Raw genomic sequence first — 115343 nt, forward strand, 5'->3', positions numbered from 1 at the left:
GGAATCGTTTCAACAAACCGACAATTAAGCCGCTCCCCCACACCACAATGGGAATGCTGATGGCTATTCCGATGACGATTAGTGCCAAGTCTCCATCTGCTAATGCCGCTATGGCAAGCACATTGTCCAGACTCATTACAAAATCGGCAATCAAAATGGTCTGAATCGCTTTCCAGGTCGTAGAAGCTTCCCGAATATGTACTTCGTCTTCGTTTTGAAGCAGGAGCTTCACGGCAATCCAGAACAGTAATATCCCGCCTGCTGCCTGTATAAAGGGAATCCCGAGCATTAACACCGCAGCAAAAGTTAACACACACCTTAGTACAACTGCACCAAAAGCCCCCCACCAGACCGCTTGCTTACGCTGCTTCTCCGGCAAATCCTTACTCGCAAGCGCGATGACTACCGCATTATCTCCACTCAAAACCAGATTGATCATTAGAATTTCAGTCAACAGCCACAATGTATCCATGCTTCTCCTCCCCCCACTCTTACTTGTATGTCAAAGTTGTCCATGCTATTCTTAACGATTGAACAAGCTTTTCTAGGTTCGGACATATAGAGGGAGTGACAGCATATGGAGCTTTTTAGCGCTGTTTTTTGGCTTGCTTTGGTGAAAATTGTATTTATTGATCTCATGCTGGCTGGCGATAACGCAATCGTTATCGGCCTTGCTGCACGTAATTTGCACCCTTCTGTGCAGAAAAAGGCAATTCTCTACGGGACAGCGGGTGCCCTAGTGATTCGGATTGTAGCCACAGTGGTTGTACTCTGGTTGCTTAAGGTGCCTTGGTTGCTGCTTGTAGGTGGCGTTTTGCTGATCTGGATTGCTTATAAACTATTGGCTGACCAAGGTGAAGAACATAGTGATGTTAAGGCAGGCAGCTCCCTATGGGTTGCCGTTCGCACCATCGTCATTGCAGATGCCGCCATGGGACTGGACAATGTCATTGCAGTGGCTGGCGCGGCTGAACAGCATCTGGTACTGGTTATCATCGGATTGTTGATCAGTGTACCAATTATCGTATGGGGAAGCACCCTGTTCATCAAGTTAATCAATCACTTCCCATGGATCATATATCTGGGGGCCATAGTACTCGGTTATACCGCATCCCACATGATTACAGAGGAACGCCGGCTTGTGCCGTTTTTCACCGAGCATCCTGCCCTTCGCATTCTGTTTATCGTTCTGGTCGTTGCAGGTGTGGTATTCGCAGGATACCGCAAACGCTCCAGCAGTAGACAAGGTGGAGAGCACCAGCGATCCTATTCGTAAAAAAATGATACACAAAAAAAGGACAAGCCGATTTCCCATCGGCAGGTCCTTTTTTTCCATCACAGGTAACATAGTCCTTATTATGTCATTCTACCAGTTCAAGGAAATAGAATCAGAACCAGTCTTCCTTGATTTCATTCCCCGTGTTTTCAATGGTTGCAGGAGCTGCTTCCCCTGCGTACAGAACGATGGTTTCCGTTTGAGCGACAGCTTCATCAACCCATTCAGGCAAATGGCTCATCGTTGCTTCAATTTTGTCCACAATTCGAAGATTCGGATTCGTTGTAGGTGATTTGGGTACAAACAGGGTGCAGCAATCCTCGTAAGGCAGAATCGATATATCATATGTTCCAATCTGTTTGGACAATGTAATAATTTCCTGCTTGTCCATCATGACGAGGGGACGCAAAAGCGGAAGTTCTGTTGCACGTCCGATAACATTCATACTCGGCAGCGTCTGGCTTGCAACTTGACCAAGGCTATCCCCGGTAATTAATGCCAGCGCCCGCTCACGTTCTGCCAGCTTGGTCGCAATTCGCAGCATGGAACGGCGCATCAGGGTGATGATCAGATTATCCTGACCCAGCTGGGTGAATGCCGTTTGGATCTCCGTAAAAGGAACCAGGTGCAGTTTGATGGTACCGGCATGATCAGCTAAGGCACGAGCCAGATCGATCACCTTTTCCTTGGCACGCTGGCTGGTGAACGGATAACTGTAAAAGTGTACACATTCCACTTCCAGTCCGCGCCGCATGGAAGACCACGCCGCAACAGGACTATCAATTCCACCCGACAGCAGCACCATCGCTTTGCCGTTGGTACCGAGAGGGAACCCGCCGACAGCCGGAATCACTTCATTGAAGATATAGGTCCCCTGATCTCGAATCTCCACTCGCAGTTCAATGTCCGGATTACGTACATCCACACGAAGCTGTTGAAACTTTCTTAATATCGGGGAACCCACCATGTGGTTCATTTCGTGTGAAGAATGAGGATACTCTTTCCACACCCGGCGGGTATTCACTTTGAACGTCGTACCTTCCTTGAACTCGTTTTCTCTCTCATCCATGAAAGCTACAGCCGTTTCCACGATATCCTCAAGCACAGAAGGAGTTACTTTAACCGGACTGATGGACATTACCCCAAAAACCCGTTTCAGGACTGCAATCAGCTCTGTATGGGAGTGCCCTCCCAGATCCACGTATAACCGCCCAAATTCCTTGCGCAAGCTTGCGCCTGGATATGGCTTGAGAAGGGCCCTCACTTGAGTAATAATGGTTTTTTCGAATCGTGCACGATTTTTGCCTTTTAACATAAACTCTCCAAAACGAAGAAGCAGCATATCATATTTCATTTGACTTTACATCCGCCTTTCCAACGGGCGCAGCTGCGCCACCATCTGATGCAGCGCTTGTTCCAGCAAGGCCACATCTTCTTCTGTATGTTCGTTACCTAGACTAATCCTCAATCCTCCTGATGCGTTCGCCGCATCTCTTCCCATCGCAAGAAGAACTCTGCTAGGCTCCGCAGAGCGGGAGGAGCAGGCTGATTGTGTAGAAACGATGATCCCAAGCTGCTCCAGTGTGTGGAGCGCCACTTCAGCCTTCATCCCCGGATAAGAAAAGTGAATAATGTGGGGAGCCCCATCCTTCCGGCTGTTCATTTTAAGTCCAGGAATGGTTTCAATGGTTTGCATAATCCGATCTCTCAGCACTGTGGCACGTTCAGCAAACGCGAGCTGCCGTTCTGCCGCAAGACGCATCGCTTTTGCCATACCTACAAGCAAGGGAACATTCTCTGTTCCTGCTCTCATGCCCTGCTCCTGCGAACCCCCAGACAGCAGTGGGGTAAGTTCCACTCCACTTCGTACATAGAGGAGTCCCGCTCCTTTTGGACCACGGATTTTGTGAGCAGATAAACTGTACAGATCAGCTCCCCACGAAGCAGGCTTTGCTTCCAGTTTGCCAAACCCCTGTACCCCATCCACGTGAAAAAGCACACGCGGTGCGGCACTTTTCAAACGGTTCCCTATCTCTGCAACGGGATGGATGATCCCTGTTTCATTGTTTACATGCATCAGGCTGACAAGAACCGTGTCCGGTCTTAATGCATCCATCACCTGCTGAGTGCTAACACGGCCGTCCGAATCCACGGGCAGCCAGGTTACTTCCCAGCCCCACTGCTGCAGCTGAAAAAAACTCTCATATACCGAAGCATGTTCGGTAGCCGTCGTAATGAGATGTTTTCCCCGTGTCTGATACCTAAGTGCCGCTCCTTTTATGGCGAGGTTGTTGCTCTCCGTTGCCCCGGAAGTAAACACGATCTCTTCAGGCTTAACACCAAGTGCTGCTGCGCAGCCGGAGCGCGCACGCCTCAGCAGTTGATCCGCTCGTTCTCCGTACCCATGAATGGATGACGGATTTCCATAATGCGTCTCCATAATTTCGGCCATCGTTCGAACTACGTCTGAATCAGGAGGAGTTGTTGCTGCATAATCAAAATATTTCAAATGAGGTCAGACCTCCTTCAGATGTTCTCTAAACCTACAGTGAGCATTGTAACACGATCCCGCCCCAACACAAAAAGACCAATCAGGAACAGGCTGGCTTCCCAGTATGCTCCCGAATTGATCTCCTCCTGAACTCGCAGTATACAATGATCTTGACTTTATACCGAATATTTTGACTGGGCTTTTTCCACTTTGGATATATACGCCTGTGTCTCCGCAGGCAAAAGGTTAAGAACACTCATCAGTTCACTGTCGTTTGACACGCCCAAACGAGAAACGCGCCCTGGTCCAGCATTATAAGCGGCGAGCGCCATCTTCACCTCGCCACCAAAACGCTGGAGCTGTAGGGAGAGATATTTGGTTCCGGCATCAATGCTCTGAGCAGGATCAAAGGCATTTGTTACACCGAGACCAGCTGCAGTCCCATCCATTAATTGCATTAATCCTTTGGCACCTGCGGATGATACCACGTTCGGATTGAATCCGGATTCCGTGTCAATGACAGCCTTGATCAGAGATTCAGGTACACCGTACTTGGCACTTGCCGCTGCAATCAATGATTCAAAGTCGGTTGGCACAGATCCCTTGGTATCCGCTTTTACAGTATTGGTATGCATCGACAAAGATACATTCTCACTGCTGGTGGAAGAACTCGTACTTGAATCCGTATTATACAAACTGCCCAGTTGTAACCACAACAAGCCGTCACTAGATCTTTTGGAGATGCCAATTGACGTTGAAGAAGATGTATCGCTGCTGTTCGAAGCGTTTGTACTTGCACTCAACAGCCCGTCCATCATATCGGCGAAGTCTGACGATGAACCGGCAGCTTCACCTGACACATTCGTTTGATTGGCAGCATTGGACAATTGAAGTTCCAGTAACTGCCGTGACCCGTTTGGATCAATCTGCATCTGTTTTCCCACTCCCGTATAAATAAACGTATATTATGCCTATATTCTACATCGTTTTACAAAAATCTGCCATGGTTTTCAGAAAAATAAACCCATTTATTCTTTCGTTTGCGCAAATACGAAAAAAACCTTCACCCAACCCGGATTTACGGGAAGGGAGAAGGTTCAGGTATGCCCTATTCAGTTCAAAATTGCTGGCTAAATCACGTATTTTTATCAACAAGAATTTAACGGGCAAATGGAATCATGAAGAAATAACTGATTGTAGCGAGCGCTCCGAGTCCAATGGACCAAGCTCCGGCCGTTTTACGCCCGTTTACATAAGCGTAATAGCCAAGCACGGCTGCAGCCGGACCAAGTACAATAGACCACATAAATAAGGACGCAATCCCGCAAGCTAACCCAATATAACCGGAGACTTTACCGGTTGACTCCATAACGCGATCAGCTTCATGCTTTTCCGGGACTGCTGCGGCCGGTTCAGCGCGTTCTGTACGTACAGAAGCCGGGGGAGCCACCTCTGCACCATATTCCTCACGATGTTCACGTCGTGGGTAATCCACACGTTCACGCTTTTTCACATTGGCAGGGGTGGCAGTTTTGGAACGATGAAATGGATAATCCTCTTTATTATCATTCTTCACTTCAAAGCACCTCCATAATAATTAGGGATGACTGCTCATTTGGGTTTGAATGTGTGACAGCATGTTGCCGAAGAAGTACGCGCATGATCCTGATGATCCGAATCAAACGTTTCTCCAGCAAATTCTTCATGCAAGCGACGAGTAGCATGTTGGTCAATGTCAATCATGATGGCATCGGCGTGGCAGAAATTGTTTTCTCCCCAGAAATGACAGTTGGACACACTGCATTTGACAATTGGCTTGTCTTGGCTCATTTATTTATCACCTCGACATCTATTGTCTCCCCAGTGTAAAACGGCTATTCTCTGCCGAGATGTCAGATGATGACATGAATTCAGCCACTCTTTTCTTGTCCGAAAACGCCAAAAAAACCGCCATTGCTGGCGGTTTCATTCATTTTATATCGTCGGCAAACGCTGAACTATGCGTGATTGCGTTGATTCTGCATCCGGCGCTGGGTCAAATAGTCACTTTCATAAAAGGCCAGATCATCGCGCAGTTCTTCATACGTTTTGGAAACTTCAAGAATAACATCGCGTACTGCACGAACTGGCTTGTCACGGAAGCGAATGGCATCCTGACCTGTGTACGCATATCTTCCATCTTCGGAATAGCATTCATTTTTGGGATAGAAAAAGCTGTTTACGCATTGATGATACGTATTATAGAGAGCCTTTTCGGCAAAATCGACATCAAAATTGGCACGACGCAGCACAACGCCAAGTTTTTCGTAAGAAACTTCAGAAAAAACAAGCAAATGACGGAGATCCGAAAGAAATCCTTTGTAGAAGGTTGTCGATTCCTCAGTCTGGTTCTGGTCCAGTTCAGGCAAGGCATTTTCATTCAAAAATTGTTCGATCCGATCGATAGCAGGTTTTAACTTTTCCCTAGTTGACTCACAAGTTTTCTGTACATTGGCTGCTGACATAAAGGTAGCTCCCCCTTAAATAAGTCCTTACATATAGGTCGGCCACGGTGGTTGTCCCCCTGACCTTGGATTCTCAGCTACTATCCTACCATAAAAAGATGACGAGCGGTATCCCTTAATCAACCTTTACATAACCGCCACGATCCTTACCCATTAAGCGAAGTCTGCTCCGTTTTCACCTGCATAAAAATAACCGCTTTTCCTAACGATAGAACTATGCCAAGGACAACGATGAATACAGGAAACTCATGACTGCTGTCCAAAATACAAGAGGAGGTTATATTCCCCATGTCCAGACCTAAATGGATAAACTGGGCCATCGCCGCCGGTGCAGGAGCGCTTGCACTGACCCTGCTGCTTCCGACATCCAACCGTCCTGCACCTGAGCCGAGTGCCATGCCCGATGCTCCTCATGAGGAACATGCAAACAAACAGCGTTTAAAAGTCCAGGATGTGAAAGCAACAGATTTGTTGACACGTATGGATGCCAAGCAGCATCTCAGCTTAATGCTTGAAAAGAGCGCCAGTATGAATGAAGCCGAGTTCGGTCGATACGTTCAGGATTTACAGCGTACACACGATCATATTCGTTCCATTGATGTGCTGGATAGCAAAGGCACCGTCAATAAACATTTTGCCAAAGAATCGGGTAAAGGAAGCAAAGTGGAGCAGCAAAAACTGGACCACTCCCTTAACCTTGCGAAAAAAGCGGTAATGAAACGCCAAAGCTTCGAATCTTCCTCATTTCCTCTAGGCAAAGAAAAATATTTCGTCATGGGCCTGCCCTCCAAGGATGGGAACAAAGCGGTTGTTGCACTCTTTAGCCAAAGTGTCTTGAATGCGGTGGAACAACATCAGCGCAAAAATCTGCGCATGATTCCTTACCCGCGTGAAGGCAAATTCAAAATCGAATCCGTACACCCAGATACCCTTAACGAAGTCACGGTAAAAACAGGTCATGATAATGCCAATGCCAGCCATTTTTATGAAAATGAAATCGTTATTCGTTTCCGACAGGAGCCGGGTGAACGGGATATGCGGATCATCAAATCCGATTTGCGCACCCAATCTGCGCGTAAGCTGGGATACACTTATGTTTTTCGTTCAGAACACATGAACTACGAGCAGCTGCATTCCTACTTTGAACGCAAATGGAATCCGCTGTATATGGAACCCCACTACATGTATTTAACCAATGGAGCGGCACCTGAACAAACCGATACGGACGTAACGATTCCCAACGATATTTTGTTCACGGATTATCAGTGGAATCTCCCCGCCATTGAAACCAACAGGGGCTGGAATATTACAAAAGGGAAAGAAGACGTTATTGTTGCCGTAGTGGATACCGGAGTGGACCTGAATCATCCGGACCTGAAGGGCAAGCTGCTGGAGGGTTATAACGTCGTTGATCCGAAGAGCAAGCCGCTTGACGATGTGGGCCATGGTACACATGTAGCCGGAATCATTGGCGCTATTGTCAATAACAGCGAAGGCGTGGCCGGAATGAGTTGGTATAACAAGGTTCTTCCCGTGAAGGTACTGGACAATTCGGGTTCAGGAACCACGTATGCCGTGGCTGAAGGCATTATTTGGGCTGCGGACCACGGTGCCAAGGTTATCAACATGAGTCTGGGCAATTATGCAGATGCCCAATTTCTCCATGATGCCATCAAGTATGCCTTCGATCGCGATATTGTTCTGATTGCTGCAACCGGGAATGATAACACTGAACGGCCTGGATATCCTGCCGCTTATCCCGAGGTATTCGCAGTGTCGGCTACCGACCCGGATATGAATAAGGCTTCGTATTCCAACTACGGCGATTATGTGGATGTAATGGCGCCTGGCACCAGCATCGCTAGCACCTATCCCAATAATCAATATGCCGCCCTATCCGGAACGTCAATGGCCAGCCCCCATGTCGCTGCACTTGCTGGGTTAATTCGTTCGTTGAATCCGGATCTAACCAATACGGAAGTCATGGACCTGATGCGTCAGAGTGTCATCGACCTTGGTGACCCCGGTCACGACAAGTATTATGGTTATGGTCAGGTCGATGTCTACAAGGCCCTTCAGTCCGCTTCAAGCAACAGTGCACCCTTACAGTTCTGGCCTCAGCATGTAAGGCAGCAGATGGATAACACGATGAAAAAATATACGAAGTAGCCTTTTGTGGCGTGATACCCCAATTGCTTCGTGTACAAAAATAAAAGCAGCTGCGCCCCGGGGCGTATGCTGCTTTTTGAGCTGTTCTCTATTTCCCCGGGGCACCCGCTGCGACTAGCGTTTGCGGGACGATGTGCGGGCTTTGCCGGATTTTTTCACGGATTTTTTCTTGCTGTTATGGCTGGATACATAGCAAGGATCTTCTTCTTTGACAACGACAGGGTACAAATGGTGATGAACTGGCACACAGTGCGTTTTTTTGATGACTTCAATCGGGTGGATGACAGGTACGATCTGCGGAACGTAGTAATCCTCAACAACCTGGATCGGGTCACATACAATCGGGCAAAGCGGTGGACAGTAATGGTTCATTTAAAACCAACTCCCTTTCAAGTGATACTATAACGTATTGCACCAGGACGAAAGTGGATTGGATGTATGTCCTTGTTCCAAAAAATTAAATGAGCGGGAGCCTGTCCGCTGCTGTTCCCCCCTGCCTAGGCATCACCCTCTGAATAACACCGCACAACACGCGAAGCCCTTCACACAACCCCTTCAGATCCGTTACCGTATAGCAGATTCGCAGACTCGCCGTATCCGTCTCACCTACATAACAAGCAGATCCCGGCAAAAAAGAAACGCCTGCAGCCAGAGACTGACGGTGCAGCTCCCGCATATCCAGACCATCTGGCAGCTGAAGCCACAGGTTTAACCCACCTTCAGGCAAGACCCAATACATACCAGGTACACGGTATTCCTCCAGAACATCGGATGCTGCCTGTAGTCTGGCGTACAGCTCTTCGCGTAGTCCAACGATATAGGAGCTATACTGATGCTGAATGAAGGATTGAAGAGCCTTTTGTGTAAGCAAAGGACTGCCCAGATCTGCCGTGGATTTGGCTGCGACCAAACGGGTCAGCACACTCCCTTCAGCGATGGCACAGGCTACGCGGCAACCTGGAGACAGCACCTTGCTGAAGCTTTTGATGTAAACGACATGGCCTGTAGTATCCATCGATTTAATGGACGCAGGAGGTGAGTCGCGGAAATACAGATCGGCGAATGGATCATCCTCCAAAATGAGACAGTGATAACTCTGGGCCAGATTCAGTAGTTGTGCTCGTCTTCTGGCACTCATCGTTACACCTGTCGGATTGTGGTATGTAGGTATGGTATAAATCAACTTTGGCGGGTACGTGTCGCAGAGGCGTGTCAACAGATCTATACGCATGCCTTCATCATCCATTGGCACGGTAATGATTTTGGCTCCCCTGCTCGTAAATACATCAATTGCGCCCGTGTATGTAGGAGCTTCCATGTAGACTACATCTCCAGGCCCAACGAAGGTGCGGGCAACTAAGTCGATTCCCTGCTGTGTCCCACTTGTAATTAGCATTCGCTCTGGGGAGACTTGCAGACCCCTTTCGGCAAAATGGCCTGCAAAGGTCTGGCGAAGTTCCCGATCCCCCTGAAAAGAGCCATACGCGGCCATGCGTTCAGGGTGGTCGGAGGACAGCAGATAGGCACTATTAATAATTTCAGTCGTTGGCAGCAGCTCAGGCTGGATGGCTGACATATGCAGTTCATATTGAACCTGAGGAGAAGCATCAAAATGCCGCCAAAGCTGCGCACGCGGCAAATAATCCACAAGTGCCATCTGCCAGTTCCACGGGGTATTATTTTCGTGATTTCGCTCGGTTTGCTGTTTTTTATCTATATCCCCCGTTTGATCCATCTCTTGTGCCCCGCGTACATAGCATCCTTTTCCCTGTGAACAGGTTATCAGCTGAATGGCTTCCAGTTCAGCATACGCCTTTGACACGGTAACGAGACTTACTCCCAGGTCCGCGGTCATTTTACGTACAGACGGCAGACGTGTTCCAGGCTCAATCAAACCTGAACGGATCCGATCTGCGAGTGTAAGCGCGATCTGAATATACAACTTGGTACTGCTTCCCCGTTTCAATTCAATGTGCATCTGCCCGCTCCCCCAACTGTTATCATCCACATTTTACTGTTATATCGCATTCCGGCTATTATAGTTTATAATATCAGTATAACAGTGAATAACAGGAGATGAGAACACGATGAGTATCCCTTGGTCCAAAATGGCTTTAAACACCCCGTCCTCTGTCGTTCGCGACATGCTTCAGGCTGCACAGGCGCCTGGAATGATATCCCTTGCCGGAGGTTTACCAGCACAGTCATCATTCCCGGTTGAAGCTATACGTGACGCGTATCAACAGGTGTTTATGAGCGGTGCAGCTGCCCTTCAATACGCAGAAACGGAAGGCTACAGACCGCTGCGCGCCAAAATTGCCGAGCGTCTGGAATCCAAGGGCATTCCCGCTTCCCCCGATCATATGCTCCTGACTACAGGATCACAGCAATCCATAGATCTGGTCTGCCGTATTCTGCTTGATCCAGGTGACAGCGTACTGGTTGAATCACCGACCTACCTGGCTGCTCTTCAAGTTATCCATTCCTATCAGGCCGAATCCCATGGGGTAGCCTGCGATGAAGAAGGCATGCTCCCTGAATCCCTTGAAGAACAGTTAAAACAGCATCAGCCGAAACTGGTGTACATTAATCCAACGTTCTCCAATCCTTCAGGCAAAGTATGGAGCCGCACCAGAAGACAGCAGGCCGTTGACCTATGTCGCAAATACGGAGTACTCATTCTGGAAGACGATCCATATGGCGAAATCCGTTTCAATCCGGAACAACTGGATGCACCTTCGCTTGTCGAACTGGATGCAGCGTCTTACGATGGACCATCCAACGTCATCTATACGAGCACATTCTCCAAAACCGTAGCTCCAGGACTTCGTACGGGTTGGATCCTTGCTTCTGCAGATATTGTTAAGATTGCTGCTCGAGCGAAACAGGGAGCCGATCTGCATTCCAGCAGCATCGACCAGAGAGCTCTTCATGCCTTGCTCGAAACGTTTGATCTTGATGGGCATATACGCAGCATTTCCAAAGACTACGCCAAACGGATGAATACCATGACTTCACTTATGGCAGAGAAAGCTTGGGAAGGAATCACATGGAACTCTCCGCAAGGCGGCATGTTCCTGTGGCTCGAACTTCCTGAAGCGATGGCAGCCAGTAATTTGTTTACTTACGGTATTCAGGAAAAAGTGTGCATTGTACCTGGTGATTCCTTCTACGCCGGAACTCCTGAACTGAACCGGATGCGTATCAACTTCACACATACAGACCCTGAGCTGCTTCCTGAAGCCGTTGAACGTATGGACCGAGCTATTCAGCGCTGGCATGCTGCTGCACAATCCGATACGGCGGTTACACTGTAATAAACTGTCATTAACTGTATTATAACTAGTATCCAGTCAGAACTTAATGCGTAAAAAAATAAGGCGGCAGATCCGAGAAAATCGGGTTCTGTCGCCTTATTGATGTTTGTTTGAATTTTTTAGAAGAGAAGTACAATTAAATGTGAGTACATCGATCAATACATGTTGTTGCAGTTTGGAAAGCTTACCGTAAGCCGGGTTCTGTGCTCTTCGTGGTTCAAACGGGAACTACCCTCCCACCACAAGCGACAATCATCTATCTAGGCCATACATTGCTGCACAGCTCAAGCGACCAACCTAGACACACCTCGGGCTAAGGCTGCCTCCTCCGAAGAGTCGGCTGTGTCCCATTAGGTCTTGCTCCAGATGGGGTTTACCAGGAACGAAGTCACCAGCGTTCCTCGGGGTCTCTTACACCTCGGTTCCATCCTTGCCTGTACCGGAAAATCCGGCCATCGGCGGTCCATTTCTGTGGCACTATCCTTCAACTCGCGCTGACTGGACGTTATCCAGCATCCTGCCCTGTGGAGCCCGGACTTTCCTCTCGTGGCAACAAGGCCACCAGCGATTGTCTGTCAAGCTTTCCGAACAACATTACATAGTATACAGGCATTTGAGTTTACAAACAAGCTTAATATTACTGGAAACAAGCGTTCCCGATTTAACTACATAAATTGGAATACTTCCGTATTGACCTCCGAAGCCGTCACTTGGGTCTTATAACGCTTGTCTGTCAATTGCGTACGCAGCCAGTCTGCTGTTTTGGACTTCATGATCTTCTCGGCATTATGCCCAGCATCTATGATGCACATGCCAGCCATCAGCGCATCATGAGCAGTGTGATAATCAATATCTCCCGTTACGATGACATCGGCCCCTTTGAAACGGGCGGTCAGGGTATAGCGGCTTCCCGAACCGCCAAGGACCGCTGCTTTTTTGATCGGCCGATTCAGATCCCCTACTACTCGAACGTATGGCACGTTTAATTGGGCCTTCACGACCTCTACCAGCTCACTCAGTGTCTTTGGTTCCTTGAGGGGTCCCAGACGCCCCAGACCGAGTGTACGGCCTTTTAAATCCATTGCATACAGGTCATAGGCCACTTCTTCATAGGGATGAGCCTTCAGCATGGCCTGTACAACTTTACTCCGTAGGCTCTGCGGTACAATGGTCTCAATACGCATCTCTTCCACTCGCTCCAGCTGGCCCTGTTCACCGATAAAAGGCTGTGTTCCCTCTCCTGGTACAAAGGTTCCTGTTCCTTCGGTATTGAAGCTGCATTTGCTGTAATGGCCGATACTTCCAGCTCCAGCCTCCAGAATGGCGTGAAGCACCTGTTCATGATGCGTGCGCGGAACAAATACAGCCAGCTTGTACAGATGGTCTGTATGTACATCTTCCAGTGACTCTTTGCTCTCAATGCCAATCGCTTCAGCCATCCAATCATTCATGCCGCCTTCGGCCACGTCCAAATTCGTGTGACTGATATATACGGCAATATCATGCTTGATCAGCTTCTCATACAATTTGCCCATCGGTGTATCCGTATTGAATGATTTTACCGGCCGGAAAATAATCGCATGGTGTGCAATAATGAGATTGGCCCCGATTCGAATAGCTTCCTCTACAACTTCATCAGTCACATCAAGAGCAATAAGAATGTGGTTTATTTCTTTTTGCAGACTGCCCAGCTGCAGTCCTATCCGGTCATCGGGTACAGCCAGATGTTTGGGAGCCAGCTGCTCCATCAATTGAATTACAGTTTGACCTTTGGCAAACATTCGAGTACCTCCTTCAGGTTTGCAATCAGACGATCCACCTCGGCAGCCTTTTCACGGGAGGAGTCCTGGTCCGATTTTGAGATGGACTGCACAACACTCTTCAGCTTAACGATCTCACTTTCCCATTTTGCAAAGAATACGTCTGTGGGTCTGTCCACCAGATATGGACCCATACGCAGCAATAGATCTTGCGTCAGAACCACTCCACCTTCAAGCGGACGGGCGAGGTACACTTCCTCATTCGCAATTGGACTGGATGCCTGGGGCATGGCTGTAATAATCTCATAGATCTTACCATCTTCCTCAAGCAATCGTTCTGCCACAACCACCCACTGATGATCCAGCAGCCAGCGTCTGAGGATATCCTCACCCACATTAGGTTGAAGGATAAGCATCTTCACTTCTTCCAGTTTGGAAAGGCCGCGGTCCAGTATGGAAGCAATTAATGCTCCACCCATTCCCGCAATCGTAATGACATCTACCTCGCCTGCAGAGACAACTTCAAGCCCGTCTCCACGTCGAACGGTAATTTGCTCCTGCAGCCCTGCATCACTTACCTGTTTGCGCGCAGCCTCGTAGGGTCCCGGGTTAACTTCTCCGGCCACAGCACTTGCAGCCTTCCCACTGCGAACGGCAGCTACCGGCAGTAATGCATGATCTGAGCCTATATCGGCTAGACGGCTGCCCTCGGGAATTTGATCATGTATTTGTTGTAATCGATTCGAAAGTTTCATGAAGCACCTGCACATTCATTTAATTTATTGATTTGCATTGGACAACGAAAAGCGATAAAATGAAATCCAATCAAACATTTCAAGGATTAATTACCAAAACCAAGCAATTAAGACATTCGATTTAAAAATAAAGGAGACCTCGCCGCCGCCTAAGCGGCTTGCGAAAAGTCTCCCGTAGTTCTGTTATTCGAGGAAATCCTTAAGCCGTTTGCTGCGGCTTGGGTGGCGCAGTTTACGAAGAGCCTTAGCTTCGATCTGACGAATACGCTCACGCGTAACTCCAAATACCTTGCCCACTTCTTCCAGCGTTCTCGTCCGTCCATCGTCCAGACCAAAACGAAGGCGAAGCACATTCTCTTCACGCTCTGTCAACGTATCCAGTACGTCTTCAAGCTGTTCTTTCAGCAATTCATAGGCAGCAGCATCTGCTGGAGCCAAAGCTTCCTGATCCTCGATAAAATCGCCCAGATGGGAATCATCCTCTTCACCAATCGGTGTTTCGAGGGAAACCGGTTCCTGTGCAATCTTCGTGATCTCACGCACTTTCTCCACACTCAGATCCATTTCAGCTGCAATTTCTTCTGGCGTTGGTTCGCGTCCAAGTTCTTGCAACAACTGACGGGATACCCGGATCAGTTTATTTATGGTTTCGACCATGTGCACCGGAATACGAATGGTACGCGCCTGATCGGCTATCGCACGTGTGATCGCTTGACGGATCCACCAAGTCGCATACGTACTGAACTTATACCCTTTTTTGTGGTCAAACTTCTCAACTGCCTTGATCAGACCCATGTTTCCTTCCTGAATCAGGTCAAGGAACAGCATACCGCGTCCCACATATCGCTTGGCGATACTGACAACGAGTCTAAGGTTGGCTTCAGCCAGTCGGCGTTTCGCTTCTTCATCCCCGTTTTCAATCCGTTTGGCAAGCTCCACTTCATCATCTGCAGACAACAAAGGTACGCGACCAATCTCCTTCAGATACATCCGGACAGGGTCATTGATTTTGATACCTGGAGGCAAGCTCAGATCATCATCAAAGTGGAACTCATCGTCTCCCTCTCTGCTGTTGTTTTCTGAGTCATCATTAGGGCGAAGCGTAACCTCTTCATCATTCTCGTTTACCACGTCGATACCCAGGTCACTTAATTGTTCGTAGAACTCATCCATTTGCTCAGCATCCTGCTCAAACGGGGAGAGTTTCTCAATAATTTCCTTGTAGTTCAATGAAGCTCTTTTTTTGCCTGATTCAATCAGTTGATCCTTAACCTGATCCAGCGTTAATTCTGTTTCTAGTTCAGTATGCTGATCATTCGCCATAACTCGACTCCCTCCTCCCTAGAAACATCCAACACACGGACATTTACTGTCTCTCTAGGGCAATCATTTCAATTGCGATTTGTGCCGCGCGTACAAAATCACCTGCACGCTCTGCAGCAATCATTTCTTCTTTTTTCAGATCGTACTCTTTTTTGCGCGGATATTTCAGCACTTCCCTGATACAATCATCGAGTATCTGAACGTTCCATTCACCCGGGCCATCCATCATTGAGATCGAGCTGACGGTTTTCTCCAATCGATCATCATGCAATGAGGACATAAAACGGCTTGTATCCGGCGATTTGCCTTGCGCATAATAGGCATATAGATAAGCAGCAATAGCTGCATGATCATCCAAGTTAAAAGCTTCACCAAGATGCTCATTCACATACTGGGCAGCCTCGTCATCCTGAAGCATCCAGGCAAGCAATTTGCGCTCAGCAGCATGGTAAGCCGGCAACAGATTGGGTGTAGGCACCTGCCTATTTTGTTGCCTACCATTATTCCACCTTTTCGGGTTATTATCCCCATACTGCTCGTTATTTTTCATGGACTGGCGCTCTTCATTACACTCCTGCTTCAGTGTCTCAAATGACACATCCACTTCGGCAGCCAGTTCACGCAAATACACTTCGCGTTCTGTAGGGGAAGATAATGGCGCGATTAGCTTTACCGCTTCCTTGGAATAGGCGATCAGACCGCCGCCTTCTAGCAGTATATGGTTTTTTTTAAGGTTTATAAGCTTAAATTTTGTTGTGGTCACAGCACCGTCTACAATCTGGTTGCGAAACCGTTCACCACCGTACTTCCGAATAAAATCATCCGGATCAAGCCCTTCGGGTATAAGAGCCACCTTAACCTGCAGCCCGGCTTCTTCCAGAATGGGGAAGTTCTTCAGTGCAGCGGCCTGCCCTGCTCGGTCACCGTCATAACAGATAATGACTTCGTCGCACATGCCCTTGAGCATAAGCGCCTGATTCTCGGTTAGCGCTGTACCCATGGCTGCTACTCCGTTCTGGATCTCTTGATCCCAGGCGGAGATCACGTCGCCGTAACCTTCGAACAATATAGCTTGTCTTTGTTTGCGAATTGCATTTTTGGCCTGATGCAGATTGTAGAGAACTCGGCTTTTGTTGAATAACCGGGTTTCCGGTGAATTTAGGTACTTCGGCTGCCCGTCTCCCAAAATGCGGCCTGCAAATGCAATCGGTTTGCCGCTTCTGCCATTAATCGGGAACATAACCCTGTCTCGGAAGCGGTCCACATAGCCCTGACCTTCACTCCGCTGCGACAGAAGACCGCCCTTTTCCATCTCTTCAAGAGGAAAGTTGCGCTTCTCCAGAAATTGCACCAACGTGTCCCAACGGTTCGGCGCATAACCAATCTGGAACTGGTCAATCAGCTTGTCGCTAAAGCCCCGCGAGCGTAAATACTCCATGGCTGCTTTTCCATGCTCTGTATTTTTCAATAAGAAATGATACAGCTTTGCAGTTAGCTCATACGCCTCCAGCAGACGTTCTGTCTCCGGATTTACATGAGCGGATTCACGCCCTTGCCAGTCTCCCATCGAGATGTGACTTTCTTCCGCCATCGTCTTGACAGCCTCGGGAAAGGATAACCCTTCGATTTCCATCCTGAATTTGATGGCATTTCCACCCGTGCCGCAACCGTAGCAGTAGAAAATTTGTTTCTCTGGTGTAACTGTAAACGAAGGCGTCTTCTCGGAATGAAAAGGGCAGAGGCCTTTCATGTACTTCCCCTGCTTGGTCAGATGCACAAATCGGCTCACCGTATCGACAATATCATGCTGCTGTAACACCGATTCAATAATGCTTTCGGGTATACCGCCTTGTCCGGTACTCATCTCTGGCCACCTTCATCTCTTTCAGCACGTAAATATAATTCGCTAAACTTACACATTCTCCTGCAAATCTTTCAAAAGTTTTGTCAGTTTATGTTGAAAAATTTCCCGATCCTGCTCTGTGAAAGGCTTTGGACCCTTCCCATAATGCCCTCTTTTCCGTGCTTTGGCAGCAGTATGCCGGGAATCGAGCATAAAATCAATGTCACGATCATTAAATTCGCGACCACGAAATGATAAAACATAACAACGTTTGCCAAGCGCGAGTGCAGCCAGTCCATAATCCTGTGTAATGACAACATCACAGGGCTTGATATGATTGGCGATGTACAGATCCGCGCTCTGATCACTGCGGTCGACCTGCACGGTACGCACCCCTTCTCCTCCCTGAAGCAAATGATCAAAGGAAGATACTAACAATACGGGGATATCAAAACGACGGGCCGTTTCTGCAATCTCGGCTTTCACCGGACAAGCATCTCCGTCCACAACAATCTGGCGTACATTCAACTCACTCAACCTCAGGATCACCCGGCTTCATAAAATAGCTGCATATTGTTATATACGACTTCCGCCAGCGAAATTCCTTCTGACCAGTCAAGGTAAATCAAAGGCTAAAATACGGAACGGCTGTTAAAAATAAAATTTCACAACCCGTTCCGTATATTTATACCCTCATATATCTTTCTTTAATACTGAATTTGAAGCGTATGCTCTAACCCGTCAGTGCCGGGATATTATACTAACACCAATTTGGAGAAATCGGCAAATCCTTTCAAGTCACGATCGATAGCTGCGAGCAGAGCCAAGCGATTAGCACGGACTGCTTCATTTTCTGCCATAACCATTACGGAATCGAAGAATGCTGTTATGGCTTCCTTCCAAGCGGATGCAATCGCGAGCGCTTCCGCTGCATCGTGCTGCGACAAGGCTTTGCGATATTCCTCATTGGTTCTGTTCCAAGCTTCATGCAGCTGCTTCTCTCCCTCTTCGGTAAACAGTTCAGGATGAACAGAAGCATTCGACGCTTTGGCAGCCAGGTTACCTACCCGGTTGAAAGATTCCACTGTTGTTTTGAACGCATCACCGGTTTGAACAGCGGCCATCAAAGCCTCACCTTTTGGAACAACAGCACTAATATCATCGAATCCGGCAGAGATCACGGCATCAACTACATCATAACGAACAGTCTCGGACAACAGTTTTTTCACACGAAGACCGAAGAAGTCCTGCAAATCTTTACGAACCTCTTCATCTGCACGTTTCAAAAGGTTCATCTGAGCATGTACCTGAAGCGCAACCCCGAACACATCGGAGAGCGTCAGTGGAAGCTGATGATCCAGCAAGATTTGTACAATACCCGCAGCCTGACGACGAAGTGCATATGGATCCTGGGATCCAGTCGGGATGATATTGATGGAGAAACAGCCCACGATGGTATCCATTTTATCTGCAGCACTTACGATCGCACCTACAAGTGAAGCAGGAGATTGGTCTCCGGCAAAGCGCGGCTGATAGTGTTCAAATACCGCTTTGGCCACTTCTTCCTTCTCACCTGCCTTGCGAGCGTAATCCTCACCCATGACACCTTGCAATTCAGGGAACTCACCAACCATCAGCGTAACCAGGTCAAACTTGCAGATATCTGCAGAGCGGCTCACCGACTCCGCAACATCAGCTGAAACCTGCAGCTTGGATGCCAGACCGTCCGCAATTTTGCGAATACGACGCACCTTGTCACCAACGGTACCCAGCTCCTCCTGAAAGACAATGCTCTCCAGTTTGGACAATGCGTCCTTGATCTCGAGCTTCTGGTCTTCTTCGTAGAAGAACTTGGCGTCAGACAGACGGGCACGCAGTACTTTTTCGTTACCTTTGGCGATGACATCAAGTGAATCACTGCCTCCGTTACGAACGGTTACAAAGAAAGGCAGCAATTGTCCCGCACTATCCAGTACAGGGAAATAACGCTGATGCTCACGCATCGAAGTTATCAATACTTCCTGAGGGATATTGAGGAATGAAGGATCGAACGTTCCGAACAATACAGTTGGCGTTTCCACCAGAAACAGTACTTCCTCCAGCAAATCTTCCTTGATAGCGATATCCCAGTTCTTCTCGGCAGCCAGTGCCTGAATCTGGGAAACGATCATTTGCTCCCGTTCCTTGATATCTGCAATAACATGTTCGGAACGCAGCAATTCGACATATGAAGCAGGATTAGTAATCACGGCCTCCTTACCAAGGAAACGATGTCCCCTGGTTACATTCCCGGATTTCACACCTGCAACTTCAATATCAATAACCTCACTACCAAGCAGAGCGACAATCCAGCGAATCGGGCGGACAAATTTGAAATCATATGAAGCCCAGCGCATGAATTTAGGGAATGTCATGGCGTGCAGAATCGACAGCAATCCTTCACCGATTACCGATGAAGTCTCTACACCTTTGCTGCTCTTGGTTGCATAGATATACTCGACTCCGCCGAGTTCCTTAAACGTAAACTGATCCGGATCAACACCTTGACTGCGTGCAAATCCGAGTGCTGCTTTGCTCCAGTTGCCGCTCTCGTCAAGTGCAATTTTACGGGAAGGACCTTTTACTTCTTCTTCCACGTCCTCTTGCTTCTCGGCAACATCCTGAATCATGACAGCCAAACGACGTGGTGTAGCATAAGCGTTTACCTCACCATGTGTTATGCGGGATGCATCCAGCCATTTCACGATACGATCCTGCAGCTGTTCAATCGCCGCGCGCATAAAGCGTGCAGGTACTTCCTCCAGACCAATTTCAAACAACAGATCCTTAGACATGCTCCGCTCCCCCTTTCTTGATCAGCGGGAAGCCAAGCTTCTCGCGTTCTTCCACATATGTTGCAGCCACTTGGCGTGCCAGATTACGAACACGTGTAATGTAACCGGTACGTTCAGTAACACTGATTGCTCCACGAGCATCAAGCAGGTTAAACGTATGGGAACATTTCAGCACATAGTCATATGCCGGAAATACCAGATGCTGTGCCATAGCCTTATTGGCTTCTTCTTCATGCATGTTGAAGAGGGTAAATAGCATCTTTACATCAGATACATCAAACGTATATTTGGAGTGTTCAAACTCAGGCTGCAGGAATACATCACCATAGGTGATTCCCTCTACCCATTCCAGATCAAACACATTTTCTTTCTCCTGAATATAAGAAGCAAGGCGCTCCATACCATACGTAATTTCGACAGCCACCGGGTTCGTCTCAATTCCGCCGACTTGCTGGAAGTATGTAAACTGTGTAATTTCCATACCATCGAGCCATACTTCCCATCCCAGGCCTGCGCAACCCAGAGAAGGATTTTCCCAGTTGTCTTCAACAAAACGGATATCATGTTTAAGCGGGTCAATCCCCAAACGTTTGAGACTTTCCAGGTAAATTTCCTGAATGTTGTCTGGTGAAGGCTTAATAATGACTTGAAATTGATGGTGCTGATACAGACGGTTCGGGTTTTCTCCGTAACGTCCGTCGGAAGGACGACGGGAAGGCTCTACATAAGCTACTTTCCAAGGCTCTGGTCCAAGTGAACGCAAAAAGGTCATCGGGTTCATGGTACCTGCTCCTTTTTCTGTATCATATGGCTGGACAATAATACAGTTGTGCTCGGCCCAGAATTGTTGCAGCGTGAGAATCATCTGCTGAAAATTCATAATCATGCTCCTTTTCAATGAGTTTATTGACAAGCTGAGAAAACTTCCGATTTGCACAAACGTCAATCGAAGCCCGACGTAGAACGGACAAAACGCGTTTTGCGAGAGATTCCCGGGATATATCCACCAGCTTTACGGAAAATATTTCCACAATCAAAAAAAGCCCTCGCCCTACGCCTGTTGTCCAGACGTAGGGACGAGAGCTACTCCCGCGGTTCCACCCTACTTGGCTTGTGTATAAAACAGGATAACCTGTTCACGCAAGCCCACTTTTCCGTGTCCATTCATGCTCCCGAGTGCCATTTCACAGACCGATTCATCCCGGCTTGCACCATCCCAGGCTCGCTCAATTATCGTAGTCAGGACCGTCTGGCCAATCTACGAGAATAATAAATCAGGTCTCCTACTCTCTCGTTCAATGCATGTCTCCAAAAAGAGAAATTATAGTCCATATTAAATAAAAAAGAGTGCAAAGTCAAGTGAATCTTGTCATCCCCAGAAAACACACCTTAAATCCCGTATTTCTCCATCTGATCGAGAAAAGAACGGGATTTCAAATTGAGACCCAACTGGTGATCCATGAAGGCTCTCATGATCTTCTTCATTTCATCTCTAGTGGCCTCACTGACGGATATGTTGCCCAATCGCTGCAAATCCAGCTGTGCAAATAACCGCAGTAACCTCAGAGCTTTAGGACTTACGGACAACGCAGGTGGATCAAAGTGTTTACAGGCTCTGCACAGCACACCACCGAGCCTTGGACTTACAAACAACTGTTCATCCGGCCGTTCCTGGCCGCATGAAATGCATTCATCAAGCGACGGGCCGTAGCCCGCCGATTGTAATATTTTCATCTCATAGAGACTGGTAATGACGCTTGGGTCCTTCTCTTCCTTTAAAGCCTGAAGACAAGCCTTAAGCTGCTTGAACCAGAAAGCACCTGTTTCCTCATCCTGCAGGACCCTATCCAGCAGTTCACATGCATAGGATGCATAAGCTGCTTTAACTAAATCTTCCCGAAGCTCATGATATGACTCCATGATTTCGCCCGCATTTAGTGTCCCCAGGCCCGTATTACGGAAATATACGTATTGACCGTACGTAAACGGCTGCACCAGCGCAGCATGTCGGCTTTTGGGCTTTTTGGCACCACGGACGAGTACTCCTACTTTTCCACCACTTTCGGTGCAAAGCGTAATAATTTTGTTTCCCTCGCCGTAGTCCATGCTGCGGATGACAATCCCTTCCACCCTGTATAGCATGCCTCGTCACCTAACCATTCCCGAATCAGCCAATTAACCTTCGGCTTCTTCATCTTCTATCACTTCCCCTGCAGTATCAGACTCCTGTCCTGTTGGCGCACATGCCTCGGTATACAACAAATAGGACTCCACATCCCCCGTCATTGCAAAAACCTTCCACGAAAAATCTCGCATCAGAATTTCATCCTCTCTTCGGAAATGACGTCTGCATCTACCAGTTAGGATGGAGTCTTGCAAGGTAAACTATGTGTTGCAATTAATGGATACTTGCTCGATTAAACGTCACGGTGGAAGCCGAGATCACGCAGAACGCGATCCTGATTTCTCCAATCCTTTTTCACCTTAACCCACAGATCCATAAAGATTTTCGAACCCAAAAGGTTTTGAATATCCGTACGCGCACGTTTGCCGACCTCTTTTAACAGGGCTCCCTGTTTACCGATAATAATCCCTTTTTGAGAGTCACGCTCTACAAAAATAACGGCTGAAATGTATACTACCCCGTTGTCCTGAACCTTCATATCCTCAATGGTTACAGCAATGGAGTGGGGAACCTCTTCCCGGGTCATTTGCAGAATTTTCTCCCGAATCAGCTCCGCACAAACGAACTGTTCCGGGTGGTCTGTAACCTGATCTTCCGGGTAGTATTGCGGTCCTTCCGGCAAATACTTGCCGATCTGATCAAGCAGTGTACTTACATTGCTGCCGAGTTTGGCAGAGACCGGTACAATTTCTGCGAAATCATGCAGCTTGCGATACTCCTCAATAAGCGGCAGCAGCGCTTCCGGTTCGATTTTATCAATTTTGTTCATCACCAAAATGACCGGAGTCCGAACATTTTTCAGTTGTTCTGCAATGTAACGGTCACCACCGCCCATTCCCTCGGAAGCGTCAATCAGGAACAGAGCTGCTTCCACTTCCCCGAGTGTATTCAGGGCAGTCTGGTTCATATAGTCACCCAGCTTGGATTGCCGTTTGTGGATACCTGGTGTGTCCAAAAAGACAACTTGCTTGTCATCGGATGTGTAAACGCCATGTATTTTATTACGAGTGGTTTGCGGCTTGTCCGACATAATGGCTATTTTTTGACCAATAACCTGGTTCATCAAAGTCGATTTACCAACGTTAGGACGCCCAACAATAGCTACAAAACCCGATTTAAATGCTTTCTTCTTCATATGGTCCTCCTCAGGCGCCTAGGCCTGGAATAGTTTATTTTTTGGCAAAATCCAAATCAGACGGACCAAAAGCCCAAGGCAGCAGCTCGGCAACCGTCGTTTCCTGCAGGTCACCATTCAAGTTGCCCATGATGACTTTCATATCCGGCTCACACAGCTCAACCATAACCTGGCGACACACGCCACATGGCGCGATTGGACCTTCCGTATCTCCTACAACGGCAATGGCCTTGAAACTACGAGGCTGCTGCCCCCCTGCGATCGCACTGAAGAGTGCTGTTCGCTCCGCGCAGTTGCTTGGTGTATAGGCAGCATTCTCAATATTGCACCCATGATGCACATTGCCTTCGCTATCCAGCAGAGCTGCTCCTACGCCAAAATGGGAATAAGGTGTGTACGCTTTGGCACGTGCCTTAATGGCTTCTTGCATGAGCTGTTGATTATCCATAATCCAAATCTCTCCCTCAGGTTATCACTAAAATAAACTTCTTGTTATAGCAGGCTTATCAGAAACCAAGCCAATGTAAAACCGGTTTGAAGAACACCATACATCCGATGACTACGGCGAACACCGCAGCCAGCAAAACTGCGCCAGCCGCGGTGTCTTTCGCCGCTTTTGCAAGCGGATGAATATGCGGATGTGCCAGATCTACCGCTGCCTCTACGGCCGTGTTCATTAATTCGGTTACCAGCACCAGAAAGATGGCTGTTAGCACAAACATCCAGTCTGTCCTAGAAATCCCGAAGATAAATCCTGCCGAACACATGATGACGGCTACTCCCGAATGAACCCTTACATTTCGCTGTGTCCGAAAACCGTATACGATTCCTTCTGCCGCATTGCGGAACACCAGACTCCAGGAGCGCCTTTTCATTATCGTGTCAACCCGGCCTGGGCGAGTACAGCTTCCTGTTTGCCCATCATTTCGGCTTCGCTTGCTTCGTCCTGATGATCATATCCGAGCAGGTGCAAGAATCCGTGCACAAACAGAAAACCAAGCTCACGTTCAAATGAATGCCCATATTCTTCACTTTGCAGGATTGTACGAGGAACGGAGATAATGATGTCACCGAGAACATCTGGCATTTCTTCCATCTCTTCATCCTCATCCAGTTCGTAGATGATGTCCAGTTCCTCATCCATGGTTTCATTCATGGCAAATGACAGCACATCTGTCGGACGATCGATTCCGCGGTAATCCCGGTTCAGCTCATGAATCTGGGCATCATCCACAAATGTGAGAGCAACTTCTCCATCAGCCACGCCTTCAGCTTCTCCTGCCAGGTTCAGCAATTGCTCCAGCATTGTAATCATCTGTTCTGTAATTTCTTTATCCTGTTGATCATTATTCCATGCCAGGTTAAGACTCATTCTTTCATAACTCCTGTCTGCTCATATTCGTAAGTCAACCTGCTTCAGGTGAGGTTGGCTTCGGTTTTTTGATCTCTTCCGGGTATTCAATCCGGGAGTGGAAGATTCCCATTACCGTCTCTTTCAAGGTCTTTGCTACGATATCCAATTCACGCATGGTGAGATCACAATCGTTAAACTGATGATCATCGAGACGCCCCTTGATAATCTTCTCAATCATGGATTCCACTTGTTCCACTGTCGGTTTGCGCAAGGAACGAACTGCTGCTTCAACACTGTCCGCTATCCCCACGATAGCCGATTCCTTGGACTGGGCTTTTGGACCTGGATAACGGAAATCTTCTTCTGTAAAGTCAGGCTCCACTCCCGCTTCCTCGGCTTGACGCAGCGCTTTGTGATAGAAGTAATGGAGGAAGGTTGTCCCGTGATGCTGCTCCGCGATATCCCGAATCGGTTTCGGGAGCTTATAATCCTTCTGCATTTCCACACCATCCCGTGCGTGCGCAACGATAATTGATTTACTCAATTTGGGATCAATGGAATCATGCGGGTTCTCCATATTGTTCTGATTTTCAATGAAATATATCGGTCTCTTGGTCTTGCCGATATCATGGTAATACGAACCTACTCGGCAGAGCAGACCATTCGCTCCTATAGCCTCGGCCGCGGCCTCCGACAGGTTTCCTACCATGACACTGTGATGATATGTGCCCGGTGTTTCCGTCAGCAGTTTACGCAATAACGGGTGGTTCGGGTTGGACAGCTCCACCAGCTTCAGTGCTGATAGTATACCAAACGATGTTTCGAAAAACGGCATAAGCCCAATGACGAGAATCGCTGTTAGTACACCACCCGCAAAAGCAAATCCAACGCCGTAAAGCGTTGTTGTACGGTTCCAATCCCCTGTATCAATCAACGACAGTGTAAAGACGGCAATTGAACCAAACAGGCAGACCATGATGGCCCCCTTTAAGATGGTGGATCGCTGGCTTGCCCGGTATGTCGCGAAGATCGCAACAAAAGACACCAGCACCGCAAAGAAGCCAAGCTCAAAATCAAAAATCTGACCTTGATGCGTATTCAGGATGATGCTTGACAACATGCCAATGATGATCGAGCAAACGAAAGCAAGCGATGTATCCAGCAATAAGGCAATCAACATCGCCCCCACTGCAACTGGTGCAAGGAAGCCGACATATGACCTATCTGCTGTCTGAATGAATGCCGTTACATGCATAAGCACAATCGTAATAATGAAAATGAGTACAAGCATCAGCAGCTGTGCATTATTATATTTGAAATGCGTTCCGCTGAATTGCTGAATATACATCAGAATTGCTGCCGACAGCAGACAAGACAGCATGAGAAGACCCAGCTGCGGCCAGTAATTTACTTCGTTTTTCAACAAATCATTTTCATCAAGAAGCGCGTACATTTCGGGGGTTATCATTTCGCCCTTGGCAACCAGTGTATCACCTTGTTTGATATAGACTGTCTGTGTATTTTCACGAGCCTGTACCTTGGCTTCCTTTGTCCCCTCTTCATCGTAGAAACGGTTGGACGTTACTACAAGGCGGGCGAGCTCCTGAACAACCTCACGCTGCGTACGCTTGCTAAGGGAACTTACACTTACCATTTCGGCAACTTTTGCCCTTGCTGTCGTAGCATCACTGATCTGATCAGTCATCAATCTGGACACAATATCCCGACCAACGGACTTCATCTCCTGGATATCATCCGAGGTCAAGCGGGATATCTTGATATAGGTTTCTTCCGGAATTCGGTAGCTTTGCTCCTGAACTACGTTTCTGATCTCTTCCAAAAGAGTTTCGGAATATGTACCCGCTTTCCGATTGTTATTGATAAAGTTGGACACAAAATCCTTCTGCCTCTGCGGAATCTCATCACGATAAATATCAATCTTGTCCTGACTGGAAATCTGGTCATCCTGATTCAGACGGTCAATACGATCCAGCAGGGTGGTCATCAAATTTTCGTTTCGCAGCTGCACAATTTGATAGATCGGCTGTACACGCTCAGCAGCTTCTTCCTGAGCTTTCAGCGTTGCCTTTGTGTTTGGAATCTGCATGGGCGCAGCAATATCCACTTCGCTTCGTGTGCCTTCCTGAATGTCATACCGCTCGGGAAGCAGCTTGGAGGCCAGACTGAAGTAGAAGAGAATCACCAGAAACAAAAACAGAAGATAGCGTGCCCACACGCTATACTTCCATCCTGTGGTTCTATTCTGAAAAGATTTGCCTTTTGACAGTTCCTTCGAGGTCACTTTAGACAATCCCTTCTATTCTTGATTTTCTGCGGCGTGGTTGTATGCAACGATAATTTTTTGGACGAGGGAATGCCGTACAACATCTTGCTCGGCAAAATAGACAAATCCAATTTCTTCAACTTCACTGAGTATCGTTTTTGCTTCCACCAGTCCAGACTTTTTGCCGCGAGGTAAATCAATTTGCGTTACGTCTCCGGTAATGACCATTTTGGAGCCAAAACCAAGACGGGTCAAAAACATCTTCATCTGTTCCGGCGTCGTATTCTGAGCTTCGTCCAAAATGATGAACGAGTCATCGAGTGTACGCCCCCTCATATATGCCAGTGGTGCAATTTCGATCAAACCGCGCTCCAGTGCCTTGGCCGTTTGCTCTTGACCCATTACGTCATACAAGGCGTCATACAAAGGCCGCAGATAAGGGTCAACCTTTTCCTGCAGGTCTCCAGGCAGGAAGCCCAGGCTCTCGCCCGCTTCAACAGCAGGCCGTGTAAGCACGATGCGCTTGACGCTGCCTTCCTTGAGAGCTGCAACAGCCAGTACAACGGCCAGATAGGTTTTACCCGTACCGGCTGGACCGATGCCGAATACAACATCACGTTTCTTAATTGTCGTTACATAGTGCTTCTGTCCAATGGTTTTAACACGAATCGGTTTACCCCGGTAGGTGGTCGTAATCTCACCCTTAAAGAGATCAAGCAGCTGGTCTGCACGCAGATCCTTGGCCAGTTCAATGGCATAGCTGACGTCTCGTTCGGTTAGCACATACCCGTTACGCACCAATTGCAGTAACACATCGAATAATTGTTCAAGCGACTCCACATTCTTTGTATTGCCGTGAATCACAATTTCCGCTTCGCGTGAAGCGATCTGGGCGGGAATCTCGGATTCAATCAGTTTCAGAAAAATATCTTGGGGTCCAAAAAGAGATTGACCCTCTCCCGCACTCTGGAGGGAGATTCGTATGCTGCGTGTTTGTTCTGACAAATAGCCTCATTCTCCTTGACTATGGACTAACGGAAGTTCTTCCGCAATGCTTTCTTCCACTTCAAATAATACTTTCATATAAACTTTACCATTCTCTTTCTTCTCATGCAAAATTTTTTCACTTAAAATTTTTGTTCCTTTGCCGTTTTTGGCGATAATATCGTTTCTGGCTCCCTCCAGCCCTTTCGTTCTGGCCCACTCCACCGTCTTTTGTTCCTCTTGCTGCGTGGTCTCCATATCGGTCTCCGTCAACCATCCCATCGGAAGCGTGAAGGATCGCCATGTCAGCGGCTTATGATCACTCGCCGTATTGAAGGAACTGAAAGGCGTCTTCCCATATCCCCAGAGCTGAACAGCCCAATCCCCAAGCACAACATAAAAACGTTCCTTACTCTCTCCTGTCATGGTGTTATGCTTCTGCACGAGAGGCACTTCCACCTCATATTCACGCCATACAAGTCCACGAACCTCGCCTTTGGCCACAACATTCTCTGTATTCTCTTCATCGCCCAAAATACCCGATATTAATACCTGACCTTTCTTAACACGTGTATCCTTCTGTACAACAGGACGTCCCTGTTCTGCGTATATCTGAGTAACGACTGCATCCGATTTGCTCACCAAGTGCCTTGGATTCAGCAGCGGTTCACGCTGAGGCTGTGCAGACTCTACAACCTGAATGGTAATGGTTGTCCCCTCTTTGCTCACACCAATCCAGGTTACGTCGGGAAGTGCCAAAGCCAGCTGTCTGGAAAGCTTGTCCTGACTCTGGAGTCTGAACCCCCACTGGAAAGGATATATCCCTTCTTTTTTGGCTGCAGCAAGTACCACATCAGTGGGGATTTTTACATTCCCCTTCACCTCAACATTCCAGACCATCGATGATAATGCAAACATGGCAATCACGAAAAGCACCATGCCTCCAAGGAAGAACTTTCTTTTCATTAATCTGGCCATAAAAAAAGGAATCCCGCTGCGGTGCGTCACCTTCACCCTGCAGCCTGTCCGCTTCAACAAAGGACGCAGCCTAAAAAAATGCGGCAGCAGAATATTCATCTCTGCCTTGCGTCCATCATGGGCACGCAGGTTCCACACTTCCAGTCCCTGCTCTGCCACCATGTTGATCAGCGCTTCGATGTCTCCCCCAGTGACCGTTATTCGGACTGCACCTCGCAGTTTGTACAGACTGGGCTGTTTCATCCGTTTCCCTCCGCTCCATTCATATGTATATCCAGAATTGTCCCTTCCACCGCCACTTCATCCGGCAAAATATTACGAATCACCAGATCAACACCTTTAATCTCGAGCTGACCCTGGGTCAAAGCCAGAACAATGCGATTCGGCGTAAAATGGATCACACCGCGATGATTTTCGATATACAATTGCTTGCTGCCGATCAGGGTTAACCGTGGCATATCATAAAGCACGTCCTGCGGCAAATCCAGCACCTCACTGGTCCATCTGCGCAGCTTGCGGCTGATCCGGGTCATACGAAGGTCTTCCCCCTTCCTCTACAGTTCAACTTATGCGGAGAAACATGATTTTATGAAAACTACAGCTTCTGTTAGATCATTAATTCTTTAAAAAGGAGCACAACAAAAAGAGCCCCCTCTGGCATATTGCTCACCTGAGACGGCTCTTTGCTGTTTTATGATTGATATTACATTTTACAACTTACCTCTTGTTCCAAAAGGCTGTTTGGACCGTGGCGCCCCCAACACTTCTGCCCATAAAACACCGGTACGGATGTCTTCCGGACGAAGCCGGGACGATCTAGTTCCACCCGATGTACCCTCATCCCAACTGGAGTCAGATACAGTCGGTGTATCCGCAGAAGAGATACGATTCAAGCGCTCTTCAATCAGGCGTTGCTGTTGCTCCATCACTTTCATCTGTTGTTCAAGCGAATTTTCCATAGCGCTCATAGAGCCCTCACTTCTGTAGTCACTTGCGGGTCGAGAAGATGCAGCAGGCTCCGAATAAGGCTGATCATAACGATCATCATATTGCTCGTCGTCATACCGATCGTCATACTGTTCATCATAACGGGGATCTGCCGGTCCGGAAGATTGCTGCGGAGATGAATTGTCTCTCGAGCGATCATCCCGTTCTGAATTACCGCTGCCTCCGAATGTAGGCATCCCGTTGCCAGGACGCTTTTTGTTCGGATCAGCCGATTTGGCGGCTTTTCCCAAGAAAGAGAAGAGCGCAAAACCGATGACGGCCACTATATACAGATTATCAAAAATCCATTCAAATAGGCCCATACGCATTCACCGCCTATCTTCCGTTTTTGGAATCACCCTGATCGTTGGAATTCGAACCTTCACCAGGTTTTCCCAAAGTATTGCGCATTTGAGTATCCGCTTCAATATTTTTAAGGTTCATGTAGTCCATGACACCGATCTTGCCACTGCGAAGTGCTTCAGACATTGCCAAAGGTACTTGGGATTCGGATTCAACCACACGCGCTCTCATTTCCACTACACGTGCCTTCATCTCTTGCTCTTGGGCTACGGCCATAGCGCGACGTTCTTCCGCTTTCGCCTGAGCGATGCGTTTGTCAGCCTCAGCCTGCTCGGTTTGCAGGAACGCACCAATGTTCTTACCTACATCCACGTCCGCAATATCAATGGACAGGATTTCAAAAGCCGTACCTGCATCCAGACCTTTGGACAATACCGTACGGGAGATCAGATCCGGATTTTCCAGAACGTCTTTGTGGGAATTCGAGGAACCGTTTGTACTTACGATACCTTCACCGACACGGGCAATGATCGTCTCTTCACCGGCACCACCGACGAGACGGTCAATATTGGCCCGAACCGTAACCCGTGCTCTAACTTTAACTTCAATACCATCTTTGGCTACCGCAGATACAATTGGTGTCTCGATGACACGCGGGTTAACACTCATTTGTACAGCCTGCAATACATCACGACCAGCGAGGTCAATCGCAGCAGCACGTTCGAATTCCAGCGGAATGTTTGCACGCTGAGCAGCAATCAGAGCATTTACTACACGGTCAACATTACCACCCGCCAGGAAGTGGCTCTCCAGTTGGTTCATTGACAGTTGAAGACCTGCTTTGGTTGCTTTAATCATTGGATTTACGATTCGGCTAGGTGTTACACGTCTCAATCGCATCGCTACCAGTGTAATAATTCCGACACGTACACCGGATGCAATGGCCGAGATCCAGAGCATTACTGGGAAAAAGCTGAAGAATACGCTCAATACGATAATGGCAACTACCGCAACGAGCAAAACCGTAATCAACGTTGGTTCCATAGTCAAAATTCCTCCATTTGCACTTTAATTTTGTAAAAATTCATCATAACAGATCTCAACTATAATGCTGCTAATTTTAGAAAAACACCATTCGGCAAGCAGCACGGCCATATGGTTATGTACACTGCCGAAGCCCACCAGAACTCCGGCATGACAAGCGTTTTACACCGGCAAAGCTTGCTGGACCACAATCCTAGTGCCTTCGGCTTTAACCACAATAATCGGTGTATCAACTGGGATAAAGTCTCCGTCCGAAACCACATCGACCCGTTCCCCATTAAACATTGCTGTTCCAGATGGACGAAGCGGAGTCAGGCTAATCCCTTGGAGACCAATCAGTTCTTTACGTTCTGTCGCAGATGAATAACCTCGATCGGCAGACAATTTGTCACTCAGTATAAATCGATTCCATATGCCTCTGTCCTTAAAGAGAATCACCACGATAGCTATGACTACCAGCGCTGCCCCGAAGGCAATTCCCAACGAAACAAATGCATCACTTGTATCGTAAGCTGCACGCACAACGCCGGCAACAAGTGCAATGGATCCCAATATGCCCAGGATACCAAAGCTTGGAATAAACATCTCCAGAATCATCATGATGAGTCCAACCGTAAACAGCACCCATGTCTCTGCTCCTGCAAATCCAGCAATGTAGTTCCCTGAGAAATAGAGGACAAAACAAACAATCCCCACAATACCAGGCACTCCGAATCCAGGCACAATCAGTTCAATGATTACACCTGCAATTCCCAGGAACAAAAGTATAGTCATCACCACAGGATTCGTCAGAAAAGAAGATATATTCTCTGCTGCAGTTCTCTCCACAGTAAATACATCGTCCTGACCATAACCCAGCCATGCTGCTGCCTCTTCCGGAGTTGAGCTGATGTGGTCCGCATATCCCACTTTCAGCGCCTCCTCGGCTGATAAGGCAATAATTTCACCCTTTTGTTTCGTTTTGTTGATCTCCGGCATCTCTACAACCATGTTGACATCTGTCATTCCGGCAGCAATACTGCCATCACGGCCGCCTTGTTCCGCCGCTCCCTGCATTTTGCTCTTCCAGAATGCAACCAGCTTCGGATCATCGACATGCTTTCCCGTGCTGTCCACCATCGCTGCGGCACCAATCATGCTTCCTGGCGACATTACGATCTTATCTGCATTCAAGGCCAGAAAACTTCCAGCCGAAGCAGCATCTCCGCGGACAAAAGCAACGGTCTGAACAGGGCTTTCCTTAATCAGGGTACCCAGCTCTTCCGCCGTATCCACCCGTCCTCCCGGTGTATTAATATCGAGAACAATCAGGCCAGCATTCATTGATTCAGCTTCCTTGAAGCCACGCTCCATAAACTTGCCTAACCCCTGCTCGATTGGTTTATCAACCGGAATAATATATACGGCGCCGCTCTTTTCAGCTGCTTGTGCAGACGGCGATCCAACCCAGACAGGAAGCAGCAACGTCAGCAGCATCATGAGCAACAATGGCCCCGCAAGCCTCTTCCGGCGCTTTCCCTTCACAATAATCCCCCCTTTTCCATTATTGTTATACTGTCCAGCTTATGGTATTTATTACGTACAATGCAACATTTCGTTTCAAAATCTTAAAATTATATTTGAAAGCCGGAGCAATTGCAAGATTTTAAATCTAATTTTATGAAAAATAACCATTTTAAAGTAAAATTCTTGTCTGTTTTGAAAATTGTACGGTTTGATTCTACCTTTACGTCGAATTCTCCCATGCTAAATCCAATGAAGTCTGAAGTGTAAATTCAGTAACATGCAAACAGGAAAAAACACCCCCTGACAAGTCAGGAGGTGTTCATTGATTGCTTTATTGCAGAAATTGTTGAACTGCTTGATTAACCAGTTTGCCGTCCGCTTTGCCTTTAACTTTCGGCATAAGGGCCGCCATGACTTTCCCCATCTCGGCTTTCGAAGAAGCACCGGTTTCCTGGATGGTCTGCTGTACAATAACTTTAATTTCTTCTTCGGTAAGCTGTGCGGGAAGGTACTGACCAATTATATCAATTTCCGCTTTTGCATTTGCCGCGAGTTCTTCACGGCCCGCTTTGTCAAATTCTTGGAGGGCATCTTTGCGCTGTTTGATTTCACGACTCAGGATATCAAGCACTTCGTTGTCATCCAAAGTTCTTTTCAAATCTATTTCAAGATTCTTGATCGTCGAACGAATCAACCGAATGGTGGAGAGCTTGAACTTGTCCTTGCTCTTCATCGCTTGCTTCATATCTTCGTTCAATCGTTCGCTAAGATTCATGTTGTTCAAATCCTCCTAAAACTTTCTCTTACGAGCAGCCTCGGACTTTTTCTTGCGCTTTACGCTTGGCTTCTCATAATGCTTACGTTTCTTCACCTCAGCCAAGACGCCATCTTTAGCGATGGAACGTTTAAAGCGACGAAGTGCAGCATCAATAGTCTCGTTTTTGCGAACTTTAGTTTCAGACACCAGTTTTCCCTCCCTCCGACCAGACCGTCCAAGAGCAATAACACGGTTCATCACCTTTCATTATAGGCGAAAGGTAATAAAGGTGTCAACCTTAACGTAATGATCACTTTATTTATGCGAACCACAGTGCGTCTTTTTTCTCCATCAAACAGGAGATGTAGAGCACAGGATCCATTATGATTTGTGCGAATCCGATAGGCTTGTCAGCGCACCGAGTCTGGTACCTCCAAGCAGATGATAGTGCAGGTGATGGACAGTTTGTTCCCCATCTGCACCGCAGTTATTAATTAAACGATAACCGGACTCATCAACCCCAAGGCGTTTCGCTGCTTCCTGTGCTGCCAGATGAACCTCACCAATCAGTGCTATATCATCTGCCTTCACATCATTCATGGAAGCAATATGTTTTTTCGGAATAACGAGGACATGTGTCGGTGCAGCTGGCTGGATGTCGTGAAAGACAACCACATGTTCATTCTCCAAAACTTTATTGGAGGGAATGCTGCCCTCTACAATTTTGCAAAACAAGCAATCCATTGTTCATACCCTCCTTTGATTTGAAGATTTATGTATGCCTCTCTATCATACCGTAAGTGAAAAGTGACGTCCAATCTCACATGAAAAATATTTAAACTCAATAAGCTAGCCCTACGCTAGCATGCCATTAAGCATCACGTACAATTCTCATTCTCTATTCGTTGATGAATATCACAAAAAAAGACCTTTCTACATCCAGGTAGGCAGCAGCATGTTGCCAGGATGAGAATGGTCCTTATGATTGGTTTAAAATCCTAATCCGACATTCAGTCCTTCATTAATAGTATGGCAGCAGTGTTAATGCAGTCAGCCCGATCAAGGGAAGCACCAGTCTGTTAAAACGTCTGCGACCGTAACCGTAGTATGGATAGGGATATGGATACGGGTAACCGTATCCCGGATAAAACCCACGAGCATGAGATACAGGATAACCTGCTCCCGGCATCGCGTTTGGTCCCCAATTTGCATGTTGCGCGGCTTCTGGGCCGACTGGCACTGCCAAATAAATCATGTCGTCATCCACATTTTCCATAATACCGTCATAATGACTTCCATCCTTCATCTGTACACATACATAACGATGAATGTGTTCCTTACAGATCTTCTTCGCTTCCATCTTCTCCACTTCAGTGCGCCTCCCTTATCGTGCTTCATCACCCTTTCATGGTATTCAGATCTGGGCGAATTGACACTAAAGAAACAGGGCGAAAAAAGAAGCACCCCATGAGCGGATTTCGAATGAAATCAGCTGCCGCGGACGTCTGAGCGGGAAGCTTCCTGATCAAACGTCCGCCGGGGTACTTTACATAAGGTATGTCGGCTTGACTGTAGTATAACAGCTGGTTGAACCTGTATCTGTGAGGTAACTCACTCCAGTTCACAAGATTCCGCTTAAATATCCTCTTGTTTTCAGTGAAGCAAGTCAATATTGATTCTCCTGCTGTTAAAGTCAGATAGCTCTATTATCTTTCAGAACAGGCTAAGAAAATCTGTATATCAGAGACTCTCCAATACTACCCGTGAACCGCCTCCTGCTTCGCTCGCAGGAATAACAACCAGCTTGCGCGGCAGACGGGCCCGCAGTTCCGGTACGTGGCTGATGACCCCGACGGCCAAACGATCATCATGCAATTTCTCAAGCGATGTAATGACAGTATCCAGCAGGTCCGGGTCCAATGTTCCAAATCCTTCATCCAGGAAGAAGAATTGGAGCGGGTACTGGCCGCGCAGCTGAATCTGTGCGGACAAGGCGAGTGCCAGGGACAACGAGGTCAAGAAAGTTTCTCCACCAGATAAAGTGGATACTGGGCGCTTAACTCCGCCGTTGGCATCATCGCATATGACAAATCCACCGCCCGAATCCACCTCGAGTGAATAGCGCTGCTTCGTAAGAAAACGCAAACGCTGTGACGCAGCTTGGCTAACCTGCATGAGCTGCTCCTCTGCAATATACTCTACAAATGCATTGCCTCTGAAGGCTGCCTGCAGTTTGCTGAGCTGCTCCCCGTGATGACTCACTTCTACCCGCTTGTTCTCCAATTCGGTCCAGCGAACGTGACGCTGCTGAACATCTTCCAGATCCCGTTCTGCACGAGCCTTCGCACTTAGCGCAGCTTCATCCTCGGCACGTCGTAACTTCAGATGTTCTGTGCAGGCTAACCACTGCTCTTCGGACACTTCTGCACCACCCAGCTTTTGCTCCAGTTCACGCAGCTGGGAAACCAGCTCACGTTCCCTTTCACGATGATGCTGAATCTCTGCTGTCAGTCGCTCAGCCTCGTCTGCAGGAATCGCTGCCTCCAGAACGGCTTGTTCAGAGTCAAATGGAGATTGATCAAGCAATTGCTGCCAGCGTGCCTGCGCCTGCTCCAAATGCTCCGATGCTGAAGTCAGGGCCTGTCTGGCCATGACGTCTTTCTTGGCAGACTCCTGTTTCAGGTTGTCCGCTTCCTTAAAGCGCCGGGCCGAGTCGGCTGCTGCTTTTCGCAGCCCATCCAGCTGTGACTGCGTGACAGCGATGAGCTCTTCTACACGTTGTTCGCCCACCCACTGGCGCAGTCGTTCTTCCTTCTCAGCCAGCTGTTTACGGTTTCCCTGCCACTCGGTTTGCCACTGGATCAGCTGTTTGTCCAGTTCAACCAGCTTTTGTTGGAGGGACTGTACGGACTGTTCCTTTTCTTCCAAAAACGTGACACTCTTGTTCAGCCGATCCTTGATGTCTTCGGCACGTGCATCGCGTTCCTGCATCGCCTGATGAAGGGCGACAGCCTCCTCTGGGACAATGCCGGGCAGTTCTGCGGCCCAGCGGCCTTGCAATGCAGCTGCCGCTGCCTCGCTCTCGGCCAGCTTGCGCTCCGCCTGGACGAGAGCGGCACGGCCGGCCTCCTGCGCGGCTGCCGCCTCCATGCGGCGCTGCTGCGCACCCACAGCCGCCTGCTGCAACGCGGCGGCTTGCGCCTGCACTTGCGTCGCGGCGTCAGCCAGCGAACGCGCGGTCTCGCGCAGCGCAGCGGCACGCGCCGCCCAGTCCGCAGGTGAGTGCCCGTGTGCGGGCGAACCTGCGGACTCTTGCTCCGCAGCCGCAGGCGCGGCCTCGGCTGCGGCCGGTGCTTCGCCGGCCGCAGCGCCAAGCTGCGTCAGCAGGCTGCGACGTTCGTGCAGCTGCTGGCGCAGCCCGAAGCGCAGCTCCTGCAGCTCTGCCTGCAGGCTGCGCAGCAGTTCCAGGTCCGCATCGCCTGCGTGCGGACCTTCCCCCGGCGGCGCAGCCGGGAGCGGGTGGTGTGCGGAGCCGCACACCGGGCACGGCTCGCCATCGCGCAGCTCGGCGCGCAAGGCGGAGGAGAGCCGGTGCAGCTCCTGCTCGCGCATCGAGCCGCGCAGCTGCTCCTCCGCCCCGGCCAGCAGGCTTAGTTCACGGCCGATGTCATGCTCACAGGCAAGCAAGGCCTCCAAACCCGCCGACGCCTGTTCAATCAACAGCTTCCGCTGTTCTTCTAGGCGTTCCTCTTCGCCTATTGCCGCCTGAAGTTTGCTTTCTGCCAGACTCGCAGACTGCTTGTACGTCTCCATCTCGGCCTGATTCTGACGCAGCTGCTCTGCTGCCATATCCAGCCGATGCCGAAGCTCCAGCGCAGCTTGCAGTTGTCTTCGCTCCTCTGACTTGACTTCATTTGGCTTCAGACTTTCCTGCAATTCTTCCCGCCGTTTTCGTCCGCGTTGCTGTAGTTCTTTTTCCTTCTCCAGCTGCTGGCCATGAACTTCCTGCTCAGCCTGTCCTTTCTCCAGAAGCAGCTTCAAACGTGCGCTGTCCTCCTGAAGACTGTCTCGTTCCCGCTGCAGCTCTTTGGCCTGTTCCAACTGCTCCAGCCGAAGCAGCAGCTTGGGTTCGCCCTCAGCCAGCTGTACACGTGCCGTTTCGGCTTTTTCTGCTTCAAGCACAGATAATCGTTCGTGTTCCACGGCTTGTTCATGTGCAGCAGAAGCTGCAGTTTGTCGCAGCATCTGCTGGGAAACTGCATCCCGCATCGTCTGAAGCGCGGGTAATATGGCATCTGCCGAGCTCGACTGTTTCAAGCGCTGCTCCCCGGTTTCGATTTGCGGTTCGAGAGCTTTGAGCTTATGTTGTTCATCCAGACGCTTCTGGCGTTCATGACTTAATTCACGTATCTTACCCAGCTGTTCCGCTTCCTTCGCAGCTTCATCCAGTGTCTGACGAGAGATCTCCGCATGCTTCACGGCCTCCTGCAGAAGGCGTTTGGTTTCTTCCAGCGTTTCTTGGCTTGCATTACCAAGACCCTGCTGCTCTGCCAAGAGCGCTTGATGAACCATATCGTTATCTTTCACGCGCCGACTGAGCTTAATGGCAAGCTGATCCCCGTACTTTTCCAAATGAAACAGCCGCTGCAGCATCTGACGTCGTTCACTGCCTTTCAGCGATAGAAACTCAGCGAATTTCCCTTGAGGAAGCACTACGGCTCGCGTAAAATCATCCATTTTGAGCCCGATCACTTCTTCCACGCAGCGGTTCACATCGGCTAGCTTGTCAGCAAGCACCTGTTCCTCCCCGTTTACGGTCTCAATAAATTTGCTGATCGTATTGCTTACTGATATTTCGTTATTCCGCTTAAAACGCCGTTCTACCCGAAATCTTCGCGCTCCTTCAGCTGAAGACAGTTCGAAGGTAAAAGCGACTGAGAGGGCATCCTCAGCATGATTCATAATCCCCTGAGTTCCGTTAACCGCCCGCTCCACCTTTCCGTACATGGCAAGGGTAATGGCATCCAGCAGGGAAGACTTTCCGCTGCCCGTTGGGCCGAAAATTCCGAATAATCCGGTTTCGGTCAGTACCGTAAAATCAATCTCCTGAGCTTCACGATAACTTTGCAACCCGGCCACTTTTAATAAAATCGGCTTCATCTTCCTTCGACCTCCTCACGCACGCCTGGCTCGTCCTCGTCCACCAATTCAAGGAACAACTGTACCAGACTGTCCTCAGGCTGTGCCCCGCCCGTCTGACGCTGATAGAACTTGCGGAACAATTCATGCACAGGCAGCTCGGAACGCTGCTCCAGCAATCCGGCAGCGGCCATCTCCGGATACACCGGACGGATATGAATAATGCCATCATGTGACTTGCGCAGCTGCTGGATCTCTTTGAGTGACATGGCATCGTCCAGCCACACTTCCATATCAATGAATGCTTGGGCGTCTCTTCCCTCTTCCAACCAGCGATACACCTCGGCCAGACCTCCGCGTGCCTTCCAGCGCACGAGTGGGCGTCCACAGGATAACAGCACTTCTTCTACCTTCGGAGTTCCGCCTGGCGCCAAATCGACCATCGTTACGGATTTGCTCTGTCCTGCCTCTGAGAAGCTGTAGGCCAGCGGCGATCCGCTATACCGGATCACGCCGTCACCCTTCACAGCCTGAGCGCGATGAAGGTGTCCGAGTGCTGTATATTGGGCACCGATCGATAGTGAAGATGGATCTACGGTATAAGCCCCGCCCACCTGAATTGGGCGCTCCGAATCGCTTTCAACCCCGCCCAGCACATAAATGTGACTCATCGCCAAATTCACCGTATCCGGACCAAATGAGCTAGCCAAACGCTGCATGAGCATGCCCACCCGGCGGCTATAAGCTTGACGAAGCACGTTTTCATCACCATCCGTGGCGAGAACTTCATTAAGCCTTGCCTCAGAAGGATAGGGCAGAGCTGCAATTTTGGCAGTCTCGCCTGTTCTAGTCGCATGAATGGTCACCGCTTCCGCCGTCGGCATACCTACAAGTGTAATCCCCTGTCTGTTAACAAGTGGTGTCACAGAGGCTACCCGTTCCGGCTGATCGTGATTGCCTGCAATGACCACCAGTGGTCTTCCCCGCTCGGTAAGCCTGGCTGCTGCCTCGTAAAACAGCTGCTCTGCCGAAGCAGGCGGATTGACCGAATCATACACGTCACCAGCCATCAACACTGCATCAGCCTGCTGCTCATCTGCCAGTCTAACAAGTTCATCGACGAAATCTTCCTGCTCACGCAGCCTGCTTCTTCCTTCCAATGTTTTTCCCAAATGCCAGTCCCCGGTATGCAAAATACGCATATTCCGTTCATCCCCTCTCCCTACAAAAACGTAATCATAAGAGTGCCCTGTGCCCAATCTTGGCAGCTCATATCCTGATGGCACTAGCCAATGCGGAAACAAAGGGGACACCATCGTTTCTAAGAAACCGATTCGTCCCCTTCGTGACTTTCATTGTTCATTGCAAGCACATATAACGAATATATCTTCCGTTTCCAAGCTGCTCCATTAAAGTTTTACAGCATGTCCACCATCAAAGAAGTACAGCCACTTCCGATCTACCTTGCGCCCCAAAATATCTTCAATCGCCCGGCCATACAGCTCCAGCTGAAAACGATAGTTTCTGGTCAGTTCGTTTAATCCTCCGCGATGTTCCAGTACCCGATCCGTTTTGTAATCCAGCAAAGTAAGCTCACCGTCCACCTCGTAGAGGCAATCAATGATCCCTTGTACAAGTACGGTTTCATTATCCAAAGAGGCCTGTAGTCCGCTGTCTTCATCCAGGGATTGCATTCCCGCATTTGATGACAGATGCTGCACCCATTCGGCGGGAGAATGCTCTGCTGGAAGTCCATAGATAAAAGGAATCTCCCGTTTTACCCAGTCAGCACGCAGCAGCTCCGTGCCTGGTTCCGTCTGAAAGAATTGAGCCAAATGTTCAGGTTCAATCACTTCTGCCTGATGAGGCAGCAAAATCTGAAGTGTGGTCAGTCTTGCAAGTGTCTGTTCCACAATCGCGGCATCCACATTCGTTCCATCCAATGGTAAATGCTGCATTAACGTGTGATACACAGTCCCGCGCTCAGCCCCCGTCAACTGTTTCTCTTCCATAAACTTCGGGCGACGCAAATGCAATTTGAAGGAATCCTCATTCGTGACATCTGTCCGATCAAGACGTGCTTCACTGACCTTATGTTCGGAATGCGGGTTTTCGAGAACCTCCGCATCATCCATTTGTCTTTCCAGCTCTTCCATCACATGGAGAGGCTGATGGTCCTGTATCGCAAGCATTGTCTTTAATTCTGAGACTGACGTGCTCGCTGCTACCCGGGTTGCCGCCTCATATGGGTATGTCCATGATAGGCGACGCTCTACGTTTTGCATCCATTCGGTTTCCATTCCGACCCCATCAACCTTCACATCATCCCGTGATGGCTCATCTGGCAAATCTCTATCCATCTCGCTATTGATTTTGGAGGGGTGTAAAATCACCGGTTTCACAGCCTGTAAAGCTTTCATTCGTTCCTGGCGAGCTTCTGCCAATTCGTCTTCCTCACCATGTTTTGAATCCACAAAGGTCTCCCTGGATACCCACTCGGCAGACACGACGGAAATGCTCCAGCGTGATTCATCATTCATCAGACAAGCAGCATAGGAGTCTTGTACACCAGCCAGCTCGCGTAATGAAGCCGCCGACGGATGGCGAATTAGAGACGGTCCGATCCAATCCAGATAACTTCGTCCTGCCGCGAGTAGGTAATCCGGCAGAATCAGTTCCGAACTGTCTTTGATCTGTGACCAGGCGGCTGCCTTTTTGGCTGCATCCTTAACCGTCCCAACCAGAATCATTTTCTCCTTGGGACGAGTCAGTGCAACATACAGTACCCGCATCTCCTCAGCCAGCAGCTCAAACTGCGCTCTGCGTCGAATGGCGAGATTGGCCAGTGTGGGATAAGCCACCCTATTTTCCCGATCCACAAATCTCGGACCGAATCCAAGCTCCTTGTGCATCAAGAACGGTGCATTCAGATCCTGCTGGTTGAACATTTTGGAGATGCCAGCCACAAACACAACCGGAAACTCCAACCCTTTACTCCGGTGAATGGTCATGATTCGGACCGCATTGTCCTGTTCGCCCGATCCCGCCACTGTTCCCAGATCCCCACCATTCTCACGAAGTCTGGAGACGTAGGTCAAAAAGCGGAACAATCCCCGATTCGACGTCGATTCTTCATATTGACGTGCACGGTCATACAGGGCTTTCAGGTTGCTTTGACGCTGAATACCTCCCGGAAGACCACCTACCCAGTCCAAATAGCCAGTCTCCCTGTATATACGCCAAATGAGTTCACTTAGACTGCCTTGACGTGCCTCAAGCCTCCATTGCTGCAGCTGGCCCATAAAATGAATTAATTTCTGCTTTAATTCCGATCCTGCGTTGGCTGCTGGGTGCTCCTCTGGATCATGATAACCTTCCTTTTCGCTATCCTCATTCAGAGATTGCTGCTCAAGTACCCCAGACTCTGCTGTAACAGCAGCCTCTTGCTTCGCCTGTTCCAATTCTGACCAGATTTCCGGCCATTGCATCTGTACTGCAGACGAATCATCATTGGAAACTGTTCCAATCTGAGTAGCAGATACAACTGCATCATAGAAAGACTGCCTTTTATCCCCCAGACGGATTTGTGCCAAATCCTCTTCATTTAAGCCCACAATCGGTGAACGGAGGACTGAAGCGAGCGGAATATCCTGTCGTGGGTTGTCCACGATCTGAAGCAGGGATAACATGATCTCCACTTCTGTTGCCTGAAAATATCCCTTGCTCTGCTCCCCTCCGGCCGGAATTCCCTGCTGCCTGAATTCTTCGATCATTAACGGAGCCCACATCAAGGCAGAGCGCAGCAGGATGACAATGTCGCCGTAACGGGCAGGACGCATTGTTTTTAACGCCTTATCATACACATTCAGCGCAGGCTGATCGGTATCGCCGACGATCTCCCGAATGCGCCGAGCCATAGCCCGTGCTTCAAGTTGGGCCGTTTCCAGTTCGGCACTTTCCAGTTCAGCCGACGCCAGGTGATCTCCATTTTCATCTACACTCTCACCCAGATCCGGTCCTCCCCCTTGTCGGTCAATCAGAAGCAGTTCCGGTGTATAAGCCTCATCTCCCTCGGTTTCTGGTGGAAACGAAGCTCCGTAAGCAAGCTGGGCCCGTTCGTCATAAGCGATCTCAGCTACGCCCTCATTCATGAGCTGCCGGAACAGCATATTTACCGAATGAACAACCTCAGCACGACTGCGGAAGTTACGTGCCAGGTCAATGCGTCTGCCTGCACGCCGCGTGCTTCCTTCTCCTTCATTGCTTTGGGTGCCAGAGTTGTATTGACGGTATTTATTCAGAAATAGTCCCGGTTCAGCCAAGCGGAAACGATAAATACTCTGTTTCACATCCCCTACCATAAAGCGATTACCCGGATTCTCCCTGGAAATTAGCTTTACGATATCTTCCTGAACGGTATTAGTATCCTGATATTCATCCAGCAGCACTTCATCGAAACGAGCCCTGTATTCCATTGCTGCATCTGAAGGCATGGAGAGCTTTGGCGTGGAATCCTCATGACGCAAAATGTGAAGACAATAATGTTCCAGATCGCTAAAATCAACCTGTCCACGTTCTTGTTTGGCCAGCTTGTAACGTTCGCCGAACTCACTTACAAGTTTGGACAGTTCCTGCATGAGCGGAGCCGCCTGCTCCAGCTCCTGCCAGAAGGAAAATGCACTCCGGCCAAAGAGCGAGCCTCTCAGATCGGTGATTGCCTTTTTTGCAGCCTCCCGAAGTTCCTTCACTTGTTCCTGAAGCGCCGGATCGGTTTGATCCTTTTTGCAGGGTTTCAGCTTGCCAAAAGCTGCGGGCTGAAATACTTCAGGCAGTCTCTCCCATGGCATAACCTCCACGGCAGACTGGAGCTCCTCCACCATGGCCAGATCTTCCTTTAAGGTATCCGCATATGGTTTAGGCCCTTCCGGCTGCAACGCAATGCCAATACCTTGACGCAAGAGCCCCGCTGCACCGCTCAGGGTAAGTGCGGCATCACGTAGAATGCTCTGTACCCATGCTGAATGACCAAGGGCCTCTACGTTTTCAACTTGAAATGCAGACGCCATTTCCGCGAGCCAGTGATCCGGCCAGGAGTGACTGCGCGAGAAATCATACAAGCGCTGCACTAGCCGGTGCATGGCATCATCGTTCCGTTCACCGCTGAACCAGTCCACAAGCTCACGGAATGTGCTGCCTTCGACTTCTTCCCCGTATTTATCTTCAAACAGCTCTTCCAGGAGCTCCTGACGCAGCATTTCGGCTTCATTCTCGTTCAATATCCGAAAAGCAGGATTAAGCGGTATTTGCTGATAGTAACGGCGGATGACTTCCATACAAAATGAATGCAGCGTTGTAATTGAAGCTCGCCCAAGCAGCGATAACTGTTTGCGCAAATGCTCCTCCTCAGGCTCTTCCTCGAGTGCACGTTCAAGTGCTTCCCGAATACGCTGCTTCATCTCAGCAGCAGCCGCCTTCGTAAAGGTAGCCACCAACAATCGATCCACACTGAAGCCACGAGAAGGATCGGCTATTTTACGAATAATCCGTTCGACCAACACAGCGGTTTTACCCGACCCCGCAGCTGCAGCAACGAGAATGTCTTCACCACTCTGGGAAATTGCACTCCACTGGTCATCGCTCCAGAAGCTGCCTTCCGGTTTTGGCATATTCGTCATGAGGTCTCCCCTCCCTTGTTGTGTGACAGCATGTCCCAGATTTGCTGTTTGCCCGGTTTGGACAACAGATTATATTCATTGCCTTCAATATTCTCATCAAATTGACAGACAGGTTTAAACGGACAGAATGTGCATGCAACCTCCTGCTGAATGCGGTAAGGCTCTATCGCCACATCCCCATCCGTAATGCGGGTCCCGATCTCCCGGATATTGCCTCGAACAGATGCGAGCAGCGTGTCCCACTGGTCTGGCGTAGCTACCGCTGCGCTGCTGTAGAAGCTGCCGTCCGCCTTGAGTGCAACAGGAATGATGGCCGAGTAGCCTTTATCCAGTGTGTTATCCATCTGTGCGATGGCATCACGATCTGCCAAAAGCAATCCCTTCATTTTGAAGCGTTTCAGCAATTCCTGTCCCGCCTGTTCTGAGGTCATGCCGTTCGCAGATTGCAGCAATGGGTTATGCACGTGGAAATACAGTGTTCCTCCAGGCATAGCCGATTCTCCCAGCCACTCTTCGGCAGCACTAAGCAGCACTTCCAGATACGTAAGCATCTGCAGGGACAGTCCGTAGTACACTTCATGCAATTTGAGATCCGTCTGGCTTGATTTATAGTCAATAACCCGAAGCAAAAGTCCATTTTCTCCCTCGGCCACATCAACCCGGTCAATCCGGCCCACAATCTCCATCACACACCCGTTCTCCAGTTCGAAACGAAGAGGTGGCAAGGGTTTGCCTGGCCCAAAGTCCAGCTCAAGACCAATAGGTTCAAAACTTCCCCGTCTGGATTGCTCACCCAAAATGACCGAAGCGCGGCTTACAATATCCTTCAGTTTGCGGAAAATGTAGCCATAACGCTTCGTGCTCAGCAGAATCTCGCCCTGAAGCTGCGGGGCAATCTGATCCACTGTTTGCTCCGCTTCCTTGCGGCATTGTTCTGGAGAGAGGCTGCCCCAGCTGCGGTTCTCTTCACGCAGTCGGATCGCCAGCTGACTCAGCGCAGCATGGAACAGCTGCCCGATGTCCGGAGCTTGAAGACGATATAGCTGACGCTCTTTCAATCGCAACCCGTGCGAGGCAAAATGGGAGAATGGACATGCCACGAATCGTTCCATTCGCGAAACACTTGTCCGCACCTCCGTGCCATACAATCGGCGGCTTGTCGAAGTACGAAGAGGCAATGCACGATTGCGATAAAAAATGGAGCCCAGCAATCGTTCCAACTGAGGTCTGAGGCTCTCATTGGAGCAGTGCCAGTTGTAGACCGACCACCAGAGTTCAGGAATCTCTTCACCCCTGCGCCATCTGCGCAGCTGCCCAATCAAAACCGACATACTCTGCTCTGGATGAATAACATAAGGCCAGTGAGCTTCTTCCAAACCTGTTACTGGCGGCTGTGCAAGAAGTGGCACTTCATTCAGTCCGAACATCTTTCGTACATGTCTCACAATTTCCGAAGGCAAAAGCGTTTTACCCTCATCATCAGCCACAGGGTAACTCAACCATAATTGCTTACTTGCAGCAGTCAAGGCGGTATAGATCAGGAAACGCTCGTCCAGCATTCGTCTTGTTGTTCCAGGTCCAAGACCGAGACCTCTCTCGGTCAGCAGCTCCCGCTCCTGCTCCGTTAACACGCCATCTTCCTGCGGTACAGCTGGCAGTTCACCGTCAACGGCTCCCAGGATGAATACATACTGGATATCCTGCAGCCGAGTCCGGTCCATGGAACCGACCAGCACCTGATCCAGCGCTGGAGGAACAAGTCCTAGTTTCAGCTCAGTCAACCCCGTCTCCATCAAGCCTGCAAACAGATCGATGTCCAGTCGTTCGGTTCCCATCATATCCACCATCTGGTCCAGCAGATCCAGGACTGCTCCCCACATCTGACGATGTTCCCGCGAACGCTCCGGGTCGCCCTGAGCTGTTGCTTCAGCAGACATCATTTCGAGTTTCCAGGGAATTTCTGCGTCTTCGAGCAGTCCATATAGTGCAGCACACTGTTCTCTTGCCGTCTTGGCCTTGATCATGCGTTTCTCAAACGCAGCCATCGGATTCGTAATGACCGTTCGGCATTTTTCCATGAGCGACAGCATTTGTTCACGCCCTCGGCTTCTGCCTTCCTGTCCATTGTCTTCCAGAGACAGACTCGGGACATATTTCCAAGGCTTGCCGTCGGTCCAGCGGTATCCGTGAATTCCACACGCGAGTATATAATTTTCGAGCTGGTCCATATCTTCACGAGTGATGGAACCATCACGAGGAAGCAGCAGATCCGTTTTGACACAGCGAAATACATCTTCGTAACGCCAGCGACGACGAACGACATCAATTGCAGAACGAATGAATTCGGAGAGCGGATGATGAAGCTCGCTTCTTCTGCGATCCAGGAAAACGGGCACGTCATAGTCCCTGAATAGTGGCTCGGCAATATCGGCATAGGCATCCAGTTGACGAACGAGTACGGCCATATCCCGATAACGCACGCCTTCCTCCTGAGCCAATCTTCGCATTTCCCGCAGTGCACCTTCCATCTCAGCCCTGCGATTTTCGGCTGCGTATAACTTCACGCCCGCATCGCGGCCATCACTTCTCCAACGAATGCGTCGGTCGAACCCAGACTCCAGATGGGCCAGACCAGGGCTGTGCTCATATCTTGGCAAAACATCCGGCTGCAGCACCATCGTTTCGCTCATGACTCCCAGATCCTCAACCATACCCTTGAGCCGCGCATATGCGCTCGCTGTTGGATGGAACAGGTCCAATTCGCTGGGCAGTGCCCCATGATCATATGGCCGATCCAAGGTCAACGTAATGGTTACTGAAGAGGACTGAAGCATCAGTCTTCCAATTACGCTCATTTCCTGTGGTGTAAAGCCCTGAAAACCATCAATCCAGATTTGTGCATCCTGAAGAAGCTCACTCTCTGCCAAACGTTCGTTCAGTTCTGTCAGCGTGTCTTCATCATCGATGTAGAGTTCCGTTAGTTCCTGTTCATAATCTCGATATATAAGAAGCAAATCATGTAACTTATCACCCAGGATCGGTGCTGAAGAAGACGTATTCCAACTAGAAAGGCCTTCTTCCAACAAGCTGGGATCTAGTTCATAACGCTTAAACTCACTGTACAAATCATTTAAATGCCCTATAAAGCCCAATTGATTGCCCGAAGCGCCAAAAAGCTTCAACTCTTCCTTGCGCCGCTGAAGTACTTTATAAAGCAGCATCTTTTTCCCCTCGGCTCCGATTGGAATCCGCGCAGACCCACCCGCTTCCTGCATGATACGATAGGCTAATCGGCGAAAACCCAATACTTCTGCACGCATAGTGCCTTTGATCGCGCCAGAAGAAACCAAAGCCTGCTCGGTACGAAACGAGCTTTGTTCCGGAACCAACCATATGAGCGGTTTGCCTTGAGGTTCCTTTTGAAGCAAAGACGTAATTTCCCGGGTAATCAGCGTCGTCTTGCCGCTGCCTGCCCGACCAATAATAAAGCGTACAGACATGTCTAATCCTCCAAACCATCACGATCAAGATTTTAATTCCCAGTATAACATATCTGACCTGGTTCGGAACATACGTTTGCCACAATCCGGTAAAGGCAAATGATTTCCTGTAACACAAAACAAGCCCACAGCTTATTACACCGTGGACTTGTTTCTTATCATCACTTTTAACAAAATGACAGATCAGTTTGTTTTGCTGCGCACTTCAAAAATGGCAAATTTCAAGTAATGCCCTTCATCTACACCCAAAATTTGCGGGTGATCCTTGCCGGCAGCTTTCCATTCAACCAGGCGCAGTACCTTGCCTGCATCTTCAGCAGCATCCGCAATCGTTTCCAGGAAGAGATCAGGACGCATATGATACGAACAGCTCGCTGTGACCAGATACCCACCTTCATTCACAAGCTTCATGCCATGCAGGTTAATATCCTTGTATCCACGGCACGCGCCTTTGACTGCTGATTTGGTTTTGGCAAAGGCAGGTGGGTCAAGAATGACCACATCAAATGTTTTCCCGCCGCCAGCTGCAAGCGCTTTGGAGGTATCCACTTTCTGTTCGGCTGCCCGTGCACGTACGGATCGCTCTTCTACTCCCTTGACCTGTTCACGTAAATACTGGAAGGCATCAGCGACAACAAATTCTACCCGATCCGTAAAACCATTTAATTCTACATTGGTGCGGGCACTTTCAATAGCATGCTCTGAAATATCGAGGCATGTGACTTTTTTGGCTCCATATTTGCAAGCGTTCAACGTGAAGCTGCCCGTGTGTGAGAAGCACTCCAAAACTGTAGCCCCATCCCAATAGGGGAAGGTCACTACTTTACCGCTTTTATTAACAGGCAGCAGCTGATGGCCTCCCTCTTGTTCCACTTCCTGCAACATAATTCCGCTTTTATAGCCCCAGCCCTTCATAAGCGGTTCAATTGCCGCACGATTCTCACGCTGGTCGAAGAAATAGCCTGTTTTCTGGCCTTCCACGATATCCACTTTAATAAGCAAGCCATTCTCGGTTACCGTAACATGACGTGGGCACTCCCCGTACAGCGGTCCTTTGGTCTGCTCCAGTCCTTCCAGCTCACGAATCGGCACATCACTGCGCTCATAAATTCCTTCCGGCTGCATCACTTTAATCAGAGCCTGTACGATGGCTTCACGGCAGCGATCCATTCCCAAGGTAAGCAACTGCACAACAAGAACACTGCCAAAACGGTCCACGATCAGGCCAGGCAGAAAATCAGCTTCTCCATAAACGAGACGATACGCCTCTCCATCCTGGATAAAACGTTCCCGATGACGCAGGCAGTCGCTGAAGCGAGCAGCAAAAAAGGCGGTGTCCATCTGCTCAAACTCCAGCGGTTGATATGAAACGACTCTTACTGTAATCTGTGAAGCAGGGTTATAGTATCCTGTCGCCAGATAACGACCTTGATGATTCAATACGTTGACTAGATCTCCCGGTTCGGGGTTACCGTCAACCGAGGCAATTTCGTTGTTATATATCCATGGATGTGCATGTTCAAGCCGCTTTTTGCGACTGCGTTCCAGTGTAACCGATGGCAAGGTAAATCCACTTCCTTTTGTAGTTAGTTTAAATTAGTTGGAAAAGATAGGTTTAGTGCAAAGGGAGACCGCTGCGGGGACGGATTGGTCTTCCGATCGCTGTTATCCCTGGATTTTTTTAATTCCCTTTTTACAAAGAGAAAATCCAGGGATAAACGCGAACGCTTCGCTTCTTCTGATCCAATTCCGTCCCCTCCGCTCCGTTTACACGAATCACCGTATCTTTTGAATGGTGAGGTGAGTAGGTTAAGAAAATCCTAAATTACGGAATTGCAAATTATATGTTGCCGCTACGTGGACAGATTGGTCTTCTGATCGCTGTTATCTCCGGATTTTTCTGATTCCCTTTCACTAAGAGAAAATCCAGAGATAAACGCGAACACTTCGCTTCTTCTGATCCAATTCCGTTCGCACCAATTGTCTCCGGCTGTCATGGTTGTCCTCTCTTATTCATAAGATGAGATAACGACTAGGCACGGAAGGAATGATGGAACGAGATGTTCAGAGATATTGTGCTGCCGCTCATATATGGTCTAATTATCTTTTTCGGTGGAATGAAACTGATGGAAACAGCCTTGCAGCGAATGGCTGGGCCAATGCTGGCCGGGTGGCTTAACCGAGCTACTTCGGCTCCATGGAAAGGCATGGCTTTCAGTGCAGGAGCCACGGCAATACTACAGAGCAGCACCGCCGTTACAGTACTCACCATTGGTCTCGCGAATGCAAGATTAATTACCTACGGTCGCACACTAGGCATTATTCTGGGCACGAACATCGGTACATGCCTGACAACCGAGCTGATTGGGTTACAGATTGGACGTGCTGCCCTGCCCTTGCTAGTCATTTCCCTTACAGGTTGGGCTGTCTTTGTTGTTCTTAGTGAACGCAATCAAGCAGCCCCCGAACATACCCGAAGATTCCTACTTAACTCACAGTACAGCTTTCTTGCAGCTGCCGGTTTTGCTCTGGTGATGACCGGCATTCAAGTCATGCAATCCATCGCTGTCCCCCTGCGCAGCATGGGCGTATTTCAGTGGTTTTTGGATCGCTCGGCTGACAGCCTGTGGTGGGGATTTCTGGCTGGTGCCTGCCTTACGGCTCTCATTCATAGCAGTGCAGCTGTCATCAGCATGGCGATTACGCTGGCAGCTACAGGAGTACTGCCTGTGGAGATCGGTATTGCCATCGTGATCGGGTCCAATGTCGGGACTTGTGTCACGGCTGTCATTGCAGCCGCCGGCGGAGCTTCCGCAGGCAAATTCGTTGCAGCCTCCCATGTTGTATTGAATATTGCGGGAGCATTGCTTTTTATGCCGCTGATCGGGTTGCTGCATGCAGCTTCAGCCTGGCTGTCAGCGGACTACGGGGCACAGATTGCGCATGCCCAGACCCTTTTTAACATCATCAGCTCACTGCTTGCATTACCCCTGTGCTATCTGCCCATCTGGCACAAAAAACCACCGGCTCACGCCCCATCAGCGAAGTCGCCCGCGGCTTGATGCTTGGCTCCTCTATTTGATAATGAACCAAGCATCGCTGTATTTGGCAAGTATTATACGTTAATGCCCAGCTTGTTCAGTGCCACGCGCAAAATGTTATCATTGTTGTCGTAACCGTTCTGCTGCTGTCTTGTCCAGGCTTCTTCAGGCGCGTACCAATCGACTCCCTTGATCTCTTCGATCTGCGGCTGCAGGTCTCCGCTCTCTGCTTCAACCAGATAATAGTGAACTTCCTTGTCTACCGGACCAAACTCAGCATGCTGATATGTGTAGGCAATGATATCAACAGGCTCCACAATTCGGCCGACCATGCCTGTCTCTTCCAAAATCTCGCGCAAAGCGGTTTCCTCTACCGTTTCTCCTGCTTCCATCTTGCCTTTGGCGAGTGTTGTTTTGCCATAACGATCAACAATAAGCTGAATCTGAAGACTGCCGTCTTCCCCTTTACGATAGACTACACCGCCTGCGGATATTTCCTTTTTGTTCATTCTGATTTCCCCCGTTCACAGATATGTCATGCCTTTAGTTGAAAAACAAGGACCTCATCTCCCCGGGTACGCTCCCCAAGGGAATGAAATCCTTGTTTTACTGACGCCTCGATTACATCGCTGCGGACTTCAGATGATCTTCCAGTACACGAACCAGCGTAGCCTGGCTTTCGTTTACACCCGCTTCGGTCACTTTGACGCGGCACACTTTACCAATCATGTCCGTAGAGCCATCGAATACGAGCTGAATGTAGTTATCGCTATAACCATGCAATTTTCCGCTGCCTTCACGGCCTTTTGCTTCACCTTCCGGAATGACATCCAGAACCTCACCTACAAATTTCTGTGCATAAGCCAGCTGCATTTGTTCAGACAGGTCGATCAGTTCATGCACACGGGCATTTTTGACTTCTTCATCCACCTGATCTTCCATCCGGGCTGCCGGTGTTCCTGTACGTTTGGAGTATGGGAATACGTGCATCTCCGAGAAACCGATTTTTTTCATCAATTCATAGCCGTTACGGAACATTTCGTCTGTCTCACCAGGGAAACCTACGATAACGTCCGTTGTAATAGCCACATCCGGCATTGCTTCGCGGATGCGAATCATTTTGTTATAAAATTCTTCGGTTGTGTACTTGCGGCGCATGCGTTTCAATACCGTGTCATCACCTGCTTGCAGCGGGATATGGAAGTGGCGTACAAGCTTGTCCGAACGCTTAATGACATCCAGCATCCGATCATCGATCTGGCTCGCTTCAATGGAACTAATACGAATCCGCTCCAGCCCTTCCACTTTATCCAGATCCCACAGCAGGTCGGTCAGATCGTAGTTCTCCATATCGTCACCATATCCGCCTGTGTGAATGCCTGTCAGGACAATTTCCTTATAACCGGCATGTACAAGCTGGTGAGCTTGCTGAACTATGCTGTTTGCTTCCCGGCTGCGGGAGAGCCCGCGTGACCAGGGAATGATGCAGAACGTGCAGAAGTTGTTGCAACCATCCTGAATTTTCAGGAATGCACGCGTACGATCCGCGAAGTCCGGCACGTCCATTTCCTCAAACACACGAGTTTTCATAATGTTCCGCACGGCATTCACCGGCTGACGGGACTCCTGAATTTCGCGAACATAAGGTAAAATCTTATCCCGGTCCTGCGTTCCGATGACGAGATCCACTCCAGGAATGTCGAGAATCTCTGCTGGCGAAGTTTGAGCGTAACAGCCCGTAACTGCTACAATCGCATCCGGGTTGCGACGAATGGCACGACGGATGATTTGACGGCTCTTTTTGTCCCCGGTATTTGTTACCGTACATGTATTAATCAGATATACATCTGCTGTCTGTTCATCGAAGTCCACTTGATCGTATCCTTCATTTTTGAACAATTGCCAGATCGCCTCTGTATCATAAAAGTTAACTTTGCAGCCCAAGGTGTAAAACGCCACGGATGGCATAATTACATTCCCCCCATTTCTCCGGATTCATATAAAACACAAGTCAGCGCTGCCATCCCTGCGGTCTCGGCACGCAAAATTCGCTTGCCCAGCCCAACGGATACCGCGCCTGCCTGATCGGCTTCCAGCGTTTCTCTCTCGGAGAACCCGCCTTCAGGTCCAACCACAATCAACACGTCTGCAGCCGCATCAGGTGCGAGCTGTTCAATAAACGGCTTCAGCGCATCGCGCAGCTGCTTGCCGTTCTCCTTTTCATAACAATAACATACTAAACTGTAGCCCTCAAAAGAAGACAGCAGCCCTTTCCAGGAAAGTGGCTGCTCGACGGATGGAATGCGATTCCGATGACTTTGTTCAGCGGCTTCCTTGGCAATTTTGCGCCACCGCTCCAACCGTTTGCCTTCTTTCTTGGCATCATATTGGACAATCGTCCGTTCCGAAAGGAAAGGTACAAAGGCTACCGCTCCGATTTCGGTACATCTCTGAATAACCGTCTCCATCTTGTCACCCTTCGGCAAGCTCTGGGCCACCGTTACGCGAATACGGGCTTCATGGTCCATTTTCAGAGATTCCACGATATTTGCCGTTACCTGACCAGCTTCGATACTCTCAATCTCCACCAAAGCCTCACGACTCTGTCCATCACTGACAATCAGTTTATCTCCAGGCTTGCCACGCATCACTTTACCAATATGGCGCGCATCATCTCCCAGAATGACAACAGAATGCTCTGTAAGCTGTTCTGCAGATACAAAATAACGCTGCATGGGTTTATCCACCTATTCTTTCCTGTTATGACTGGCATTCACCCTGCCGGGCGGCAGGCGTGAATCCAATCGCCACAGATGATCATACAACTTTTATGTCCTTCTGACCAGCATTTCAGTCCAAAAAGACTAGTGATATTATCGATAGAATCCAATGATTCCTTTTGCCAAATTAACATACATATTCTGCGCTAATTCATATAATGGCTGAATTGTAGCGTTCTGCAGCGGAGGAATAATCAGAATTAAGAGAAAAATAAAGATGGACCATTGTTCAACCCCTTGCAGTTTGCGACTAATCGAAGGTGGCAATACATCTTCAAGAATTCGGTAACCATCCAGTGGTGGCAATGGGATCAGGTTAAAGAGGAACAGGAAAAAGTTCGTCAGATTGAAAATGGAGAAGAACATGGAGATCGCCGTGAACAATCGTTCATTCTCAATCCCACCTAACGCTCCCGAACCTACAAGAGAAGCATAGATGATGGTTCCCACAATAGCCAAAAGCAAATTGCTAAGCGGTCCAGCAAACGACACAATAACTCCCATTAATCTAGGCTTATCAAAATTCGCACGGTTGACCGGAACAGGACGCGCCCAACCGAACCCGGCAATGACAAGCAGCAGTACACCAAACAAATCAAAGTGAACTGCAGGATTGAGAGTGACCCGACCCAGCAGCTTGGCGGTCGGATCTCCAAATTTATTGGCAAAGTACGCATGTGCAAACTCATGGACAGTGAAAGCAATCAGAATCGTCAGCAGGAAAAACGGGAGCTGATCAATGGGATAACGAAAGAGCGAATTCAGAAAGTCCATTCGTTACCTCTTTCTGGCAACATAAGCCAGCCAGTCCTCATCACGGTGGACCGCACTAATTTCAAAACCGGAAGCAACGAGTGCATCATGCACAACCTGCTCTTTGTTTTTCCAGATCCCTGAGGCAATATAGACACCGCCTGGTTCCAGTGCATTGTATACATCATCAATAAACAGCATAATAATCTCGGCCAAAATATTGGCTACGATCACTTTCACAGGCAGCTGAACACCCAGTGCAGGATCCTGGCTTCCAAGAACAGATAGGAGATCACTCTCTTTAACCGTAACTTGCTGCTCCAGGCCGTTCAGATGCACGTTCTCTTTCGCACTCGAAACTGCAACCGGATCAAGATCCAGTGCAAGAACATGCTTTGCACCCAGCTGAATGGCACCGATCGCCAAAATACCCGAGCCTGTACCCACATCAATGACTTCCTCGCCGCCCTGGATTACTGATTCCAGCGTCCGCAAGCATAAGGAGGTAGTCGGATGTGTACCTGTACCAAAAGCCATACCTGGATCCAGCTCGATGATCTTCTCTTCCGGACTTTCTGGTGTGTAGTCTTCCCATGTCGGTTTGATCGTCAAACGATCGGATACGCGGACCGGCTTGAAGTACTGTTTCCATGCATTAGCCCAGTCATCTTCATCCACCGTACGAACCTCATACCGGATCTCACCCGCATCAATATCAAATTCGGAGAGCTGCTCAATTCTCGGGTTAACTTCTGCTTTAAGGGCTTCCATGTCCGTACCTTCCGAGAAATACCCTTTAATCACAGCCAAACCTTCCGGAATATCATTCAAAGGCAGCTCATACCATTGGCCATAAGACGTATCACGTTCTTTATTTAATGTGCCAGATTCTTCGATTGAGACCCCTCCAGCACCTGCTTCATGCAAAAAATTCGAGATCATTTCCACAGCTTCTTCTGTGGTATGTATTGTTAGTTCATGCCATAACATACTTGATTTTTCCTCCTCATTTTTCAAACATCCCAATCATTGTACTACACAAGGGAGCAGGAGCACAAAACCGTTCCTGAGATTTAAAGCAAAAAAACAGGACACCCGCAGCTAACTGCTCGGATATCCTGTTTCAAATTGTGCGAAGAAAAGGGAGAACCCTCAGCAAAAACGCCCACCATTCTGGGTAATCATCTCTGCCGCCTGAGGGAGATAGTCGCTTGGTATTGAAACGGTCAGTAAGATTTCTTGCCCCGAAGGAGCGGATGCACGTTGTTCTGTCATATCCGTGACCTCGCCATTGGACAACATCTCAGGTTCATCACTGATGAGTGCAAGCACATTCAGTTCGCCACTGAATCCACCTGTTATAGCTGTAGGTGCTTCATCCGTACGTTCCTGCGGTTCTGTGTTTCTTGCAAGCGACTCGCTCGCAAGGCTCTCGATGCTTAACTGATTCGGATGCAGCAACGCCAGAGCCCTTCGTGCAGATTCGGCTTCAGACCAGCTGGTGAATACCGCCTCGATGGTTACAGCCGTGCGTTCTTCATTCATGAAGCTCCCGTCCCTGACGACGATCAGCCGCTTCACTGCGCCGGATAGCCTCTACGTCATCATGGTCCGCAACCTCAGCACTGAATTCCACATCTTCGTTTTTAGCGGATTGCATCCGTTTCATCTTTTCCGTTTTGGTTAAAATCTTGCCTGGGCGTTCGTGTTCAACCATCGTTATAATCCTCCCTCAAAATAAGTAAGTTAGTCCGCTTATTTCTAGATCATTCCACCAGCTTGTTCAATAATGGATAACGCTCGGTGATGAACGGCTTCGTCTACCACAACGGTTAACAATACATCTCTGCCGGTAGGACCTTCTTGTCCACCATCACTCATGCCACTTGCAGAGGGATCTGCTGCGGCCATGATTCCCGCTGTTGCATTCGTACCAAGCGCGCCAGGTACCCATGATGAGAAGCTGCCGGAAACGCCTGGAGTATAGGAAGCGCCACTGGGTCCAATACCTGCGTAACGACTAAAACGATTAATGGACAGGTCTTCCACACGCAAGGCTTCCAACTTTTTGGCTGCCCCCTCGGCTTGCTCCGGACTATGAAAATAGGCCAAAATGTTTTTTTCGGTCATTCGGTTCACCTACTTTCCAAGATTGCGCATACAGTTATGCATGATCGTTCTCGCCTTGCTATCTTTCCGCAGTATTGATCATATTATGCAGAAATATCCCATGTGGGGCACCTATATGAGTAGCTACTGTCATGTAACGAAGGAGCAACACTCAAGCTTGAATCTTATGTATATGAAAAAAAGGACACCACGGCATAAATCGCTGTAGTGTCCTTAGATAAGTTATATGTTGATGCTCAGTCTCCGCGGAAAGCCCGTTTCACCCGGTCAAAGAAGGATTGTTCATGTTCATGGGTTTGCTCTCCATCCAGTGCAGCGATTTGACGAAGCAGATCTTTCTGCTCATCATTCAGCTTGCTTGGTGTAACAACAACCACTTTTACATGTTGATCCCCTTGGCCCATGCCGCGCAGGCGTGGAACCCCTTTGCCTTTAAGACGGAAATACGTTCCGGTTTGTGTACCCGCTGGAATTTTCAACTTCACTTTTTCAGTCAACGTTGGAATCTCAATCTCGTCACCCAATGCTGCCTGAGCAAATGTAAGCGGAATTTCACAGTAGATATCATCGCCTTCACGCTCAAAGAAATCATGTGATTTCACACGAATGACGATATACAGGTCTCCTGCTGGTCCACCTCGCAGACCACCTTCACCTTCACCAGTCATACGCAGTTGAGCACCGTCATCCACACCCGCTGGGATGCGAACGTGAATTTTGCGCTGCTTGCGGACTTTACCACTGCCGCTGCATGTTGTACATTTTTCTTCAATGATTTGACCAGAACCATTACAGTTCGAACAAGCACGACGATTGACCATGCGGCCAAATGGTGTATTTTGCACGACTTCCTGTTGACCGCTACCTTGGCAGACCGAACAAGTCTTCGGCTTCGTACCCGGTTTGGCACCTGAACCATGACATGTATCACAGCTTTCGGTACGCGGAATGGTAATGTCGGTTTCCTTGCCGAACACCGCTTCCTTGAATTCGATGGTCATGGTGTACTGCAGATCATTTCCCCGCTGCGGAGCATTCGGATCACGTCGTCCGCCGCCACCGCCAAAGAACATATCGAAGATGTCGCCAAATCCGCCGCCGCCGAAATCACCGCCACCGCCGAATCCACCCTGATTCGGATCGATATGACCATACTGATCATACTGAGCCCGCTTCTGGCTGTCGCTGACTACATCATAAGCTTCTTTTACTTCCTTAAACTTGGCTTCCGCATCTGCTGCCTTGTTTACGTCAGGGTGATACTGACGGGCAAGCTTACGGTAGGCCTTTTTGATTTCCTCGTCGCTCGCATTTTTGCCAACGCCGAGTACCTCATAATAATCTCGTTTTTCAGCCACTCTTCCACCCCCATAACATTCACCTTATCGCACATCGTGACAAAAGGAAAGCCAAAGCACGGAAGACCCGGCTATGACTTTCCCCTCGATCCGAACGTCACCGATGATTAATCCACGAAAAACCGTGAATTAGTTTTATTTTTTATCTTCATCCACGACTTCGTAATCAGCGTCTACGACGTTGTCACGTTTAGCGGAACCTTGTTGCTCTTCAGCACCTTGAGCTGCTTGCTCTTGTGCCTGTGCTTGCTCATACAGTTTAACGGACAGTTGTTGAACGATCTCTGTCAGTTCTTCTGTAGCAGCTTTGATATCTTCCAGGTTGTCGGAAGCCAGGACGCCTTGCAGTTTTTCTTTTGCAGCATTGGCTTTCTCAACTTCACCAGCATCGGCTTTTTCGCCAAGATCTTTAATCGTTTTGTCCACAGAGTAGATCAGTTGATCCGCGCTGTTTTTCGCTTCAACGAGCTCTTTGCGTTTTTTATCTTCTTCAGCGTGCAGCTCAGCATCTTTCATCATTTGTTCAACTTCAGCATCGCTCAGACCGCTCGAAGAAGTGATCGTGATTTTTTGTGTTTTGTTCGTACCTTTGTCTGTTGCAGATACGTTAACGATACCGTTGGCATCAATATCGAAGCTAACTTCGATTTGCGGAACACCACGTGGAGCCGGTGGAATATCTCCCAGCATGAAGCGTCCGAGCGTTTTGTTGCCAGCTGCCATTTCGCGTTCCCCTTGCAGGACATGGATCTCAACGCTTGGTTGGTTGTCTGCATATGTGGAGAACACTTGAGACTTGGATGTAGGGATCGTTGTGTTGCGCTCGATCATTTTGGTAAATACGCCACCTGCAGTTTCGATACCCAGGGACAGTGGAGTTACGTCGAGCAATACGACGTCTTTTACGTCACCTGTCAATACGCCCGCTTGTACAGCTGCACCCAAAGCTACAACTTCATCCGGGTTAACGCCTTTGTGAGGCTCTTTACCAGTCAGTTTCTTGATCGCTTCCTGTACTGCAGGAATACGTGTGGAACCACCAACCAGAACAATTTTGTCGATATCATTAGCAGTCATGCCAGCATCGCTCAATGCACGGCGAGTTGGTTCAAGCGTACGCTCAACCAGATCAGCAGAGATTTCTTCAAATTTCGCACGGCTCAGGTTCAACTCCAAGTGCTGAGGAACGCCGTCAGCTACAGTGATGAACGGCAGGGAAATCGTTGTAGTCAATACGCCGGAAAGTTCTTTTTTCGCTTTTTCCGCTGCATCTTTCAAACGTTGCACCGCTGCTTTATCTTTGCTAAGGTCAATGCCTTGATCTTTTTTGAATTCACTTACGAGATAATCGATGATGACTTGGTCAAAGTCATCGCCACCCAGTTGGTTGTCACCACTAGTCGCTTTAACTTCGAAGAAGCCGTCACCCAGTTCAAGGATGGATACGTCGAATGTACCGCCACCCAAGTCATATACGAGAATCGTTTGGTCTTCGGATTTCTCCATACCGTATGCCAAAGCTGCTGCAGTTGGCTCGTTGACGATACGCAGAACTTCCAACCCTGCGATTTTACCTGCATCTTTGGTTGCTTGACGTTGGCTGTCATTGAAGTAAGCCGGCACTGTGATAACCGCTTGTGTTACCGTTTGGCCAAGGTAAGCTTCAGCATCGGATTTCAATTTTTGCAGGATGATGGCAGAGATCTCTTGTGGAGAATAATCTTTGCTATCGATTGTTTCTTTGTGGGAAGTACCCATGTGACGTTTGATCGAGATGATCGTACGATCCGGATTCGTGATCGCTTGGCGTTTAGCTGTTTCACCAACAACGCGCTCTCCATCTTTTTTGAAACCCACTACGGATGGGGTTGTACGTGCGCCTTCCGGGTTAGGGATAACGACAGCCTCGCCGCCCTCCATTACCGCTACGCAAGAGTTGGTTGTTCCTAAGTCAATACCGATTACTTTGCTCATCGGAAAATTTCCTCCCTCAACTATTTAAAATGGATCAGGTTGATCCTTATTTGCAGTTCTTCCTTATCGTGCTCTATGTGTGTAAACCTTTATATTAAACCTCGTCACAGCTTACATACCCATGGAGCGAAGCCCATAATTCTGCAACCAACATTATGAGCTGACTTTAACCATGGCAGGACGAAGTACTTTATCCTTCAGCATATAGCCTTTTTGGACTTCCTCCACAACGGTACCTTCTTCATACTCGTCGGACTCCACTTGCATAATTGCTTGGTGGAATTCAGGATTAAATGGCTGTCCAACCGTGTCCATTGCAGTCAGACCTTCATTGTTCAGCACCGTTTCCAGCTGGCGGAAGATCATTTGAATGCCTTTGGAGAAGGATTCGGACTCCGTACCTTCCGGCACAGTAGCCATGGCACGTTCGAAGTTATCAATAACCGGCACCAGTTCGGTGACCAACTTCATTGAAGCATACTTCGCCAGTTCCTCTTTTTCCTTTTGTGTACGGCGACGGAAGTTATCAAAATCAGCTTGAGCACGGACAAAGCGCTGCTGTGTTTCCTCAACCTCTGTCTTCAAACGTGCGAGCTCATCTTGCCCCTGATCTGCCATCTCCTCAGCTTGCGCTTCTGCAGCTCCTGCTTCGTTAACAGGCTCCTGGCTCTCGGCCGCTGTCGTTTCCTGCTGTTCCTGTTCTTCTGCTGCGAATGATTGCTCCTCTTTCAAGATGTTCACCTCCTTATACTAATGAATTCGTTTAATCCCGTATCCTTATGGCTTGCGGCATAGTTCCTATTTGAAGCGATGCGTTAGCATAGCCGTTAAATCACGAGATAATGTATTTAAAATATGAATGACACGTGCATAATCCATCCGTGTGGGTCCCAGTATCCCGATTGATCCCAGAGCTTCTCCATCCAATGAATAGGATGCTGTAATCAAACTGCAGTTGGCGAAGGCTTCATGATCATTCTCGGTGCCGATACGCACCTGAATACCTGATCCACCCGGTACAGGCATCATTAATTTCATGAGTGTTGGTGTCTCATCCAGCAGGTCAAGAATATCTTTTACCTTTTCGACATCTTTGAATTCCGGTTGGGTTAACATATTCGTTGCACCACTGAGGAAAAGACGGTTATCATGTTCGTTGTCAAAAGCACTGTTCAGCACCTGCATAACTTCCTCGTAGCGTGAAATATGCCGTTCCATCTCTTGCCCCAGCTCGGTATAGAGGCGGGATTTCAGCTTGTAGATTGGCACTCCAACCAGTTTGGCGTTAAGCAAGTTGACCACTTTCTCCATCTCGGCTACCGAGATCTCCGGAGGAATTTGAACAGTCTTGTTCTCCACTTGACCTGTGTTGGTCACAATAATAGCCACGGCCGTATTTTCATTTAGCGGAAGCAGTTGAAAATGGCGCAGCGACGTGTGAAACACTTCGGGCCCAAGCAGGATTGAAGTATAATTGGTCATGTGCGACAAGATGACGGATGCATGCTGAATCACTTGCTCCATGACGTTCAGTTTTTCGGCAAAGAATGATTTTAAATCATCCAGCTCTTGCGGCTCCACCTGATTCCATGGAACCAAATGATCGACATAATATCGATAGCCTTTATGCGAAGGGATACGACCTGCCGAGGTATGCGGCTGTTCCAGAAAACCCATATCTTCGAGATCCGCCATTTCATTACGGATCGTAGCCGGACTGTATCCAACATCTCCCCTTTTGGAAATGCTGCGGGACCCTACGGGCTCAGCTGAACGGATATAGTCATCCACTATAGCGTTCAGAATCATACGTTGACGCTCTGTTAACATGGTGAGTATTCCCTCCTTCTGACTGCACTGTCCCATGTCGTTAGCACTCCGGTTAGATGAGTGCTAAGCGGTAATACAAAAATACCAAACTGACGTGAAGATTGTCAAGTCAGTTTGATGAGTGCAACCATCTATTTATAGTATAGACTATTCCTGGCCAGTCATAACAGTGTCAGTCACTTATTACGATAAAAGAAAAGGACCCTGCTCAGACGAAATTTACATTCTTCCGAAGCATGTGGTCCTTCATTATTTTATGCAGATACATTCAATTCCTTCAGCACCGCGATTTCATCACAGCAGTCCTGCTTGCTGCAATGAACACAGTCTGTCCACACTTTTTCCGGGAATATCTCCTTGTTCACCACGGCAAAGCCATTTTTGAGGAAAAAGGAAACTTCGTATGTCAGCGCCATGACCTTGGGAATGTGCTGCTTCTCAGCTTCCTCCACCAAACGGTCCAGCAGCAAGGAACCAATCCCCATACCTTTGTGTCCTTCGGAGATGCCAAGCGATCTGACTTCCACCAGATCATTACCGAGACGGCACAGCGAGCCGCAGCCCACCACCTCACCGTTCACTTCGGCTACAACAAAGTGTTCCAGCTGCCGATGCAGTACTTCCCTTGATCGCGGAAGCATGATCCCACGTTCAGCATATCCCTTAATCATTTCAAACAATGGTTCAACATCTTCCGGCACGGCTTTTCTGCATATCGCCGACATCCCGCTCTCCTCCTATACAAGCTTTCCAGAGGAAAGCTGACTTCGTAGTTGTAATCCATAACACGCTCTGTAAAATCAATATGAATAAATATACAACAGAGTGTATGGAATTTCAAGCTACGAATTCAGCGATATCGACCCGATAAACTCGGCAAAAACGTCATTTCCGAACAGAATCCCCTGTTCACTGAGCCGGAAGCCGTCTAACGTACGTTCAAGCAGTCCGGCATTCAGCATTTTGCCAAGCGGCTTAGCAAACACGTCTTCCATGGATTCTCCAAACTGTTCACTGAACCGCGAAGCAGATGCGCCCTCCAGCATGCGAAGTCCAACCATCAGATAATCTTCCATGGCTTCCGCACGGCTGATCTCAAAATGGTCCAGGCGAGGCAGTCCTGCACGGGAAGCTTCGACATAGGGATTTATACCTTTAATATTCATATGACGCTCACGGCCCACGTATCCATGCGCACCGGCTCCAAGACCATAATAGTCCTCATTACGCCAGTACGTAATGTTGTGCCGACTCTCGAATCCAGGTTTGGCAAAGTTACTGATCTCGTATTGGCCATATCCCGCTTCTTTCATTCGCTTCATTAATAGAAGATACATCTGCAGCTCATCATCCTCATGAGGGAGCGGCAGTTGATTTTTTTGATACAACGTATGGAACAGCGTATTCTCTTCCACTTTCAAACTGTATATGGAATAGTGAGGCAAACCCAGCTCAAGCGCCTTATCAATACTCTCATTCAGCATTTCCACGGTTTGATTTGGCAAGCCAAACATCAGGTCGATGGACAGATTAGTCAATCCTGCCTTGCGGGCATTCTCCAGACTGCGGTATACGTCGTCCGTATTATGAATCCGTCCAATGCCTGTCAGCAGGTCATTTTGAAAAGCCTGTACGCCGAAGCTGACGCGGTTCACTCCGCCTTCTTTCATCACAGCAAGCTTCTCGGCATCTGTCGTCCCCGGGTTGGCTTCCATTGAAAATTCAATATCGTCCGCCCAATTCGGGAAATACGTTTTAACCGACCGCAGGAACACTGCCATTTCGTCCGGCTTGAGAGCCGTTGGTGTGCCACCGCCAACAAAAATGGTTTTGATCTCTCCTGGCGGATTGGCTTTGACGGTATGTTCCATCTCCCGCTCCAATGCCTCAAGGTACTGCATTACAGGCTGATCCTTCAGCACATAAGAGTTAAAATCACAATAGAAGCATTTATTTGTACAAAAGGGAATGTGAAGGTACACCGCTTGGGGTGCACCTGTTTTCCGGCTGTGTGCTGCCAATGTCATGGCAAGTCCCCCTCTATTTGAAAAAAGGAAAGCCATCCGGCTTCCCTTTCAGCTTGGTTTATTTAGTATTCTGCAATTCAATTTTCATACACACACTCTGTGCTGTATTCAAAATTAAATTGTTTAACGCATTCTCTGATACGCAACGTATTGTTGTACCCAGAGATTGCGTTTTTAATTTAATTTAAATACTCACATTCTGTGATGTACCTCAAATTAAATTGTTTAGTCATCAATTTTCAGCACCGCCATGAACGCTTCCTGCGGTACCTCAACGTTACCGACCTGCTTCATCCGCTTCTTACCTTCCTTCTGCTTCTCCAGCAGTTTCCGTTTCCGCGAGATGTCACCGCCGTAACACTTGGCGAGTACGTTTTTACGCATGGCTTTTACGGTTTCACGTGCAACGACTTTTGTACCTACGGATGCCTGAATTGGCACCTCGAACATTTGCCGTGGAATCAGCTCACGCAGCTTCTCACAGATAATGCGGCCGCGGTTATATGCACGGTCACGGTGAACGATGAAGGACAGAGCATCGACCTGTTCACCATTAAGCAAAATATCCATTTTCGCCAGATTAGACTGACGATAACCAGACAATTCATAGTCGAAGGATGCGTAACCTTTGGTACTTGATTTTAATTGATCGAAGAAATCATACACAATTTCGGACAATGGGATCTCATACGTAATGGTAACCCGAGTTGTATCGAGATATTCCATATTCACATATTCGCCGCGTTTGTTTTGACAAAGTTCCATAATGGTACCTACATAATCATTCGGTACGATAATGGAGGCTTTCACGTATGGTTCCTCCACGTAATCAATTCTCCCCACCTCAGGATAATTGGATGGGTTATCAATCTGCATGACTTCACCATTCGTCAATGTCACGTGATAGATTACGCTTGGTGCTGTGGTAATGAGCGGTATGTTGAACTCGCGCTCAATCCGTTCCTGAATAACATCCATATGAAGCAGTCCCAGGAATCCGCAACGGAATCCAAAGCCGAGTGCACTTGAGGTTTCCGGTTCGAAGCTGAGAGATGCATCGTTTAACTGCAATTTCTCAAGCGCTTCACGCAGATCCACATAATCAGATGTCTCAATCGGGTAGAGACCGCAGTAAACCATTGGATTAATTTTGCGGTAACCCGGCAAAGGTTCTAGTGTTGGATTTTTGGCATCTGTTATCGTATCCCCGACTTGGGTATCTCCTACATGCCGGATACCTGCAACAACAAAACCAACATCACCCACGTTCAGCTCGTCCACAATGGTCATACGCGGTTTAAACGCACCCACTTCGATAACTTCAAATGATTTTCCTGTTGCCATCATTTTGATTTTGGAACCCGACTTGATTTTGCCGTCAATGACACGGATATATACAATTACGCCTTTGTACGGGTCATAGTGCGAGTCGAAAATCAGCGCTTTCAGCGGTTGGTCAGGATCACCCTGCGGTGCAGGCACGCTCTGTACCACCTGCTCCAGGATTTCTTTGATCCCGATGCCGGCTTTGGCGGAAGCCAGAACTGCATTGCTGGTGTCCAAACCAATGACATCTTCCACTTCCTGCTTCACCCGATCCGGATCAGCACTTGGAAGGTCAATTTTGTTGATGACCGGTAAGATTTCAAGGTCATTATCCAATGCCAGGTACACATTTGCCAGGGTTTGGGCTTCGATTCCTTGAGCCGCATCCACAACCAGCAACGCACCCTCACATGCAGCAAGACTGCGAGATACTTCATATGTGAAGTCTACGTGTCCAGGCGTATCAATTAGATTCAATAGATATTCTTCACCATCATCCGCTTTATAAGACAGGGCAACGGCCTGCAGCTTGATCGTAATACCACGTTCGCGTTCAAGCTCCATTTGGTCCAGTACCTGCTCCTGCATTTCCCTTGTGGTGAGCGCACCTGTGTACTCCAAGATCCGGTCCGCAAGTGTTGATTTACCGTGATCTATATGTGCAATAATTGAAAAGTTACGAATTTTACGTTGTCTTGCCCGAATGTCAGTCATTCCTTACCCCCAGAAACAGCCTAGTGTCAATCACTTCATTATAACAGTTGATGCAGGGTGCATCAATCCCGCGTTCTCTCAACTTTATAATAATCGTCCTAATTGTAATCTCCAAGGGTTTATTTTACCTTTACTTGATGACTTTTTATTCAGCAACCCCGCTAAACAGCGAAACTACCCACTTAATTCCATTATGAGACAAATTCTGAAGCAGTCCTGCCGTTTTGTCCGCAAGCACATCCACGGGTGCTTTGTTCTGTTCCGCCCCAAGCACTTGACTCGGCGTTTGTACAGGAACAATCGGCGTCTCTTTTTCTTCCTGTTGTACGGGAACAGCAGGCTCCGATTCGACAGCGGGTTCTGGCTCTGTTTTGACTACGGCTGGCACCTCTGGAATGTTACCTACCTGAAAGTTACTTCCTGCCAGCTGCATCCCCAGCAGAACTCCTAATAACATGAGTACAATGACCGTAAGCATTTTTTTGCCGAATTTGGACACATGCTCCCCTCCAATCAGGTTATATTTTGAAATAATCAACTACATTAACTACCCTGTGACTTGGTCCCCGTACTGGCTTTATCCACGTTCTGATCTTCCCAGTATACTTCGGCAATCATGTCTGCAAGGACTTGTGAAGTTCGCTTGAGTTCAGCGCCTGTATTGTCGATCCCTCCGATTTCAATCAGAATGCTGTTGGGTGAGAGGGTTTGATTATACTCGCCATTATTTGCTCCGCCGCCATCCTTGCCCCAGACGCCTCTGGAGACACCAGGATACTTTGCTTCGAGTTTCTTGTGTATTTTTGCAGCGAAAGCTTCATTTTGTTGCCAGTTCGGATTCTCATGCCCAATGATGAAATATACTTTGGCATATCCCTTACCATCAATGGTTGTCGTTGTTTTGTTGTGACGCTGGGAATCCCGGTGAATATCAATGAGATAGGTTAAATCATCATTTTCGGCAAGGGCTGCCTTTACCGTCTGACGTGAATATTTATAGGAATAGTTCCAGTTGTAATCCTTCACTTTGGTCGGGTAATCGTCCTTTGCATGCTCCACTCCAACGCCAAGCTTTTGCAAACTGTCAGAAAGGTACGTCCCTACCTGAAAAACGTTACCTGTTGCTTTTCCTGAGGAAGGGTTATCACTCTTGGTGCCAAGCAGTGGATTGTATCCTTCACGCGGATGGGAATGATAGATCAGCACGGCTTTTTTACCCGTTGTAGCTTCACCTTCCTGACCACCGTTCTTTGGCGGCGGATCCTCTTTTACTTCTCCGCCTTCAGGCTCGTCCGTTTCGGAATTGTCCGGGTCATCCTGACCTGGTGGAATATGCATTTCGCCACCTGTTTTGCCTCCTCCAGCAGATGCCGTATCCGTCAGCCCTGGCCCTGGTTGATAGTCTTCAGGTGCTTCGGCCTTCTCGTTTCCTGAACCTGGCCGGAGCAATACCGGTTGATTGCTGCCCATGCCTGGCATCTCTCTTGCAATCAAGCTTTTAGGGTCCTGTGGATTAACATTCGTAAGAAGTTGAAATACAAATGTAGTCAAGTTTTCGCCGGAGAATGCGGAAGTCTGCTCCTTCTGGGTCAGGTGGGGCATCTCCATGCCGAGCATATCCACAAAAAAGCGGCTGGATACAGCACTCGCGAAACCTTTCATGGAAGAAACCGGCGAGTTGTTCAACCTTTTCTCTGCCATGCCCCCCAGACCGAGTACAACAAAAAACAGAGCGGATATAATCATAAGCAGCAACAACGTACGGCCCATGGCCAGCACGTGCAGACATCTTTTTTTCCACTTTCCGATATTCCAGGCCAGTATTTTGTTCATTCTTCTGTCTCCTTCCCTGCTGGACAACTCTTATACTTCAACTCTATGAGCGTGCAAGAATTGATAGAACAGAAAATAGAAGAAAGACAAAAAAAGAAAGTCCGATAGATTCGGACTTCCTGCCTGTGGTGGTTTGCTGTTTAATGAGTATACGCTGCAACGTTATCCGGATTCACCGCGTCATGCAGGGCAGCATTCAGGCCTGTCGCAATAACGTTGGCAATTCCCTCGATGAATTCATCAATTTCCTTTGGGGTAACAATCAAATCGTGTCCGAGTGGCTCCAACACCTCTTTCACCAAACTTAAACGATCCTGCTCACCGATATCGTCCAGCATGCCCATAATTTGCTTCGTTTGATCCGTCTCTTGACGGAAGTGCGCACTCATCATTTCAATGACATTATTTACTATAGTAGAAGCATAGCACACGGTTGGTACACCAATGGCAATACAGGGCACACCCATAATCTCTTTGGTAAGTCCGCGCCGTTTGTTCCCGATACCTGAACCAGGATGAATCCCGATATCGGCCACTTGAATGGTGGTGTTGACACGTTCAAGTGAACGAGAGGCCAGTGCATCAATGGCAATTATGGCATCCGGTTTGGTCCGATCCACAATCCCCTGCACAATGTCGCTCGACTCAATTCCTGTAGTACCAAGCACACCAGGGGCAATGGCACTAACTTCACGATATCCCGGAGCCACCTGATCCGGTACCAATTCAAAGTACTGACGGGTTACCATCAAGTTCTCGACCACCAGTGGACCAAGCGAATCAGGAGTTACGTGCAAATTACCGAGACCTACAATAAGGACTTTGGATGTTTTGTTAACCCCAGCCTTGGTCAGAAAATCCTCCATCTCCCGCGTGAATTCCGCTGCCACCCGCTCCTGAAGTTCGGTGTCCCCGTTACGTAGTGACGGAACTTCCAGTGTGACGTAATGCCCTTTGACACGTCCGATGGTCTTTGCGGCAGCATCGTTCAGCACATCAATCCGTGTGATGGTAATGCCGTCTTTTTCTTCTACGTCTTCCCGCAGGCCGGGAATCGTTTGTTTCTTTGAACCCTGAGCCATCTCCTTTGAGTCGATTGCCAAGTCAGTGCGAACGGTGTAGTTCTGTAAATCAAGCGTCATCTGTTCCTGCCTCCCTTACTGCATTTGAGCATATTGTGTGGGGAATAGGGGTTCTTTATGCAATGCCGAGAACACTATAGGAATATTTGTTGCATTTTACATGCTAGCGTGCTAGAATATTTTAAGTTGTGAAACGTTTGTATTCATGCGAATGCCTTACAGGAGGTGAATGTAATGCCAAACATCAAATCCGCTGTTAAACGCGTAAAAACGAGCGACAAGCGCCGCGCACTCAACGCTTCCCAGAAATCCGCACTCCGTACAGCTGTTAAAGCTGCTGATGCTGCTCTGGTAAGCAACGAAGTTGATACTGCAAAAGCTGCGATTCAAGCTGCTTCCAAAAAGCTGGACAAGGCTGTAACTAAAGGTCTGGTTCATAAAAATGCTGCAGCACGCAAAAAGTCTCGCTTGGCGAAAAAACTGAACGCTCTTTCCGCACAAGCGTAAGAAGCGTTACTTATACGATCCAATGGAAAAATCCTGAACAGCACCGTGCTTTCAGGATTTTTTAGTATCTGGTCTAATAAGTATTCGAATAAAGAAACCCGTATCCGGTGATCTATTTGACGACCGGATACGGGTTTCTTTTATTGCGAATCAATTCGATCTTACGATGCAGTTGCTCCAAGTCTAAGCAAGAATAACTCCAAACCAAGCACCTTATCGACTGCACCTGTCTTCATCTGGTAATCCAGCTCACTAAGATGACTCAGAATGTTTCTGAGCCGTTCCGGTTGAAACTTGCGAGCCTGCTCTCCGGCAATTTTAACGGCATACGGATGCAAACCAAGCTGGCTGGCAATTTGCTGCTGCGAATAGCTTTGCTGCCCAAGCTCTTTCACTTGTATCATGATTCGGAACTGACGAGCGATCAGGGCTGCAATTTTAATGGGCTCTTCACGCTGTTTCAGCAGTTCATAGAACAGTCCCAGCGCTTTCTCCAGACGCAAGTTGGCTAGTTCCTCCACCAAGGCAAATACGTTCTGCTCCGTACTGCGCGCTACCAATGACTCAATGTCGGCACGGCGGATGGTTCCTCCGTTACCCGCGTACAGACACAGCTTGTCTACTTCAGCAGACAGAGTCTGCAAACCTGTCCCTGCATAACTCACAAGTGTATCAGCAGCCCCTGCTTCAAAGGACACATCCCGCTGCTTTGCAAGCTTCACGATCCAATTCAGTAGTTCTTCTCCGCTCAGTGGAGCGAAAGCCAGAACAACTGCCTGTTTCTTGACTGCCTTCACCAACTTCTTACGCTCATCCAGTTTGTCTCCCTGTGCGAGGAAAACAATAGTACTATAATCAGCCGGATTATCCATATAGGTAAGCAGACGATCCACCTGGTGATCAATTTTGGACTCTTTACCTGCCGTAAACAAGCTTGCATCCCTTACAATAATTAATTTCCGCGGAACCAAAAAGGGAACCGTCTCCGCTTCCTCAATAACCACCTCTACAGGTGTTTCGGACAGATCATACGGAATAATCGCAAAATCCCGATGCTCTTCCTCGATGACCTGTTCTTTTAACATATCCGTAAATTGCTGTATCTGGTATTTCTCCGTTCCGTACAGCACATATATCGGAGCCGTCTCCCCATTGCGTATCGCCTTTGTTGCACTTTTCACATCCATCACGGTGCCCCCTATCCCTACTATCCTACCAGAAAACTGGACAGACAACAAAGGGGCCTTCATCCTTAATAACGAATGAAGGCCCCCTGGTCCTACATCTATATAAACGAGGACACCAGCGATTCTAGAAATGGCTGGGCCCCGGTCATACGACGTCAGTTGTTACAACTGAGATAGGACGTTATTGATACGTTCAGTATATTCTTGCCAAGCTGGAAATGTTCTGCTGATTCGAGAGAGCAGGCTCACATTCTCCGAATTATTTGGTGGAAGTTGCAGCCGAGGCTGAAGGTACAGTAAATGAATTCTTTACCGTGGTTCCATCCTTGTCTGTCTCGTAGTTAAACGAGGTACTGTCGCTGGACCAGCCGGCTGTCTTCAATGTACCTTCTAGATTGCGCTGTTCCACCAGAATAAGAACGTCTGAATCCGTAGCTGATTTGGAATACACACTTAATTGGTTGTCGATCAGCATGACCACATAAGATCCATCCGGTGAACTCCATTCCTTCGACGTCATGGTAGAGGTTATCCCCTGATTCGGTGCTACAAATTCTTTGCTGCCATTCGGCGCAGCAGTTCCTGAATCGGTACCGGAAGATTGATTATCTTCAGTCGGTTCCTTCATTTCTACCTCAGGCGCGATTCCCTGTGTGTTGTATGATTCTGAATCTCTACCGTCACTTGTTTCGGTTGATTCATTTTCATTCTCATCTGCAGGGGGTACCGCAGCTGTACTTGAATCCTGATCTTTGGGCTGCGTATCCTGTCCTTGATCCGGACTCTTCTGACTATTGGAAGCATCAGGAGTGGTATTTCGAGCTTCAGTACTGTTATCCGTTTCGGACGTTGTACCTGGCTGGTTTGACGTTTGGTTATCCTTCACCTCGGGCTCTGGAGACTGCTCTGGCCCGTTTTCTTCCGGAGCAGTCATTGGATCCGTCTTTTCTGTCATGGATGACTTGTTCTCCGTATCATCCATTAATGGATCGCTGTTATTTTGAGGTGAGAAGGATTCGTCGTTCTCAAGCTCCCGACTTAGCGGATTTTGATCAACCGCACCAGTCTCCTGGGTGCTGCCCGAACTCAACATCATAGATTCGGCATTCTCCACCTTTTCAGGTTCATAGCCCCAAATCGCCACTCCCAGCACCACAGCCGCAGCTGCAGCACCCATTGACATCCGGCCGACCATGGAGTTTAGCCATTTCTGCTTCGGTTTGCGCTCACTTGAACGTTGTAAATTCTCGAATGCAGCAGGGACAGGAGTCATTTCCTGTATTGTACTGCTTTGTTCCTTCCGCGCTTCATCAATTGCATCCAATTGAGGCATAATGGCATCAACCAAACTGAATTTCGGGGTCACCTGCGGCAAATCTTCCAATTCTCTGGAAAGAGCTCTAAGCAAACTAAAATTCTCGGCGCACTCCGGGCATTGGGCCACGTGCTGTAGCATCTGCGCAGTTTCCGCGTCGCCCAGATCATGATCCAGATACCGGTGCATCCATTCCACCACCTCTTCGCATTTCATCCTGTCACACCACCTTTCTGATACTCCTGAAGTAGATTTTGCAATTGCTGTCTGGCTCTGAATAAATATGATTTGACTGTATTCAGCGGAAGATCAAGACAATCCGCAATTTCGTTATACGATAAATCCTGCAAATATCTGAGTACGATTACCGTTCGATGATGCTCTGGAAGCTTGTTGATCGCATCCTGAATATCTTTGGCAACATACGTGGACATGACTTCAAACTCCACATCCTGATTATCCTGAAATACCATCTCATGCTCATCAATGGAGACCGAGGGCTTGGTTCTTCTGAATTTATCAATACAGATATTCGTTACGATGCGCTGCACCCATGTTTTGAATTGGGCTTTTTCTTCATAGGAATTAATTTTCGTATAGATTCGGATCAATGCTTCCTGAGCAGCGTCCAAAGCATCCTGTTCATTATTTAAGATGTAATATGCGGTTCGGTATACATGCTGTTCTATGTCCCGCAATAGGGTAATTAGAGCGTCGCGATCGCCCGATTGAGCGGCTCTGATGAGTTCCGGCTCTACCACAAAGGATCCCCCTCTCCCTGCAACCTTACAGACGTATTCATCAATAAAATTGTTGCAAAGTTAAGTATTTTTTTAGACAGAAAAGGTAAAACCATGGAACATTCACACTTGTTATCGCTTACTAAGCTCAGCATAATTCTAGAATACGGTACGAGATGTGAATATTACCACAACAAAATAACGGCTTATGTATGAAGGGCCGCTGAAACTTATCTTAGAATAACAGAAATTGCATACTGAGTCACCACGCCGCTTCAACCAGCCATTCCAATACTTACACGACTCAATTCAATTGCAATGGCATACATTATAGATAAGTGCGCGAAAGTTTTCAAAAATAAAAAAAGTCGAAATTTGTCCAAATTTAAGCTCTTTTTAATGCAATTTTCATGAAAATAGTGTATTGTAAATTTACATTCATAATACGAGGTGATGAGCATGCCAGCTCTTGCGAAGATTCAATTATTAAAAGAACAAATGCCGAAGGAATATCAAAGCATTTCTCATTTTGTGGAACATGCAATGCAATCCATTGATACTTTGGTTGAGGAACACCGTAAATATACCGCTGCACAGGCGTTATACGGCGATAAAATCGTCGGATCGGAAGAACGTCTGTACAGAGAAACTGTACTTGATGTCAGAGAGCAACTTCTGCTCACGCTGGAAAAAACCGTGGAAGACCTTTTGCACAAAGGTGACAAACATTGGAACAAACATTTTAAAGACGGCGTTGAATAACTCTTTTCATTATTAAATGGCCCGTTTCGGCTATACTCCAACCAGGAGTCTAGCCGAAACGGGCTTTTTGCATTAATAAATACTAATCAGTTTTCCATTGATAAAACTCAAGGCACGCAATAAATTCGGCCCGGCATAGACCCACACTTCTATTTTTCCCTTTGAACCAATTTCTTGGGTAATGCTCGTGGGGTCTCCCCAAGCTAAACCCGCTTGTGTTGTCGTCATACCGAGAGCAACTTCACCAGCAATAATCTTCTTCCATGTGGACTGCGACCATTTGTATTTTTGGTAAGGGTCATAAGGGAAGAATTGATCCGCATCCGACAGCATTTCCGTGACCTGGCTGGCAGTGCCTCCGGCATAAGCAACAACCGTTTTACCTTTTGCGTTACGAAATACTACAGAGTAGCTCTTATCACCGGAATCATACTTATCCACCTTGATATCCGTTATTGTTACTTTGCTGAAACGTTGCCCCAACTCGGTATTACTATTAATCCAATACGATTTTCCGATCAATCGACTAAGACTTCCCAGTTCTTTTTTCTTGATAAGAGCTGGTGTATCCTTCGATTCAATAAGAATGGATGACTTACCGACCTGAACCTCTGCCTGTTTTAGCTCCCCATCCCATCGAACTTTAATCCCTGCAGTCTGGCTCAAGAGGCTTGCTGGAAATACCGTCTGTCCTCCAATAGTTTGCACTTTCCCTTTTAACTTGAGATCTTTATTGTTAAATTGTGCAGTTGCACTTCCCTTTTGCAGAGTGATCTCGTCATCTCCAAATTGAATCACAAAAGACGAGCCTTTCACATCGACTTTGGCACCTAACGTCTTAAATACCGACTGAACTGGCAAATATATGGTACCATTTAATAGTGTAGCTCCTGTCAGCTTTTGCTGTACTCCAACATCCAACTGAACGCTTGAAGTCAGGTCTTCTATTGTGACTGTTACTTTGGTCGTTCCAATCCCTGTAACCTTAAGTTTGCCTTCACTCTCAATTTTAGCAACCTGAGGATGTTCCAACGTTATTTCCGCAGGCAGCGGCTGACGCTTGGTTTTAAAACCGTTGCTATATGTCTGCTGAACCGAAAGTTCAACTTCATCTCCAATACCAGCTTCTTTTGCCGATGCTGTTAATGTCACTTTAGTTAATGAAGGTACTTGGAGGGGTACCATTTTCCCTTCATTATAGACAACCCAAGAGCCATCCTGTAATCGTGCATATAATTCATCCTGCTCATACGAATATCTAAGCTGATCGACATTCATTAGCCCCGGCAATTGTTCAGACTTATATTTAGCCGTACGATCGTAGCTCCATACCGTACCATCTTTCTTCACCGTTAGTAGCTTATGTGTACTCCCTTGCCAGGTTACGAATTGAACGTCACTTGCGACCTGTACCTGCTCCTCTTCATACATCATGTTAACAATAACCACGGATCCGTCGCTCTTCAGAACAGCTGCATATGCACTATTCGTGGCAACGGCTTTTCCATCCGCTACATTCCCTACTTTGCGAACAATGTTACGATAGTCAGCATAATAAACGTCTCCCGACGATGATAATGCCCCGTATGAATAATTACGATCCACTGGATAAGGACCGACGTCGATAATGGATTCCAACCCTTTAATCTGCTTTCCATCGTCGTGGAGTGTTCCATCCCGTAGAAGTATCAAACCATTTCCATACACCTTTTCTACGCCATTGTATTGATTTATCTCAGGCTTCTGGGGGTTGTCCATATCCCAACGATAGACTAGCCCATCGGTAGTCCAGCCATATAGGGAATGAGAATCACCTTTGGAGATGCCAACCAGGTTTCGATTTTGCGTCCAGACTCCACTGGTCAAGCCCTTGGACCACACTGTACCATTGTCGAGTAGATAGTGGTTACGATCCAGCACGGAAATGATCGAGCTGCTTGTAGTGGATGCGGCTGCCGCAGGAGACTGACCGGGCAGCAAGCTGGAAAAGATAACTCCAATACACAACATCAATGTTATTCTGAGCCACTTGGCTCTGAAATGCTGATTTACTCCGTCGTTCTTTCGTTTTGTTTCTTCGTATCCCATTGCTTCTTATCCCCTTCTTATTATGTATCTCGGTATCGCTGGTGCCCAATAAAACTGGGACTAATCATTATTCGGTAAAAATAACCATTATCCTGCACTGGGCAAAAATTCATCATTCATCCATAATCAATTTTTGACGTACGTCAATCTTGCCGTCCTTTATTCTCATCTGAATTTCGCCCATCTGATCTGTTCGGTAAATCTGCGAACCCACAGCTTCCAGGCGTTCGAGCACACCCGGGTTGGGATGTCCGTATGTATTGTTGGCTCCTGCGGAAATGACTGCTGATTGGGCGCTCCAATACTGCAGCCATGCCTCAGTCGACGAAGTTTTGCTGCCGTGATGTGCCACCTTCAACACATCAACCACTGCTCGGGTGGAGGAAAACAAAGAGAACGAATCCATCTCTTGTTTGAAAGAAGCTGCAAGAGATCCGTCTTGTATCATATATAATAGATTTTGTTCTGCTGCCGCATCCATATCTCCTGTGAATAACAGGGAAGCCCCCGCCATATCCAGCAGAAATACCACCGAATCATGATTCTGGTGTTCAGACACAGGGAGCCTGCCTCCTTCATTCAGTGAATGATCCAGATCCGGTGATATGAAATGAAGCGTGGTCTCTGCATCAGGTGAATATGACATTCCCTGTTGAATGGCATATAAAGGGATATGTCGTTCTACAGCTGTATCCAGCAGCTTTTCGAAATTGTCTTTGCCACTTGTTGTGCCGTTAAACATGAAGCGCTCAACCGGAATCTGTTCAAGCACGGCCTGCAAGCCCCCGGCGTGATCCTGATCGGCATGCGTCAGAATGACCGCATCCAGTCGGTGAATACCACGTTTTTTCAATAAAGGTACAACCACTTTAGCCCCCACTTCGTAGGGATCTCGCCGAATTTTCCAGGATTCCTGATTGCCAAAATGAACTGTACCACCGCCATCCACCAAAATATGTTTACCTCCAGGTGTAGTGATTAGTGTGCTATCGCCCTGACCAATATCCAGAAACTGAACGACCCCAGTCCCGGGAGGCTGTGGAGTCCGGTAAGCCCAGCCCAACCCTGCAACAAGAATCAGAATGAGCAAACCACACAGCCCTTTATGAAGCAAACTCATCCGTTCACTTCCATAGCAGCCTGCACCTCGTGCCGTAAACGCACTTGTATATTCCGGCCACGCAATGCTTGCACTGAGTGTAGTCATTGATCCAGAATTATCGCTCCTAACCTGATCACTCCTACCTTGATTTTCCGTCGGTGTAACGATTACACCAGGCTGACCCCCTTCAACCAAACGACGTTCCCGAGAAGCATGAATCAATGGTACCGTGTCTCCTTCAACGTTCAAGGCATGCTGCATCTCTCCTTTTCCCCGATGAAGAAGGTACAAAAGCACATATAAAACCGCATAATATGCCGCAATCCATAACAGGGAAGGTGTAGCCCAGATGAGTACAAAACCCGACAGGCTGTTCATCCATTCCACGCTCACAAATGTCAGTTTGTTGAGTAGAATTGCAACCCAGGCAAGAGGTTTGGCCAGAGGCATCCATAGGAATGACAATAGAAGTGCAACCGTCCCAAGCGGCAGTACAACAGCGCTAATTAAAGATACAAGCAGAAAATTAGCTGCGAAGGAAAGCAGCGAAAACTGGTTGAAATATAAAATAGTAACTGGAAAAGAAATAAGCTGTGCCGTTACCGTTACTGAAGCTGTCGCTGCAATGGCTTTGGGCCATCCGTTAAATAAACGGTTTATAAGAGGCATATAGATCATCAGCCCTGCAGTCACGAGAAAAGACAGCTGAAAGCTCACGCTGAGCAAGAAATAGGGATTCCACCACATCATCATCAAGGCTGCTGCGCTGATCATCTGCAGTCCGTCCCTGGCCAGCCCTCGCCGTGCCATATACAAACCAATCATGGACATAATCCCTGCACGAATTACGGAAGGTGAACCTCCAGATAACAGAACATAGGCAGGGATTAACAACAAGACGATGGTAAGTGATGTTTCGCGGGTTAACCTCAGCCACGACATCAGAAGTAATAGCGACGCCACATACACCGCAACATGCGTACCTGAGATAGCCAGTATATGGGTAAGTCCCAGTTGTGAAAACTGACCATACGTATCCGGATCGATGTCGCTTGCCATACCGATAATAAGCCCTTTCATGTATCCTGCATGTGGTTCGGGAAACAGTCTGTCTACAGCAGAACCCAATTGGTTTCTGACCAGGTCATTCCAGCGGAGTATATTGAACTGCCCTACCCCTTCAGGAGAAGTGACTGTTACCGAACTGGCTCCCTTCACTTTGAACAACCAATGAATGTACTGTGTCTTTAGATAATTCCGATAATCAAAACCGCCGAAATTCCTTGCTTCTCCAGGCAGCGCTAGGGAACCCGTCAACGTGATTGCATCCCCTCGTCGCCATTCTGCCGCCACCTGCTGTTCTTCCTCTTCAGCCAATCGCACCTGCACCATCAGGCGTTCTTTTTTGGCAGGCAGCTGAAGAATCTTTGAATCTGTCCTGGATTGGCCCTCTCCTAGCGGTTCAATGGAAGCAAGCAGAATCTGAAAGTCTGCCCGGTCGCCGTCAATCCGAACGTCTGAATCCAATGTTGCATGAAGCGTTGCAGCGTACCCGTCCAACTCCTCAACTGCCAAATGAGTAACCTCGGGCAAAATGCTAACATTCCGAGCCTCGTTCCACTCCCAGTGCACAGCACCACCTATTAGCGACGCAATTAATAAAAACGCGGACCACCCGCGCAACCCAATCCACCCAAGCAGGAATGGCAAGCAGGCAATAGCACCTAGCATCCCCCAAAAGAGTGTCCATCCTGTCAACGCACATGCCAGCCCGCTGCCGCATAACCAACAGACGGTGAACACTACCAAAGGTCTACCCTTCACTAGCTTATTCCTCCCTCCGCCATAAATAAATGAACGCAAAGAACCCCCGGCAGCTGAACCAGCTAACCGGGGGTTCTTCCCCATCAATGTACTGAGCAATATCCTTTTTTCAAAAGAGATCCTGCCTGTGTTTTCGAATATTCATTCGCATTAGATCATCTTCAATCACTAATCGTCATCATGGTTTCACGCGGCGGTTGATAATTCTCCAACCGGCGAAACGTTATACCCTTCTGAGCCATCATGCGTGTTACTTTGCCTGTATCCTTCGGATACGGGCGGTGAAAAACAATCTCCGTGATGCCGCTGTTCGCCAGCATATTGGAGCACGTCCAGCAAGGTTCATCCGTCACGTACACGGAAGACCCTTCACGGTCATTCCGATCAGTGAACAAAAGCAGATTTTGCTCCGCATGTATCGTCCGTATACACCGCTGCTTTTTGATCATTTCCTCCTGACCATCCGTTACCACCAGCTCATACTCTTCGGAAATCATGCATCCGGCTTCGGAACAGTCGGGAACGCCCATGGGTGCACCGTTATACGCTGTTCCAAGCAATTTTTTACCTTGAACCAGAACAGCTCCCACATGGCGCCGCGAACAGCGGGAACGGGTTGAGACCATATAAGCGATGTCCATGAAATAAGTATCCCAATCTTTGCGTACGTCTGCTGTACTCATGTTCGTTTCCTCTCCCGTTCGTTAATAAGTTACACTTTGTGCAATGCATATTTACTTAACATAAGAAAACTTTGGTTTACTGCTCGTAATCATTTTATTAAAGCCATTATCGGATCTGAACATAGGGGGCCATTTTCTCCAACATTTTCATCCCAATTCCCTTGACCTTTGTCAGGTCACTCACTTTGGTAAATGGACCATGGGCATTTCGATAGTCGATGATAGCCTGGGCTTTTTTCTCCCCTATGCCCGGAAGCTCCGTAAGTTTGGAAGCAGGTGCAGTATTGACATCAATTTTACCATTATCGATATCCTGTACCGGCTGAGCAGTTTGGATATTTTCTTGTCCAGCTTCCGCAGCAGGTGCCGCTGCCGTTGACGAAGCAACCTCCGGTTCGTTTGACGTGCGATTTGAACCGGCCTCTTCAACGACAGGTTTTGCCTGTTCAGTCTCCTTCGAATCAGCGCCATCAGCAGCCTTCTTGGCGTTATCATCCGCAGTAACCTTTGCTTCGCCTTGACCCAAAACAGCCGACTGCACAGCAGAGGGATCCTGCTCTTTCGTCGGCGTCTCGGTGCCGAGCTGCATGGGTTCCCAGCCAGAAGGCGGCTGTTCACTTTTGCCCGACCATAATATTAATATACTTCCTATCACCGCAGCAGCAATGGCTACTCCCTGTTTCCATTTCACGCTTCCACACCTCTCCCTGTCTTCAAAATAAATATTCTGAACACGGGCGGTGCTTCCGAACCGTTGAATGTTGCTGGTGAAATCAAAGCTTTTCTTATTTCATGTCATGTCATACAAGTCCTGGTGCATAGACTAGAAGGAACGAACTGCGCCAGTACCGTAAAGCATGAAAGGAGGCCTGAAACAATGAAGGTTGGATTTATCGGAACCGGCAGCATGGGAAGCCTGCTGATCTATGCCTTGATTCAATCCGGAGCACTCGAGCCCCGGCAGATCGCCGCAAGTAATCGGACCCCTTCCAAAGTGCGTCAGTTATCCCTCCGTTATCCCGGACTGCATGAATCACAGAGCAATCGGGAAACGGTCATCCGAAGCAACATCATATTTTTATGCGTGAAACCACTCGAATTCAAGCATGTTATTGACGACATTCTGCCTGTTGTAAATTCCAATCACATCATCGTCTCGATTACGAGTCCCGTGCAGCTGCGCCATCTGGAATCTTCACTTCCTTGCAAAGTCTCCAAGATCATCCCCAGCGTTACACACCAGGTCGGCAGCGGAGCATCCCTGTGCATTCATGGCGAACGCATGACCCCTGAAGACCGATCCGTTCTGGAGGGACTTCTCAGTCACTTCAGCAGACCTTACCAAGTCGATGAAGCCTGCACGCGGATCACATCCGACTTTTCCAGCTGCGGACCTGCATTCATATCCTTCTTCCTGGAACAATGGATCGAGAGTGCCGTCAAACTAACAGGGATCAAACGCGCAGACGCCTGCGCTCTTGCAGGTGAGATGCTCCTCGGAACAGGCAAGCTGCTGACGGAAGGAGGATATACACCCCAAGAGCTCCAGGCTCGCGTTGCCGTTCCCGGTGGCATTACCGCCCAGGCACTTGCTTTAATGAAAAACAGCCTGGACGGTGTATTTGACAGCCTTATCCATACAACCCACGACAAGTACGAAGAAGACTTGTTGAAGCTGGATGAAGTATTTAGAGCCGGTGAAATTAACCGGCAACAATATTAACAAGTTTGCCTGGAACGGCAATGACCTTGCGAATGGTCTTGCCTTCCAGAGCCTGTTTGACAGGCGCCAGTTCCATTGTAAAGTCTTGCATGCCTTGTGCATCGAGATCTTTGGCAATCGTTGTACGAGTTACGATTTTGCCGTTGACCTGTACAACAATCTCCACTTCAGCATCTACTGTCATGGATTCATCATACTCCGGCCAAGCTACGTAGGAGATTCCTCCTTCGTGTCCAAGACGGCTCCACAATTCTTCCGCCATGTGCGGTGCCAGCGGGGACAAGAGCTGTACAAAGTTTTCCATCGCTTCACGTGGCAATGTATCGGCTTTGTAAGCATCGTTGATGAAGATCATCAACTGGCTGATCGCTGTGTTGAAACGCAGATGTTCCAGATCATCCGTAACTTTTTTGATCGTTTTGTGCGCTGTACGTTTGAATTCTTCCGTTCCGCCATCCACAGTAATCTTATCGTTGATTGCTCCAGTGTCCTCGTTGATGAAGAGACGCCATACGCGTGACAGGAAGCGGTACATGCCCTCTACCCCGTTAGCGTTCCACGGTTTTGTAGCTTCCAGAGGTCCCATAAACATCTCATAGAGACGCAATGTATCGGCTCCGAATTCATTCACAATTTCATCCGGATTAATGACATTACCACGGGATTTACTCATTTTCTCGTTATTGGTTCCCAGAATCATACCCTGGTTCACCAATTTGTGGAATGGCTCCTTGGTATTCACCACGCCCAGATCATACAACACTTTGTGCCAGAAACGAGCATACAGCAGGTGAAGCACGGCATGCTCGGCTCCCCCAATGTACAGGTCAACCGGCAACCACTGCTGCTGTTTCTCTTGGGAGATCAGCTCTTTGTCGTTGTGTGGATCGATAAAGCGCAGATAGTACCAGCAGCTTCCCGCCCATTGTGGCATCGTATTGGTCTCGCGGCGTGCTTTCATTCCCGTTTCTGGGTCCACCGTATTAACCCAATCCGTTACGTTCGCCAGTGGCGATTCCCCCGTACCTGAAGGTTTGATCTGGTCGATATCCGGCAGCAGCAAAGGAAGTTGATCTTCCGGTACAGTTTTCATTGTGCCATCTTCCAAGTGCAGAATTGGAATCGGCTCACCCCAGTAACGCTGGCGACTGAACAACCAATCGCGCAGGCGATACGTTGTTTTCCCTTGCCCCTTACCACTCTCTTCCAACCATGCGATCATTTTCGCAATCGCTTCTTCGTTATTCAGTCCGTTCAGGAAGTCGGAGTTCACATGTGGTCCGTCCCCGGCATATGCCTCTTGTGTTACGTCCCCACCCTGGATAACTTCAATGATGTCCAGACCGAACTGTTTCGCAAATTCCCAGTCGCGACCATCATGACCTGGAACCGCCATAACCGCTCCTGTACCGTATCCTGCGAGCACATAATCCGCAATCCAGATAGGCAGTTTTGCACCATTAACCGGATTGATCGCATAGGCACCAGTGAATACGCCGGTTTTTTCTTTGGCCAGATCCGTACGTTCCAGATCACTCTTGCGAGAAGCCTGCTCCTGATAAGCCTTAATGGCTTCACGCTGTTCCGCTGTCGTAATTGCATCGACCAATTCATGCTCAGGAGCAAGAACGGCAAAGCTTGCACCGAACAGGGTATCCGCCCGTGTTGTAAACACTTTAATAACTTCTTCACTGCCCTCAATGGCAAATACTACCTCTGCACCTGTGGATTTCCCAATCCAGTTGCGCTGCATATCCTTGATGCTCTCGGACCAATCCAGCTCTTCCAGATCTTCCAACAAGCGCTCAGCATATTCCGTGATTTTCAGTACCCATTGACGCATCGGTTTGCGCACAACCGGATGACCACCGCGCTCACTTTTGCCGTCGATAACCTCTTCGTTAGCCAGTACCGTACCCAGCGCTTCACACCAGTTAACCGGCACTTCATCTACATATGCCAGACCTTTTTTGTACAGCTGGATGAAGATCCATTGTGTCCATTTATAGTATTCAGGGTCTGTTGTGCTGATCTCACGATCCCAGTCGTACGAGAAACCAAGAGACTTGATTTGACGACGGAAATTGTCGATGTTGCGGAATGTTATTTCCCGCGGGTGCTCGCCCGTGTCCAGAGCGTGCTGCTCAGCAGGCAAACCGAAAGCATCCCAGCCCATCGGATGCAGCACATTATAACCACGCATACGTTTGTAACGGGAAACGATGTCCGTTGCCGTATACCCTTCCGGGTGACCTACGTGCAGACCTGAACCGGATGGATAGGGGAACATGTCGAGTGCATAAAACTTCGGTTTACCCGGGTCTTCACCTGTTTTAAACGTTTTGTTTTCATCCCAATACTGCTGCCAACTTTTCTCCATAACCTGCGGCTGATAGCCGTGCTTCGGCTGGTGATTCTCACTCATCTATTGTTCCTCCTCTTGGTTATTCACTTTTATTGCAACAAAAAAACCTCAGCATCCATAGCGTTTGCAGCGCTAGGGACGAGAGGTTGAATTCCCGTGGTACCACCCTAGTTAGCGGACGAACGTGCTTCGTCATCCACTCCCTTTGGACCTGTAACGGCGGTTAACCGATGCGGATTTCCATTCCTGAACGAAATGCCAGACATTCAAGCACAGGATGGTGTAATCACCGCATTTCTCCAAGGCGAGTTCGTGAAATACTGTCAATCGGCTTGCACCAACCGCCGACTCTCTGTCATGTACAGGACCCACTACTGTTCCTTATCATCGAAATATGTATACAATATCGGGACCATTATATAAAAAAGCACGACTAAAGTCAATATTGCTTGGTTTGTTGACTATAAATAATGCCGTTCTTCCCCATTCGGCCTAGGACAATCGAAATCGCTTGATTCCTTCTTCCAAGTTATTAATTGCCCACTGAATGTGTTCCTTGTTATCATATTGTCGATATTCGCATTCAATCCACAAAATCAGATCAAAATACAGATCATACAAGCTTCTTCGTTTTCGTTCACTATCGGTTGTGATGGCCCTACCATAACCCTTCACAAACCCTTTTGTATAATTAAAATGACTGAAGTAGTGCTCCATCAGGGGATCCGCCCAAAGGCAGCGCTCAAAATCAATAATGGCTGTAATTCGCCCCTGTTCCACAAATGCATTGCCATCCCACAGATCCCAGTGAATGAGTACCGGCTCGTTGACATCACACAACACATCCGATTTCTCCCTAATCAATTGGGCAAGCTCATCATAATCCATAGGAAGTTTTACGCCAGCCTCTCTTCCGTCGGTGAGCAGATCATCCATCAGACTCAGAAATGCTTCCTTCCAGGTGTTATACTTTGGTTTCTTTTCTGAAAAATAACCAAACTTTTCACCTTTGATCTCGTTGATCCGGCGATTGAATGCACCAAGCTGCTCTTCAATCTCTGCCTGCTCTGCTGAACTATACTGATCTTTGACCTTGTTATAAGGCTTGCCAGGCATATATTCCATCATAAAGTACTCCGCCGGAGCAAGACTGCATGTTGTATCACACGCCAATACACGGGGAACCGGTACATCACGAAGCTCTCCCACGAGACGCAGTGCCTGAACTTCTGCCATCAGGAGATCCTGCTCACAGCGCAACGGTTTACCAACCTTGGAAGGAGCGATTTTGAGCACCACCTCTTTCCCGTTGCCGAGCGAGATGTAATAAGCATGGTTGGCCCATCCGTCAATCATTTCCCTGTATTCCTGGATGCCTGTATTAAAATGTTGCTTGGCAATTGCGTTCAGCTGTTCTGATGTCAGCCTTGTTTTGTATGTACTTTCCACTTCTGCACCACCTTTTTTTATCAATACGAATTCTATTCATCGAGACCCGGTAAGCGTTTTCCACCTTCGTCCATTATGGCTCTCTTCACCCTTGATGACAATGCATTTCATCATAAAAACAGGAAAAAACCGCCCTCACTGTTACTAGGACGGTTCTCTATCTGCAATTCTATTTCACCGCGACGTAAAATAGCCGCTGCGCGCCTTCTCCAGCTTCTTTCCATGTGAAATCAGCATATACACGGACATTCCTGAATCCAGCTTTGGTCAGTTCCAGCTTCATCCAGTCCGGATCGTATGCACGCTGAACGTGAACCTCTTCGAACCGCTGGTACATGTCCTTGCCGCCGTCATCCACCCGGGAGAAAATGCTGAGATGATGCTCAATCTCACACCGTTCACGATCCATGTCGCAGGTCCAGATATAGGATACGGAGCGTTCATCCAGGACAAAAGGCTGCTCTTCTTCATAGCGGATCAAGGTGTCTGGATGGTGTACATCAAACAGGAATGTCCCTTCCGGCTTCAGCATCTCGTAGGTACGCTGGAACGTACGAATGACATCTTCCTTTTCCAGCAAATAATTAATGCAGTCACAGAATGAAATTACTGAATCTACCGGTTCGGGTACTCTCCAATCCCGCATATCCTGCTGAACCCACCGGACACTGCCTTCACGATACAATCGATGACCTTGAGGGGTTCCCTCCATTTTACTTCGCGCCACAGATAACATATCCGCAGACAGATCAATGCCCGTCACTTCAAACCCCGAGTTGACCAGTGGGATCGTAATGGACCCCGTCCCGCATCCAAGCTCGGCTACACTCTTCGGCATGCCGTGCTGCTCCCAGGCTGTTCTTGCAAACCTTATCCAGTCCGGATAAGGCATATCTTCCATTAATTCATCGTACACATAAGCAAATTTACGGTAAGACATGTCAGGCACCGCACTTTCAATTTCATTTTCCGATTCCAAAAGAAAAAGCAGGGGCGTCCGGAGTTCACCCAGCCTTGCCCTGCCTTCCTTCGTTCCAATATGTCGTTAACAATTACTTGTTTTCACTTGAATCCTTGGGAGCTGACTCCGCCAAGTACGTCCAGTTTTCCTTCTGCGTCACCAGTCCGTCTTTCATCAGCTTGCCCAAAGCACGCTTAAAAGCAGACTTGCTGATTCCAAAGCGCTGCTTGATGATATCCGGTGGAGTGGCATCCGAATAAGGCATACCGCCCGTAGGGCGCTCTTTCATAAACGCCAGAAGTTTGTCCGCATCTTCGTTACGGCCTACCTCTTTGCGAGGGGACATGGCCAGGTTAACACGCCCGTCTTCACGAACCAGCGTTACCCGGCACTTCACCTTTTCACCCAGCCGCAGCATTCTGTTGCGCTCAGATGAATGAATCATGCCGATAGCACCGAAGCCAAGTACTCCGCCTTCTACAAGCACAAAAGTACCCATCTGCAAAGGTTTGTACACCGTAGCTTCCACCCATTCGTTCAACCATGATGTTGGAGCGTGGAATGACAGGGGAGCAAGCTCACGTTCCCCCGCTAATTTGGCACGAAGACGTCCCTGCTTGTCATGTTCCATAATAACAAAAACTTCATCGCCCACGTGTGGACGTAGTTCTTCCAATTCGGGCAATTCACGGATAGGGAGCAGCAGCTGCCGTCCAAGTCCCATCTCCAGGAAACAGCCAAGGCGTGGGTGTATATCAGCCACAACCAGTCGTGCCATTTCGCCCAGAGTGAGATATGGTTTTTTCATGGTTGCTGCCAAACGGTCCTCTGTATCAAAGAACAAAAAGACCTCGAGCGTCTCCCCGATTTTGACATCCCGTGTGAGTTCCGTATAGTGAAGCAGTACATCTTCCGATCCTGTCGTCAAAAAGTAGCCAAAAGGCGATACTTCACGATCAACCGGCAGGGAGACGACCGTGCCTGCAATCAAACTCATACCGTTTCCACCACTTTGGCGTCAGACCATAGCCGTTCAATGTTGTAATATTCGCGCTCATCACGATGGAAAATATGCACAACCACGTCGCCCATATCCATCAGCACCCAACGTGCGGAATCCATGCCCTCGATTCCTTTAATGTTAACGCCAGCTGCATGTGCCTGTTTGCGAATTTCTGTTGCAATGGACTGTACCTGTGTATCGGAATTACCGTGACAGATTACGAAATAGTCTGCAACCAGAGAGATGCCTTTCAGATCGAGTGCTACAATGTTCGATGCCTTTTTATCGTCAGCGGCGGTTACCGCCATATTCATAAGTTCTTTCGATGATACTGTCATGAACCAACCTCCATATTTTATAAGTGTGCAATCAGATCATTCCGCGACAACATCGTTAGCGGATAAATGACGCGGCGCTGCGAGATCAGCAAGCTGATCGTGGAATCAAAACCGGCAATCAGTCCCTCTTCCAAGCTGCGCTCTGCCTGCTCACGAATGTGATCTACGCCTGGGAAATCTCTTCCCGGTTCAATATAGTCAGCAAGACATACGACCTTATCGAGCAGACTCATACCTACACGCCCGGAAGTGTGCCAGCGGATTGCGTTAATGATTTCCGGGTCATCAACACCATAATCGCGCTGTGCCACAAAAGCACCCACTTCAGAGTGCCAGAGCTGCTTGTCATGCAGTAAGAGTTCTTCGTTCAATCCGTTTTCACGGATGACCGCTTCCATTTCGGATACAGGCCAGTACTTGGCGACGTCATGCAGTATGGCTGCGAGGTCGGCTTTGACAGGATCCGCCCCATATTTCTCTGCCAACTGGACGGCCTTTTCCATTACACCAAGCGTATGCTTCCAGCGCTTCTCCGGCATCTGACCGGAAACAGCCTTAATTAATTCTTCACGGCTTAGTCCCATATAAACCGCTCCTTACAATATATTGATGAACTGCATCAGGGATCATGAACCGTACCGAATGCCCCTTAGCAAGTCTCCTGCGAACAGCCGTGGATGAAATGTCCACCAGGGGCATCTCGGCCAGCAGCACGCTGTCCTGCAGTTCCTCCGGCAGGTCATCCAGATGCAGCTGAAATCCTGGCCGACCCACACCAATAAAGGTTAATTTCGCTGCCAGTTCATCAATCTGTTCCCACTTCGGAAGATAGTTCACCATGTCCGCTCCGATAATGAAATAAAATTCATGCTCCGGATAACGGCGCCACAGTTCCTTCATCGTATCGATCGTATAGGACACCCCGCCGAGTTCCATTTCGATGCCCAGCACTTCATACTGTTCTACACCTTGTACCGCAGCCTCAGTCATATCCAGGCGCTGCTGTCCCGAAGCTCCAGCTCCGCGTTTATGGGGCGGAACATGGGAAGGCATAAACCAGATCTCATCCAGGGCATGTGAATCTCTAGCAGCTTCGGCAGCGAGCAGATGTCCCATATGGATCGGATCAAACGTCCCGCCCATGATGCCAATCTTCACCCGTGTCACCGTCCTAAGGAAGTTCGATTTGTTTGTTGTCGCGTGATTCCTTGTACAGGATGATGGTGCTTCCGATAATCTGCACCAGTTCGCTGCCGGTTTCCCGCGCCACTTCTTCAGCGATTTCGTTTTTGTCATCCAGACAGTTATTCAACACTTGCACTTTCATCAGTTCGCGTTTCTCAATTGCTTCTTCGATATGACGGAACAAATGATCGTTGGTGCCCCCTTTGCCGATCTGAAATACAGGGGTCAGATGATGTGCTTGTGAGCGCAAAAAGCGCTTTTGTTTACCGTTTAACATAATTACTCCATAACTCCTTATGCCCGGCAGGCACTGTAACAGCGTTTATTGTCTGTCTGTTGCCTGACCGTTCAATGATATTTTTCACTTATTAAAACTATCCAATACAGCGCGTCTCATGGTCTCAACTGGCGCAGGAATGCCGAGCCAGTGTTCAAATGCGACTGCGCCCTGATATACAAACATACCTAGTCCGCCGTGCACAACGCACCCACGCAAACGTGCTTCTCGAAGCAAGCGTGTCTCCAGCGGATTATAGATTAAATCACTCACGGCCGCACCTTCCCGAATCAACTCCGGATTCACAGGAACATCATCAATATGCGGATGCATGCCTGCCGACGTAGTGTTGATCACGATATCAGCCGAGGCTAACACAGCTGCAGCTTCTTCCATGCCGCTGCCAGTGATGTTACCCAATCCGTGCCTTCTCAAATCGGAGGCAAGAGCCTCTGCTCTCTCTGCTGTACGATTCAGGATGCTAATCCGTTCCGGCTTCTCCAGTGCCAGAGCATAGATGGCGCCTCTTGCAGCGCCTCCTGCCCCAAGAACAGCAATCTTCTTGCCTGCGAGCTCCGGCACTGCCTCCTCCTTCAACGAACGAACATAACCAATACCATCGGTATTGTACCCAGTCAGCTTACCATTATCGTTGACGATCGTGTTCACAGCACCAATCAGCCGCGCACTTTCATCAATGGCATCGAGGTATTTCATCACTTCTTCTTTGTGAGGTATTGTTACATTAACACCCCGGTACCCCAAGGCAACAATGCCTTTAACGGCTGCTTCCAGCTGCTCTGGACGAACATGAAGCGGCATATACAATCCGTTCACACCCGCTGTCGCAAGAGCCGCATTATGCATGGCTGGTGACTTGGAATGTCCAATCGGATCCCCAAAAACTCCAAGCAAAACAGGAAGTGAAGTATAGGTATTCTTTTGTTCTGGCATGCGTCCGCCCCCGATCTATAGAGAATCAATGTGCCGTATAACTAGATCAAAGATGGACGAACCAGCACTCGAATACCTTTTGGTGCATGTACAGCGACAAGCCCCCCATTCTCACCATTGACCTTGATCCAGCCCAGACCGGATATGAACACATCGGACTGGCTGCCGCGTTTGATACGGAACTCATGCCGTGTCCATTCAGGCATGTCCGCTGCATCCTCCCGGCTTGGCGGGGACAGCAGTTCTCCGGCGTGGTCACGATACAGATCATCTGCACGCTCCAGCTTCGTCCGGTGAATATCGATTGCATTGCTTGTATAACAAGTGAAGGACTGACGATCACCTTCAATGAAATCAAAACGAGCCATGGCGCCAAAGAACAGCGTCTGTCCGGCATTCAGCTGATACACAGCTGGTTTAAGCGGCTTGTCCGGCATAATGGCTGCCAGATCCTTGCGTGATACGATCTCACTGAAACGCCATGGATACACGATTCCCGGCGTATCAATAATAAATTTGCCATCATCCAATGGAATGTTGACCATATCCAGCGTCGTTCCCGGATAACGGGAGGTTGTCAGTTCCTGCTCCAAATCGCTGTAGTCACGGATCAGACGATTAATCAATGTCGATTTACCCACATTGGTACCCCCAACCACGTAAACGTCACGATCCTCGCGATACGTACCCACAAGCTCCAGCAGACGATCAAATCCCTGATTTTGCTTGGCACTGCAGAGCACGATATCCACCGTACGCAAACCTTGCTCCTTAGCCTGCTTCTGTACCCAGTTACGAACCTTGTTCCAGTTGGTTACCTTGGGAAGCAGGTCCGTTTTGTTAACAGCCAGCAGAACTGGATTGTTCCCTACAAAACGCTGCAGACCGGAAATGATGCTGCCGTCAAAGTCAAACAGATCAACGATATGGATGACAAGTGCATCCTTATCCCCGATTTTGCTGAGAAGAGCCAGGAATTCGTCCTGATCCACCGTGACGGATGATGACTCATTGTAGTTTTTGATCCGGAAACACCGCTGACATATGACCGGTTCACGATCCAGCGCTTTCTCCGGAATAAATCCCGGTTTGTCCGGATTTTCCGTTTGCAGATGCACTCCGCACCCACTGCATCTTACGGCAGGATTGCCGTTATGCGTTTCTGTCATTTCTTCTTTTCCTCCTCGAGCCATAAGCCTTTCTTGCGCAAACTGGTTAGAGCAATCCGTTCCACGCGACGATTGAAGCGGGTCATGAAACCTTCATCACCGATGGAAATGGGCAGTACCAAGACCGTGTAAAGTCCCAGTCGGTTTCCTCCATATACATCCGTAAGCATCTGATCGCCTACAACAATCGTTTTTTCTGGAGTAAGCTCCATCATCTTCATTGCTCTACGAAACGGTGCATTCGATGGTTTGCGTGCACTATGCACAAACTGGATATCCAGCGGAGTCGCAAACAAAGATACACGGTTCAAATTGTTATTGGACACGATCATCAGCTTGAAACCCGCCTCTTTCACACGCGCAAACCATTCAATCAGTTCCGGTGTGGCATCAGGAGCTTTGGCACCGACAAGCGTATTATCCAGATCAGTTATAATTCCACGGTAGCCTTGAGCGTACAGCTCTTCCAGATTTATGTCAAAAACCGTGTCTACTCGCAGCTTGGGCATTAACATTTTAAACAAAGAAGTCACCTCAGTTTCATACGACACACTATATCACAAATCCGTCTTTCCTGAAAATGCATACAGTGCCTGATGGTATGGGAAAAAGGAAAAACGGGACGGGCATACTCTATGCCCGTTCCGCTTTGAGTTCCTTGCGCAGCTTCGAGGCTGTCTCATAGACTGCCTTCCAATCGTCCGAAGTAACGGAAGCAGGGCTGTAACGCGTGCGTTCAAACATCGCCAGCAGTTCTTGCAGCGTTGTTGCCGCAGCCGGTTTGGCCTGACTCCATCGGTTGACAGACTCGCGCAGGGTCTCGTCTGCGCTTCGGGTCAATCCTTTTCGTTTCACATAGCGAATCCAGCGTTCCGTCTCTGCAACAACTTTCTGCTCGGGGGTAAGTGGTCCGCCGGTGCGCAGACGCAGAAGCCAGAAACGGAGTGAGAAGCGGTTCCGCCAGAACATATAAGCAACCCATAGGGCAAGTACAGCCACCGCCGCCCAGATCACAAAAGCGGGAATGCCGGATGCTGCTTGTTCAGGTGCAGGTGCTTGCTCTTCTTCAACAACCTGTTCTTCTTCTGGTTGTTCTTCAGGCTCGTCTACTGGCTGTACATCAGGCTGTTCCGTCAACAGAGGCATATCGAAGCCAGGTGTCGCTTCAACTGGAATCCATCCGTATTCGCCAAAGTACACCTCAGCCCAGGAATGGGCATCTGCATTGGTCACGGTATACGTCGTCTCAATTTCAGAACCAGGCTGGCGTGGTGCCTGCATGTCGGAATTAAGAGACATTTGCCCAGGGGCATACCCTTTTACCCAGCGGGCAGGAATACCTTCCGAACGTGCCATCATGACGAGTGCCGTAGAGAAATAATCACAGTACCCCTCACGGATGTCAAACAAAAATCCTTCAACAAAATCATTGCTTACTTTTCGGGATAAATCGGGATTGTTAGTGTAATTAAAGTTTTGTTGTAAGTAGTTTTGCAGTAATGCGACCTTTTCATACGGCGTATTTGCCGCTGCTGTTATTTCGGCCGCAAGCTCTGTCACCCGGTCCGGGAAGCGGGAAGGCATCTGCAGATACATGTCATCTGCAGGATTGCTTCCATATAGATCATCAAACGTCTTGGTACGGAGCTCATCTTCCACGATGACTGGTGCTTCGGATACAACCGTATACGTTTTAGGGAATTGCGGCTGCTGCCGATCTGTGACAATGTGCAGCTCTGCCTGATTGGCATTCCACAGCATCCGGCCTGATTCGTTCTCACCATTGACCGAACTTACTTCGGTTATGGAATACGCACCAAAGAGGATTGGATATACACTATCGTTCAACATGGTTACCTTTTGCGTCACTTGCTTGGTATTTACGTTGCCCGCATCCTCATTCTCAAGAGCTTGTCCAATTTCTACATCTTCCGAGGACACCCGTCTGCGGTCATCCCACCCTGTACCGGTGTACTCTTCCCGGGTTTCACCCCGCCAGTAACTCCGTTCATTCGTCGTTACCGACATGACTGGTGTGTAGTCAAAGTTGAATCCACCACCCAGCTGGTTATCTTCACGGCTGTATCCGGACTCTGTGGAACTTGGAATATCCAGCGTCCCGTTGCCGGTCTGGCTAGTAGAGCTTCCGGTATAGTTACGCCATGCCGTATAAGGATCTGTCAGCGTAGGCGGTACTTCAGGCATATTAACACTCGCTACAATAATCAGAGAAAAAATAATTGCGATGTTGGCGAGTATTTTGTACGGATAACGGAGCAATCGTTTCCAGCCCTGTGGGTAGTTCAATTGAAAGTTGCGGAAGTGCTGGCAGACGAGCCACCCCATCCCGGCAAACATGACCCAGGCCACTTCAATCCAGAGTGGAATCTGGGTGAAGGAATCCAGGATACCCATCGAAACGATGTTCACACCCAGAAAAACAAGAATACGGCGTGTTGTCGTCACCAGACGAAGAGCCGCTTCGAGCATAACCCATGCGCATAGGGAGAACCAGATGTACGGGGTCAAATGCAGCAGAAATTGCTCCGTGCGGTCGCTCAGTGTACCGTAAGGAATGTAGACAGAGAAATCAATAAGCGTTTTATGCAAAATATAAATAAGCACAATGGCCTTGATGATGTTACGATATATTGTTTTGAAAGGTAAAATAATCTCCAGTACACTGACCGCAGCCAGCGTCCATAATACCAATGATGTCGTCTCGGTGTACCAGGATTCCTGTGTAAACGAAATCCACTGCATCCCTATCAGGAAAATCCAGAGCAGCGACGCTGCATGGTACCAGGATCTTTTCCCCATCGACTGTTCTCTACTATTCGTACTCATACAGAACCTCCCCCCATAACCGTTGGAAGTTCCTGCAGATGGGAAACAACAAAGGATCTCGTGCCTCTTCCTCGCAGCATGGCGGCCCATTCGGCACTCTGGCGTGACTCCTTGGTATCAAGGATAATATGGCACGGAGTCATCCCACGCGTATCAGCCCACCGCAGCAGTTCCAGTACTTTTTCATCCTTCTGGGGAGATATGACTACAAAATAAGCGCCCTGCGGCAGCTGACGAGCAAGCTTCTCAATACCTGGCAGCAGTCTTTTGTCCTGACCATCATTCTGAACATCCACCAGATGATGCATCATCTTCTGCCGGTCCATCAGGCTTTCGCTTGGAGGAAGCAGCGTCGTTTGGTCAGATAGCGTCATCAGCCCCATACCCATCCGTTCTCTCGTACCATACTCCAATAGCGATGCAGCCGTGGAAACCGCCAGCTCAAATGTTTCCCCCTGCTCGTAACTGCCCGCCAGAGCGTCAAGTACCAAAATGGTTTTGGGTATCGACTCATGTTCAAACTCCTTGGATTTCCATGTTCCTGTCTTGGCTGTAGCATTCCAGTGAATGCGGGACAGCCTGTCGCCATACACGTAATCACGAACACCGTTAATTTGAGTGGTTTCCCTGCGGGAACGCGTCTGCGCGGTTTGTGGACCAGATAGTCGTGATTTACGATCGTACAGCTGCCAGTAGGGTATGAATACGGTACGAGGCAGCACCCTAAACTCCCCTTTGGCCTTGAATGTACCGCGGTGCTCAATCAGGCCAAAGATATCTTCGCTTGCACATTCCGTTTCGGAAAACGCATATTTGCCGCGCTCCAGCGGCGGAGTCTGGAAAGACAGCTCTCCATTTCCCCGCATGTTCGGAATCAGGCTCTCCCTGAAGGACCAGGATTCCCCGTTATGACGATGCAGCATTTCACGGACAACCACGTAAGGCAGCGGCAAAAACCCGGGAATGGTCAACCTGAGCTTCACCTGGACCTGGTCACCGGCATGCAGCAGCTCTTCATGGTCCTGCCCCGATGATAGCATTCGTACACCGCGTGCGCGTCTTACTCCACTGAATCCGGCAATGGCAAGATACAGACAAAGGAGGGTCACCATCGAAAGCAGCATGATGGATGTTTTCCCACCCTGGAATAATACATAGGCCAAGCAGCAAATCCACACCGCCGCGATACTCCATACGCGGGGGTGGCGCATTCCTCTTCTGACATTACTCAAAAGCGGCTTCATGAATTATTGCCCCATGGAGACGGGCACACGAACCTGCTGAAGTACAGAATTGAGTACGGCTTCAGAGCTCATGCTGTCCAGTCTCGCTTCAGGACGCAGTACAATCCGATGCGAAAGGACGTACGGGGCCATCGTTTTCACGTCATCCGGGAGCACATAATCACGTTCCTGCAGGAAGGCAAACGCCTTCACCGCCATCATGAATGAAATGGCTGCACGCGGGCTGGCCCCCAGCAGCACGGACGGATGCGAACGTGTATTGCGAACGACATCAAGCAGATAGTCCATGACCGGATCACCGATGAAGACTTCCTTGATCTCCTGCTGAATCGCCGATATCTGGTCCATGTGAGTTACGGACTCCAGTCGGTCCACGGGCTGACCTGACTGATGCTGCTTCAGCAATGTTTTCTCAATATCCTTGTCGGGATAACCCAAACTTATTTTCAGCATAAACCGGTCGAGCTGTGCTTCCGGCAATGTATACGTTCCCTCAAAATCGATTGGATTCTGTGTAGCACAGAGCATGAACGGGTGCGGCAGATCATAGGTATCGCCATCTACCGTTACACTGCGCTCTTCCATGACTTCCAGCAGTGCTGACTGGGTCTTCGTTGTTGCCCTGTTGATCTCATCCGCCAGAAGGATGTTGGTCATGACCGGACCCGGACGGAAATAAAAGCGCTCGTCACGCGGGTGGAATACGGATACACCTGTAATATCACTTGGTAAAATATCTGGATTACATTGAATGCGGCGGTATTCTCCGCGCATGGATTTCGATAATGCTTTGATCAACTGTGTCTTGCCTGTTCCGGGTACGTCTTCGATCAGAACGTGTCCGCCTGCAAGCAAAGCTGTGAGCAAAAGTTGAATTTCAAAGGATTTCCCCATTATGCAAGATTCTAGATTAGAACGAACTGCTGAAATGATTTGGATCGACTCTTTGCGCACAGGCATGTGGTCTAACCTCCTAAAAAAGCATACAGATTTCCTTTTATTGTACATGAACAACGGGCGCGAGTACACTCGAAGAGAATCACAATTTGTTTCCAGCCGTCAGATTGGCCGCCATTCTCGCATGATTGCGACAAAAAGCCCCGGATGTTAAACATCCGGAGCCTCTTAGTGTATACATATATGGCTAAAACCATTTGACTGCGCCTTGTCAGCCTTTCGGCCGAACCACCAGCGCGGCGAGAAAGGAGAAGATAATCGCCGCTGATATCCCTGCAGCCGTCAAGTCGAATATCCCGGTAATAACTCCGATCCATCCCACCTTTTCAAGCTCGGTCAATGCCCCGTGCACAAGTGAATTGCCAAAACTCGTAATGGGGATGGATGCTCCAGCTCCTGCAAATTTAATCAGGGGATCATACCATCCGAGCGCATCCGCAACCGCTCCTGCCACAACGAGTGTACTCATCGTGTGAGCTGGCGTCAGCTTGACGCCATCCATGAGCAGCTGACCCACCACGCAGATCAGTCCTCCAACAATAAATGCCCATAAAAATTGCATCGTTTATCCCTCCTTCTCAATGGCTACAGCGTGTGCAATACATGGGATGCTCTCGCCCTGCTGGTAGGAAATCGGTGACAGCAATGCACCCGTGGCCACAACCAGTACCCGTTTGAGATCGCCTTTTTGCATCCGGTTCAATATATGTCCATACGTTACAGTCGCTGAGCAGCCGCAGCCGCTGCCGCCTGCTACAACAAATGGCTGCTTCTCCCGATCATAAATCATGAGTCCACAGTCATTAAACGTCGTTTGTTCCATGGGGATGCCTTCCTTTTGCAACAGTTCTTTCGTGATGGGATGTCCAACCGAAGCCAAATCACCAGTAACGATAAGATCGTAATACCCGGGTTGAAGCCCCGTATCCCGGAAATGAGACACAATGGTATCTGCTGCTGCTGGGGCCATGGCTGCCCCCATGTTAAACGGATCCTTGATGCCAAGATCCATGACCCGTCCAATCGTTGCCCGCGTGACAACTGGGCCTTCCCCTGAGCGGGAGACTACGCCGCAACCAGATCCGGTTACGGTGTACTGTGCATAAGGAGGTTTCTGGGATCCATACTCGGTCGGGTAGCGGAACTGCTTCTCCACTGTGCAGTTATGGCTGACCGTACCGGCGAGGACATAATCACCTCCACCAGAATCGACAATCAGGGATGCTAATGCAAGACTCTCCATGGAAGTCGAACAAGCCCCAAATATACCGAGGTAAGGAGCTCCCAGTTTCCGAGCCGAAAAGGAACTGCTGATGATCTGGTTGAGGAGATCGCCACCAATGAAAAACTGCAGCTCTTCCTTTGTGATGTTTGCATTGATGAGTGCCAGCTGTGTAGCTTGCTCAAGCAGCTTGCGCTCCCCTTTTTCCCATGTTTTCTCACCAATCTCCAGATTGTCATAGACGTAATCGAAATCGGCTGACAGTGGTCCAGCTCCCTCCTCTGGCCCAACAACCGCAGCCCTGCCGATAATCCGAGGGCGATTCTCAAACTCCCAGGTTTGGCGTCCGACAAGCTTCATAGATGCCCACCTCCTAATCCAAGGAAGGCGTAAATGATACCTATAATAAAGGCAGCCACGACGCCAAATACGATAACCGATCCGGCTAGCTTAAACATGTTGGCTCCTACGCCAAGGACAAGTCCCTCCGCACGGTGCTCCAATGCTGCTGAACACATCGAGTTGGCAAAGCCGGTAACCGGGACCGCTGTTCCTGCTCCGGCCCACTGGGCGATTTTATCGTAGACCCCAAGGCAGGTGAGGATAACCGAGATCAGGATCATGACCGCAACCGTAGGACTGGCCGCTTCCTTTGAAGTCATATCGAAACCTGCCTTGAATGCTTCCTGGATAGCCTGTCCAATGATGCAAATGAATCCCCCGACAAAGAAAGCCTTAATGCAATTCGCAAGGATCGGACGAGACGGCTCATGCTTCTTGGCTACTTTCTTGTAATCCTGTTCGCTGATGGACAGGGATGATGATTTTTTTCCGTTACCGGATCCTTTGGTTTGAGCTGGCAAGATTCAGAACCTCCTTAGAAATCGAATAGGTCGCACAGCTTGTCGCTGCATCTCGTGTGGAATCCTATGTTCATTGTTTGTTAATCGTGGGAAGGTTATGTATCCGGCGAATTGCATCAATTGTTTCCAGTTGGGGAGAGAACGGTTTAGCAGCTTAAATTCAATACGCCGGATTAGAGAGAAGCTGAGCTAATTGCACAACAGTCAGGTCTGAAGTATTTCCCTATAAATAAAGAAGTACGATGACGAGCAAAATAAAAAGGACGATAAAAAGGATATCTTCATTGCCTTCATGAGGTGGCTTCATCTGGTGTCCCAACTCCTTCCTGTCGTCAAGCAAACGAATAAAAAATCCTGGTTATGGGAACGCATGGAGCATCTCAACTCATGCATATTCAATCATGCTGTGGAAGGGGTGAGGGAAAAGCCTAATCCAAAAGGAAACTTCATGTTCATTGTACTAACGCTCCAGTCGATACGTGACACAGACATGGACAATTAGGTGCGCAAGGTTCATACTGTAATGTGACCAGTGGTTAATAATGTCCTTTATTAATGGAGGACAACAGTCCGCAGCCGTTCTGTCGAGACTGTCATACATACAAGCAGAGGAGTTGTCGACACATGAATGAAAAAACAATGGAGATGTTTCGTACGTTAACGGAATTCCCTTCCGCTTCCGGATTCGAGCGCGAGCTTCGCGGATGGATGAAGGAGCAGCTCTCCCAATATACAGAGGAATTTGTCCAGGATCGTCTGGGAAGCCTTTTCGGTGTACTGCGAGGTGAAGAATCAGGCCCGAAAGTTATGGTAGCCGGACACTTTGATGAAGTGGGCTTCATGACAACAGGCATTACGGAAACGGGCATGGTAAAATTTCGACCGCTTGGTGGATGGTGGAGTCAGGCTGTTCTGTCTCAGCGCCTACAGATCATCACTCCGGATCGCCGTATTACGGGCGTTGTAGGTTCTACGCCTACTCACTTGCTGGATGAGTCCCAACGGAGCAAACCGGTTGATCTGAATCACATGTACCTGGATATTGGTGCGGATAACCGTGCAGAAGCCGAATCTTGGGGGATTCACCCAGGCATGCAAATCGTGCCGATCTGTGAATTCACACCCATGACGAACCCGAAAAAAATCATGGCAAAAGCCTGGGATAACCGCTACGGAGTCGGACTTGCCCTTGAGCTCGTTGAGGCACTCCACCAAGAGAAGCTTCCAAACACGCTGTATTGCGGTGCAACAGTTCAGGAAGAATTGGGGCTTCGCGGTGCGCGTACAGCTGCCAATCTGATTGAACCAGACATCTTCTTCGCACTGGACTGCAGTGCAGCCAATGACATGACAGGTGACAAACAGTCCTTCGGACACATTGGGCAAGGTGCTCTGCTTCGTATTTTCGATCCAGGCATGTTCACTCACCGCGGTATGGTGGAATATGTGCAGGATACAGCTTCTTCGAACCAGATCAAGATGCAGTACTTTATCTCTCCTGGTGGCACGGATGCAGGACAAGTTCATCTGAGCGGAATTGGTGTACCTTCAACGGTCATTGGGATCTGCGCTCGTTATATCCACACCTCATCTTCCATCATTCACACCGATGACTATGACGCTGCCAAGGCACTGCTTGTCAAATTGGTGAAGGGTTTAGATCGTACGACCATGAACACCATTATTGAAAACGCGTGAATGCTCAGCGAGTGACAGAATTGAAAAACTCTGGTTGATCTCCCTCCAGATAAAGAGGCGTTCCGACTTTGGTTGGATTGTCTCTTTTTTTTGCGTAAAAATAGATTAATAGTTCGAACATTACAGGAAATCACACATAAGATACAACAACGAAAGAGAACAAAACACCAAGCAGTGGGGGACCTGTTATGGCAGTGGGAAGGAATGGAAAATCGAATAAAGGATCCAAAAAAACAAATGCCGCAAGCTCCCTTCTCAATGGCAATCTTAAAGGTAGAAACCTAGAACTCATCGTTGCAGCATTGCTTGTTAGCGGTAAATTAAGAGTTGATGCTGTCACCTTGTTTCGTGAAGCCACTCTGGTCGTTGAGCTGGTTGGACAGTATAAAACACTAACAAACATTAACCCTTCGAATGCCGATAAACTGGTCCAATTTCTTGACGAGATGGGCGATGTGACTCTGGATGATGTGATGCGAGCTTTCCAAAAAAGAATGAATTCCTAAATGGAATGGAATGAAATGAGGTTGGGATGATGTCTGACTTTGACGGAACTGGATTTGCAGAGCTATTAATTGTAGTTATCCTTGTTGTGTTATTTGTATTCGGCTCCTCGGATATTGATGAGCTTACCGATTCCCCATCCTCTTCCTGAACCTTGCTCCCAGTTGGTTTAGCCCCTTGAACTATACACATGGTAAGGTTTAACACAGGATTCGGAGGGCCAACAAAAAAACGCCAGTCCATATATTCCGGACTGGCGTTTTTGAACTTCATGTTGCTGTTCAGCACGTTTGCATGATCTGATTCAAACCACGATGCCTATTGCTCTGAGTTACAGAAATAACGGCGAAAATGCGATCCATGCCAAAATAAGCGTTAGCACAATACATACATTCTCGACCACGGCTCCATGTTTGGTCCCCGTGCTCATCAAATTCGCCCGGATCCTCCACTTGAGTGGCGGAAGCGGACGAATCCCGCGATTCGTCAACGAATCTGCAAGCAGATGCATGGCATAGGCTACTCCTCCGGCAACCCAAATCTCAGGTCCCTGCTCATGCGTTGTGCTGTACAGTAGTCCTCCCCAAACTGCAGTTCCATAGACCGTATGGGTTAAACCTCTGTGGGTCAGCGTAGTACATAACATGAGCAGACTCCCTGCAATCAGATTCCATGGTGCGAGAGCGTGACCGTAGAATACTAAGCCCAGTCCGATGGCGAACATCAACACTTTGCGGAGCGAACGCGATGGCAGGAAAGATACCAGCCCGACCAAGATGGCCAGCAGCAGATTCCAAGGCTTCGCCTGCACATAAAAATACACAAATACGGCTGTAGGCAGCAAAATGGTTTGCAGCAGCCTGATCAAACTATTGGGCAGCGCCTTGGATACCAATAAGGAATTCGGCTCATCAATGTCCGGCAGCAGCGAGCCAATGAGCGCAACCGTAACAGCCGGTGCCGTGACTTGCACACCCATCAGCTGCAGTACTGAAAGTGAAACGCCTGTTCCAATAATCAGGTGGGATCTTCCCATCATGATGCGAAAACTTCCTTTCGAAGAAATAGGGAACATCATATCCCATTCTCGATGTTACAACGAAACTAAAAAGAGAACAATAGTTCGTATTTCTTATTTTAATGCAGAGTCTCGACCTCATTACCTCTATTCTCTTCATGCTCATATAAAAAACAGTTTCCATGACCGGGCTCACACTTTTTAATTTGTGCTACTTATCTCTTTCTTAGTGAAATAAATCACATTAAGTGTTAACAATTCACGGTATGATTCAAATATAAACCACTAAAAATGTTGATATTGTCCAGTGTTAAACCAAGGAGGCTTACACACATGAACGGAAACAGAGAAAAACTTGTCGTGATCGGTAACGGTATGGCCGGCATTAGTACAGTTGAACAAATTTTGAAATTAACTTCACGTTATGACATTACGGTCTTCGGCACGGAGCCCTATCCCAACTATAACCGAATCATGCTGTCCTATGTTCTGGAGGGCAGCAAAACCATTGATGATATTGTGCTGAATGATCTGCACTGGTATGAAGACAATGGCATTACGCTTCATACCGGGACAACCGTGTCCCGTATCGATGCAGATACCCGGGAAGTCGTAACAAACGAAGGCACACGGGTGCCCTACGACAAAGTCATTATCGCTACAGGTTCCAGCTCCTTTATCCTGCCCGTTCCGGGCCATGATAAAGAAGGCGTTGTTGGATTTCGGGATATTGCCGATTGCAATATGATGCTGGAAGCAGCAAAGCAATATAAAAAAGCGGCTGTTATCGGGGGAGGACTTCTCGGGCTGGAAGCAGCCAAAGGTCTGGTACAGCTCGGCATGGACGTCACCGTTGTTCATCTCATGCAAGACCTGATGGAACGCCAGCTCGATCCTCAAGCTTCAGCCATGCTAAAAGCGGAACTGGAGCGTCAAGGTATTCGTTTCAAAATGGGTGCACAGACGGCTGAATTGGTCGGCGGGGAACGCGTGGAAGGTCTTCGATTTGCCGATGATACCGTGCTGAATGCAGACTTTGTCGTAATGGCTGTGGGCATTAAACCGAACACGATTGTAGCCCGTGAAAGCGGCATGGAAGTTAACCGGGGTATCGTCGTGGATGACTACATGCAGACCTCACTCGAAGGCGTATATTCCGTCGGGGAATGTACTGAACACCGGGGAGTATGCTACGGCCTCGTTGCCCCATTATTCGAACAAGGCATGATTCTCGCCAAGCATATCTGCGGCGTGGAGACTGCTCCGTATGAAGGCTCTGTCGTATCTACCAAATTAAAAATTTCAGGTGTGGATGTCTTCTCCACTGGTGAATTTCTCGATAGTCCTGACCATACGGTGATCAGCCATAAAGATGACTGGAAACGAACCTACAAAAAAATTCTGCTGCGGGACAACATCATGGTCGGTGCTGTGCTCTTTGGAGATGTGACGGATTCTGCTGAATTGCAGAAGTTAATCAAACAGAAAACCGAGATGACGGATGAGCTGTATGCCTCGCTGATGGGTACGGGCTGTGGGGGTCACAAAAAAGCTGCTTCTGTTGAAACGATGGCTGAGGACGAAATCGTATGTGGATGTAATGGTGTAACCAAAGGAACGATTGTCGATGCCATTACGAATCAAGGTCTGAGCAGCGTGGATGAGATCAAAGGCTGCACAGGCGCAACCCGCTCATGCGGCGGATGTAAACCGGTAGTAGAGCAAATTTTACAATACGTACTGGGAGACAACTTCACAAGTGGCGCCAAACAGGGCATCTGTGGATGCACCTCGCTCAGCCGGGACGAAATTGTAGCCGAGATCAAGCAAAAAGGGTTGCAGACGACCAAAGAAGTGATGAATGTCCTGGGCTGGAGCCAGCCTGAAGGCTGTTCCAAATGTCGTCCGGCAATTAACTATTACCTTGGCATGCTTGCACCGGATACGCATGAAGACGAAAAGGAATCCCGGTTTGTTAATGAACGCATGAACGCCAATATTCAGAAAGACGGCACGTATACGGTTGTACCACGCATGTACGGCGGCGTTACCACACCGGAAGAATTGAAACGTATTGCTGATATTTCGGTCAAATACGATGTCAAAGCGGTCAAGGTTACCGGTGGACAGCGTCTCGATCTGATCGGGGTCAAAAAAGAGGATCTGCCGCAGGTATGGGCCGAGCTGGATATGCCTTCTGGTTATGCCTATGCCAAATCGCTGCGTACGGTCAAAACCTGTGTCGGTTCCCAGTTCTGCCGCTTCGGTACCCAGGATTCCATGGCGATGGGCGCCCTGCTTGAACGCAAATTCGAGCGTCTCGATCTGCCTGCTAAATTCAAAATGGCGGTCAATGGCTGCCCTCGGAACTGTGCGGAGTCGTGTACCAAAGATATCGGGATTGTTGGTAACGATGGAGGCTGGGAATTGTTTATTGGCGGTAATGGCGGTATCAAGGCCAGACTGGCAGATTCCTTATGCAAAGTGAAAACAGATGCAGAGCTCATCGAACTTTGCGGTGCAATTATTCAATACTACCGCGAAACCGGCAACTATCTGGAGCGTACCTCGGAATGGGTGGAACGTATCGGGCTTGAACAGATTCGTTCGGTTGTGGTGGATAATCCGGAGGAACGCAAAGCATTGATGGAACGTATCGAATTTGCTCTGAGCCATGTGGAAGATCCTTGGAAAAAAGCACTGCGTAACGAAGAAGGCCAAACCAAACTGTTCCAGGGAATTGAAGTTTCGGCTCGCCCTTAAGCTTTAATCCTTAAAACAGTAACGTTCTTTACTGGATCAATATGATATTCAATTTGCAGGTGAACCTGCCATAGAAAAGGAGCAGTCCAAATGACAACCAAACAATCGGCCACCTATTTTCCGGCGGGAGAGATTGAGGAGTTTCTCCCCCGGATCGGGAGAGTGGTAGAAATTGAAGGACGACAGCTGGCTGTCTTCCGCGCCTCCGACGGTACCGTATTTGCGGCCGATAACCATAATCCCCACCCCAAGGGTGGTCCGCTCGCCGAAGGGATCATATCCGGACATTATCTCTATGATCCGCTGTACGATTGGAAAATCGACTTAAGTTCGGGTCAAGTGCAAGCACCAGATCAGGGACAGGTTCAGATGTTTCCGGTGAAACTCGAGAATGGTCAGGTCTGGATTGCTGTATAGTTAGCTCCATGAGCAGGATCGAGAAAGTTGCACAATAATGGAGGAGACCAAGATGTTTACACCAGGTGTTGAAGGAATTATTGAAGCTGCGGTTAAAAAGCGGGATCAGATGAATGCCAGCTTGCCGCGTTACATGGTGGCTGCCTTGATGGCAGGAGCTTACGTTGGGCTTGGAATTATTCTGATCTTTAGTATCGGTGCACCATTGCTTGCAGCCAAGTCACCCTTACAAATGATGCTGATGGGCATGTCCTTCGGGCTCGCCCTCACGCTCGTCATTTTTGCAGGCTCGGAATTATTTACAGGCAACAACATGTTTCTTACCATGAGCACGCTGGCAGGCCGGACCACGGTTCGGGAAACCCTGAAAAACTGGGGACTTGTTTTCCTCGGCAATCTGATCGGGGCCATTCTGCTCAGTCTGCTTATTGTAGGCAGTGGCTTGTTTAAAACAGCTGCACCGGAGCACTTACTGTTTGCCGTATCGGCCAAAAAGATGGCTGCACCCGTTACCGAATTGTTCTTCCGCGGTATTCTCTGTAACTGGCTCGTCTGTCTGGCCATCTGGATGGCGGCCCGTTCCAAAGAGGATATTGCCAAACTGGTACTGATCTGGTGGTGTCTGTACGCGTTTATCGCCAGCGGATATGAGCATAGTGTCGCCAACATGACGCTCTTATCACTGTCCTGGATGCTGCCCAACCACCCCGATACGATCACGCTGGCAGGTTGGCTGCACAATATGATTCCCGTCACACTGGGCAATATTATTGGTGGTGCGTTGTTTGTCGGTATGGCGTATTGGTTTATTTCCCCGGTTCGGAAGAAAGCCTGATCGGACATCGCACACATTTTCATTCGTCGTGAATCATTAAAAATCTAAAAAAGCCACCATGAATCAGCTGAATAAAAGTTCAGTCAAAATGGTGGTTTTTTGGTTTGGTCCGTGGATATCCCTTTTGTCTCTTTATCCCTATGCTTATGTCTTTCCTTTCAAGGTTTATTTTTACCTTTCTCGCATACATCGTTAATCCGTGGTTAACATAATTAAAGTATAGTCGGATCATACTCAACCAACAAAGGATGATAGCTTAGATGGGAATTCATACGTACTTTAGGTCACTGAACGATCTTGAACGCATCATTCGGACGCCTGGCAAGTTCAAATTCGAAGAACACTGTGTATCTGCCCATTCCTGGAAAGTAGTACAATATGCCAAGACACTGGCCGATATTGAAGAACAGCACGGCGTAAGCATCGATTGGAAAAAGTTATACGAAATCACCAGCAGCCATGACTATGGCGAAATCTTCATCGGTGATATTAAGACACCCGTCAAACATTACTCGTTGGAGCTGCGTTCCATGCTGCTCCATGTGGAAGAAGCTATGGTAGAGCATTTTATTAATGAAAATATCCCTGAAGAATTTAAGGACATCTTCCGCAGGCAGCTGCGAGAAGGCAAAGATGATTCCGTAGAAGGCCTGATTCTCGAAGTGGCGGATAAAATGGACCAGGTATATGAAGCCTTTGCGGAACTTCAGCGTGGCAATACGGAGAAAGAATTTATCGTCATGTACCGTTATGCACTGATCAAAATCAAAAATATTGACCTTCACTGTGTACGTTATTTCTTAGACAACATTCTGCCTGACATGATCGAAGAAGGCATTCGCTCCCCGTTCGATATCCGCCAAATCACCGAAGAAGCTTTGTCCCAATAATCAGCGCTGGCCATCTTGGTCCAACTGATCCCAGGACATGGCTTCTTTTCGTTATGGATGGTGATCTGGAACTTGTATTTGACAACATCACAATTTGTAACTATTATAGTTACAATGGTGGTGATCATCCATGAAACAAATTAGCAGTCGCTTTTCCATTGCGGTTCACACCCTGTCCTTGATCGCTGTTGCACCGCATGATTGCACTGGGGATTTTATTGCTTCCAGCGTAAATACAAATCCCGTGATTATCCGGCGGATCATGTCCAAGCTGAAACAGGCCCGTTTGATCGAGGTCAGACCGGGCGTCGGCGGTGCTTCCTTATTAAAGGATCCGGCAGACATTACCCTACTGGATGTATATCGAGCACTCGAAGTGGTCCAGGATGGGGAGCTATTCAACTTTCATAAACATCCGAATCCGGATTGTCCGGTGGGCAGTATGATCGAACGTACCTTGCGTGCCGAGCTCATTGAGGCTCAGACAGCGATGGAACAGCGTTTGAACAGCGTTTGAACAGCGTAACCATACAGCAGATGATGGATCAGGTTCATGTGTCTGAATAAAAGAAGCTCATAACGAGCTTTTTTTAACCCTTTGGTTGTAATCACATCTGTTATAACGGACTTGATTACATCCAAACTTTTTTTAAAATACTTAAACCATTGGAGGAATATTTCATGAAAATTTTGGTAACTGGTGCAACAGGCCATTTGGGTTCACTTGTCGTAGAAGCTTTGTTAAAAACGGTATCGGCCGGGGATCTGGCTGTAAGTGTACGAAACCCTGAGAAAGCGGAAGCATTGCGTGCTCAAGGCGTCGACGTTCGTCATGGTGATTTTGATCAACCGGATACACTTGCCAAAGCTTTCGCTGGTGTGGATCGCCTGCTGCTCATCTCTACAGATGGCGACAATGAGACACGTATCCGCCAACATCAAGCTGCGGTTCATTCTGCCAAGAGTGCAGGTGTTGGATTTATCGCTTATACCAGCGTGGTAAATGCCGAGAATAACACCCTTTCCCTGGCTGAAGTGCACCGTGCCACAGAACAGGCGATCCGCGAATCCGGCATTCCTTATTCCTTCCTGCGTAACAACTGGTATCTGGAAAATGAAGCAGGCAGCGTGCAAGCTGCTACCCAAGGTGCCCCATGGGTTCATGCGACCAACGACAGTCAAGTAGGCTGGGCTACGCGCAGCGATTATGCACATGCAGCTGCAGCAGTCCTTACAGGTGAGGGACATGAGAATTCGGTATATGAGTTGTCCGGTAAACTCCGCACGCAAGCTGAACTTGCATCTATCGTTGGCGAAGTGCTCGGACAGGACATCAATGTGCAAAACGTGGACGATGCCGCTTATGCGAACATCATGAAAGGTGCAGGGCTGCCTGACTTTGTGGTCTCCATGCTGGTTGATATGCAGAGTGCTATCCGTGAAGGCGCACTGGCTGTAGAGAGCGACACATTGGAGAAGCTGCTTGGCCGTCCGGCTCAACCACTGAGCGAAGGTGTTAAAGCAATTTTGGGCAAGTAAAACGTCTTCAAATCCATATCTGCTATTAGAACGAAATTCTTTTAGCTGGATATCCAAAAGGGACACACCAACTAATGTTGATGTGCCCCTTTTTCTGTAACATGTGCTTATAAACAAAATAATAATCTATTGGACTCGCGGGCAATATTCTTGTCTGCGGTCGATATAGCGTGCAGGTATGTGATCAGCGAGCCAGATATTTTCATTTCCATGGTAAAAGAGGATACCCTCTTTGGCTGCCAGCGCGGCATTAATTTTCAGAATTACAGGCTGATCATCACGTCTGCGTCCTACCTGTTCGGCCGTATTCATATCTGCGGACAAGTGCACATACTGCCGCTGCCGCGGCTGCAATCCCTGCTCCATAATCGAAGCCACCGCGCGAGCCGGTGTACCATGATACAGCGTTACCGGCGGGTTCGCAGGGATTTTGGATATCTTCTGCGGAGTGGAGTGACCATATAATGCCCGGATGCGGCCGGAACGGATTTCGTGTCGCTTTTTCTCCGAGGCCTCAATCATCTGCTCCAGATCGGCTTCCGTTACTTCTTTCCACTGCGGACTTTCATGTAGTGCCACGAGTAATTGCGAGATCTCCACCCAGCCCTCTCCATCCAGCTCCAGCTCATATTCCCAGGGGGCATGCCGCAGAGCATAAGAGAGCTCTTTGCTTAGTTTCATCAAATCCATTACGATCATCTCCCGAATCTAGTAACGCTCTTCTATCTCTCCGGTTGTACCGCCGCCAAAATCTCCTGAATATTGCGAGCCAGTCCTTCATCGTCTTCCTGGTTAAATTGACGGTGGCCATCAATCCCAAGATGAATAATCGTGTTCATTACTGGATGCGCCTCCCGGTCCGAGGCCACCCGAATCAGATCGTCGGCAAAGTCCACTGCTTGCTGCTCACTGTAGTTAAATGGCTTGATCAACATACGAATACTCAGTGCATGAGCCTGGGGCTCTCCTAGTTGATCCCGATGAGTAATGCCGTATACAGCCCCAAAGCCGAATGCAGCGATAACCTGTCGCTCCAGCTCTGTTGTCTGCCCCAAAGGCGTGCCAATCAATTCGCAAATCCGGTCCACCATCTGCTCCAGCTCAGAGGCAGCCGCTGCCAGAATGACGTCGTTAATATCTTCTGCATTAATAAAATCAGTCATATTGTAGTTCTCCATTTCTCAGCCATATTTGAGCCATTCTCTCAGACTCTCTGACCACATTGTATCGGAGGTATAGCGCTCGTTTCAAATGCCCTATACTGCGACACTTCTCGCATTTTATATATTACCCTGATATAAGCGTTGTCGTCTGCGTTTCAAAACGATTTTTTGCGAGATGAAGCGCCTTATCCTTCTCACCATGATCCATATAGTACTGGAACAATATTTCTTCATAACGCTCAGCTAGATACTTGGAACCCAGTTCACGATAATAAGGGAGCACTCTTTCTTCTATCATTTGATAATATGCCTTCTCCTGGCCTTGTAAAATAACACATTGGAGTTCTAGTTCCATATAGCTCGCATCTTCCACAAGATCAGATTGACGCAGAGCTTCCAGAGATAGATCCAGCAGTTTATTTGCAGGCATGAGGCTCCCCAGTCTACTCGTTTCTATGTAATTATTGAGTACCATCAAGTATAACGGCTGCTCTTCCGGAATGATATCAAGCGCTTCCCTGTACCAGTAGGCTGCATCTTCATATTGGTTTCTCCGGTTGTATTCATAACCAAGATTGTTTAGCAGCTTGGCTTTCCGGTCAGGAAGACCGCAATCATCACAGATCCGAATCAGATTATCATATCTGCGTTTGGTTTCTGGAAAATCATGATATTCACGAGAATTGAGCTGAACGAGCATGATGGTTTCAGTATCAATGATTCGTACCATATTGAGCGTTTTGCGAAAATGTTGAATGGCCTTCTCCGCGTAATAGTAAGACGTGATATTCGAGTATATCGAGTGATATGCGAGAGACAGGTGATAAAAATATTCATGGTTTGTATACTTGGACTGGTCTATCGAAGTTAGTGTCTGGATGGATTTCGCATAATGTCCTGTGAGGAAATAATAAATCCCCATCAAATGGTGGTAAAAATAATACTCATACGAATGCTCCAATTCATCCGGAATCTCGATTTTGTCTATATGCTTTTCGGCCTCATCTATATTATTCATAAACAAGTAAAATCGAATCCGCAGCAAGTCACAAGATAATCGCAGATCAGGTATACCTGTCAATGGTTCTTCTTCGAGCTTGTCTTTGAGGCGAATAGCCTCGGCAGTTCTCTGCATGATTATTGCCTCCTGCCATGTATCCAGAAGCTCCTTCATTTGATGGTATCTTGTTACTTCCCTTACCATATCAATGTGCAGTCGCTCACAGAGCATGTCCATAATTTCCTGTGAATACTCTGTCATGCCCCGCTCAATTTTGCTCAGATGTGTGACTGAACAGATCCCTTTCACCAGTTCTCCTTGAGTTCGTCTTTTTTTCTCCCGGTAAAATTTAATAATCTTCCCTTCAATCATCACTACACCTCTTTTTGTCCTTCGTTTTATCCCTAATTATAGGGAGCGAATGAGGACTCTACCAGCATATATTATAGGTCGAGGTCATTGCGATAGAGTTTCCGAGGATCATGTAAGGTATCATCATACAGAAAAAGAGGCCCGCTAAAGGGACCTCTTTTTCTAATATTTCTTATTGGATTAGCGAAAGTAAATTGTAAATCGTTTGGGCCGTTTCGGCACGTGTTGCATGATCTTTCGGGTTAAATTCACCTTTTGCAGAACCCTTCATTACACCCAGTTCGGAAGCGTTAGCCACAGCTTCCTCTGCCCACGGTGCAATGTCTGCTGCATCTGAATAGCCCTCAGATGTCTGCTTGGTATCCAATGATTGGGTTTGATATTCATATGCTCTCATCATGAGCACAGCCATTTCTTGTCGCGAGATGGTTTCGGTCGGAGCGAACTTATCTTTGGCTATTCCTTGAATCAAACCTGCTTGGTATGCTGCAGCAATGCTCTCTACATACCAGGCATCCTGACTCACATCGCCAAATGGTAATTCGTTTCCTTTGGCCTGTAAACCAAGGGTTCTTACGATTAAAGCGGCAAATTCAGCACGAGTTGTCTGACCCTGAGGATCAAATGCAGTCTCTGTCTTGCCTGTCAGCACATGCTTGGCTGCAAGAGACTTGATGGCTTCACTTGCCCAATGCGTCGGAGTCACGTCTTCAAACGCTTTGTCGTAAACAAAAGGTCCAAATGTACCCAAATGAGACAATGGGGAGGTCACGGTACCATTTTGTCTATCTACATCCCCGCCAACATAGGTCCAGTTGTCCTTGGATGAAGATTCATTGTACATTCCGATCAGGTTGCTATTCAGATCCTTGTCGTAATGAAGTGTCAACGCAATATCTTCCGGAAGCGTGGACAAGGATAACTTTTCACCGGAAGCCTCCAGGTAAAGTTCGAATTCGTAAGCAGCACCTGCAATTGTCCATGTCAGACCTTGTTTGGCGGCTGGCACGTTCACGTCTTTTTCTTTTATCTCCAGCATAATCTTGCCATCGGCAGCACCAGGGCCACCTTTGGTTTGCAGTTCTTTGAATAAGCCAGAAGGAATCGTTAGCGATAATAAGCCTTGCTGAGATAGTGTAAGTGTATTGGAGCCTAACAAGTCTCCAGCATTGACAGGCAGCTCAATCTTTTGACCAACCGTGATCGCCACAGTCGCTGTACCGTTTGTCGCAGCTTTCAGATCCTTTTCCGTGATGACCTGATTTTGGCCCAGTTCTGTCTCTGGCTTCGGTGCAGGTGTAGGGGCCGGTGCAGGAGCTGCCCCAGATTCCCCTCCACCACCATTATTACCGGAACCGCCACCGTTATTTCCGGAACCACCATTGTTCATTTCCTGAATCTTGTTCAGGAAGTATCCCAAATCTTTCTCACCAATTTGCATGACAGGCTTTTGGGTGGAATAGTTAGCGGTTTTTCCAAAGTTATTCGTAATGTAATTTACTTCGGCGTCTCCTACATAGCCATCCTGGTCAATATCGGCGATTTCATCCGAAGTATGATAATGTTTCGTTACAAGTTCCATATCATAGATATCGATGACTCCATCTCCATTGATATCGCCGGCATACGTAAAGTCAGACGAATTCAGTTGATTGATGCCATAATATTCGCCATTAATCGTCTTGCTCAGGACCACTGCCAGCTTGGAAGGTAAATGACCGGGAACTCGTGTGTAGATGGTCGTCATTTCACCTGTTGCGGGAATGCCATCGATGAGGAACTCACCGTATTTTTGCAGCGTCCCCTCAACTCTCTCTCCGGAAGCCGTCTCCGCATAAACTTCAATGCCCATTGCCGAATAGTCATTTGCAAAATCCAGATACTCTCCATTGACCATAAAAGCTTCGGGACGTACATAACCATATGTTCTTGAAGATTTGGAGATCACTTCATAGCTATCTGTGTTAAACGAGGTTAATGTCAACTTCTCTTCGTTCTCATTCATGCCAACCGTAGTGTATTTCACATCAAGCAATGGTACGTCATTTTTCTTGAAATAAAATTCATCCTTCGGTACATCAAAGATAACTTGGAACAAATCAAGATCACCTGTGATTCCTTCAAAGGACCCACCTGAGATGGATGCCTCAAAGCTGATTTCTCTTGGGCTCACTACAGGATCACTGAATTTCACTTCAGCGCCTGTGGCATCCAGTAATGCCTGCAGCTCAGGCGTTGGTTCAATCCGGTTAAATTGTTTGTAGTCATACATGGATTCCAGGATAAACGAAATACCGTTTAACTTCTCTACATTGTTCAATTGAATAGTCTGGGTAATCGTATCTCCTTTACGTACTTGTTCTTTGTCATATTTACTGGTCACATAAGGTTTGCCTTCGGAAATAAAGCCATAGCGGTGGTCCTTGACGGGATTGGCCGCTGTACCCACATCCATTCCAAAGAGTCGAAGTTCGTAACCATTATCATATTCTTCCTTCGTGATACCAAAAGATATGTTTCCTTCTTTGGAAACAGGTAAATCACCGGAATAGAACGGACTGCCATTCTCGTAGAAAATGATACGATTGGAAGATTGATCATAAGCCGTGATTCCATTATCAACAAAGGTTTGCACTGTTGAATCGATAGCTGTGCCATCGTACCAGACGCCAAGTCCAGCTTCTCTTTCCGTCAACATACTATCATTGAGCTCGTATACACCAGGCTCTATACCCAGGTCAATCTCAGGGGCTGTATTGTCCACAACGACCAATGTCTCGTATGAATACTGCCTGGATTCAGAATCCGTCCCAATGATTTCAAGTGTGTAGCTGCCCTCAGGTACAAATCGTGCAACGCTCGAGATTTCCCCGTTTTCAATCGGAAATGCGTAACCTTTAAACAAATTCAGGATCATATATTCTATTCCCGGGAGCATAGACTGCGTATTCATTGTACCTACAAAACCGATTTCCTCGCCAGTTTCGCGATCCTTCAGCAACACATCCACAGAATCAATGGGACTGCCCAAAAGAATGGTACTCAGTGTCATCCGGTTCAGGAACTGATGGAATGGGGTATCGTTTGTAACGGCTGGCGGAATCAACTCGACAGAAGTAATGCCCTTCTCGCTAATGCGGATGGCGAAAGGGATCTGAATATGATCCGCGGCATTTTCCGTATCTAGATATACATATCCTTCGTAACGACCGCTTGGCGTGCCCTGTGGTACATCAACAGAGACGGTCATCTCTTCCGTACTTCCTCCACTTACTGTAATGGATTCCGGAAGCCGAACATTTAAATTCATCTCGTTCAACAGCTTGCTGGAAGTCCGATAGGTCTTCGCACTGTTTCCTTTATTCTCGATCTTAACGATGCGGCTGTCCGACAGGATTTCCCCGCCTTCATCTTCTAGGTACGCACTGTCAAATACGATTGAACCTGTAATTTCGTCGATCAGGATGGATTCCTCATTTGAGAAATGAATGGTTTTGTCCTGAACTTTGGCAAATACGGATGTGTGGACTGCACGGTATGGATCTACACGACCTGCACCCACTTCATATACGGAATAATTACCGTTCAGATTCACCGCCGTATTCATCAGAGCTGTCTTCACATCAAAAGGCGTATAATCTGCGTGTTCCTGCAGCATAAGAGCAGCAATTCCTGCCATATGCGGCGTCGCCATGGAAGTACCTGAAATGCGTGCATAGGCAATATCATAATTCTCTCCCGTATGATCATTCACAAAAACTGGGTATGTTGAAAATACAGCTACACCCGGAGCTACAATATCCGGTTTGATATCATTGTTGACTGCAGCTGGACCACGGGAACTGAAATCAGCCAGTTTGTTCCCCTCTGTAACGGTTTGGCCCGTTGTGCCAAAGGTAACCATCACGCCATTTGCATCCTTTAGCTTCTCTCCAAGCTCCTTTTCCATTTGGAATGTTGGAATATATCCGTTCATTTCACCCAAATAGTTGGGGATGGTTCCTTCCACGTTATTGTAAATTAACGCCGCTGCCGCTCCTGCTTTTCTTGCATTGACAATTTTGGCGTCCAGTGCAATCTCGCCCCGAGCGATGAGGGCCACGTTACCTTGAACATCAATACCTTCAAAATCAGAAACGTTTCCAATGCCTGCATACACGAGCTCATAGGTTTTACCCTCAAGTGTATTCAGATCGTCCGCAAAATCCTTACCAAACAAAGGCAGCTCCTTGGTATACGTTGGAGCAGGTGTTTCTTCTGCAGCTGTTGGCACCCCTGCATCTGCTTCAAGTGCAGTTTCTGCTGCTGTTGGCACCTCCGGATCTGCTTCAGGTGCAGCTTCTGCTGCTGCTATTACCTCCGCATCTGCTTCAGGTGCAGCTTCTTCTGCTGCTGTTACCTCCGCTTCTGCTTCAGATGCAGCTTCTTCTGCTGCTGCTGGCACCTCCGGATCTGCTTCAGGTGCAGCTTCTTCTGCTGCCTCATCCTCATTTGAATTACTGTATACATCCATGGTCACGGTAACGGTAGGAATGGTCAACGGGACATCGGAAGCCCCAACCGTAATGGCCAGTGCACTGGCACCCGGCGTGCCTAGTGTGCCCTCGCTTGGCCCATCGTTACCTGCTGCAACCATACTCACGACGCCCTGCAGCATCGCATTATTCAGTGCAATGGACGCAGGGTCCAACGGATCATTCGTTGCAGCACCCAGAGAGAGGTTGATTACATCAAGGTCATCTTGTATAGCCTTGTCAATCCCGGCAATAATGCCACTCATCTCACCACTTCCGCCAGGACCGAGTACACGGTATACATACAAGTCCACGTCTGGCGCTACCCCTTTTACTGCATACCCCACATTATTTTTCGCCTGTCCAGCGATAGTTCCCGATACGTGGGTTCCGTGAGAGGTATAGTAGTCTTCTGCGGGTACTCCCAGCTCCTTATAGCCCGAATTTTCCCAATCGGCGTATGTTGTCTCCATCGGGTCAGCATCGTTATCGACAAAATCCCAACCTTTGACCGTAGCCGGATCCACTTGTTTGGGATCTTCACCGTCATGGGCTCGATACCCCTTATATGCACCCGTTAAATCCGGATGATGATAATCAATTCCCGTATCCAGTACGCCGACTTTAACTCCCTTGCCTGTAATGCCCTCTTCATGAAGTGTATCGATCCCGAGGTACGGCACACTATCAGCCATCCGGGGCTGCATACCGGCTTCGGATGCAAATTCACTCTGTGTGTCTGCCTCCGGCAGATCAAGAGTCACTTCCTGATCAGCCCATACTTTTTTCACTACACCGGATTTCATTAGATCTTCTACCGCAACACCAGGAATCGTTAAAGCTACACCATTTAGCGCGGTATCATACTCCTGAGTAATCTGGATTGCGGAAGCATCATAAGACAGTCCTCTCTT

The 115343-nt window shown here is 48.4% G+C and carries 101 protein-coding genes, 1 other RNA gene and 1 other annotated feature (2 of these 103 cut by a window edge); of the genes, 16 read left to right on the forward strand and 86 right to left on the reverse strand.

Features of this window, described 5'->3' with window-relative positions; genetic code table 11:
• Window positions 1–472, reverse strand: the 5' portion of a protein-coding gene (locus tag CHH60_RS12620) for a TerC family protein (RefSeq protein WP_095359477.1). 188 nt of this gene lie to the left of the window's left edge; only the first 472 of its 660 coding nucleotides appear in the window; the start codon lies at window positions 470–472; the stop codon falls past the left edge of the window.
• A gap of 105 nt (window positions 473–577) precedes the next feature.
• On the opposite strand from CHH60_RS12620, the gene CHH60_RS12625 reads away from it, so the two are divergent.
• Window positions 578–1276, forward strand: coding sequence for a TerC family protein (locus CHH60_RS12625; RefSeq protein ID WP_095359478.1), 699 nt, complete (start codon window positions 578–580; stop codon window positions 1274–1276).
• Between the two features lie 112 nt (window positions 1277–1388).
• On the opposite strand, the gene thiI is transcribed toward CHH60_RS12625, so the two are convergent.
• From thiI to CHH60_RS12655, 6 genes are all read right to left on the reverse strand, one after another.
• Entirely contained in the window at window positions 1389–2630 is a 1242-nt protein-coding gene (gene thiI, locus CHH60_RS12630) for a tRNA uracil 4-sulfurtransferase ThiI (RefSeq protein ID WP_095359479.1), read from the reverse strand.
• A 6-nt stretch (window positions 2631–2636) separates the two neighbouring features.
• Entirely contained in the window at window positions 2637–3785 is a 1149-nt protein-coding gene (locus CHH60_RS12635; RefSeq protein WP_095359480.1) for a cysteine desulfurase family protein, read from the reverse strand.
• 158 nt (window positions 3786–3943) lie between these two features.
• On the reverse strand, window positions 3944–4699 hold the full coding sequence (locus CHH60_RS12640; RefSeq protein ID WP_095359481.1) for a lytic transglycosylase domain-containing protein: 756 nt from the start codon (window positions 4697–4699) through the stop codon (window positions 3944–3946).
• 227 nt (window positions 4700–4926) lie between these two features.
• A complete protein-coding gene (locus tag CHH60_RS12645) occupies window positions 4927–5280 on the reverse strand; it encodes a hypothetical protein (protein ID WP_095359823.1) in 354 nt (117 codons plus the stop codon).
• Window positions 5281–5378: 98 nt separating this feature from the next.
• Window positions 5379–5597 (reverse strand): DUF1540 domain-containing protein, encoded by a 219-nt coding sequence (locus CHH60_RS12650; RefSeq protein ID WP_095289916.1) that lies wholly within the window; start codon window positions 5595–5597, stop codon window positions 5379–5381.
• A 167-nt stretch (window positions 5598–5764) separates the two neighbouring features.
• Window positions 5765–6271 (reverse strand): YpuI family protein, encoded by a 507-nt coding sequence (locus CHH60_RS12655; protein WP_095289915.1) that lies wholly within the window; start codon window positions 6269–6271, stop codon window positions 5765–5767.
• Window positions 6272–6559: 288 nt separating this feature from the next.
• Between CHH60_RS12655 and CHH60_RS12660 the strand changes: the two genes are divergently transcribed.
• Window positions 6560–8440: a S8 family peptidase gene (locus CHH60_RS12660; protein WP_095359482.1), complete on the forward strand. Its 1881-nt coding sequence runs from the start codon at window positions 6560–6562 to the stop codon at window positions 8438–8440.
• A 114-nt stretch (window positions 8441–8554) separates the two neighbouring features.
• Here CHH60_RS12660 and CHH60_RS12665 read toward each other — a convergent pair whose 3' ends face one another.
• Window positions 8555–8812: a hypothetical protein gene (locus tag CHH60_RS12665; RefSeq protein WP_095359483.1), complete on the reverse strand. Its 258-nt coding sequence runs from the start codon at window positions 8810–8812 to the stop codon at window positions 8555–8557.
• 85 nt (window positions 8813–8897) lie between these two features.
• Window positions 8898–10418, reverse strand: coding sequence for a MocR-like pyridoxine biosynthesis transcription factor PdxR (gene pdxR, locus CHH60_RS12670; protein ID WP_095359484.1), 1521 nt, complete (start codon window positions 10416–10418; stop codon window positions 8898–8900).
• A gap of 109 nt (window positions 10419–10527) precedes the next feature.
• Between pdxR and CHH60_RS12675 the strand changes: the two genes are divergently transcribed.
• A complete protein-coding gene (locus tag CHH60_RS12675; RefSeq protein ID WP_095359485.1) occupies window positions 10528–11757 on the forward strand; it encodes an aminotransferase-like domain-containing protein in 1230 nt (409 codons plus the stop codon).
• A 175-nt stretch (window positions 11758–11932) separates the two neighbouring features.
• Here the strand turns inward: CHH60_RS12675 and rnpB are convergent.
• The 8 genes from rnpB to glyQ form a co-directional block, all read right to left on the reverse strand.
• Window positions 11933–12341: RNase P RNA component class A (gene rnpB, locus CHH60_RS12680), an RNA gene on the reverse strand.
• 81 nt (window positions 12342–12422) lie between these two features.
• Window positions 12423–13538 carry a Nif3-like dinuclear metal center hexameric protein gene (locus tag CHH60_RS12685; protein ID WP_095359486.1) on the reverse strand — a complete coding sequence of 372 codons (1116 nt, stop codon included), beginning with the start codon at window positions 13536–13538 and terminating at the stop codon, window positions 12423–12425.
• Window positions 13514–14272 carry a tRNA (adenine(22)-N(1))-methyltransferase gene (locus CHH60_RS12690; protein ID WP_095359487.1) on the reverse strand — a complete coding sequence of 253 codons (759 nt, stop codon included), beginning with the start codon at window positions 14270–14272 and terminating at the stop codon, window positions 13514–13516. The genes CHH60_RS12685 and CHH60_RS12690 overlap by 25 nt, the downstream gene beginning before the upstream one ends.
• Window positions 14273–14455: 183 nt before the next feature.
• Window positions 14456–15595 (reverse strand): RNA polymerase sigma factor RpoD, encoded by a 1140-nt coding sequence (gene rpoD / locus CHH60_RS12695; RefSeq protein WP_095289908.1) that lies wholly within the window; start codon window positions 15593–15595, stop codon window positions 14456–14458.
• Between the two features lie 43 nt (window positions 15596–15638).
• Window positions 15639–17459: a DNA primase gene (dnaG, locus tag CHH60_RS12700; RefSeq protein ID WP_095289907.1), complete on the reverse strand. Its 1821-nt coding sequence runs from the start codon at window positions 17457–17459 to the stop codon at window positions 15639–15641.
• 48 nt (window positions 17460–17507) lie between these two features.
• Window positions 17508–17975: a YaiI/YqxD family protein gene (locus tag CHH60_RS12705; protein WP_431523674.1), complete on the reverse strand. Its 468-nt coding sequence runs from the start codon at window positions 17973–17975 to the stop codon at window positions 17508–17510.
• A 218-nt stretch (window positions 17976–18193) separates the two neighbouring features.
• The gene (gene glyS / locus CHH60_RS12710) at window positions 18194–20272 is read right to left on the reverse strand and encodes a glycine--tRNA ligase subunit beta (RefSeq protein WP_095359488.1); all 2079 of its coding nucleotides are present in this window, start codon (window positions 20270–20272) and stop codon (window positions 18194–18196) included.
• A complete protein-coding gene (glyQ, locus tag CHH60_RS12715; RefSeq protein WP_095359489.1) occupies window positions 20265–21152 on the reverse strand; it encodes a glycine--tRNA ligase subunit alpha in 888 nt (295 codons plus the stop codon). Before glyQ ends, glyS begins: the two co-directional genes overlap by 8 nt.
• 180 nt (window positions 21153–21332) lie before the next feature.
• On the opposite strand from glyQ, the gene CHH60_RS30080 reads away from it, so the two are divergent.
• The gene (locus CHH60_RS30080; RefSeq protein ID WP_146239840.1) at window positions 21333–21542 is read left to right on the forward strand and encodes a hypothetical protein; all 210 of its coding nucleotides are present in this window, start codon (window positions 21333–21335) and stop codon (window positions 21540–21542) included.
• A 119-nt stretch (window positions 21543–21661) separates the two neighbouring features.
• Here CHH60_RS30080 and recO read toward each other — a convergent pair whose 3' ends face one another.
• From recO to CHH60_RS12830, 22 genes are all read right to left on the reverse strand, one after another.
• Window positions 21662–22414 (reverse strand): DNA repair protein RecO, encoded by a 753-nt coding sequence (recO, locus tag CHH60_RS12720; RefSeq protein ID WP_095359490.1) that lies wholly within the window; start codon window positions 22412–22414, stop codon window positions 21662–21664.
• 33 nt (window positions 22415–22447) lie between these two features.
• Window positions 22448–22588, reverse strand: coding sequence for a YqzL family protein (locus CHH60_RS12725; RefSeq protein WP_095359491.1), 141 nt, complete (start codon window positions 22586–22588; stop codon window positions 22448–22450).
• 101 nt (window positions 22589–22689) lie between these two features.
• On the reverse strand, window positions 22690–23592 hold the full coding sequence (gene era / locus CHH60_RS12730) for a GTPase Era (protein WP_095359492.1): 903 nt from the start codon (window positions 23590–23592) through the stop codon (window positions 22690–22692).
• Between the two features lie 34 nt (window positions 23593–23626).
• On the reverse strand, window positions 23627–24040 hold the full coding sequence (locus tag CHH60_RS12735; RefSeq protein ID WP_095359493.1) for a cytidine deaminase: 414 nt from the start codon (window positions 24038–24040) through the stop codon (window positions 23627–23629).
• A 58-nt stretch (window positions 24041–24098) separates the two neighbouring features.
• A complete protein-coding gene (locus CHH60_RS12740) occupies window positions 24099–24467 on the reverse strand; it encodes a diacylglycerol kinase family protein (protein ID WP_095289893.1) in 369 nt (122 codons plus the stop codon).
• A complete protein-coding gene (gene ybeY, locus CHH60_RS12745; protein ID WP_095359494.1) occupies window positions 24467–24964 on the reverse strand; it encodes an rRNA maturation RNase YbeY in 498 nt (165 codons plus the stop codon). The genes CHH60_RS12740 and ybeY overlap by 1 nt, the downstream gene beginning before the upstream one ends.
• Before the next feature lie 34 nt (window positions 24965–24998).
• The gene (locus tag CHH60_RS12750; protein WP_095289889.1) at window positions 24999–27248 is read right to left on the reverse strand and encodes an HD family phosphohydrolase; all 2250 of its coding nucleotides are present in this window, start codon (window positions 27246–27248) and stop codon (window positions 24999–25001) included.
• A 15-nt stretch (window positions 27249–27263) separates the two neighbouring features.
• On the reverse strand, window positions 27264–28235 hold the full coding sequence (locus tag CHH60_RS12755) for a PhoH family protein (protein ID WP_095289887.1): 972 nt from the start codon (window positions 28233–28235) through the stop codon (window positions 27264–27266).
• 6 nt (window positions 28236–28241) lie between these two features.
• Entirely contained in the window at window positions 28242–29435 is a 1194-nt protein-coding gene (yqfD, locus tag CHH60_RS12760) for a sporulation protein YqfD (protein WP_095359495.1), read from the reverse strand.
• The gene (gene yqfC, locus CHH60_RS12765) at window positions 29432–29725 is read right to left on the reverse strand and encodes a sporulation protein YqfC (protein WP_095359496.1); all 294 of its coding nucleotides are present in this window, start codon (window positions 29723–29725) and stop codon (window positions 29432–29434) included. The genes yqfD and yqfC overlap by 4 nt, the downstream gene beginning before the upstream one ends.
• A gap of 177 nt (window positions 29726–29902) precedes the next feature.
• Window positions 29903–30502, reverse strand: a complete 600-nt coding sequence (locus CHH60_RS12770; RefSeq protein WP_095359497.1) for a hypothetical protein — start codon at window positions 30500–30502, stop codon at window positions 29903–29905.
• Window positions 30503–30515: 13 nt separating this feature from the next.
• Entirely contained in the window at window positions 30516–31526 is a 1011-nt protein-coding gene (gene floA / locus CHH60_RS12775; RefSeq protein WP_095359498.1) for a flotillin-like protein FloA, read from the reverse strand.
• A gap of 162 nt (window positions 31527–31688) precedes the next feature.
• The gene (locus CHH60_RS12780; RefSeq protein ID WP_095359825.1) at window positions 31689–33005 is read right to left on the reverse strand and encodes an NfeD family protein; all 1317 of its coding nucleotides are present in this window, start codon (window positions 33003–33005) and stop codon (window positions 31689–31691) included.
• A 358-nt stretch (window positions 33006–33363) separates the two neighbouring features.
• Complete coding sequence (locus CHH60_RS12785) at window positions 33364–33807, reverse strand: GatB/YqeY domain-containing protein (protein WP_095289878.1); 444 nt, start codon at window positions 33805–33807, stop codon at window positions 33364–33366.
• Between the two features lie 15 nt (window positions 33808–33822).
• A complete protein-coding gene (gene rpsU / locus CHH60_RS12790; RefSeq protein ID WP_005547957.1) occupies window positions 33823–33996 on the reverse strand; it encodes a 30S ribosomal protein S21 in 174 nt (57 codons plus the stop codon).
• Window positions 33997–34170: 174 nt separating this feature from the next.
• Entirely contained in the window at window positions 34171–34533 is a 363-nt protein-coding gene (locus tag CHH60_RS12795; RefSeq protein WP_095359499.1) for a histidine triad nucleotide-binding protein, read from the reverse strand.
• 277 nt (window positions 34534–34810) lie between these two features.
• The gene (locus CHH60_RS12800; protein WP_176476070.1) at window positions 34811–35149 is read right to left on the reverse strand and encodes a hypothetical protein; all 339 of its coding nucleotides are present in this window, start codon (window positions 35147–35149) and stop codon (window positions 34811–34813) included.
• A 380-nt stretch (window positions 35150–35529) separates the two neighbouring features.
• Complete coding sequence (locus tag CHH60_RS12810) at window positions 35530–38949, reverse strand: AAA family ATPase (RefSeq protein WP_095359502.1); 3420 nt, start codon at window positions 38947–38949, stop codon at window positions 35530–35532.
• The gene (locus CHH60_RS12815; protein ID WP_095359503.1) at window positions 38946–40130 is read right to left on the reverse strand and encodes an exonuclease SbcCD subunit D; all 1185 of its coding nucleotides are present in this window, start codon (window positions 40128–40130) and stop codon (window positions 38946–38948) included. Before CHH60_RS12815 ends, CHH60_RS12810 begins: the two co-directional genes overlap by 4 nt.
• A gap of 207 nt (window positions 40131–40337) precedes the next feature.
• Window positions 40338–44603: a helicase-exonuclease AddAB subunit AddA gene (addA, locus tag CHH60_RS12820; protein ID WP_095359504.1), complete on the reverse strand. Its 4266-nt coding sequence runs from the start codon at window positions 44601–44603 to the stop codon at window positions 40338–40340.
• Window positions 44600–48103: a helicase-exonuclease AddAB subunit AddB gene (gene addB / locus CHH60_RS12825; protein WP_095359505.1), complete on the reverse strand. Its 3504-nt coding sequence runs from the start codon at window positions 48101–48103 to the stop codon at window positions 44600–44602. Before addB ends, addA begins: the two co-directional genes overlap by 4 nt.
• 183 nt (window positions 48104–48286) lie before the next feature.
• Window positions 48287–49666, reverse strand: a complete 1380-nt coding sequence (locus tag CHH60_RS12830; RefSeq protein WP_095359506.1) for a class I SAM-dependent rRNA methyltransferase — start codon at window positions 49664–49666, stop codon at window positions 48287–48289.
• 497 nt (window positions 49667–50163) lie between these two features.
• Here CHH60_RS12830 and CHH60_RS12835 point away from each other — a divergent pair, with 497 nt between their 5' ends.
• Window positions 50164–51165 (forward strand): Na/Pi cotransporter family protein, encoded by a 1002-nt coding sequence (locus CHH60_RS12835; RefSeq protein WP_095359507.1) that lies wholly within the window; start codon window positions 50164–50166, stop codon window positions 51163–51165.
• Window positions 51166–51218: 53 nt separating this feature from the next.
• Here CHH60_RS12835 and CHH60_RS12840 read toward each other — a convergent pair whose 3' ends face one another.
• The 18 genes from CHH60_RS12840 to gpr all read right to left on the reverse strand — a co-directional run bounded on the left by CHH60_RS12840 (window position 51219) and on the right by gpr (window position 69011).
• Complete coding sequence (locus CHH60_RS12840; RefSeq protein ID WP_095359508.1) at window positions 51219–51653, reverse strand: NUDIX hydrolase; 435 nt, start codon at window positions 51651–51653, stop codon at window positions 51219–51221.
• Window positions 51654–51765: 112 nt separating this feature from the next.
• Window positions 51766–53112 carry a tRNA (N(6)-L-threonylcarbamoyladenosine(37)-C(2))-methylthiotransferase MtaB gene (mtaB, locus tag CHH60_RS12845; protein ID WP_095359509.1) on the reverse strand — a complete coding sequence of 449 codons (1347 nt, stop codon included), beginning with the start codon at window positions 53110–53112 and terminating at the stop codon, window positions 51766–51768.
• 2 nt (window positions 53113–53114) lie between these two features.
• On the reverse strand, window positions 53115–53879 hold the full coding sequence (locus tag CHH60_RS12850; RefSeq protein WP_095359510.1) for an RsmE family RNA methyltransferase: 765 nt from the start codon (window positions 53877–53879) through the stop codon (window positions 53115–53117).
• 138 nt (window positions 53880–54017) lie between these two features.
• Window positions 54018–54698, reverse strand: coding sequence for a site-2 protease family protein (locus tag CHH60_RS12855; RefSeq protein ID WP_095359511.1), 681 nt, complete (start codon window positions 54696–54698; stop codon window positions 54018–54020).
• A 3-nt stretch (window positions 54699–54701) separates the two neighbouring features.
• Window positions 54702–55667, reverse strand: coding sequence for a 50S ribosomal protein L11 methyltransferase (gene prmA, locus CHH60_RS12860; protein WP_095359512.1), 966 nt, complete (start codon window positions 55665–55667; stop codon window positions 54702–54704).
• Between the two features lie 162 nt (window positions 55668–55829).
• Entirely contained in the window at window positions 55830–56222 is a 393-nt protein-coding gene (locus CHH60_RS12865; RefSeq protein WP_095359513.1) for a hypothetical protein, read from the reverse strand.
• Window positions 56215–56394, reverse strand: a complete 180-nt coding sequence (locus CHH60_RS12870) for a YfhD family protein (protein WP_095359514.1) — start codon at window positions 56392–56394, stop codon at window positions 56215–56217. The genes CHH60_RS12865 and CHH60_RS12870 overlap by 8 nt, the downstream gene beginning before the upstream one ends.
• A gap of 44 nt (window positions 56395–56438) precedes the next feature.
• Entirely contained in the window at window positions 56439–56807 is a 369-nt protein-coding gene (locus CHH60_RS12875; protein WP_095359515.1) for a hypothetical protein, read from the reverse strand.
• Window positions 56808–57043: 236 nt separating this feature from the next.
• Entirely contained in the window at window positions 57044–58165 is a 1122-nt protein-coding gene (gene dnaJ / locus CHH60_RS12880) for a molecular chaperone DnaJ (protein WP_095359516.1), read from the reverse strand.
• 135 nt (window positions 58166–58300) lie between these two features.
• Window positions 58301–60139, reverse strand: coding sequence for a molecular chaperone DnaK (gene dnaK, locus CHH60_RS12885; RefSeq protein ID WP_095359517.1), 1839 nt, complete (start codon window positions 60137–60139; stop codon window positions 58301–58303).
• Between the two features lie 153 nt (window positions 60140–60292).
• Entirely contained in the window at window positions 60293–60871 is a 579-nt protein-coding gene (grpE, locus tag CHH60_RS12890; protein WP_095289843.1) for a nucleotide exchange factor GrpE, read from the reverse strand.
• A gap of 66 nt (window positions 60872–60937) precedes the next feature.
• Window positions 60938–61969 carry a heat-inducible transcriptional repressor HrcA gene (hrcA, locus tag CHH60_RS12895; RefSeq protein ID WP_095289841.1) on the reverse strand — a complete coding sequence of 344 codons (1032 nt, stop codon included), beginning with the start codon at window positions 61967–61969 and terminating at the stop codon, window positions 60938–60940.
• 254 nt (window positions 61970–62223) lie between these two features.
• Window positions 62224–62694 (reverse strand): N-acetyltransferase, encoded by a 471-nt coding sequence (locus CHH60_RS12900; RefSeq protein WP_095359518.1) that lies wholly within the window; start codon window positions 62692–62694, stop codon window positions 62224–62226.
• Between the two features lie 117 nt (window positions 62695–62811).
• A complete protein-coding gene (gene hemW, locus CHH60_RS12905) occupies window positions 62812–63996 on the reverse strand; it encodes a radical SAM family heme chaperone HemW (protein WP_095359519.1) in 1185 nt (394 codons plus the stop codon).
• Window positions 63997–64221: 225 nt separating this feature from the next.
• The gene (gene lepA, locus CHH60_RS12910) at window positions 64222–66036 is read right to left on the reverse strand and encodes a translation elongation factor 4 (protein WP_095359520.1); all 1815 of its coding nucleotides are present in this window, start codon (window positions 66034–66036) and stop codon (window positions 64222–64224) included.
• A gap of 145 nt (window positions 66037–66181) precedes the next feature.
• Window positions 66182–66535, reverse strand: coding sequence for a hypothetical protein (locus CHH60_RS12915; protein WP_095359521.1), 354 nt, complete (start codon window positions 66533–66535; stop codon window positions 66182–66184).
• Between the two features lie 44 nt (window positions 66536–66579).
• Window positions 66580–67869 carry a stage II sporulation protein P gene (locus tag CHH60_RS12920; RefSeq protein ID WP_095359522.1) on the reverse strand — a complete coding sequence of 430 codons (1290 nt, stop codon included), beginning with the start codon at window positions 67867–67869 and terminating at the stop codon, window positions 66580–66582.
• Between the two features lie 140 nt (window positions 67870–68009).
• Complete coding sequence (gene gpr / locus CHH60_RS12925) at window positions 68010–69011, reverse strand: GPR endopeptidase (RefSeq protein ID WP_095289832.1); 1002 nt, start codon at window positions 69009–69011, stop codon at window positions 68010–68012.
• A gap of 174 nt (window positions 69012–69185) precedes the next feature.
• Here gpr and rpsT point away from each other — a divergent pair, with 174 nt between their 5' ends.
• Window positions 69186–69458: a 30S ribosomal protein S20 gene (gene rpsT / locus CHH60_RS12930; protein WP_024628504.1), complete on the forward strand. Its 273-nt coding sequence runs from the start codon at window positions 69186–69188 to the stop codon at window positions 69456–69458.
• A gap of 161 nt (window positions 69459–69619) precedes the next feature.
• On the opposite strand, the gene holA is transcribed toward rpsT, so the two are convergent.
• From holA to CHH60_RS12945, 3 genes are all read right to left on the reverse strand, one after another.
• Window positions 69620–70645 (reverse strand): DNA polymerase III subunit delta, encoded by a 1026-nt coding sequence (holA, locus tag CHH60_RS12935; protein ID WP_095359523.1) that lies wholly within the window; start codon window positions 70643–70645, stop codon window positions 69620–69622.
• A 259-nt stretch (window positions 70646–70904) separates the two neighbouring features.
• Entirely contained in the window at window positions 70905–72176 is a 1272-nt protein-coding gene (locus tag CHH60_RS12940) for an anti-sigma factor family protein (protein ID WP_095359524.1), read from the reverse strand.
• Window positions 72173–72721 (reverse strand): RNA polymerase sigma factor, encoded by a 549-nt coding sequence (locus tag CHH60_RS12945; RefSeq protein ID WP_095289827.1) that lies wholly within the window; start codon window positions 72719–72721, stop codon window positions 72173–72175. The genes CHH60_RS12940 and CHH60_RS12945 overlap by 4 nt, the downstream gene beginning before the upstream one ends.
• A 438-nt stretch (window positions 72722–73159) precedes the next feature.
• Between CHH60_RS12945 and CHH60_RS12950 the strand changes: the two genes are divergently transcribed.
• On the forward strand, window positions 73160–73462 hold the full coding sequence (locus CHH60_RS12950) for a hypothetical protein (RefSeq protein ID WP_095359525.1): 303 nt from the start codon (window positions 73160–73162) through the stop codon (window positions 73460–73462).
• Window positions 73463–73534: 72 nt separating this feature from the next.
• On the opposite strand, the gene CHH60_RS12955 is transcribed toward CHH60_RS12950, so the two are convergent.
• The 4 genes from CHH60_RS12955 to CHH60_RS12970 all read right to left on the reverse strand — a co-directional run bounded on the left by CHH60_RS12955 (window position 73535) and on the right by CHH60_RS12970 (window position 79850).
• Complete coding sequence (locus CHH60_RS12955) at window positions 73535–75550, reverse strand: copper amine oxidase N-terminal domain-containing protein (protein ID WP_095359526.1); 2016 nt, start codon at window positions 75548–75550, stop codon at window positions 73535–73537.
• A 112-nt stretch (window positions 75551–75662) separates the two neighbouring features.
• A complete protein-coding gene (locus CHH60_RS12960) occupies window positions 75663–78476 on the reverse strand; it encodes a ComEC/Rec2 family competence protein (RefSeq protein WP_255247907.1) in 2814 nt (937 codons plus the stop codon).
• Between the two features lie 161 nt (window positions 78477–78637).
• Entirely contained in the window at window positions 78638–79159 is a 522-nt protein-coding gene (locus CHH60_RS12965; RefSeq protein WP_095289821.1) for a deoxycytidylate deaminase, read from the reverse strand.
• 106 nt (window positions 79160–79265) lie between these two features.
• The gene (locus tag CHH60_RS12970; RefSeq protein WP_255247908.1) at window positions 79266–79850 is read right to left on the reverse strand and encodes a ComEA family DNA-binding protein; all 585 of its coding nucleotides are present in this window, start codon (window positions 79848–79850) and stop codon (window positions 79266–79268) included.
• A 186-nt stretch (window positions 79851–80036) separates the two neighbouring features.
• Here CHH60_RS12970 and comER point away from each other — a divergent pair, with 186 nt between their 5' ends.
• On the forward strand, window positions 80037–80882 hold the full coding sequence (gene comER, locus CHH60_RS12975) for a late competence protein ComER (protein WP_095359528.1): 846 nt from the start codon (window positions 80037–80039) through the stop codon (window positions 80880–80882).
• On the opposite strand, the gene leuS is transcribed toward comER, so the two are convergent.
• From leuS to spoVAC, 17 genes are all read right to left on the reverse strand, one after another.
• Window positions 80863–83307, reverse strand: coding sequence for a leucine--tRNA ligase (gene leuS / locus CHH60_RS12980; RefSeq protein WP_095359529.1), 2445 nt, complete (start codon window positions 83305–83307; stop codon window positions 80863–80865). The two genes, comER and leuS, sit on opposite strands and share 20 nt — an antisense overlap.
• A 71-nt stretch (window positions 83308–83378) precedes the next feature.
• Window positions 83379–83644, reverse strand: a binding site (T-box leader).
• A gap of 95 nt (window positions 83645–83739) precedes the next feature.
• Window positions 83740–84720 (reverse strand): phosphotransferase family protein, encoded by a 981-nt coding sequence (locus tag CHH60_RS12985; RefSeq protein ID WP_176476052.1) that lies wholly within the window; start codon window positions 84718–84720, stop codon window positions 83740–83742.
• A 145-nt stretch (window positions 84721–84865) separates the two neighbouring features.
• The gene (locus CHH60_RS12990) at window positions 84866–85636 is read right to left on the reverse strand and encodes a class I SAM-dependent DNA methyltransferase (protein WP_095359827.1); all 771 of its coding nucleotides are present in this window, start codon (window positions 85634–85636) and stop codon (window positions 84866–84868) included.
• A gap of 112 nt (window positions 85637–85748) precedes the next feature.
• A complete protein-coding gene (locus CHH60_RS12995) occupies window positions 85749–86654 on the reverse strand; it encodes a CvfB family protein (protein ID WP_095359531.1) in 906 nt (301 codons plus the stop codon).
• Window positions 86651–86998, reverse strand: coding sequence for a ribosome silencing factor (rsfS, locus tag CHH60_RS13000; protein WP_095289811.1), 348 nt, complete (start codon window positions 86996–86998; stop codon window positions 86651–86653). The genes CHH60_RS12995 and rsfS overlap by 4 nt, the downstream gene beginning before the upstream one ends.
• Window positions 86999–87015: 17 nt before the next feature.
• Window positions 87016–87582: a bis(5'-nucleosyl)-tetraphosphatase (symmetrical) YqeK gene (gene yqeK, locus CHH60_RS13005; protein WP_095359532.1), complete on the reverse strand. Its 567-nt coding sequence runs from the start codon at window positions 87580–87582 to the stop codon at window positions 87016–87018.
• Window positions 87566–88156 carry a nicotinate-nucleotide adenylyltransferase gene (locus CHH60_RS13010; RefSeq protein WP_095359533.1) on the reverse strand — a complete coding sequence of 197 codons (591 nt, stop codon included), beginning with the start codon at window positions 88154–88156 and terminating at the stop codon, window positions 87566–87568. Before CHH60_RS13010 ends, yqeK begins: the two co-directional genes overlap by 17 nt.
• A gap of 13 nt (window positions 88157–88169) precedes the next feature.
• Entirely contained in the window at window positions 88170–88460 is a 291-nt protein-coding gene (yhbY, locus tag CHH60_RS13015) for a ribosome assembly RNA-binding protein YhbY (protein ID WP_095289806.1), read from the reverse strand.
• Window positions 88461–88544: 84 nt separating this feature from the next.
• Window positions 88545–89414: a shikimate dehydrogenase gene (gene aroE / locus CHH60_RS13020; protein ID WP_095359534.1), complete on the reverse strand. Its 870-nt coding sequence runs from the start codon at window positions 89412–89414 to the stop codon at window positions 88545–88547.
• A 41-nt stretch (window positions 89415–89455) separates the two neighbouring features.
• Window positions 89456–90583, reverse strand: a complete 1128-nt coding sequence (yqeH, locus tag CHH60_RS13025; protein ID WP_095359535.1) for a ribosome biogenesis GTPase YqeH — start codon at window positions 90581–90583, stop codon at window positions 89456–89458.
• Window positions 90580–91107: a YqeG family HAD IIIA-type phosphatase gene (locus CHH60_RS13030; protein WP_095359536.1), complete on the reverse strand. Its 528-nt coding sequence runs from the start codon at window positions 91105–91107 to the stop codon at window positions 90580–90582. The genes yqeH and CHH60_RS13030 overlap by 4 nt, the downstream gene beginning before the upstream one ends.
• Window positions 91108–91216: 109 nt before the next feature.
• Window positions 91217–93430, reverse strand: coding sequence for a transglutaminase TgpA family protein (locus CHH60_RS13035; protein ID WP_095359537.1), 2214 nt, complete (start codon window positions 93428–93430; stop codon window positions 91217–91219).
• Complete coding sequence (locus tag CHH60_RS13040; protein ID WP_255247909.1) at window positions 93427–94641, reverse strand: DUF58 domain-containing protein; 1215 nt, start codon at window positions 94639–94641, stop codon at window positions 93427–93429. Before CHH60_RS13040 ends, CHH60_RS13035 begins: the two co-directional genes overlap by 4 nt.
• Before the next feature lie 36 nt (window positions 94642–94677).
• Window positions 94678–95634, reverse strand: a complete 957-nt coding sequence (locus CHH60_RS13045) for an AAA family ATPase (RefSeq protein ID WP_095359539.1) — start codon at window positions 95632–95634, stop codon at window positions 94678–94680.
• A gap of 208 nt (window positions 95635–95842) precedes the next feature.
• Window positions 95843–96193, reverse strand: a complete 351-nt coding sequence (gene spoVAE, locus CHH60_RS13050) for a stage V sporulation protein AE (RefSeq protein ID WP_095359540.1) — start codon at window positions 96191–96193, stop codon at window positions 95843–95845.
• Window positions 96194–96196: 3 nt separating this feature from the next.
• On the reverse strand, window positions 96197–97213 hold the full coding sequence (spoVAD, locus tag CHH60_RS13055; RefSeq protein ID WP_095359541.1) for a stage V sporulation protein AD: 1017 nt from the start codon (window positions 97211–97213) through the stop codon (window positions 96197–96199).
• Window positions 97210–97716 carry a stage V sporulation protein AC gene (gene spoVAC / locus CHH60_RS13060; protein WP_176476053.1) on the reverse strand — a complete coding sequence of 169 codons (507 nt, stop codon included), beginning with the start codon at window positions 97714–97716 and terminating at the stop codon, window positions 97210–97212. The genes spoVAD and spoVAC overlap by 4 nt, the downstream gene beginning before the upstream one ends.
• A gap of 624 nt (window positions 97717–98340) precedes the next feature.
• Here spoVAC and CHH60_RS13070 point away from each other — a divergent pair.
• A complete protein-coding gene (locus CHH60_RS13070) occupies window positions 98341–99414 on the forward strand; it encodes a M42 family metallopeptidase (RefSeq protein WP_095359544.1) in 1074 nt (357 codons plus the stop codon).
• 188 nt (window positions 99415–99602) lie between these two features.
• Window positions 99603–99920 (forward strand): hypothetical protein, encoded by a 318-nt coding sequence (locus CHH60_RS13075; protein ID WP_095359545.1) that lies wholly within the window; start codon window positions 99603–99605, stop codon window positions 99918–99920.
• Between the two features lie 329 nt (window positions 99921–100249).
• Here CHH60_RS13075 and CHH60_RS13080 read toward each other — a convergent pair whose 3' ends face one another.
• Complete coding sequence (locus CHH60_RS13080) at window positions 100250–100957, reverse strand: metal-dependent hydrolase (protein ID WP_095359546.1); 708 nt, start codon at window positions 100955–100957, stop codon at window positions 100250–100252.
• A gap of 312 nt (window positions 100958–101269) precedes the next feature.
• Here CHH60_RS13080 and nirB point away from each other — a divergent pair, with 312 nt between their 5' ends.
• The 6 genes from nirB to CHH60_RS13110 all read left to right on the forward strand — a co-directional run bounded on the left by nirB (window position 101270) and on the right by CHH60_RS13110 (window position 107380).
• Window positions 101270–103699 carry a nitrite reductase large subunit NirB gene (gene nirB / locus CHH60_RS13085; RefSeq protein ID WP_095359547.1) on the forward strand — a complete coding sequence of 810 codons (2430 nt, stop codon included), beginning with the start codon at window positions 101270–101272 and terminating at the stop codon, window positions 103697–103699.
• 90 nt (window positions 103700–103789) lie between these two features.
• Window positions 103790–104116 carry a nitrite reductase small subunit NirD gene (gene nirD, locus CHH60_RS13090; protein WP_095359548.1) on the forward strand — a complete coding sequence of 109 codons (327 nt, stop codon included), beginning with the start codon at window positions 103790–103792 and terminating at the stop codon, window positions 104114–104116.
• Window positions 104117–104168: 52 nt separating this feature from the next.
• Window positions 104169–104951, forward strand: a complete 783-nt coding sequence (locus tag CHH60_RS13095; protein WP_095359549.1) for a formate/nitrite transporter family protein — start codon at window positions 104169–104171, stop codon at window positions 104949–104951.
• 260 nt (window positions 104952–105211) lie between these two features.
• Window positions 105212–105841 carry a YfbR-like 5'-deoxynucleotidase gene (locus CHH60_RS13100; RefSeq protein WP_095359550.1) on the forward strand — a complete coding sequence of 210 codons (630 nt, stop codon included), beginning with the start codon at window positions 105212–105214 and terminating at the stop codon, window positions 105839–105841.
• A 130-nt stretch (window positions 105842–105971) separates the two neighbouring features.
• Window positions 105972–106358, forward strand: coding sequence for an Rrf2 family transcriptional regulator (locus CHH60_RS13105; RefSeq protein ID WP_255247910.1), 387 nt, complete (start codon window positions 105972–105974; stop codon window positions 106356–106358).
• Window positions 106359–106522: 164 nt separating this feature from the next.
• Entirely contained in the window at window positions 106523–107380 is an 858-nt protein-coding gene (locus tag CHH60_RS13110; protein WP_095359551.1) for an SDR family oxidoreductase, read from the forward strand.
• Between the two features lie 126 nt (window positions 107381–107506).
• On the opposite strand, the gene CHH60_RS13115 is transcribed toward CHH60_RS13110, so the two are convergent.
• The 4 genes from CHH60_RS13115 to CHH60_RS13130 form a co-directional block, all read right to left on the reverse strand.
• A complete protein-coding gene (locus CHH60_RS13115) occupies window positions 107507–108070 on the reverse strand; it encodes an RNA 2'-phosphotransferase (RefSeq protein ID WP_095359552.1) in 564 nt (187 codons plus the stop codon).
• A gap of 32 nt (window positions 108071–108102) precedes the next feature.
• Window positions 108103–108543: an Imm48 family immunity protein gene (imm48, locus tag CHH60_RS13120; protein ID WP_095359553.1), complete on the reverse strand. Its 441-nt coding sequence runs from the start codon at window positions 108541–108543 to the stop codon at window positions 108103–108105.
• 124 nt (window positions 108544–108667) lie between these two features.
• Window positions 108668–109915: a transcriptional regulator gene (locus CHH60_RS13125; protein WP_095359554.1), complete on the reverse strand. Its 1248-nt coding sequence runs from the start codon at window positions 109913–109915 to the stop codon at window positions 108668–108670.
• A 172-nt stretch (window positions 109916–110087) separates the two neighbouring features.
• Window positions 110088–115343, reverse strand: partial view of a S8 family serine peptidase gene (locus tag CHH60_RS13130; protein ID WP_095359555.1) — the 3' portion only. 390 nt of this gene lie beyond the right edge of the window; 5256 of the gene's 5646 nt are visible here — the last part of the coding sequence; the start codon falls outside the window, past its right edge — the gene reads right to left on this strand; its stop codon occupies window positions 110088–110090.

It is taken from the genome of Paenibacillus sp. 7523-1 (genome assembly GCF_002276415.1).
In the GTDB taxonomy this organism is placed as follows: domain Bacteria; phylum Bacillota; class Bacilli; order Paenibacillales; family Paenibacillaceae; genus Paenibacillus; species Paenibacillus illinoisensis_A.

Coding starts and splice junctions, on each gene's coding strand:
- CHH60_RS12625 (WP_095359478.1), top strand. CDS start 578: ATGGAGCTTTTTAGCGCTGTTTTTTGGCTTGCTTTGGTGAAAATTGTA.
- thiI (WP_095359479.1), bottom strand. CDS start 2,630: ATGAAATATGATATGCTGCTTCTTCGTTTTGGAGAGTTTATGTTAAAA.
- CHH60_RS12640 (WP_095359481.1), bottom strand. CDS start 4,699: ATGCAGATTGATCCAAACGGGTCACGGCAGTTACTGGAACTTCAATTG.
- CHH60_RS12650 (WP_095289916.1), bottom strand. CDS start 5,597: ATGAGCCAAGACAAGCCAATTGTCAAATGCAGTGTGTCCAACTGTCAT.
- CHH60_RS12655 (WP_095289915.1), bottom strand. CDS start 6,271: ATGTCAGCAGCCAATGTACAGAAAACTTGTGAGTCAACTAGGGAAAAG.
- CHH60_RS12660 (WP_095359482.1), top strand. CDS start 6,560: ATGTCCAGACCTAAATGGATAAACTGGGCCATCGCCGCCGGTGCAGGA.
- CHH60_RS12665 (WP_095359483.1), bottom strand. CDS start 8,812: ATGAACCATTACTGTCCACCGCTTTGCCCGATTGTATGTGACCCGATC.
- pdxR (WP_095359484.1), bottom strand. CDS start 10,418: ATGCACATTGAATTGAAACGGGGAAGCAGTACCAAGTTGTATATTCAG.
- CHH60_RS12675 (WP_095359485.1), top strand. CDS start 10,528: ATGAGTATCCCTTGGTCCAAAATGGCTTTAAACACCCCGTCCTCTGTC.
- CHH60_RS12685 (WP_095359486.1), bottom strand. CDS start 13,538: ATGTTTGCCAAAGGTCAAACTGTAATTCAATTGATGGAGCAGCTGGCT.
- CHH60_RS12690 (WP_095359487.1), bottom strand. CDS start 14,272: ATGAAACTTTCGAATCGATTACAACAAATACATGATCAAATTCCCGAG.
- rpoD (WP_095289908.1), bottom strand. CDS start 15,595: ATGGCGAATGATCAGCATACTGAACTAGAAACAGAATTAACGCTGGAT.
- dnaG (WP_095289907.1), bottom strand. CDS start 17,459: ATGAGTACCGGACAAGGCGGTATACCCGAAAGCATTATTGAATCGGTG.
- glyS (WP_095359488.1), bottom strand. CDS start 20,272: ATGTCTAAGGATCTGTTGTTTGAAATTGGTCTGGAGGAAGTACCTGCA.
- glyQ (WP_095359489.1), bottom strand. CDS start 21,152: ATGAATTTTCAGCAGATGATTCTCACGCTGCAACAATTCTGGGCCGAG.
- recO (WP_095359490.1), bottom strand. CDS start 22,414: ATGCTATACAGGGTGGAAGGGATTGTCATCCGCAGCATGGACTACGGC.
- CHH60_RS12725 (WP_095359491.1), bottom strand. CDS start 22,588: ATGCGAGATTTTTCGTGGAAGGTTTTTGCAATGACGGGGGATGTGGAG.
- era (WP_095359492.1), bottom strand. CDS start 23,592: ATGAAGAAGAAAGCATTTAAATCGGGTTTTGTAGCTATTGTTGGGCGT.
- CHH60_RS12735 (WP_095359493.1), bottom strand. CDS start 24,040: ATGGATAATCAACAGCTCATGCAAGAAGCCATTAAGGCACGTGCCAAA.
- CHH60_RS12740 (WP_095289893.1), bottom strand. CDS start 24,467: ATGAAAAGGCGCTCCTGGAGTCTGGTGTTCCGCAATGCGGCAGAAGGA.
- ybeY (WP_095359494.1), bottom strand. CDS start 24,964: ATGAGTCTTAACCTGGCATGGAATAATGATCAACAGGATAAAGAAATT.
- yqfD (WP_095359495.1), bottom strand. CDS start 29,435: ATGAAACAGCCCAGTCTGTACAAACTGCGAGGTGCAGTCCGAATAACG.
- yqfC (WP_095359496.1), bottom strand. CDS start 29,725: ATGACCCGGATCAGCCGCAAGCTGCGCAGATGGACCAGTGAGGTGCTG.
- CHH60_RS12770 (WP_095359497.1), bottom strand. CDS start 30,502: ATGGGCCTATTTGAATGGATTTTTGATAATCTGTATATAGTGGCCGTC.
- floA (WP_095359498.1), bottom strand. CDS start 31,526: ATGGAACCAACGTTGATTACGGTTTTGCTCGTTGCGGTAGTTGCCATT.
- CHH60_RS12780 (WP_095359825.1), bottom strand. CDS start 33,005: ATGATGCTGCTGACGTTGCTGCTTCCTGTCTGGGTTGGATCGCCGTCT.
- CHH60_RS12785 (WP_095289878.1), bottom strand. CDS start 33,807: ATGAATCTTAGCGAACGATTGAACGAAGATATGAAGCAAGCGATGAAG.
- CHH60_RS12795 (WP_095359499.1), bottom strand. CDS start 34,533: ATGGATTGCTTGTTTTGCAAAATTGTAGAGGGCAGCATTCCCTCCAAT.
- CHH60_RS12800 (WP_176476070.1), bottom strand. CDS start 35,149: ATGGAAGCGAAGAAGATCTGTAAGGAACACATTCATCGTTATGTATGT.
- CHH60_RS12810 (WP_095359502.1), bottom strand. CDS start 38,949: ATGAAGCCGATTTTATTAAAAGTGGCCGGGTTGCAAAGTTATCGTGAA.
- CHH60_RS12815 (WP_095359503.1), bottom strand. CDS start 40,130: ATGCGTATTTTGCATACCGGGGACTGGCATTTGGGAAAAACATTGGAA.
- addA (WP_095359504.1), bottom strand. CDS start 44,603: ATGACGAATATGCCAAAACCGGAAGGCAGCTTCTGGAGCGATGACCAG.
- addB (WP_095359505.1), bottom strand. CDS start 48,103: ATGTCTGTACGCTTTATTATTGGTCGGGCAGGCAGCGGCAAGACGACG.
- CHH60_RS12835 (WP_095359507.1), top strand. CDS start 50,164: ATGTTCAGAGATATTGTGCTGCCGCTCATATATGGTCTAATTATCTTT.
- CHH60_RS12840 (WP_095359508.1), bottom strand. CDS start 51,653: ATGAACAAAAAGGAAATATCCGCAGGCGGTGTAGTCTATCGTAAAGGG.
- mtaB (WP_095359509.1), bottom strand. CDS start 53,112: ATGCCATCCGTGGCGTTTTACACCTTGGGCTGCAAAGTTAACTTTTAT.
- CHH60_RS12850 (WP_095359510.1), bottom strand. CDS start 53,879: ATGCAGCGTTATTTTGTATCTGCAGAACAGCTTACAGAGCATTCTGTT.
- CHH60_RS12855 (WP_095359511.1), bottom strand. CDS start 54,698: ATGGACTTTCTGAATTCGCTCTTTCGTTATCCCATTGATCAGCTCCCG.
- prmA (WP_095359512.1), bottom strand. CDS start 55,667: ATGTTATGGCATGAACTAACAATACATACCACAGAAGAAGCTGTGGAA.
- CHH60_RS12865 (WP_095359513.1), bottom strand. CDS start 56,222: ATGAATGAAGAACGCACGGCTGTAACCATCGAGGCGGTATTCACCAGC.
- CHH60_RS12870 (WP_095359514.1), bottom strand. CDS start 56,394: ATGGTTGAACACGAACGCCCAGGCAAGATTTTAACCAAAACGGAAAAG.
- CHH60_RS12875 (WP_095359515.1), bottom strand. CDS start 56,807: ATGACCGAAAAAAACATTTTGGCCTATTTTCATAGTCCGGAGCAAGCC.
- dnaK (WP_095359517.1), bottom strand. CDS start 60,139: ATGAGCAAAGTAATCGGTATTGACTTAGGAACAACCAACTCTTGCGTA.
- hrcA (WP_095289841.1), bottom strand. CDS start 61,969: ATGTTAACAGAGCGTCAACGTATGATTCTGAACGCTATAGTGGATGAC.
- CHH60_RS12900 (WP_095359518.1), bottom strand. CDS start 62,694: ATGTCGGCGATATGCAGAAAAGCCGTGCCGGAAGATGTTGAACCATTG.
- hemW (WP_095359519.1), bottom strand. CDS start 63,996: ATGACATTGGCAGCACACAGCCGGAAAACAGGTGCACCCCAAGCGGTG.
- lepA (WP_095359520.1), bottom strand. CDS start 66,036: ATGACTGACATTCGGGCAAGACAACGTAAAATTCGTAACTTTTCAATT.
- CHH60_RS12920 (WP_095359522.1), bottom strand. CDS start 67,869: ATGAACAAAATACTGGCCTGGAATATCGGAAAGTGGAAAAAAAGATGT.
- gpr (WP_095289832.1), bottom strand. CDS start 69,011: ATGACGCTTGATTTACAGAACTACACCGTTCGCACTGACTTGGCAATC.
- rpsT (WP_024628504.1), top strand. CDS start 69,186: ATGCCAAACATCAAATCCGCTGTTAAACGCGTAAAAACGAGCGACAAG.
- holA (WP_095359523.1), bottom strand. CDS start 70,645: ATGGATGTGAAAAGTGCAACAAAGGCGATACGCAATGGGGAGACGGCT.
- CHH60_RS12940 (WP_095359524.1), bottom strand. CDS start 72,176: ATGAAATGCGAAGAGGTGGTGGAATGGATGCACCGGTATCTGGATCAT.
- CHH60_RS12950 (WP_095359525.1), top strand. CDS start 73,160: ATGCCAGCTCTTGCGAAGATTCAATTATTAAAAGAACAAATGCCGAAG.
- CHH60_RS12955 (WP_095359526.1), bottom strand. CDS start 75,550: ATGGGATACGAAGAAACAAAACGAAAGAACGACGGAGTAAATCAGCAT.
- CHH60_RS12965 (WP_095289821.1), bottom strand. CDS start 79,159: ATGAGTACAGCAGACGTACGCAAAGATTGGGATACTTATTTCATGGAC.
- comER (WP_095359528.1), top strand. CDS start 80,037: ATGAAGGTTGGATTTATCGGAACCGGCAGCATGGGAAGCCTGCTGATC.
- leuS (WP_095359529.1), bottom strand. CDS start 83,307: ATGAGTGAGAATCACCAGCCGAAGCACGGCTATCAGCCGCAGGTTATG.
- CHH60_RS12990 (WP_095359827.1), bottom strand. CDS start 85,636: ATGTCTTACCGTAAATTTGCTTATGTGTACGATGAATTAATGGAAGAT.
- CHH60_RS12995 (WP_095359531.1), bottom strand. CDS start 86,654: ATGAGTTTGATTGCAGGCACGGTCGTCTCCCTGCCGGTTGATCGTGAA.
- rsfS (WP_095289811.1), bottom strand. CDS start 86,998: ATGACAGTATCATCGAAAGAACTTATGAATATGGCGGTAACCGCCGCT.
- yqeK (WP_095359532.1), bottom strand. CDS start 87,582: ATGGGACTAAGCCGTGAAGAATTAATTAAGGCTGTTTCCGGTCAGATG.
- yhbY (WP_095289806.1), bottom strand. CDS start 88,460: ATGTTAAACGGTAAACAAAAGCGCTTTTTGCGCTCACAAGCACATCAT.
- aroE (WP_095359534.1), bottom strand. CDS start 89,414: ATGCCAGAACAAAAGAATACCTATACTTCACTTCCTGTTTTGCTTGGA.
- yqeH (WP_095359535.1), bottom strand. CDS start 90,583: ATGACAGAAACGCATAACGGCAATCCTGCCGTAAGATGCAGTGGGTGC.
- CHH60_RS13035 (WP_095359537.1), bottom strand. CDS start 93,430: ATGAGTACGAATAGTAGAGAACAGTCGATGGGGAAAAGATCCTGGTAC.
- CHH60_RS13040 (WP_255247909.1), bottom strand. CDS start 94,641: ATGCGCCACCCCCGCGTATGGAGTATCGCGGCGGTGTGGATTTGCTGC.
- CHH60_RS13045 (WP_095359539.1), bottom strand. CDS start 95,634: ATGCCTGTGCGCAAAGAGTCGATCCAAATCATTTCAGCAGTTCGTTCT.
- spoVAE (WP_095359540.1), bottom strand. CDS start 96,193: ATGCAATTTTTATGGGCATTTATTGTTGGAGGACTGATCTGCGTGGTG.
- spoVAD (WP_095359541.1), bottom strand. CDS start 97,213: ATGAAGCTTGTCGGACGCCAAACCTGGGAGTTTGAGAATCGCCCTCGG.
- CHH60_RS13070 (WP_095359544.1), top strand. CDS start 98,341: ATGAATGAAAAAACAATGGAGATGTTTCGTACGTTAACGGAATTCCCT.
- CHH60_RS13075 (WP_095359545.1), top strand. CDS start 99,603: ATGGCAGTGGGAAGGAATGGAAAATCGAATAAAGGATCCAAAAAAACA.
- CHH60_RS13080 (WP_095359546.1), bottom strand. CDS start 100,957: ATGATGGGAAGATCCCACCTGATTATTGGAACAGGCGTTTCACTTTCA.
- nirB (WP_095359547.1), top strand. CDS start 101,270: ATGAACGGAAACAGAGAAAAACTTGTCGTGATCGGTAACGGTATGGCC.
- nirD (WP_095359548.1), top strand. CDS start 103,790: ATGACAACCAAACAATCGGCCACCTATTTTCCGGCGGGAGAGATTGAG.
- CHH60_RS13095 (WP_095359549.1), top strand. CDS start 104,169: ATGTTTACACCAGGTGTTGAAGGAATTATTGAAGCTGCGGTTAAAAAG.
- CHH60_RS13100 (WP_095359550.1), top strand. CDS start 105,212: ATGGGAATTCATACGTACTTTAGGTCACTGAACGATCTTGAACGCATC.
- CHH60_RS13105 (WP_255247910.1), top strand. CDS start 105,972: ATGAAACAAATTAGCAGTCGCTTTTCCATTGCGGTTCACACCCTGTCC.
- CHH60_RS13110 (WP_095359551.1), top strand. CDS start 106,523: ATGAAAATTTTGGTAACTGGTGCAACAGGCCATTTGGGTTCACTTGTC.
- CHH60_RS13115 (WP_095359552.1), bottom strand. CDS start 108,070: ATGGATTTGATGAAACTAAGCAAAGAGCTCTCTTATGCTCTGCGGCAT.
- imm48 (WP_095359553.1), bottom strand. CDS start 108,543: ATGACTGATTTTATTAATGCAGAAGATATTAACGACGTCATTCTGGCA.
- CHH60_RS13125 (WP_095359554.1), bottom strand. CDS start 109,915: ATGATTGAAGGGAAGATTATTAAATTTTACCGGGAGAAAAAAAGACGA.